At 62.2% G+C, this 114,256-nt stretch carries 105 protein-coding genes, 1 tRNA gene and 1 riboswitch (2 of these 107 cut by a window edge); of the genes, 47 read left to right on the top strand and 59 right to left on the bottom strand.

All coding sequences use genetic code 11. From position 1 onward, the window contains the following. From C5P05_RS31365 to C5P05_RS31340, 6 genes are all read left to right on the top strand, one after another. Nucleotides 1-845, top strand: the 3' portion of a protein-coding gene (locus C5P05_RS31365; RefSeq protein ID WP_114973789.1) for a 3',5'-nucleoside bisphosphate phosphatase. 55 nt of this gene lie to the left of the window's left edge; the window shows 845 of its 900 coding nt (coding positions 56-900); its start codon lies beyond the left edge, outside the window; the stop codon is at nt 843-845. A 6-nt stretch (nt 846-851) separates the two neighbouring features. After that, nucleotides 852-1,790, top strand: coding sequence for a DMT family transporter (locus C5P05_RS31360; protein WP_114973788.1), 939 nt, complete (start codon nt 852-854; stop codon nt 1,788-1,790). Nucleotides 1,791-1,818: 28 nt separating this feature from the next. Continuing rightward, nucleotides 1,819-2,442: an L-threonylcarbamoyladenylate synthase gene (locus tag C5P05_RS31355; protein WP_114973787.1), complete on the top strand. Its 624-nt coding sequence runs from the start codon at nt 1,819-1,821 to the stop codon at nt 2,440-2,442. A gap of 35 nt (nt 2,443-2,477) precedes the next feature. After that, nucleotides 2,478-3,146 carry a site-2 protease family protein gene (locus tag C5P05_RS31350; RefSeq protein WP_114973786.1) on the top strand — a complete coding sequence of 223 codons (669 nt, stop codon included), beginning with the start codon at nt 2,478-2,480 and terminating at the stop codon, nt 3,144-3,146. Nucleotides 3,147-3,179: 33 nt separating this feature from the next. Continuing rightward, complete coding sequence (locus tag C5P05_RS31345) at nt 3,180-4,475, top strand: tryptophan--tRNA ligase (RefSeq protein ID WP_114973785.1); 1,296 nt, start codon at nt 3,180-3,182, stop codon at nt 4,473-4,475. A gap of 66 nt (nt 4,476-4,541) precedes the next feature. After that, a tRNA-Ser gene (locus C5P05_RS31340) sits at nt 4,542-4,629 on the top strand. Nucleotides 4,630-4,695: 66 nt separating this feature from the next. On the opposite strand, the gene C5P05_RS31335 is transcribed toward C5P05_RS31340, so the two are convergent. From C5P05_RS31335 to C5P05_RS31310, 6 genes are read right to left on the bottom strand one after another with little or no spacing between them, the layout of a single operon-like run. Beyond that, nucleotides 4,696-6,414, bottom strand: coding sequence for a diguanylate cyclase domain-containing protein (locus C5P05_RS31335; protein ID WP_114973784.1), 1,719 nt, complete (start codon nt 6,412-6,414; stop codon nt 4,696-4,698). 3 nt (nt 6,415-6,417) lie between these two features. Further along, nucleotides 6,418-7,443, bottom strand: a complete 1,026-nt coding sequence (locus tag C5P05_RS31330) for an extracellular solute-binding protein (protein ID WP_114973783.1) — start codon at nt 7,441-7,443, stop codon at nt 6,418-6,420. A 6-nt stretch (nt 7,444-7,449) separates the two neighbouring features. Continuing rightward, complete coding sequence (serS, locus tag C5P05_RS31325) at nt 7,450-8,826, bottom strand: serine--tRNA ligase (protein ID WP_114973782.1); 1,377 nt, start codon at nt 8,824-8,826, stop codon at nt 7,450-7,452. Between the two features lie 33 nt (nt 8,827-8,859). Further along, complete coding sequence (locus C5P05_RS31320) at nt 8,860-9,813, bottom strand: threonine/serine dehydratase (RefSeq protein ID WP_114973781.1); 954 nt, start codon at nt 9,811-9,813, stop codon at nt 8,860-8,862. Further along, nucleotides 9,806-10,765: a 4-hydroxy-3-methylbut-2-enyl diphosphate reductase gene (gene ispH, locus C5P05_RS31315; protein ID WP_114973780.1), complete on the bottom strand. Its 960-nt coding sequence runs from the start codon at nt 10,763-10,765 to the stop codon at nt 9,806-9,808. Before ispH ends, C5P05_RS31320 begins: the two co-directional genes overlap by 8 nt. Beyond that, nucleotides 10,762-11,226 carry an FKBP-type peptidyl-prolyl cis-trans isomerase gene (locus C5P05_RS31310; RefSeq protein WP_114973779.1) on the bottom strand — a complete coding sequence of 155 codons (465 nt, stop codon included), beginning with the start codon at nt 11,224-11,226 and terminating at the stop codon, nt 10,762-10,764. Before C5P05_RS31310 ends, ispH begins: the two co-directional genes overlap by 4 nt. A 74-nt stretch (nt 11,227-11,300) precedes the next feature. On the opposite strand from C5P05_RS31310, the gene radC reads away from it, so the two are divergent. From radC to C5P05_RS31295, 3 genes are read left to right on the top strand one after another with little or no spacing between them, the layout of a single operon-like run. Next, nucleotides 11,301-12,002 (top strand): RadC family protein, encoded by a 702-nt coding sequence (gene radC / locus C5P05_RS31305; RefSeq protein ID WP_114973778.1) that lies wholly within the window; start codon nt 11,301-11,303, stop codon nt 12,000-12,002. A gap of 11 nt (nt 12,003-12,013) precedes the next feature. Then, a complete protein-coding gene (locus C5P05_RS31300) occupies nt 12,014-12,676 on the top strand; it encodes a Smr/MutS family protein (protein ID WP_114974178.1) in 663 nt (220 codons plus the stop codon). A gap of 32 nt (nt 12,677-12,708) precedes the next feature. After that, on the top strand, nt 12,709-15,186 hold the full coding sequence (locus tag C5P05_RS31295; protein ID WP_114973777.1) for a DEAD/DEAH box helicase: 2,478 nt from the start codon (nt 12,709-12,711) through the stop codon (nt 15,184-15,186). Between the two features lie 3 nt (nt 15,187-15,189). Here C5P05_RS31295 and C5P05_RS31290 read toward each other — a convergent pair whose 3' ends face one another. From C5P05_RS31290 to ccoG, 4 genes are all read right to left on the bottom strand, one after another. After that, nucleotides 15,190-16,059 (bottom strand): intradiol ring-cleavage dioxygenase, encoded by an 870-nt coding sequence (locus tag C5P05_RS31290; RefSeq protein ID WP_198674926.1) that lies wholly within the window; start codon nt 16,057-16,059, stop codon nt 15,190-15,192. A gap of 110 nt (nt 16,060-16,169) precedes the next feature. Continuing rightward, nucleotides 16,170-16,574 carry a group II truncated hemoglobin gene (locus tag C5P05_RS31285; RefSeq protein WP_114973775.1) on the bottom strand — a complete coding sequence of 135 codons (405 nt, stop codon included), beginning with the start codon at nt 16,572-16,574 and terminating at the stop codon, nt 16,170-16,172. Between the two features lie 82 nt (nt 16,575-16,656). Further along, nucleotides 16,657-19,176 (bottom strand): ABC transporter permease, encoded by a 2,520-nt coding sequence (locus tag C5P05_RS31280; RefSeq protein ID WP_114973774.1) that lies wholly within the window; start codon nt 19,174-19,176, stop codon nt 16,657-16,659. 90 nt (nt 19,177-19,266) lie between these two features. Continuing rightward, nucleotides 19,267-20,715 carry a cytochrome c oxidase accessory protein CcoG gene (gene ccoG, locus C5P05_RS31275; protein WP_114974177.1) on the bottom strand — a complete coding sequence of 483 codons (1,449 nt, stop codon included), beginning with the start codon at nt 20,713-20,715 and terminating at the stop codon, nt 19,267-19,269. Between the two features lie 96 nt (nt 20,716-20,811). On the opposite strand from ccoG, the gene C5P05_RS31270 reads away from it, so the two are divergent. After that, a complete protein-coding gene (locus C5P05_RS31270; RefSeq protein WP_114973773.1) occupies nt 20,812-21,270 on the top strand; it encodes a MarR family winged helix-turn-helix transcriptional regulator in 459 nt (152 codons plus the stop codon). Between the two features lie 70 nt (nt 21,271-21,340). Beyond that, complete coding sequence (locus tag C5P05_RS31265) at nt 21,341-21,574, top strand: hypothetical protein (RefSeq protein ID WP_114973772.1); 234 nt, start codon at nt 21,341-21,343, stop codon at nt 21,572-21,574. Nucleotides 21,575-21,614: 40 nt separating this feature from the next. On the opposite strand, the gene atzF is transcribed toward C5P05_RS31265, so the two are convergent. The 18 genes from atzF to C5P05_RS31175 all read right to left on the bottom strand — a co-directional run bounded on the left by atzF (nt 21,615) and on the right by C5P05_RS31175 (nt 42,462). Continuing rightward, nucleotides 21,615-23,477 carry an allophanate hydrolase gene (gene atzF / locus C5P05_RS31260; protein ID WP_114973771.1) on the bottom strand — a complete coding sequence of 621 codons (1,863 nt, stop codon included), beginning with the start codon at nt 23,475-23,477 and terminating at the stop codon, nt 21,615-21,617. An 11-nt stretch (nt 23,478-23,488) separates the two neighbouring features. Continuing rightward, nucleotides 23,489-27,115, bottom strand: coding sequence for an urea carboxylase (uca, locus tag C5P05_RS31255; RefSeq protein ID WP_114973770.1), 3,627 nt, complete (start codon nt 27,113-27,115; stop codon nt 23,489-23,491). Between the two features lie 109 nt (nt 27,116-27,224). Next, nucleotides 27,225-27,905 (bottom strand): urea amidolyase associated protein UAAP2, encoded by a 681-nt coding sequence (locus C5P05_RS31250; protein ID WP_114973769.1) that lies wholly within the window; start codon nt 27,903-27,905, stop codon nt 27,225-27,227. Between the two features lie 10 nt (nt 27,906-27,915). Beyond that, nucleotides 27,916-28,641 (bottom strand): urea amidolyase associated protein UAAP1, encoded by a 726-nt coding sequence (locus tag C5P05_RS31245; RefSeq protein ID WP_114974176.1) that lies wholly within the window; start codon nt 28,639-28,641, stop codon nt 27,916-27,918. Nucleotides 28,642-28,769: 128 nt separating this feature from the next. After that, entirely contained in the window at nt 28,770-29,600 is an 831-nt protein-coding gene (locus C5P05_RS31240; protein ID WP_114973768.1) for an ABC transporter ATP-binding protein, read from the bottom strand. 5 nt (nt 29,601-29,605) lie between these two features. Next, nucleotides 29,606-30,430: an ABC transporter permease gene (locus C5P05_RS31235; protein ID WP_114973767.1), complete on the bottom strand. Its 825-nt coding sequence runs from the start codon at nt 30,428-30,430 to the stop codon at nt 29,606-29,608. A gap of 82 nt (nt 30,431-30,512) precedes the next feature. Further along, nucleotides 30,513-31,553 (bottom strand): ABC transporter substrate-binding protein, encoded by a 1,041-nt coding sequence (locus C5P05_RS31230; RefSeq protein WP_114974175.1) that lies wholly within the window; start codon nt 31,551-31,553, stop codon nt 30,513-30,515. Between the two features lie 109 nt (nt 31,554-31,662). After that, a riboswitch (guanidine-I (ykkC/yxkD leader) is annotated at nt 31,663-31,765 on the bottom strand. Between the two features lie 126 nt (nt 31,766-31,891). Next, the gene (gene fdhD, locus C5P05_RS31225) at nt 31,892-32,743 is read right to left on the bottom strand and encodes a formate dehydrogenase accessory sulfurtransferase FdhD (RefSeq protein ID WP_198674925.1); all 852 of its coding nucleotides are present in this window, start codon (nt 32,741-32,743) and stop codon (nt 31,892-31,894) included. Between the two features lie 4 nt (nt 32,744-32,747). After that, nucleotides 32,748-33,149, bottom strand: coding sequence for a hypothetical protein (locus C5P05_RS31220; RefSeq protein ID WP_114973765.1), 402 nt, complete (start codon nt 33,147-33,149; stop codon nt 32,748-32,750). After that, nucleotides 33,146-34,360, bottom strand: coding sequence for a formate dehydrogenase subunit gamma (locus tag C5P05_RS31215; protein ID WP_114973764.1), 1,215 nt, complete (start codon nt 34,358-34,360; stop codon nt 33,146-33,148). Before C5P05_RS31215 ends, C5P05_RS31220 begins: the two co-directional genes overlap by 4 nt. A 12-nt stretch (nt 34,361-34,372) precedes the next feature. Continuing rightward, complete coding sequence (locus C5P05_RS31210; protein ID WP_114973763.1) at nt 34,373-34,594, bottom strand: hypothetical protein; 222 nt, start codon at nt 34,592-34,594, stop codon at nt 34,373-34,375. Next, nucleotides 34,591-35,208 carry a formate dehydrogenase FDH3 subunit beta gene (gene fdh3B, locus C5P05_RS31205; RefSeq protein WP_114973762.1) on the bottom strand — a complete coding sequence of 206 codons (618 nt, stop codon included), beginning with the start codon at nt 35,206-35,208 and terminating at the stop codon, nt 34,591-34,593. The genes C5P05_RS31210 and fdh3B overlap by 4 nt, the downstream gene beginning before the upstream one ends. Before the next feature lie 10 nt (nt 35,209-35,218). After that, nucleotides 35,219-38,179: a formate dehydrogenase subunit alpha gene (locus C5P05_RS31200; protein WP_114973761.1), complete on the bottom strand. Its 2,961-nt coding sequence runs from the start codon at nt 38,177-38,179 to the stop codon at nt 35,219-35,221. Nucleotides 38,180-38,193: 14 nt separating this feature from the next. Continuing rightward, entirely contained in the window at nt 38,194-38,397 is a 204-nt protein-coding gene (locus C5P05_RS31195) for a formate dehydrogenase (RefSeq protein ID WP_114973760.1), read from the bottom strand. A gap of 173 nt (nt 38,398-38,570) precedes the next feature. Beyond that, nucleotides 38,571-39,191, bottom strand: coding sequence for a TorD/DmsD family molecular chaperone (locus tag C5P05_RS31190; protein ID WP_420130796.1), 621 nt, complete (start codon nt 39,189-39,191; stop codon nt 38,571-38,573). Nucleotides 39,192-39,196: 5 nt separating this feature from the next. Beyond that, nucleotides 39,197-41,335, bottom strand: a complete 2,139-nt coding sequence (locus C5P05_RS31185) for a 4Fe-4S binding protein (protein ID WP_198674924.1) — start codon at nt 41,333-41,335, stop codon at nt 39,197-39,199. Further along, nucleotides 41,262-41,912 carry a DUF3306 domain-containing protein gene (locus C5P05_RS31180; RefSeq protein ID WP_114973757.1) on the bottom strand — a complete coding sequence of 217 codons (651 nt, stop codon included), beginning with the start codon at nt 41,910-41,912 and terminating at the stop codon, nt 41,262-41,264. The genes C5P05_RS31185 and C5P05_RS31180 overlap by 74 nt, the downstream gene beginning before the upstream one ends. Then, nucleotides 41,905-42,462: a DUF3305 domain-containing protein gene (locus C5P05_RS31175; protein WP_114973756.1), complete on the bottom strand. Its 558-nt coding sequence runs from the start codon at nt 42,460-42,462 to the stop codon at nt 41,905-41,907. The genes C5P05_RS31180 and C5P05_RS31175 overlap by 8 nt, the downstream gene beginning before the upstream one ends. Before the next feature lie 174 nt (nt 42,463-42,636). Between C5P05_RS31175 and C5P05_RS31170 the strand changes: the two genes are divergently transcribed. The 5 genes from C5P05_RS31170 to C5P05_RS33950 are packed head-to-tail and all read left to right on the top strand — an operon-like array spanning nt 42,637 to nt 46,658. Further along, nucleotides 42,637-43,581 (top strand): chromate resistance protein ChrB domain-containing protein, encoded by a 945-nt coding sequence (locus C5P05_RS31170; RefSeq protein WP_157979498.1) that lies wholly within the window; start codon nt 42,637-42,639, stop codon nt 43,579-43,581. Then, nucleotides 43,578-44,933, top strand: a complete 1,356-nt coding sequence (gene chrA / locus C5P05_RS31165; RefSeq protein WP_114973754.1) for a chromate efflux transporter — start codon at nt 43,578-43,580, stop codon at nt 44,931-44,933. The genes C5P05_RS31170 and chrA overlap by 4 nt, the downstream gene beginning before the upstream one ends. Before the next feature lie 10 nt (nt 44,934-44,943). Continuing rightward, on the top strand, nt 44,944-45,858 hold the full coding sequence (locus C5P05_RS31160) for a Fe-Mn family superoxide dismutase (protein WP_114973753.1): 915 nt from the start codon (nt 44,944-44,946) through the stop codon (nt 45,856-45,858). Then, entirely contained in the window at nt 45,855-46,307 is a 453-nt protein-coding gene (locus C5P05_RS31155; RefSeq protein WP_114973752.1) for a chromate resistance protein ChrB domain-containing protein, read from the top strand. The genes C5P05_RS31160 and C5P05_RS31155 overlap by 4 nt, the downstream gene beginning before the upstream one ends. A 57-nt stretch (nt 46,308-46,364) precedes the next feature. After that, on the top strand, nt 46,365-46,658 hold the full coding sequence (locus tag C5P05_RS33950) for a hypothetical protein (protein ID WP_157979497.1): 294 nt from the start codon (nt 46,365-46,367) through the stop codon (nt 46,656-46,658). Here C5P05_RS33950 and fdhF read toward each other — a convergent pair. Genes fdhF through apbC form a run of 3 tightly spaced genes read right to left on the bottom strand, consistent with a single transcriptional unit; the run spans nt 46,594 to nt 52,362 of the window. Further along, a complete protein-coding gene (gene fdhF / locus C5P05_RS31150) occupies nt 46,594-49,458 on the bottom strand; it encodes a formate dehydrogenase subunit alpha (protein ID WP_114973751.1) in 2,865 nt (954 codons plus the stop codon). The genes C5P05_RS33950 and fdhF overlap by 65 nt on opposite strands. Further along, a complete protein-coding gene (locus C5P05_RS31145) occupies nt 49,459-51,225 on the bottom strand; it encodes an NADH-ubiquinone oxidoreductase-F iron-sulfur binding region domain-containing protein (protein WP_232834743.1) in 1,767 nt (588 codons plus the stop codon). Between the two features lie 45 nt (nt 51,226-51,270). After that, complete coding sequence (gene apbC, locus C5P05_RS31140) at nt 51,271-52,362, bottom strand: iron-sulfur cluster carrier protein ApbC (protein WP_114973749.1); 1,092 nt, start codon at nt 52,360-52,362, stop codon at nt 51,271-51,273. A 140-nt stretch (nt 52,363-52,502) separates the two neighbouring features. Between apbC and C5P05_RS31135 the strand changes: the two genes are divergently transcribed. Continuing rightward, the gene (locus C5P05_RS31135) at nt 52,503-53,798 is read left to right on the top strand and encodes a patatin-like phospholipase family protein (protein ID WP_114973748.1); all 1,296 of its coding nucleotides are present in this window, start codon (nt 52,503-52,505) and stop codon (nt 53,796-53,798) included. Between the two features lie 14 nt (nt 53,799-53,812). On the opposite strand, the gene C5P05_RS31130 is transcribed toward C5P05_RS31135, so the two are convergent. Beyond that, complete coding sequence (locus tag C5P05_RS31130; protein ID WP_114973747.1) at nt 53,813-54,745, bottom strand: LysR substrate-binding domain-containing protein; 933 nt, start codon at nt 54,743-54,745, stop codon at nt 53,813-53,815. A gap of 114 nt (nt 54,746-54,859) precedes the next feature. Here C5P05_RS31130 and C5P05_RS31125 point away from each other — a divergent pair, with 114 nt between their 5' ends. Further along, nucleotides 54,860-55,510, top strand: a complete 651-nt coding sequence (locus C5P05_RS31125; protein WP_114973746.1) for an FMN-dependent NADH-azoreductase — start codon at nt 54,860-54,862, stop codon at nt 55,508-55,510. 5 nt (nt 55,511-55,515) lie between these two features. On the opposite strand, the gene C5P05_RS31120 is transcribed toward C5P05_RS31125, so the two are convergent. Further along, nucleotides 55,516-57,105: a methyl-accepting chemotaxis protein gene (locus C5P05_RS31120; RefSeq protein WP_114973745.1), complete on the bottom strand. Its 1,590-nt coding sequence runs from the start codon at nt 57,103-57,105 to the stop codon at nt 55,516-55,518. Between the two features lie 337 nt (nt 57,106-57,442). On the opposite strand from C5P05_RS31120, the gene C5P05_RS31115 reads away from it, so the two are divergent. From C5P05_RS31115 to C5P05_RS31105, 3 genes are read left to right on the top strand one after another with little or no spacing between them, the layout of a single operon-like run. Further along, on the top strand, nt 57,443-59,881 hold the full coding sequence (locus tag C5P05_RS31115) for a diguanylate cyclase domain-containing protein (protein ID WP_114973744.1): 2,439 nt from the start codon (nt 57,443-57,445) through the stop codon (nt 59,879-59,881). 50 nt (nt 59,882-59,931) lie between these two features. After that, a complete protein-coding gene (gene metG / locus C5P05_RS31110) occupies nt 59,932-62,016 on the top strand; it encodes a methionine--tRNA ligase (protein WP_114973743.1) in 2,085 nt (694 codons plus the stop codon). 12 nt (nt 62,017-62,028) lie between these two features. Further along, nucleotides 62,029-62,802, top strand: a complete 774-nt coding sequence (locus tag C5P05_RS31105) for a YoaK family protein (protein WP_114973742.1) — start codon at nt 62,029-62,031, stop codon at nt 62,800-62,802. Here C5P05_RS31105 and C5P05_RS31100 read toward each other — a convergent pair. Genes C5P05_RS31100 through hyfB form a run of 6 tightly spaced genes read right to left on the bottom strand, consistent with a single transcriptional unit; the run spans nt 62,799 to nt 69,971 of the window. Beyond that, a complete protein-coding gene (locus C5P05_RS31100) occupies nt 62,799-63,332 on the bottom strand; it encodes an NADH-quinone oxidoreductase subunit B family protein (protein WP_114974174.1) in 534 nt (177 codons plus the stop codon). The two genes, C5P05_RS31105 and C5P05_RS31100, sit on opposite strands and share 4 nt — an antisense overlap. Next, nucleotides 63,332-64,882: an NADH-quinone oxidoreductase subunit C gene (locus tag C5P05_RS31095; RefSeq protein ID WP_114973741.1), complete on the bottom strand. Its 1,551-nt coding sequence runs from the start codon at nt 64,880-64,882 to the stop codon at nt 63,332-63,334. Before C5P05_RS31095 ends, C5P05_RS31100 begins: the two co-directional genes overlap by 1 nt. Nucleotides 64,883-64,886: 4 nt before the next feature. After that, nucleotides 64,887-66,341: a hydrogenase 4 subunit F gene (locus tag C5P05_RS31090; RefSeq protein ID WP_114973740.1), complete on the bottom strand. Its 1,455-nt coding sequence runs from the start codon at nt 66,339-66,341 to the stop codon at nt 64,887-64,889. A 2-nt stretch (nt 66,342-66,343) separates the two neighbouring features. Beyond that, a complete protein-coding gene (locus C5P05_RS31085) occupies nt 66,344-67,003 on the bottom strand; it encodes a formate hydrogenlyase (protein ID WP_114973739.1) in 660 nt (219 codons plus the stop codon). Beyond that, complete coding sequence (locus C5P05_RS31080; protein ID WP_114973738.1) at nt 67,000-67,950, bottom strand: respiratory chain complex I subunit 1 family protein; 951 nt, start codon at nt 67,948-67,950, stop codon at nt 67,000-67,002. The genes C5P05_RS31085 and C5P05_RS31080 overlap by 4 nt, the downstream gene beginning before the upstream one ends. Beyond that, nucleotides 67,947-69,971 (bottom strand): hydrogenase 4 subunit B, encoded by a 2,025-nt coding sequence (gene hyfB / locus C5P05_RS31075; protein ID WP_114973737.1) that lies wholly within the window; start codon nt 69,969-69,971, stop codon nt 67,947-67,949. Before hyfB ends, C5P05_RS31080 begins: the two co-directional genes overlap by 4 nt. A 113-nt stretch (nt 69,972-70,084) precedes the next feature. On the opposite strand from hyfB, the gene C5P05_RS31070 reads away from it, so the two are divergent. From C5P05_RS31070 to C5P05_RS31020, 11 genes are all read left to right on the top strand, one after another. After that, on the top strand, nt 70,085-70,291 hold the full coding sequence (locus C5P05_RS31070; protein WP_114973736.1) for a DUF3460 family protein: 207 nt from the start codon (nt 70,085-70,087) through the stop codon (nt 70,289-70,291). An 83-nt stretch (nt 70,292-70,374) separates the two neighbouring features. Then, nucleotides 70,375-71,223: a segregation and condensation protein A gene (locus C5P05_RS31065; protein ID WP_114974173.1), complete on the top strand. Its 849-nt coding sequence runs from the start codon at nt 70,375-70,377 to the stop codon at nt 71,221-71,223. Between the two features lie 37 nt (nt 71,224-71,260). Then, nucleotides 71,261-72,898: an L-aspartate oxidase gene (nadB, locus tag C5P05_RS31060; protein WP_114973735.1), complete on the top strand. Its 1,638-nt coding sequence runs from the start codon at nt 71,261-71,263 to the stop codon at nt 72,896-72,898. Continuing rightward, nucleotides 72,895-73,533, top strand: a complete 639-nt coding sequence (queE, locus tag C5P05_RS31055) for a 7-carboxy-7-deazaguanine synthase (RefSeq protein ID WP_114973734.1) — start codon at nt 72,895-72,897, stop codon at nt 73,531-73,533. Before nadB ends, queE begins: the two co-directional genes overlap by 4 nt. Nucleotides 73,534-73,546: 13 nt before the next feature. Next, nucleotides 73,547-73,915: a 6-carboxytetrahydropterin synthase gene (locus C5P05_RS31050; protein ID WP_114973733.1), complete on the top strand. Its 369-nt coding sequence runs from the start codon at nt 73,547-73,549 to the stop codon at nt 73,913-73,915. 59 nt (nt 73,916-73,974) lie between these two features. Further along, nucleotides 73,975-74,355, top strand: a complete 381-nt coding sequence (gene panD / locus C5P05_RS31045; protein WP_114973732.1) for an aspartate 1-decarboxylase — start codon at nt 73,975-73,977, stop codon at nt 74,353-74,355. Continuing rightward, complete coding sequence (gene bioA / locus C5P05_RS31040) at nt 74,352-75,770, top strand: adenosylmethionine--8-amino-7-oxononanoate transaminase (RefSeq protein ID WP_114973731.1); 1,419 nt, start codon at nt 74,352-74,354, stop codon at nt 75,768-75,770. Before panD ends, bioA begins: the two co-directional genes overlap by 4 nt. Continuing rightward, nucleotides 75,736-76,965: an 8-amino-7-oxononanoate synthase gene (gene bioF / locus C5P05_RS31035; protein ID WP_114973730.1), complete on the top strand. Its 1,230-nt coding sequence runs from the start codon at nt 75,736-75,738 to the stop codon at nt 76,963-76,965. The genes bioA and bioF overlap by 35 nt, the downstream gene beginning before the upstream one ends. Continuing rightward, nucleotides 76,962-77,750: a dethiobiotin synthase gene (gene bioD / locus C5P05_RS31030; RefSeq protein WP_232834742.1), complete on the top strand. Its 789-nt coding sequence runs from the start codon at nt 76,962-76,964 to the stop codon at nt 77,748-77,750. Before bioF ends, bioD begins: the two co-directional genes overlap by 4 nt. 10 nt (nt 77,751-77,760) lie before the next feature. Next, complete coding sequence (bioB, locus tag C5P05_RS31025; RefSeq protein WP_114973728.1) at nt 77,761-78,798, top strand: biotin synthase BioB; 1,038 nt, start codon at nt 77,761-77,763, stop codon at nt 78,796-78,798. 4 nt (nt 78,799-78,802) lie between these two features. Then, complete coding sequence (locus C5P05_RS31020) at nt 78,803-80,056, top strand: cytochrome P450 (RefSeq protein WP_114973727.1); 1,254 nt, start codon at nt 78,803-78,805, stop codon at nt 80,054-80,056. Between the two features lie 10 nt (nt 80,057-80,066). Here the strand turns inward: C5P05_RS31020 and pabB are convergent, their stop codons facing one another. Then, nucleotides 80,067-81,797, bottom strand: a complete 1,731-nt coding sequence (gene pabB / locus C5P05_RS31015) for an aminodeoxychorismate synthase component I (protein WP_114973726.1) — start codon at nt 81,795-81,797, stop codon at nt 80,067-80,069. 112 nt (nt 81,798-81,909) lie between these two features. Here pabB and panB point away from each other — a divergent pair, with 112 nt between their 5' ends. Both panB and panC read left to right on the top strand, forming a co-directional pair. Beyond that, nucleotides 81,910-82,791: a 3-methyl-2-oxobutanoate hydroxymethyltransferase gene (gene panB, locus C5P05_RS31010; RefSeq protein ID WP_114973725.1), complete on the top strand. Its 882-nt coding sequence runs from the start codon at nt 81,910-81,912 to the stop codon at nt 82,789-82,791. Between the two features lie 60 nt (nt 82,792-82,851). After that, a complete protein-coding gene (gene panC / locus C5P05_RS31005) occupies nt 82,852-83,688 on the top strand; it encodes a pantoate--beta-alanine ligase (RefSeq protein ID WP_114973724.1) in 837 nt (278 codons plus the stop codon). 147 nt (nt 83,689-83,835) lie between these two features. Here panC and C5P05_RS31000 read toward each other — a convergent pair whose 3' ends face one another. Next, nucleotides 83,836-84,246 carry a mechanosensitive ion channel family protein gene (locus tag C5P05_RS31000; RefSeq protein ID WP_420130792.1) on the bottom strand — a complete coding sequence of 137 codons (411 nt, stop codon included), beginning with the start codon at nt 84,244-84,246 and terminating at the stop codon, nt 83,836-83,838. A gap of 330 nt (nt 84,247-84,576) precedes the next feature. On the opposite strand from C5P05_RS31000, the gene C5P05_RS30995 reads away from it, so the two are divergent. Next, nucleotides 84,577-85,479: a sulfurtransferase gene (locus C5P05_RS30995; protein ID WP_232834741.1), complete on the top strand. Its 903-nt coding sequence runs from the start codon at nt 84,577-84,579 to the stop codon at nt 85,477-85,479. A 26-nt stretch (nt 85,480-85,505) separates the two neighbouring features. Here C5P05_RS30995 and C5P05_RS30990 read toward each other — a convergent pair whose 3' ends face one another. Then, entirely contained in the window at nt 85,506-86,735 is a 1,230-nt protein-coding gene (locus C5P05_RS30990; protein WP_114973723.1) for a glycerophosphodiester phosphodiesterase family protein, read from the bottom strand. A 128-nt stretch (nt 86,736-86,863) separates the two neighbouring features. Between C5P05_RS30990 and C5P05_RS30985 the strand changes: the two genes are divergently transcribed. After that, nucleotides 86,864-88,720: a M48 family metallopeptidase gene (locus C5P05_RS30985; protein WP_114974171.1), complete on the top strand. Its 1,857-nt coding sequence runs from the start codon at nt 86,864-86,866 to the stop codon at nt 88,718-88,720. A 10-nt stretch (nt 88,721-88,730) separates the two neighbouring features. On the opposite strand, the gene C5P05_RS30980 is transcribed toward C5P05_RS30985, so the two are convergent. Continuing rightward, nucleotides 88,731-89,537 (bottom strand): DODA-type extradiol aromatic ring-opening family dioxygenase, encoded by an 807-nt coding sequence (locus C5P05_RS30980; protein WP_114973722.1) that lies wholly within the window; start codon nt 89,535-89,537, stop codon nt 88,731-88,733. 187 nt (nt 89,538-89,724) lie between these two features. Here C5P05_RS30980 and C5P05_RS33945 point away from each other — a divergent pair, with 187 nt between their 5' ends. The 3 genes from C5P05_RS33945 (at nt 89,725) to C5P05_RS30970 (ending at nt 91,472) form a co-directional block, all read left to right on the top strand. Then, nucleotides 89,725-89,958 carry a hypothetical protein gene (locus C5P05_RS33945; protein ID WP_157979496.1) on the top strand — a complete coding sequence of 78 codons (234 nt, stop codon included), beginning with the start codon at nt 89,725-89,727 and terminating at the stop codon, nt 89,956-89,958. Nucleotides 89,959-90,069: 111 nt separating this feature from the next. After that, entirely contained in the window at nt 90,070-90,339 is a 270-nt protein-coding gene (locus C5P05_RS30975) for a MoaD/ThiS family protein (RefSeq protein WP_198674923.1), read from the top strand. A gap of 32 nt (nt 90,340-90,371) precedes the next feature. Beyond that, nucleotides 90,372-91,472, top strand: a complete 1,101-nt coding sequence (locus tag C5P05_RS30970; RefSeq protein ID WP_114973721.1) for a WD40/YVTN/BNR-like repeat-containing protein — start codon at nt 90,372-90,374, stop codon at nt 91,470-91,472. 37 nt (nt 91,473-91,509) lie between these two features. Here C5P05_RS30970 and C5P05_RS30965 read toward each other — a convergent pair whose 3' ends face one another. From C5P05_RS30965 to C5P05_RS30935, 7 genes are all read right to left on the bottom strand, one after another. Then, complete coding sequence (locus C5P05_RS30965) at nt 91,510-91,887, bottom strand: PilZ domain-containing protein (protein ID WP_114973720.1); 378 nt, start codon at nt 91,885-91,887, stop codon at nt 91,510-91,512. 119 nt (nt 91,888-92,006) lie between these two features. Beyond that, the gene (msrA, locus tag C5P05_RS30960) at nt 92,007-92,678 is read right to left on the bottom strand and encodes a peptide-methionine (S)-S-oxide reductase MsrA (RefSeq protein ID WP_232834740.1); all 672 of its coding nucleotides are present in this window, start codon (nt 92,676-92,678) and stop codon (nt 92,007-92,009) included. Further along, complete coding sequence (gene msrB, locus C5P05_RS30955; RefSeq protein WP_198674922.1) at nt 92,675-93,157, bottom strand: peptide-methionine (R)-S-oxide reductase MsrB; 483 nt, start codon at nt 93,155-93,157, stop codon at nt 92,675-92,677. The genes msrA and msrB overlap by 4 nt, the downstream gene beginning before the upstream one ends. A 248-nt stretch (nt 93,158-93,405) precedes the next feature. Further along, on the bottom strand, nt 93,406-93,642 hold the full coding sequence (locus C5P05_RS30950) for a hypothetical protein (protein WP_114973719.1): 237 nt from the start codon (nt 93,640-93,642) through the stop codon (nt 93,406-93,408). Between the two features lie 76 nt (nt 93,643-93,718). Next, nucleotides 93,719-94,354 carry a DsbA family protein gene (locus C5P05_RS30945; RefSeq protein WP_114973718.1) on the bottom strand — a complete coding sequence of 212 codons (636 nt, stop codon included), beginning with the start codon at nt 94,352-94,354 and terminating at the stop codon, nt 93,719-93,721. Nucleotides 94,355-94,366: 12 nt separating this feature from the next. Continuing rightward, nucleotides 94,367-95,233: an MBL fold metallo-hydrolase gene (locus tag C5P05_RS30940; RefSeq protein ID WP_114973717.1), complete on the bottom strand. Its 867-nt coding sequence runs from the start codon at nt 95,231-95,233 to the stop codon at nt 94,367-94,369. 216 nt (nt 95,234-95,449) lie between these two features. Further along, nucleotides 95,450-96,271 carry a MipA/OmpV family protein gene (locus tag C5P05_RS30935; protein WP_232834739.1) on the bottom strand — a complete coding sequence of 274 codons (822 nt, stop codon included), beginning with the start codon at nt 96,269-96,271 and terminating at the stop codon, nt 95,450-95,452. 360 nt (nt 96,272-96,631) lie between these two features. Here C5P05_RS30935 and C5P05_RS30930 point away from each other — a divergent pair, with 360 nt between their 5' ends. Genes C5P05_RS30930 through C5P05_RS30920 form a run of 3 tightly spaced genes read left to right on the top strand, consistent with a single transcriptional unit; the run spans nt 96,632 to nt 99,819 of the window. Then, nucleotides 96,632-97,750: an acyl-CoA dehydrogenase family protein gene (locus C5P05_RS30930; protein WP_114973716.1), complete on the top strand. Its 1,119-nt coding sequence runs from the start codon at nt 96,632-96,634 to the stop codon at nt 97,748-97,750. A gap of 10 nt (nt 97,751-97,760) precedes the next feature. Beyond that, nucleotides 97,761-98,639: a phosphate/phosphite/phosphonate ABC transporter substrate-binding protein gene (locus tag C5P05_RS30925; protein ID WP_232834738.1), complete on the top strand. Its 879-nt coding sequence runs from the start codon at nt 97,761-97,763 to the stop codon at nt 98,637-98,639. Next, the gene (locus tag C5P05_RS30920) at nt 98,617-99,819 is read left to right on the top strand and encodes a ferritin-like domain-containing protein (protein WP_114973715.1); all 1,203 of its coding nucleotides are present in this window, start codon (nt 98,617-98,619) and stop codon (nt 99,817-99,819) included. Before C5P05_RS30925 ends, C5P05_RS30920 begins: the two co-directional genes overlap by 23 nt. Nucleotides 99,820-99,828: 9 nt before the next feature. Here the strand turns inward: C5P05_RS30920 and C5P05_RS30915 are convergent, their stop codons facing one another. Then, nucleotides 99,829-100,740, bottom strand: coding sequence for a LysR family transcriptional regulator (locus C5P05_RS30915; protein WP_114973714.1), 912 nt, complete (start codon nt 100,738-100,740; stop codon nt 99,829-99,831). Between the two features lie 105 nt (nt 100,741-100,845). Here C5P05_RS30915 and C5P05_RS30910 point away from each other — a divergent pair, with 105 nt between their 5' ends. Further along, nucleotides 100,846-101,613, top strand: a complete 768-nt coding sequence (locus C5P05_RS30910; protein ID WP_114973713.1) for an SDR family NAD(P)-dependent oxidoreductase — start codon at nt 100,846-100,848, stop codon at nt 101,611-101,613. Nucleotides 101,614-101,632: 19 nt separating this feature from the next. On the opposite strand, the gene C5P05_RS30905 is transcribed toward C5P05_RS30910, so the two are convergent. Together C5P05_RS30905 and C5P05_RS30900 are read right to left on the bottom strand one after the other, a co-directional pair. Further along, complete coding sequence (locus C5P05_RS30905) at nt 101,633-102,973, bottom strand: (Fe-S)-binding protein (RefSeq protein ID WP_114973712.1); 1,341 nt, start codon at nt 102,971-102,973, stop codon at nt 101,633-101,635. After that, entirely contained in the window at nt 102,970-103,650 is a 681-nt protein-coding gene (locus tag C5P05_RS30900) for a hypothetical protein (protein WP_114973711.1), read from the bottom strand. Before C5P05_RS30900 ends, C5P05_RS30905 begins: the two co-directional genes overlap by 4 nt. A gap of 45 nt (nt 103,651-103,695) precedes the next feature. Between C5P05_RS30900 and C5P05_RS30895 the strand changes: the two genes are divergently transcribed. Further along, nucleotides 103,696-104,772 (top strand): hypothetical protein, encoded by a 1,077-nt coding sequence (locus tag C5P05_RS30895; protein WP_232834737.1) that lies wholly within the window; start codon nt 103,696-103,698, stop codon nt 104,770-104,772. A 242-nt stretch (nt 104,773-105,014) separates the two neighbouring features. On the opposite strand, the gene C5P05_RS30890 is transcribed toward C5P05_RS30895, so the two are convergent. After that, on the bottom strand, nt 105,015-105,458 hold the full coding sequence (locus C5P05_RS30890) for a PRC-barrel domain-containing protein (protein ID WP_114973709.1): 444 nt from the start codon (nt 105,456-105,458) through the stop codon (nt 105,015-105,017). A gap of 419 nt (nt 105,459-105,877) precedes the next feature. Between C5P05_RS30890 and C5P05_RS30885 the strand changes: the two genes are divergently transcribed. Further along, nucleotides 105,878-106,294, top strand: coding sequence for a hypothetical protein (locus tag C5P05_RS30885; protein ID WP_114973708.1), 417 nt, complete (start codon nt 105,878-105,880; stop codon nt 106,292-106,294). 104 nt (nt 106,295-106,398) lie between these two features. Then, a complete protein-coding gene (locus C5P05_RS30880) occupies nt 106,399-107,487 on the top strand; it encodes an AI-2E family transporter (protein WP_114973707.1) in 1,089 nt (362 codons plus the stop codon). Between the two features lie 18 nt (nt 107,488-107,505). Here C5P05_RS30880 and C5P05_RS30875 read toward each other — a convergent pair whose 3' ends face one another. From C5P05_RS30875 to C5P05_RS30860, 4 genes are read right to left on the bottom strand one after another with little or no spacing between them, the layout of a single operon-like run. Next, the gene (locus tag C5P05_RS30875; RefSeq protein WP_114973706.1) at nt 107,506-109,260 is read right to left on the bottom strand and encodes a putative bifunctional diguanylate cyclase/phosphodiesterase; all 1,755 of its coding nucleotides are present in this window, start codon (nt 109,258-109,260) and stop codon (nt 107,506-107,508) included. Continuing rightward, nucleotides 109,257-110,399, bottom strand: a complete 1,143-nt coding sequence (locus C5P05_RS35375; protein WP_420130791.1) for a sensor histidine kinase — start codon at nt 110,397-110,399, stop codon at nt 109,257-109,259. The genes C5P05_RS30875 and C5P05_RS35375 overlap by 4 nt, the downstream gene beginning before the upstream one ends. 4 nt (nt 110,400-110,403) lie before the next feature. Further along, nucleotides 110,404-111,876, bottom strand: a complete 1,473-nt coding sequence (locus tag C5P05_RS30865) for an ATPase domain-containing protein (RefSeq protein ID WP_114973704.1) — start codon at nt 111,874-111,876, stop codon at nt 110,404-110,406. Beyond that, complete coding sequence (locus C5P05_RS30860; protein ID WP_157979495.1) at nt 111,869-112,324, bottom strand: hypothetical protein; 456 nt, start codon at nt 112,322-112,324, stop codon at nt 111,869-111,871. Before C5P05_RS30860 ends, C5P05_RS30865 begins: the two co-directional genes overlap by 8 nt. Before the next feature lie 253 nt (nt 112,325-112,577). Between C5P05_RS30860 and C5P05_RS35155 the strand changes: the two genes are divergently transcribed. Further along, nucleotides 112,578-114,107, top strand: a complete 1,530-nt coding sequence (locus C5P05_RS35155; protein ID WP_114973702.1) for an NAD(P)H-dependent oxidoreductase — start codon at nt 112,578-112,580, stop codon at nt 114,105-114,107. 93 nt (nt 114,108-114,200) lie between these two features. On the opposite strand, the gene C5P05_RS30850 is transcribed toward C5P05_RS35155, so the two are convergent. Continuing rightward, a protein-coding gene (locus tag C5P05_RS30850) for a hypothetical protein (RefSeq protein ID WP_114973701.1) crosses the window boundary here: on the bottom strand, nt 114,201-114,256 show its end. It continues 496 nt past the right edge of the window; 56 of the gene's 552 nt are visible here — the last part of the coding sequence; the start codon falls outside the window, past its right edge; it ends in the stop codon at nt 114,201-114,203.

Genomic DNA, 114,256 nt, shown 5'->3' with positions numbered 1-114,256 from the left:
CCCTGACGCCGGAGGCGCTGGCAGCACGCGCTAAGGCCAACGGCGTCGAGTTGTGGGCCCTGACCGACCATGACGAAATTGGCGGACAGCAGCGTGCCGCCGCAGCGGCCAAGACCGTGGGGCTGCAGTACCTCACCGGCGTCGAGATTTCGGTCACCTTCATCGGCCAGACAGTGCATATCGTGGGCCTGGGATTTGATCCGGAAAATGCGGCCCTCCAACTCGGCCTCAGACAGACGCGTGGCGGGCGTGCGCAACGGGCCAGGGAAATGTCCGATGGTCTGGCCAAGGCAGGCATCCAGGGGGCTTTTGAAGGGGCGTGGAAGTTTGCCGGCAACCACGACCTGATTTCCCGTACCCACTTTGCCCGTTTTCTGGTGGAAAGCGGTGTCTGCCGGGATACCAATGAAGTGTTCCGCAAATACCTGACCGAGGGCAAGCCCGGCTATGTCGAGCACCGCTGGGCCAGCCTGAAAGACGCGGTGACCTGGATCCGGGACGCCGGTGGCATGGCGGTCATTGCGCATCCGGCACGTTACAAATTCACCGCCAACCAGGAATTCGCCTTGTTTACCGAATTCAAGGGGCATGGCGGGCAAGGCGTGGAAGTCGTCACGGGCAGCCATACCCCGGCTGAATACCTGACCTACGCCGACACCGCCCGCGAATTCGGCCTGGCCGCCAGCCGGGGCAGCGACTTTCACAGCCCCGCTGAATCTCACACCGAACTGGGCACGTTGCCCTACCTGCCGGGCCGACTGACACCGGTATGGGAACTGCTGGCTGACCGGATTCAAAGAACATTCGACACAAGCCCGGAGGTCGCGGCCTCCATGGGCCGCTGATCTTCGATGTCGTTCTTGCGAACGCGCCAGGGCTCTGGCGTTTTGTTCATTGTGCTGGCAACATTCTGCTTCGCGGCACTCGACACCACCACCAAATACGCGGTCACGCTGGCGCCGGTACTGATGCTGCTCTGGTTCCGCTATGCGTTTCAGGCGGTCGTGACCTTTGCCCTGCGGTTTCCAGTGCAAGGCATGCGCCTGCTGTCCACGCCCAACCCGCGCTTTCAGGTCTTGCGCGGCGTACTGCTGCTGATCACCAGTGTCTGCTCATTTTTCGGCTTGCAATACCTCCCGGTGGGCGAGTTCACGGCCATGGTGATGCTGGCGCCAGCGGTGGCGACCGCGCTGGCCGCCTGGGTGCTGAAAGACCATGTCTCGCTGCAGCGCTGGATGCTGATGGCGGCAGGCCTGGTCGGGGTGCTGCTGGTCGTGCGCCCCGGTGGCCAGGTCTTCAGCTGGGCCATCTTATTTCCGGTCTTGCTGGTGACCACCTATGGCTGGTTTCAGGTGCTGACCAGCCGCTTGAGTGGCGACGAAGACCCCTACACCACCCATTTCTACACCGGCCTGGTGGGCGCCCTGGTGATGAGCCCGATCGTGGTTTTCAGCTGGGACACGGCCGCCCTGTTGGCGCACTGGCCCTGGTTCATGGGGGTCGGCTTTTTGGGAACCTTTGGCCACCTGATGTTGATTCGGGCCTATATGCGCGCATCTGCCCCGGTGTTGACGCCTTTTCTCTACAGCCAAATCGCGTTTGCAACCTTGGGCGGCTGGCTGGTGTTCAAGCATATTCCCGACACCCTGGCCTGGCTCGGCATCGCCGTGATTGCGTTCAGTGGCGTTGGCAACGCCTTGCTGACGGCCCACGAGTTGGCCATTCGACGACGCGCCATCGCGGCAGTCACCGCCAACCAGGTTCCACCGGCCATCCCGCCGTCCCACTGATTCATCGCCCTTCACCGACAATACGCCCATGCCCCAGTTTTTTGAAGTTCACCCCGACAATCCGCAACCCAGGCTGCTCAAGCAGGCCGTCGCCCTGCTGGAAAAAGGCGATATCCTGGCTGTGCCCACCGACTCCAGCTACGCCCTGGTCTGCCACCTGGACGACAAAGCGGCTGCCGACAAGCTGCGCCGCGTCCGCGGGGTGGACGACAAGCACCACCTCACCCTGTTGTGCCGCGACCTGAGTGAACTGGCCAACTACGCCAAGGTAGACAACCAGCAGTTTCGCTTGCTCAAGTCGGCCACCCCTGGGCCTTACACCTTTATTCTGGAAGCCAGCAAGGAAGTGCCGCGCCGCCTGAGCCACCCCTCGCGCAAGACCATTGGCCTGCGGGTGCCTGAACACAAGGTGCTGCAGGCATTGCTGGCCTTGCACAGCGGGCCCCTGCTGGCGACCACCTTGATTCCCCCGGGCGAGACCGACCCCCTCAACGACGCCGCGGAAATCCGCGAGCGTTACAAAAAGCAGATTGCCGCCGTCATCGACGCCGGCGCCTGCACCCGGGAGGCCACCACGGTGGTCGATCTGACGGGCGAAGAGCCGGAGCTGATTCGCCAGGGACGCGGCACGCTGGCGGCCCTCGGTTTATGAGTTGTCTGTCCAAATTCCTCTGAGACAATGACCTGATGGATATTGCACACCTCATTCAGACCGTCGCCTTGTACGCGCTGCCGGTTCTTTTCGCGATCACGATTCACGAGGCCGCGCACGGCTACGTGGCCCGGCATTTTGGCGACAACACGGCCTATATGATGGGACGCGTCACGCTCAATCCGCTCAAGCACATTGACCCGGTGGGCACTATTTTGATGCCCCTGCTGCTGTACTTTGCGACCTCGGGCGCCTTTTTGTTCGGTTATGCCAAACCTGTACCGGTACGCTTTGGCAACCTGCGCAACCCCAAACGCCACATGATCTGGGTGGCACTGGCCGGGCCAGGTGTCAATTTCATCCAGGCATTTTTCTGGGGTGCGCTGTTTTTCATTTTGCGCGGGAGTGGCGTGACGGAGCCCTTTTTCCTCAAGATGGCGCAAGGCGGCATTCTGGTCAATCTGGTGATGTTTGCCTTCAACCTGTTCCCGTTGCCGCCACTGGATGGCGGGCGAATTCTGGTTGGCCTGTTGCCTTACCGGCAGGCTGAACTGGTCTCGCGGGTGGAGCCCTGGGGCTTCTTCATCGTGATGGCGCTGGTGATTTCAGGGGTCGTGAGCACACTGTGGCTGCAGCCCTTGATGGCCCTTAGCTATGGCCTGCTGGATATTTTGCTGACTCCGATTGCCCTGATTTTTGGCTAGCCTTTCATTACTCCGCACAAGAAATTTTCTCTCATGAGTTCCACGCGCTTCCTGACCGGCATCACCACCTCCGGCACGCCCCATCTGGGTAACTATGTCGGCTCCATCCGGCCCTCGGTGCGGCACAGCCTGCGGGCTGACGTCGAGAGTTTCTACTTTCTGGCCGACTACCACGCCCTGATCAAGATCGACGAGCCCTCGCGCATCCAGCGCTCCACGCTGGAGATTGCGGCCAGCTGGCTGGCGGCCGGGCTCGACCCCGAACGCGTCATCTTCTACCGCCAGTCCGACATCCCGGAAATTCCGGAACTCACCTGGTTCCTCACCTGCGTCACCGGCAAAGGCGTCCTGAACCGGGCCCATGCCTACAAGGCCTCGGTGGATAAAAACATCAACGCCGGCGATGACCCCGACTCGGATGTGAGTGCCGGCCTGTTCATGTACCCGGTGCTAATGGGGGCGGACATTTTGATGTTCAACGCCCACAAGGTGCCGGTGGGGCGCGACCAGATCCAGCACATCGAGATGGCGCGCGACATGGCGCACAGCTTCAACCACCGCTACGGCGAGCACTTTGTGCCGCCCGAAGCCGAGATTGAAGACGACGTCGCCACCCTGCCCGGCCTGGATGGCCGCAAGATGAGCAAGAGCTACGACAACACCATCCCGCTGTTTGCGCCGCGCGAACAGTTGAAGAAACTCATCGCCAGCATCGTGACCGACTCCAGCGCGCCGGGCGAACCTAAAACCGTCGAAGGCTCGGCCCTGTTCCAGATCTACCAGGCTTTTGCCACGCCAGAGGAAACCGCCGACTTGCGCCAGGCCTACGCTGACGGCATCGCCTGGGGGGACGCCAAGCAGTTGGTGTTCGAGCGCATCGACCGCGAGATCGCGCCCATGCGCGAAGCCTATCTGGCGCTCATGAACGACCCGGCCAAAATCGAAACCATCCTGCTCGCGGGCGCAGCCAAGGCGCGCCAGATCGCCACCCCGTTCATGGGCCGCCTGCGCTCGGCTGTTGGCCTGCGCGACCTGCGGGCGCAGGTCAGCAACAGAGCCACCAAAACCACCAAGATCGCCAAGCCGGTGTACAAACAGTACCGCGAACGCGATGGCAAGTTCTACTTCAAACTCGTGGACACCGATGGCCGCCTGCTGTTGCAAAGCATGGGCTTCGACTCGCCAAAGGATGCGGGGCAGTCCATTGCCTTGCTGCAGACGCAAGGCGCCAGCGCCCTGCCGGCACTTGCTGACAAATTGCAGGCCAGCAGCGACGTTGACGCGCAGGACATCCATGCGGCCTTGCAGCTGATGCTGGACGCCGATTAGCTAAAACGCAGCGTGCTTGTCTCGCCAGGCACGGCGCCGCTGATACAATGGCGCCTGATTTAGATTGGAGAAGTGGCAGAGTGGCCGAATGTACCTGACTCGAAATCAGGCGTACCGAAAGGTACCGTGGGTTCGAATCCCACCTTCTCCTCCAAAAATAAAGCGCTTTCACTATTTTCATGGTGAAAGCGCTTTTTCATTGGCGGGTCCAAAGTTTTTCTCAAGCCCCAAAAAGCCTGACACGGTTACCGCCGCTTTCCTTGGCCAGGTACATGGCGGCATCGGCACTGCGCGAGAGCGTCAACTCGTCGCTGCCATGCGCCGGAAAGATAGCCACGCCGATGCTGGACGAAATATCCATGTGTCGGCCGTCAAGGTCAAATGGCTGATTGAGCGCCAGGCAAATTTTTTCCGCCACCAGCAAGGCATCCACGTCTTTCTCGACGTGGTTTAGCAACACGACGAACTCATCACCGCCCAGCCGGCCCACCGTATCGACATTGCGCACGCACGTTTGCATCCGCTGCGCAGCCGCAATCAGCAAACAATCGCCAACATGATGGCCATAGGTATCGTTGACTGCCTTGAATCCATCCAGATCGACAAACATCAAGGCCATGCGTGTTTGATCGCGCCGGGCCTGCGAGACCGCCTGACCCAGCCGGTCATCAAACAGGGCGCGGTTGGGCAGACCAGTCAGGGAATCATGTTGTGCCAGGTGCTTGAGCGCTTGCCGGCTTTCATTCAATTCATGCAGGTTCGCCACAATGGTGGTCTGCATGTCGTTCAGGCTGCGCGCCAGCAGCCCGATTTCGTCGCTATTGGTAGAGGGCAGTTCCCTGACCACCTGCTCTTTTGAAAACAATCCCACCGCGTCAACCATGTTCCTCAAGGGGCCGGTCACGGCACGCGAGACCAGCGCGGCAAGAACAACGGCCAGCACGCCCAGCGCCAGCGTCATTTGTACGGTGGTCCATCCCAGTCGTTTGATTTCCCGCACCACATTCTCCAGCGGTTGCGACAAGCCGAGAATGACAAAATGCTTGTCGGCTGATCCACCAAATGGAAGCCGGACAAAAGCAGCCACCAGCCCATCATGAGACTGTTCCGCGCCTTCGATACTGGTCACCACACTGGCGCTCTGGCCATTGATCAAGGATGCAACAGGCTCGAAAAACTCCTGAATGAAGATCCTGCGGCCCTGGTCAAAACCAAAGGCCTGGGCGGGGTTGGGGTGAATCAGATAGTCACCCCAATGATTGCTGAGATACAACTGGTAGGCATTCGGCAGATCCGATTTCAGGCGGGCAAACAGGCTGTTCAGATCCAGGTTGATCACGATCAGCCCCAGCACTTTCCCGTCGCCTGCGACGACTGGCGTGGCCACCCGCACGGTTGGCTTGTGCAATCCGGAATGCACGCCCTCCTCGTGGTTGATGGTGATGTCTGACAAATAGACCCGGCCCCGGCCCAGCAATAAGGTGTTGAAGACGTAGGGGTAATGGGCCTTTTCCTGCAAATCGGTTGCAGGCACGTGTGCCAGCTGGTCTGCATCACGGTCAACGCGAACCAATTCCAGACCATGATCACCCGCGCCTATCAGCCGGATCTGGAAATACTCGGGATGCAAGGCCATCATGGCTGCAAAGGTCTCGCCCAGTACCTCTTTCTCACGGTCTGCGGTGACTGCGTTATGGGCACTAACAATAGCCGGGGTTGTCGGGAGGCTGGCCAACAGCCTTGCATCGTCGGCAATTCCGTCAATGCTCGCCTTGAAATTGCGGCCCAGCACCTGGGTCGCCGTGAGCAAGTCGCGCTGCGCCGCGCTCAGCAACGTGGCACGACTGCCGGCGTAGGAGTAGTAGCCCACGATACCCATCGCCACAACGCCGAAGGTGGCTAGCAACAGCCCCAGTTTGAAGGCAATGCCGTAGCGCATGGGTTAGAACCGCCCCGGCAGATCGCCGGAAATAATGCGCCCCCACAGCGCCGCTCTACGCTTGTCGTCTTCCACGGGCTCCAGCCAGATGATCTTGTCGGTCTCCTGGGTGGCTGTGTCGACATCCAGCGTATTGGACAAACCCTGCCGCCGGGTCAACTCACGGCTCACATGTTTGTCCAGCATGTAGTTGATCCAGCTTTCAGCCAGATTTTTGTTTTTGCCCCCTCGCGTCACGGCCCAGCAATCCAGCCAGGCCAGTGCGCCTTCCACCGGGATGACATAGCCGACATCCGCGCCCGCATCACGCAAGAGTTTGAGTTGCTGGCTCCCGTAATTGGCAAACATGACGGCCACCGCGTGATTACGGAACAGTTCGACCGATTCTTCCGGCAAGGTGTAGAAGGTCAGCACATTGCGGCGCAAAGCGATGAGGTGATCCACCACGGCTTTGAACTTGGCTTCTTCAATCCGGAACGGCTTGTCCCCCAGTGCCAGCGCGGCGATCGAGAAGTTGTGGCTGCTGGTGTCGTAAGCCAGGACTCGCCCCCGGTACTTCGGGTCCCACAGCACGGACAGCGAGGTGGGTGCTTGCTCGAACTGCTTGCGGTCATAAATCAGCCCCATCTCCGAATAGGTATAGGGCACGGCATAGACCTCGCCCAGCTGCGTGATGCCAGGAATGCTGCGCGCATCACGAAATCGGGGCAACTGCTGCGCCGTATTGGGAATGTTCGACAGGCGCAAGGGCACCACGAGCTTCTGGTCAATGTAATGCTGCATCTCCGCTGTATTGGCGGCAAAGACATCGAAGTCACCACCCTGGTTCGCGCCTATTTTTTCCCGCAGCACTTCATCAGAACTGACAAAGCTGACCTCGACCCGCGCATCGTATTTTTTCTCAAATGCCTTGACCAGATCGCTGTCGGCGTAGCCTGGCCAGGTCAGCACGCGCAAGGTTTCCACCGCCTGGCTTGGCAAACTCAGCGCCAGACCGGCGACAAGTATTGTCAATAGACGGGGAATCATGGCACGCTACATACCGATGTCGTTCACGGTCGTGGTGCCCAGCACCGTCAGGCCGCCCAAGTAGGGGCGCAAGACCAGCGGCACGGTGACCGACCCATCGGCATTCTGGTAGTTTTCCAGCACCGCCACCAGCGTGCGCCCGACCGCCAGGCCGGAGCCGTTGAGGGTGTGCACCAGCTCGTTCTTGCCCTGCACGTTCTTGAAGCGGGCTTGCAGGCGGCGCGCCTGGAAGGCTTCGCAATTCGAGATCGAGCTGATTTCGCGGAAAGTGTCTTGCGCCGGCAGCCAGACTTCCAGGTCGTAGGTCTTGCTGGCGCCAAAACCCATGTCGCCGGTGCACAAGGACATCACCCGGTACGGCAGGCCCAGCTTTTGCAGAATGGCTTCGGCGTGGCCGACCATCTCTTCCAGCACGTCGTAGCTCGTGTCGGGGTGCACGATCTGCACCATCTCGACCTTGTCGAACTGGTGCTGGCGGATCAGGCCGCGTGTGTCGCGCCCGGCACTGCCGGCTTCGGAGCGAAAACACGGCGTGTGCGCGGTGAGCTTGATCGGTAAGGTAGCCTCGGCCACGACTTCATCACGCACAAAGTTGGTTAAGGGGACTTCACTGGTCGGGATCAGATAGAGGTTTTTTCTCGACAACTCAGCGAGGCTCGCATCAAACTGGGATGCAAGACCAGACCCTGCCCCAACGTGGAACAAATCATCTTCGAATTTGGGTAGCTGACCGGTGCCGCGCAGACTGTCGCCATTCACGATGTAAGGCGTGTAGCACTCGGTGTAGCCATGCTCTTCGGTCTGCACATCCAGCATGAACTGCGACAGGGCGCGGTGCAGCCGGGCAATCGGACCCTTCATCACGGTAAAGCGGGCGCCGGTCAGCTTGACGCCCATCTCGAAGTCCAGCCCCAGCGGCGTGCCCAGGTCCACATGGTCTTTGACCGGGAAGTCAAACGCCTTGGGGCCCTTGCCGTCAGGACTCCAGCTGCGCACCACCACGTTGCCATGCTCGTCCGCGCCCACCGGCACGCTCTCGTGCGGCAGATTCGGCACGGCCAGCAGCAGGGCCTGCAACTCGATTTGAATCTGGTCCAGCCGGGTGGCCGATGCTTCCAGCTCGGACTTGAGGCCGGCGACTTCGGCCATGACGGCGTCCACCTCGCTTTGGCCGGCCGGGCCTTTGGCCTTGAGCTGGCCAATCTGCTTGCTCAAGGTGTTGCGCTTGCTCTGCAACTCCTCGGTGCGCATCTGGATGGTCTTGCGCTCGGCCTCCAGGGTGCGGAAGGCCTCCACATTGAGAAAAGCTTGCGGCTTTTTACGCGTCTCAAGGCGCGCCACGGCGGAGTCGAGGTCTTTTCGGAGCAGGGTAATGTCGAGCATGGGGCAATTGTAATTTTTTGAAACTTGACGCTATCAGGATAGGGTGGCGGGGTCAAGGTTAGCGCCGCACAGGACCAGGCACACCTTTTCATCGGTACGCGGCACGTAGGCGCCACACTGCAAGGCGGCCAGACCCAGCGCGGCGGCGGGCTCCACGGCCAGCTTGAGCTCCCGCCAGAGCCACAGCTGCGCCGCGCGGATGGCGTCTTCAGGAAGCAGCAGTGCGTCTTTGACATGGCGCTGGGTCACCTGCCAGGCGATGTCGCCGATGCGCTTGGCGCCCAGCGAATCCGCCGCGATACCGCTCACCGCCACGTCCACCGGCTGCCCGGCCTGACGCGCCTGGTACAAAGTGGGTGCCAGTACCGGCTCCAGCGCCACCACGCGAACGCGGTTTTCAAACCAGGCAGAGATGCCGGCAATCAAACCGCCACCACCCACGCTGACCAGCAGGCTGTCGGGCAGACCCGCCTGGGCCTCGATCTCGGCCGCCAGGGTACCGGCGCCGGCGACCACTTCGACCTGGTCATAGGCGTGCATCAGCAAGGCGCCGCTGAGGCGCTGGCGCGCCAGGCAAGCCTCAAAGGCCTGCGAATACGCCGCGCCGGTGACCACCACCTCGGCCCCCAGCTCGCGCAAGCGGGCGCGCTTGGCCTCGCTGGAAACCTCGGGTACGAACACCTCGCACGACACACCCAGCGCCTGGGCTGCAGCCGCCGTGGCAATGCCGGCATTGCCGCCGGACGCGATGATCACGCCGCTGGCAGGAATATCGTGCGCCAGCATGCGGTTCAGCATGCCGCGGGCCTTGAAGCTGCCGCCTACCTGCAGCTGTTCCAGCTTGAGCCAGACTTCGGCGCAGTTCAGGCCAAAGGCCTTGCCCGGCAGGGTCCAGATCGGTGTTTTACGTAAAAAATGGCTGTAGCCCTCGTCCAGCCTGCGCAAGGCACTATCAATATCAGAGCGACTGATGTCCGGCTTATTCATGGAGCTTGAGTCCCTTGGGCAGCGGAAACTTCACCGTCTCTTCAATCCCGTCCATCTTTCGCACCGACACGGCGCCCAGCGCCTTGATGCGGTCGATCACCTGGCGCACCAGGATCTCGGGGGCGGAGGCGCCGGCGGTCAGGCCCACGCGCTGGCGGCCCTCGAACCAGGGCGCCTGCAATTCGTCGGCGCTGTCCACCATATAACTCTCGGTGCCGAGCTTGCGCGCCAGTTCGGCCAGGCGGTTGCTATTGGAACTGGTCGGGCTGCCCACGACGATCAGCACATCGACCTGCGGACTCATGACTTTCACGGCGTCCTGGCGGTTTTGCGTGGCGTAGCAGATGTCTTGTTGCTTGGGTTGGCGTGCGTTCGGGAAGCGCGCCTTGATGGCGGCGGCAATATCGGCCGCGTCGTCCACGCTGAGCGTGGTCTGCGTCACCACCGCCAGCAGCGCGGTCTGGGCCGGCTGCACGCGCGCCACATCGGCCACGTCTTCCACCAGGTGAATGCCGCTGTCCAGCTGGCCCATGGTGCCCTCGACCTCGGGGTGCCCCTTGTGGCCGATCATGATGAATTCATAGCCCTCTTTGTGCAGCTTGGCGACTTCCACATGCACCTTGGTGACCAGCGGACAGGTGGCGTCAAAAATCTGGAAACCCCGCGCGGCCGCTTCGGCCTGCACCGCCCGGCTCACGCCATGGGCTGAAAAAATGAGCGTAGCCCCCGCCGGCACATCGTCAAGCGCTTCTATAAAGATAGCGCCCTTGGCCTTGAGGTCGTTCACCACATAGGTGTTGTGCACGATTTCGTGGCGTACATAAATCGGCGCGCCGAACTTCTGCAGCGCCCGCTCGACGATCTCGATGGCCCGGTCCACGCCGGCGCAAAAGCCGCGCGGCTCCGCCAGCAAAATTTCCTGCGGCGGCGTGGAGACAGAGGCTGCGTTCACAGAATGCCGATCACATGCACTTCAAACGTCACCGGCTGGCCGGCCAGCGGGTGGTTGAAGTCAAACAGCACAGCATCACCTTTCTCGTCGCTGCGGAACTGCTGCACGGAGCCGGCAAATTGACCCTGGCCGTCGGGCGTGGGGAACTGCACCACGTCGCCGACCTGGTACTGCGCATCGGCGTCGCCCATGTCGATCAGCACCTGGCGCGCCAGCCACTGACGCATCTCCGGGTTGCGCTCGCCAAAGGCCGCGCCCGCTGGCAGCTCGAAGGTGCTGCGGCTGCCCTCGGCCAGGCCCAGCAAATAGGCTTCCACCGCGGGTGACAGCTCGCCGTTGCCCAGGGTGAGGGTAGCGGGTTTGCCCTCAAAGGTGTTGATCACGTCCCCGGCCGGCCCGGCCATGCGGTAGTGCAGCGTGAGGAAGGAACCCGGTTGAACAGAGGCAGGTGTGGTGGTCATGAGAGTCCCGGATGAAAGTCTGAAAAGACAGGGTTTTGACGAATAAACTGGCCCCTATTCTAAAAGCCCGACCAATGCCCCTCAAAGACCTTCCCCTTGACGCCCGCCCCCGCGAAAAGCTGCTGGCACGCGGACCCGGCGCCCTGAGCGACGTCGAGCTGCTGGCCATCCTGCTGCGCACCGGCATCCAGGGCAAGGGCGTGCTGCAAATGGCGCAGGAGCTGCTGCTACTCAAGACCAGCACCAACGGCTGTGATGGTTTTGACGGCATTGCCGGCCTGCTGCACGCCACCACGGACGATCTCAAACGCATCAAAGGCCTGGGGCCGGCCAAACGCGCCGAAATCGTGGCCGTGCTGGAGTTATCGCGCCGGGCGCTGGCGCAGCAGCTCAAGGAACGCACGGTGTTTGCCACGCCGGACGCCGTCAAGCACTACCTGCAACTGCACTTGGCGGCCAAGCCGCATGAGGTCTTTGCCGTGCTGTTTCTGGACGTCCAGAATAGACTATTGGCCATGGAAGAACTGTTTCGCGGCACGCTCACGCAAACCTCGGTTTACCCCAGAGAGGTGGTGCTGCGCGCCCTGCACCACCAGGCCGCCGCCGTGGTGCTGGCGCACAACCACCCCAGCGGCACGGTGCAGCCCTCGCGCGCCGACGAGGCCTTGACGCAAACGCTGAAAACCACGCTGGCGCTGATTGATGTGCGGGTGCTGGACCATGTGATCGTGGCACCGGGTGAAGCGCTGTCCATGGCGGAGCGGGGGTTACTGTGAAGATTGTGAAGATGCCGACAAGCAAGCGGCCCACCAAGTTCAACGCCTTGGCGGATTTGAAACTGGTCAAGCGCGAGATTGAAGCGCAGGCCCTGCGGCGGACACAACTGGCCGCCGAACTGGCCCTGGCCAAGCATCAGGCGGCAAGCGAAAAAAATCTGTTTATTCTGGCCGCGGGTACCGTCAAGCCCTTGCCGGACAAGCGCCGGGCGCTCCTGAAAAAAGAGCCCACTGCGCCCCGGCCGATGCAATACGAGCAGGATGAAAAAGCGGTGCTGATCGAGGCCATCAGCGACGAATTCGACGTCGGCACCCTGCTCGATGTTGATGATTTATTGAGTTTTCGCCGCCCCGGCATCGGGCCCGATGTCACCCGCAAGCTGCGCCGCGGCGACTGGTCGATCCAGCGTCAGCTGGATCTGCATGGCCTGCGCCGTGACGAGGCGCGCGAGCAATTGAGCTTCTTCATCCGCGAGGCGCACAAACACGGCATTCGCTGCGTGCGCGTGGTCCATGGCAAAGGCCTGGGCTCGCCGGGCAAAGCGCCGGTACTCAAGAGCCGGGTGCACAGCTGGCTGGTGCAAAAACAGGAGGTGCTGGCCTTTGTGCAGGCCAAGCCGGCCGATGGCGGCGGCGGCGCGTTGGTGGTGCTGCTGATGGCGTCGCGACGCTGAACCCGCCCCAGTCCATCGCCTGGAGGCCATCCATGCCCAATTCGCATCCGCCGCGGGACCTCGCGCCCTCGCCTACCCACCGGGTTCGTCTGACGCTGCGCACCCTGGGGCGTGGTGATGGCCTGCTGGGCATGATGGGTTTTGCGCCAGCGTCTGAAAAATCCAGGCCGGCCGCGGTGGCGTTTGGCCCCCGCGGTGAGCGCGTGACCGTGGCCTCCCTGGACTGGGCCAGCGCCGCCCCGGCCAGCTTGCGGCCAGGCGACGGGGCGACACCGGCCGAGGTCCAGGCGCAGGCCCGCGACACCTTGCGCGCCCTGGGCCTGCAAGCCCTGCCGCCCGGCGTCTTGCAGTGGCGCGGCGATGATTTGACGCTGGGCACGGAAACCACGGCGCCCCTGTGGCCGCTGTGGACGCTGCCGCAGGAAGACCAGTTTGCCGACTTCTGGGCCGAGCAGGTGCCGCTGTTGCAGAGCTGGGGCTGGTCCATCGTGGTCACGCCCGGCTTTGCACATTTGAGTGTGCCGGTGCAAGCCTGGCAGCTGGTGCTGAGTCCGCCAGCCGGTGCCATGGCGGGCGAAGAAGGGGCCAAGGAAGTCGCCGGACCGCGGCTGCATCCGCCCCCGGCGGTGGCTGCCTTGACCCTGGCCCGGCGCGAGGGCTCCTGGCTGCTAAGCCTGGGCGTAGAGGTCGAGGGGCAGACTCTGGACCTGGCGCCGCTGCTGGCCGACCTGCTCAAGCGCGACCGCCGCTGGCTCGATCTGCGTCAGCTGCATGCGATTGAGGACGATGCCGTCATCACCCTGCGCGCGCCCGGCGGCAAGCGCATTGACGCGCCCGCCGCACCGCTGAAAAAAATAGTCGGCGCGATGCTGGACTTGCTGACCGAGCCACGGCGCAAGGAAGGGCCCCTGCAACTATCGCCCTGGGATGCGTTCCGGCTGGACGCGCTGCGCCAGGATTTGATCAACGACCAAGCCGCGCGCGCCGGTCCGCACGGGGGCTGGCAGCTGCAGGGGGAAGACGGCTTGCTCGCACTGACCCGGCAGCTGCGCGGCAGCGGTAGCCCGCAAGCCATCCAGGCGCCACACGGCCTGGGCATCACGCTGCGGCCCTACCAATTGCAGGGCGTGGCCTGGTTGCAATACCTGCGCCAGAACCACTTGGCCGGCATCCTGGCCGACGACATGGGCCTGGGCAAAACCGCGCAGACGCTGGCGCATCTGCTGATTGAAAAACAGGCTGGGCGGCTGGACTTGCCAGCACTCGTGGTGCTGCCCACCTCCTTGGTATTCAACTGGCAGGCGGAAGCCGCGCGCATGGCGCCGGCTTTGCGTGTGCTGACCCTGCAAGGCCCGCAGCGCGCGCAAGACTTCGGCCGCATGGCCGACTGCGATGTGGTGCTGACGACCTTTCCCCTGCTGTGGCGCGACGTTCGCGCACTGGCGGCCCAGCCCTTTCATTTGCTGATTCTGGACGAAGCCCAATCCGTCAAGAATGCGGCCGGCCGCAGCGCGCGGGCCGTGCGTCGGCTGCAGGCGCGGCACCGCCTGTGCCTGACCGGCACGCCGCTGGAAAACCACCTGGGCGAGTTGTGGGCGCAGTTCGATTTTTTGATGCCGGGTTTTTTGGGCGACGCACGGAGTTTTCAGCGCCTGTGGCGCAAGCCGATTGAAGTCAACGGCGAGACCGTGCGCGCCCAACTGCTGGCGCAGCGGGTTCGCCCCTTCATCCTGCGCCGCCGCAAGGAAGACGTGGCCACCGAACTCAAGCCCCTGACCGAAATCATCAAGCGCGTCCAGCTCCAGGGCCAGCAACGCGACCTGTACGAGAGCGTTCGCGTGGCGGCGGATAAACAGGTGCGGCGGGTGCTGGCGCGCGCCCACTTTGCCGGGGCGCAAATCAGCATTCTGGATGCGCTGCTCAAGCTGCGCCAGGTGTGCTGCGACCCGTATTTACTCAAAGGTGTGAGTACTCCAACCAGCATGGAGCGCGCCAAGCTGGACCTGCTCATGACGATGCTACCGGCGCTGGTCAAAGAGGGTCGGCGCATCCTGGTGTTTTCACAGTTCACCGAAATGCTGAGCCTGATCGAACCCATGCTGGACGCGCTGCAGCTGCCGTGGCTGGCGCTGACCGGCAAAACGCCACCCGCCAAGCGCGGCGACGTGGTGGCCCAGTTTCAGGCGGGTGATGTGCCGGTATTTCTGGTCAGCCTCAAAGCCGGTGGCCTGGGCCTGAACCTCACCGCCGCCGACACCGTGATCCATGTCGACCCGTGGTGGAACCCGGCCGTCGAGCAGCAAGCCACCGCCCGCGCCCACCGCATCGGCCAGGAGCAGCCGGTGTTTGTCTACAAGCTGGTCGTGCAGGGCAGCATTGAAGACCGCATGCTCGAACTCCAGGCGCGCAAAAGTGCGCTGGTCGAGGGTGTGCTGGGCGTGGATGGAGCGAGCGCCGTCAAATTCAGCGAAGCCGATTTGCAGGGGCTGCTGGCGCCGATGGAGAGCTGATGCTTATAAACCGACCGTCAGCGTGGCCGCATAACCACTGCTGACATTGCCGGTCAGGGTGGGCATCTGCAGGGCGGCGCTGTCGTCACTGAACACGTTGTCGCTGGCCAGCGAAATGGCCGCCAGATTGGACACACTGGCGCTGTAGCCGGTGCTCGCATACACCGCGTCGCACGCGGTCTTGGGCAAGGCCAGCTGGGAGGTGCGCACCTGGTCGCTGGCGGGCGTCGTGGTGGCGGCGGCCAGACTGGCATAGACCTCAAAGTGGATATGCGGCCAGCGGCCCGAATAGCAGCCGGGAAAGACGGTGCTGAAGGTAACTTCACCGTTGCTGTCGGTCACTTGCACGCCGCGCAGATAGTTCTCGCCGGTGATGCCACTGGAATACATGGAATAGCCCCCATCCCGGGTGCAGTGCCACAGGTAGATCGCGTAACCCGCCAGCGAGGCACAACTGGCCCCGGTGTTGACGAGTTTGAGCGTGACGCTCAGGGGCACGCCAGGCGCGGTGGTGCTGGAGCCTGCGATGCTGGAACGAATGTCGGAGCGCACGATGCCCGACAGGGTGAGCGCATTGGCAATGCCGCTGCTATTGCTGTTGGAGCCATCACCGGGATACGGTCCAGCCGTCTCGGAGGGGATCACCGAACATGAGCCCGAGCTTGCCGTTGTGCTTGCTGTTGTCGTGGTTGTGGTTCCCGTGGCCGTCGTGGCGGCGCTTGTGCCGCCGTCGTCCCCACCGCCGCCGCAACCGATCAGCGGTAGCGCCGCAGCACCGCCGACGGACAGCCAGCGCAAGACGCGGCGCCGGTCTGGGGCGGTTTGGATGAGGGTTTCAAGGTCATGGGTAAGTCCGTGTTTATGCGCCATCATGGAGTTGTTTTTAATGTGGTGAGTCATTTCGACACTATCGCAAACACTTGTACCAACACGATCAACGCTTTGTAAAGAAACGTGAACGCACGGGGGACTGACGACAATTATTACGCGGGCGTGTTGCGCATGAAGTCTGCCGTCTTGAAAAACGAGTCACGCAGATGGGCGCGCAAATCCTCCGGCACACCGGTCTCGCCCATCGCCTGGTCCATGCAGGCCACCCACTGGTCGCGCTCGGTGATACCAATCTTGAACGGCGCGTGGCGCGCTCGCAGGCGCGGGTGGCCGAATCGTTCCGTGTAATGCTGCGGGCCGCCCAGCCAGCCGCACAAAAACCAGAACAGGCGCTGCCTGGCGTTGTCCAGTTCCTGGCCGTGCGCGGCCCGCAAGACGCTGTAGCCCGGCTCCAGATCCATCAAGTCGTAAAAACGCTCGGTCAGCGCCTGCACGCGGGCTTCGCCGCCAATCCATTCGAACGGCGTGTCAAAAAGCGGTTTTTCCTGAATTTTCATAGTCAAATCGGGCTATAGCCCTCGTGTAATATGCGCAGGTAGCTATTATATTTATAGTAAATCGACGCTTGGTAAAGATCGGCTACTGCGCCGCCCGCCGCAGTGTCTCCACCACCGGGCGTCGCAAGACCTCGCGCAAGCCCCACCAGCCTGCCGCCAGTGCCAGCAGCGCGCCGCTGATCGAGCCGAACAAGGGCACCCACAGCGAGACCGTCCACTCGAACTCGAAAACATACTTGGCCAGCGCCCAGCCGACCGCCGTGGCGACCACGGAGGCCAGGAAGCCGGCGAGCAGGCCCACGCCCATCAGCTCGGCGCGCTGCACCTGGCGCAGCAAACTGCTTTGCGCCCCGACCGCGCGCATGATGGCAAATTCGCGCGCCCGCTCCTCCCGCGTTGCCGTCACGGCGGCAAACAACACCACCAGCCCGGCGGCCAGGGTGAAGCCAAACAAAAACTCCACCGCACGAATGACCTGGTCCAGCACGCGTTGAATCTGGGCGATGGTGGCGGTCATGTCCACGCTCGTGATGTTGGGAAAACTCCGAACCAGGGCATTGTCAAATCCAGGGGTCGCGGGCGCCTTGAAGGCGCTCATGTAGGTCGTCGGCACATTGGCCAGCTTGGCCACCGGGTACATGACAAAGAAATTGGCCCGCATTGAGCCCCAATCCACCTTGCGCAGCGAGGTGATTTTGGACTCGGTCTGCGCGCCCCCCACGTCAAAACTCAGGCTATCGCCGAGCTTGAGATTGAGCGTCTTGGCAATGCCCTCCTCGACGCTGATCGCGCCCGGCTCGTCCTCGGTCCAGCGCCCGGCCACCACTTCGTTTTGCGCCGGTTTTTTGGCGCTGTGCGACAGGTTGAATTCCCGGTCCACCAGCCGCTTGGCCCGGTCTTCCACGTAGTCATCCGGCGTCACCGCCTTGCCGTTGACGGCCACCAGCCGCCCGCGAATCATGGGGTACCAGTCAAATTGGCGCACCCCCCCGTCGCGCAAGGCCTGGCCGAACGCATCGCCCTGCTCGGGCATGACGTTGATGACAAAACGGTTCGGCGCATCCGCCGGGCTGGCTTTGCGCCAGCTGCTGATGAGGTCGGTGCGCAAGAGCACCAGCAGCACCAGCGCCAGCAAACCCACCGCCAGGGCGCTGACCTGCACCACGGCAAAAGCCGGGCGCGCCGAAATCTGCCGCGTGGCCAGCACCAGCCAGCGCGGCGCCGTGCCCTCGTTCACGCTCCAGCGCAGCAGCTTGACGGCCAGCCAGCTCAATGCGGCAAACACCAGAACCGCCGCCGCGAAGCCGCCGACCGCGATCAGGCCCAGTTTCACATCGCTGCTGGCGGCCAGCAGCAAGGCAGCAAAGCCGGCCACCCCCAGGCCCAGCACGCCGATGGACACGGGCTTGAGGTTGCCCACATCGCGGCGGATCACGCGCAGCGGCGGCACCTGGGCCAGCTGCAGCACGGGCGGCAGGCCAAATGCCAACAGCAGCGTCATCCCCATGCCCAGGCCAAAGAGGACCGGCCAGATGCCCGGTGGCGGGAGCGCCCCGTCCACCAAACCGGCCAGCAGCAACACAAACACATAGTGCACGGCGTAGCCGGCCAGCACGCCCAGGGTGCTGGCCAGCAGACCGATGATGCTGAACTCAAAGGCGTAGCTTGAGGCAATGGTGCGCTGGCTCAAGCCCAGCACGCGCAGCATGGCGCAGTCGTCCAGGTGGTTGGCGGCAAATCCGCGGGCCGCCAGCGCCACCGCCACCGCGCTCAGGAGGGCCGAAAGCAAGGCGATGAGATTGAGAAACTTCTCGGCCCGCTCCAGCGTCTGCCCGACCTCCGGCCGCCCGCCCTGCAGCGACTCCACCCGCAGACCGCGCACCTCCGGCTTTTTGGCTTCGGCCTGCGCCCAGGCCACAAAGGCGGCCACCGGCTTGTCGGCCCCCGCGACCGCCGCGCGATAGGTCAGGCGGCTCGCCGGCTGGATCAGTTTGGTGGCCTCCACATCAGCCCGGTTGATCATGACGCGCGGGGCGAAGTTCATGAAACCCGCGCCCCGGTCCGGCTCGTTGACAATGATTTTGGCGACGCGCAGGCTGGCATCGCCCAACAGCAAGGCGTCGCCCATCTGCAGGCCGATGGCATCCAGCAAGGCCGCTTCGACCCAGGCTTCACCGGCTGCGGGAATGGCGCGCGTGAGGTCGCCCGGCGCACCCGGCTGGTTCGCCACCTTCAGGTTGCCGCGCAGCGGGTAACCCGGCTCGACCACCTTCAGCGCCACCAGTTTGGTGCCACCGCCCTTGGCGTCGCTGGCGCGGCCCATGGTGGGAAAGCCCAGCGTTTGCACCAGTTCCAGGCCCAGGGAACGGGCCTTCTCGGCAAACGCGGCGGGCGTCGGGTTGTCGCTGGAAATCACGGCGTCGCCGCCGAGCAACTGCCGCGCATCGCGCTGCAAGCCGCCTTTGAGCCGGTCGGCAAAGAAACCAACCGCCGTCAAGGCCGCCACCGCCAAGGTGACGGCAACGATGAGCAAACGCAGTTCGCCGGAGCGCAGATCGCGCCACAAAGAGCGCCAGCCCAGGCGCCAAAAAGAGATATTCATGGCGCTACCTTAGCGCAGTCAGCGACCGGGCGCCGTCCCGAGGGGGTATTGGCCTGCGGCGCGCACAGGACGGCGGCCGCAGGGTGTGATTTACCGCGGAATGAGGAACACCGATTTTTCAGTCAAATGAGCGGGTGAGTCCAGGGCCTCAATTTCAAACTGTATGGGGTGTGAGCCCGGTGCCGCCGCATCAAAAGGCACCTGCACCCGCACCGCCAGCCAACGCGCCGCGGTGGACTCCACCTGCACGGTGTTTTCAGACGTCACCAGCAAACCGGGGATGCCAGAGGCGGTGATTTTGTAATTTTGGGGTGTTTCGGTGGCGTTCATCACCTGCAACTGATACAAGTTTTCTATTTTCCCGCCGGACACGACGCGCGCCATGACGCCGCGATCGCGCACCACGTTCACCTTGAAGGGCGTGCGCAGCGACAGACTGACCACCATGGCCAGCACCATGGCGCCGAGCACGGCGGCATAGACAAGCACGCGCGGCCTGAGCACATGGCGCAAGGTTTGCGATCGGCTCCAGTGCTGTACCACGGCGTTCTCCGTCGCGTACTTGATTAGGCCACGCGCATAGCCCATTTTGTCCATCACCGTGTCGCACACGTCGACGCAGGCGCCGCAGCCAATGCAGTCGTGCTGCAGGCCGTTGCGAATATCGATACCGGTCGGGCAGACTTGAACACACAGCGTGCAGTCCACACAGGCGCCCAAATTCAAGACGGCGAGGTCCGCCGTGCGTGAGCGGTTGCCCCGGGGCTCGCCACGCGCCGTGTCGTAGGTCACGATCAAGGTGTCCTTGTCGAACATGACGCTTTGAAATTGCGCATACGGACACATGTGTTTGCAGATCTGCTCACGCATGAAGCCGGCGTTGCCGTAGGTGGCAAAGCCGTAGAAGAAAACCCAGAAGATTTCCCACGAATTCATGCTCATTTGAAGAAACTCGACACCCAGTTCCTTGATGGGCGTGAAATAGCCAACAAAGGTGAAACCGGTCCACAGTGCCACGGCCAGCCACAACACGTGTTTGGCAGTTTTGCGCATCACCTTGTTCGCGGACAGCGGCTGGGCATCGCGGCGCATGCGGGCCGAGCGCTCGCCTTCCACCTTCTTTTCAATCCAGAGAAAGATTTCGGTGTACACCGTTTGCGGGCAGGCATAGCCGCACCACAGGCGACCGGCCACGGCCGTGAACAGAAACAGCGACAGCGCGGAGATCACCAGAATCCCCGCGAGATAAATGAAGTCCTGCGGGTACAGCACCAGGCCAAAAATGTAGAAACGCCGGGTACCCAGATCAAACAACACCGCCTGGCGCTGGCCCCACTCCAGCCACGGGATGCCGTAAAACACCAGCTGGGTCAGCCAGACCATCCCCCAGCGCCAGCGCGCGAACAGGCCCGAGACACTGCGGGGGTAGATCTTCTTGTCGGACGCATACAGAGAGAGCAAATCATCGTCACCTTCGAGCGCCTGGCCAGGTGCCTGGTAGCCCTCTTGCGGGATGATGGGTATGACTTTTCGGGTCATGGTGTCCTTGTGGTTCAAAGGGGGGATTGAATGGGCGGCCAATGTATCACGACATGATATATTTCCGCATCAAGACGCCCAGAGACCCCACGACCCATGAACCCATCGACTTCAACACCATTGAAGAAATCGCAGTACGAGGCGCTCTCGGAGTTTCGCTATCAGTTGCGACGCTTTCTGCATTTCAGTGAGACGGCGGCCAAAAATGCCGGACTGACACCCCTGCAATACCAATTGATGCTGCATGTGCGTGGATTCCCGGGCCGCGATTGGGCCACGGTCAACGAGCTGGCGGACCGCCTGCAAATGAAGCACCACGGCGTGGTAGCTTTGCTGACGCGCTGTGAAGAGGCGGGACTGGTGCGGCGGCAGAAAAGCACGACGGATCGCCGCCTGGTCGAGATTCACCTGCAGGACAAAGGCGCGGCCCAACTGGAACGACTCGCGGCGCTGCACGACACCGAGCTGCGCTCCTTGCGCGATACGTTTCAGGTGGCGCGCATCACCGCGTTCAATGATGCAGACGCCTTGCCCGCCCAAGGACGTCGCGAATGAGGCGTGCCGGAAGGCCCGCGGTGCAATGCCATTGCAGTTCAGATCCGCATGCTGGAGAATGCTAAACACCATGAATAAACTGACACTCAGCAAGTTGAACGACGGCGTTTATCGCGTCCTGAGGGACCAGGATGAGCATGTGGGTTACCTGAAGCTCATTAACGGCGTATGGAAGTTCAAGGCGATTGGCTACGACGAGCACGGCGACGCCATTCCCGGCGGTGGCCCGCTCACGGACCGCCACAACACCACTTTCTCCGACCTCGACGAGGCCGTGATCAACGCCAAACTGGCCCCAACCTGAGACACCGCGGACTTGATCGCTACCGCCCGCGCGGGCTAATTTAGGGGTGTTCGCCTGCCGTCGGATGCGGTCGAGTTGCGTTTGCCATTAGCCACGCCTTCCAGCCGCCGTGCTGCGTAATGTCCTGCGCCCCCGCAACACCCAAGGCATCGCAGACGAAGCCGCAAACCAACGCTCCATCCGCCAACAGCACTTTGCCAATCGCCAGCGGGGCCGGAATGGCCGCCACGAAACTACCGAAGTGCTCGGCGGGCAACTCCCAAACCTCCAGTGCAATGGCAGCGCCGCCTTTGGCCACGCGGACCATGCCCGGCCGCTGGGGTGGACCGCCGGCAAGAGCGAACAAACGGTATTCAGGGGCCGAATGCGTCGTGGCAAGCAAGCGTGCCCCGCGGTCGGTCAGTTGGGGGTTGAGCGGCAAACCCGACAGGTGCGCGCCACATACCGCCAGCTGCACCGTGCCGGATTTCAGCGACCCTTGTGGCGCGCCAGTGCCAACCGGCGTGCCGGCAAGTGCGCTGGCCGTCGCGCCCAGATTCCCGCCCAGGGTCCGATGCGCCCGGTCGGCCAGCCGCAGCAAGGGAACATCACGATGGGCGGGCGCGACCAGCGTCACCCCCCAGGGCAGCGCGGTAGCCGCGCCACGCTCAATCAAACCGGCCGGCAGCGCTACGGCGCTGTAGTCGAGCAGATTGACGAAGTTGGTGTAGTAGCCCAGATTCGAGTTGAGCCGGACCGGATCGGCCTGCATCTCGGCAATGCGGTAGATCGTGCCAGCAGTCGGCGTCAGCAGGCAGTCGATGTGTGACCACACGGCATCGCAGCTGCGCTTGAGTGCCTTGAGCCGGTAAGCCGCCGCAAAGGCGTCCGGCGCCGATTTATCACGGCCGCTCGCGATGATGCTGCGCACGGGCTCGATCACCGCCTGCGGCTGCGCATCAATGAAGTCACGGATCGCGACGTAACGTTCAGCCACCCACGGCCCTTCGTACAACAGACGCGCCACCTCCAGAAAAGGGGCAAAGTCGATCTCGACCGGGGTTCCGCCCAGTTTTTTCAATCGCGCCACGGCTGTTTCAAATAGAGCCACGGCGCCAACATCGCCGAAAAACGCCAACTGGTCTTGCCCTGGCACGCCAAAACGAAACGGCCCGGCTGAGAAATCGACGCCAAAGGGTTCGGCGCGGCGGCTGAAGGGATCCGCCGCGTCAAAAGCCGCCGCCACGTTGAGGATCGCTTGCGCGTCCCCCGCGGTCAGGGCGAAGATGGACACCGTGTCCAGCGACCGGCAGGCCGGCACGACGCCGGTGGACGACAGCAAACCACAGGTCGGCTTCAAGCCGATGAGGTTGTTGAACGACGCGGGCACGCGGCCCGAGCCGGCGGTGTCGGTGCCGAGCGAGAAGCTCACCCAGCCCTTGGCGACAGTCACGGATGACCCGGAACTGGAGCCACCCGATATGTAGTCCGGATCAAATGCGTTGCGGCAGGCACCATACGGCGAGCGCGTGCCATTAAGACCGGTGGCGAACTGATCCAGGTTGGTCTTGCCAATGGGCACCGCGCCGGCGGCAATCAATTGCTCGACCACAAAAGCATGTTCGGTCGGGGTGTAGGCGAATTCCGGGCACCCGGCGGTGGTGGGCACGCCGGCCAGATCGATGTTGTCCTTGATGGCGAAGGGAATGCCATACAGGGGCAGGCTCGCCGGATCAAGTGTTTCAAGACGTGCGAGGTAGGGCTCGATTTCCGTCAGCGACAGGCGGTGAATAAAGGCCCGGTGGCTCAGGTCATCACAGCGGCGCATCGCCTCGCCGATGATCTGGCGCAGCGTCACGCCACCGGCATAGGCGGCCCGGAGGGCGGCCAGGTCGAAGGAAAGTTCGTTCAGGTTCGGATTCATGTTGCTTGTCCTTAATGCGTTTTTTCGAGAATGACCACCACGTCCTGGCCCGCCGCCACCGGGGCACCTTCACGGCAATAGAGCTGGTGCACCGTGCCGGCGCTGGGCGCCAGCACGCTGAATTCCATCTTCATCGACTCGATCACCAGCAACAGATCGCCGGCCTGCACCTCATCGCCGACCGCGACCTCAATCTTCCAGACATTGCCCGGCACAGTGGTCGCCACCGCGCGGCCGCCCTCGGGCAGGTCAAGCTCGCTGTCGGGTCCGGCCTCGGCCACATCCGCGTCACTGGCGTATTCGGCCTGCCCGCTGGCCTTCCAGCGCTCGCGTTCAGCCTCGAATTCAGACTGCTGCGTGGCCTTGAAGGTGCCAATGCTGGCGGCGTTGTCGTCGAGGAACCGCCGGTAGTCCTTGAGGCTGAAGGTGGTTTCCTCTATGCGCAGCGGGTAGCCGCCGTTGGGGAAATCGGCGCGGATCTGGAGCAGCTCCGCCTCCGACACTTTGTAGAAGCGGATCTGGTCGAAAAAGCGCAGCAGCCAGGGCTGGCTGAACTCCGGGCTGCCCGTTTCACCGTGGCGCCAGCGGTTCCACATCTGCAGCGTGCGGCCGACGAACTGGTAGCCGCCCGGGCCTTCCATGCCGTACACGCACAGGTAGGCGCCGCCGATGCCGACGGCATTTTCCGGCGTCCAGGTGCGGGCCGGGTTGTATTTGGTGGTGACCAGGCGATGGCGCGGATCGACCGGCGTCGCCACCGGGGCGCCCAGGTAAACATCCCCCAGCCCCAGCACCAGGTAACTGGCCTGAAAAACGATATCGAACACTTCATCGAGGCTGCCCAGACCATTGATGCGGCGGATGAACTCGATGTTGCTCGGGCACCAGGGGGCGTCCTTGCGCACCGACTGCATGTATTTTTCGATGGCGAGGCGGGTCTGAGCGTCGTCCCATGACAGCGGCAGGTGCACCACGCGGCTCGGCACCACCATGTCGTCAACCGCTGGCAGGCCGTCCTCGGCCGCTTGTAGCGTTGCCAGCAATGCTGCGCGCGGCAGCTGCGCCGGATCGAAATGAACCTGCAGCGAGCGGATGCCGGGCGTGAGGTCAACAATGCCGTTCAAGCCGGCACCGCCGTTCTGGGCCTTGAGCCACTCCATCAGCGCGTGGACGCGCAAACGCAGTTCAATGTCCAGCACCAGCGGACCGTATTCCACCAGCAAATAGCGGTCGCCGGCCTGGCGGTAGGTCACGGTTGGCGCGCCGCCCTGCCCTGCGCGTTCAAACAGGACGGGCGTCGCGCAAGCCGCTGCATCATCCTGTGGCGCGTCGGGTAGCGAGGCGGCCAGACTGGCCAGACTGGCTTCCAGGGCGGCCTCACGGTCGCTGGCTTGCGCCAAAGACAGCCTGTGAAAGCGCACGGTGTCGCCGGGACGCAATTGGCCAATCTTCCACAGTTCGGCATGGACGACCACGGCCGGGCAAACAAAGCCGCCCAGGCTGGGACCATCCGGCCCCAAGATCACCGGCATATCGCCGGTGAAGTCAATGGCCCCGATGGCGTAGGCGTTGTCGTGGATGTTGGAAGGATGCAAGCCGGCCTCGCCGCCATCGGTGCGGGCCCAGGTCGGCTTGGGTCCGATCAGGCGCACCCCGGTGCGGCTGGAGTTGTAGTGCACCGCCCAGTCGGTGGCGAAGAAGCTGGCGATGTCCTCGTCCAGGAAGAAATCGGGCGCGCCGTGCGGGCCATACAGCACCCCCACGTCCCACTGCTTGCCGTAGACGGGAATCGTGGCGGGCGCGCTGGCCAGACCCGCGCTGCCGCTGGCCGGGGCCAGCAGATGCAGCACGTCGCCCAAGCGCAGGTTGCGCCCGGCGTGTCCGCCGAACTGGCCCAGGGTAAAGGTGGAGCAGCTGCCCAGATAGGTCGGCACATCCAGCCCGCCACCGACGGCCAGATAAAAACGACAGCCAGCGTCAGCGCGGCCGATGGCCAAGAGCGCGCCCGCCGACACGCGGTGCGACTGCCACATGGCAAGCGGCACGCCGTCGAGCGTCACCGGCACCGGAGCGCCCGTCACGGCTATCACCGTCTCAACATTGAAGCGCAGCGTGGGTCCAGCCAGCGTACATTCCAGCCCCGCCGCCTCGGCCGCGTTGCCCACCAGCCGGTTGGCCATGCGGTGGGCGTAGGCATCCATGGGGCCAGAGGGCGGCACCCCAACGTTCCAGTAGCCGATGCGCCCCGGCCAGTCCTGCACCGAGGTTTGGACACCGGCTTCCATGACATCGATCGTCGCCGGCCGGTACTGGAAGTCGTTGAGGAAGCGGGTGACCTGCCTGCCTTCACGGAACACCGGGTCGCGGATGACCTGGCGCAGGTAGTCGAGGTTGGTCTCGATCCCGGCGATGCGGGTAGCGTCCAGCGCGGCTTCCAGCTTGGTCAGCGCCGCGACCCGATCGTCGGCCGTGACAATGATTTTGGCCAGCATCGGGTCGTACCAGGCGGGCACCTCGGTACCCCGCTCGACCCAGTCGTCAACACGCGCCTCGGCGGGCCACTGCACTTCGGTGAGCAGACCCGCGCACGGCTGAAAGTTCTTGCCCGGGTCTTCGGCGTAGAGACGCACCTGGATCGAGGCACCTTGCGGGCTTGGGGTCAAACCGAGCAAGGGCGGCAACTCGCCCGCTGCGAGCAACACCATCCACTCGACCAGATCGACCTGGCACACCTGTTCGGTCACACCGTGCTCGACCTGCAGGCGGGTGTTGACTTCAAGAAAATAAAACTGGGCGTTGGTTGCGTCGTAGACAAACTCCACGGTGCCGGCAGAGCGGTAGTTCACGGCCTTGGCCAGCCGCACCGCCGTCGCGTGCAGCGAACTCCGTTGGGCATCCGTCAAGCCCGGCGCTGGCGTTTCCTCGATCACCTTCTGATTGCGCCGCTGCACCGAGCAGTCACGCTCACCGAGTGCAATCACTTCACCGCGGCCATCGCCGAACACCTGGACCTCGATGTGGCGAGCCTGCTCCACATACTTTTCGAGAAACAGCCCGGCATCTTTGAAGTTCGCACGCGCCAGGCGCTCGACGGCCGCAAAAGCGTCCGCCAGTTCGGCTTCGCGCCAGACCAGCCGCATGCCGATACCGCCACCACCGGCCGTGCTCTTGAGCATCACCGGGTAGCCGATGCGCAGCGCCTCGGTGCGGGCATGATCGAGATCGCCCAGCAAGCCGGAACCGGGTAGCAGCGGCACCGCGTGGGCTTCGGCCAGCGCGCGGGCGGTGTGCTTGAGACCAAAGGCGCGCATCTGCCCGGCGCTGGGACCGATGAAGGCGATACCCGCCAACTCGCAGGCTTCGGAAAATCCGGGGTTTTCTGACAGGAAGCCATAACCCGGGTGGATCGCCTGGGCGCCACATTCCAGAGCTACCTCAAGGATGCGTTCAGCGCGCAAATAGCTTTGTGCCGCCGGGACCGGCCCGATGCAATACGCTTCATCCGCCTCGCGCACATGTCGGGATTGCGCATCGGCCTCGGAATAAACCGCCACGCTGCGCACACCCAGTTTCTTCAACGTGCGGATGATGCGGCAGGCGATGGCGCCGCGATTGGCAATGAGAACCTTGTTGAACATGAGGTCACCGTGGCGAGTCGTCCCGCTATAAGTTTGCTAGCGCATCGGGTCGTCCCGGCGCGGGGTTGAAGGCAAAAATGCCAAATATTTTTGAGGCTTCGACCGCTTGTCAGGCCGGGTCCCAGATCAGCAGGCGGGTCGGCGTCGGGTTGTAGGCGTTGCACGGGTTGTTGAGCTGCGGGCAGTTGGAGATCAGCACCCACAAGTCCATCGCCGCCTGCATCTCCACGTACTTGCCGGGACCGGACACGCCGTCGGCGAAGGTGAGGTCGCCCTCCGCCGTGACGGGTACGTTCATGAAGAAATTGATGTTGGGCACCAGGTCGCGCTTGGTCAGGCCGATGTCGGCGTGTTGCAGCGCAATAAGGTAGTTGTCCCGGCAGCTGTGCATGTATTTCTTCTGCAGCGCGTAACGCACGGTGTTGCTCTCGGCCGCGCAGGCGCCACCCAGCGTGTCGTGGCGACCGCAGGTGTCGGCGACGATGGTGAGCATGGCTCGGCCATCGTTGCTGTACAGCACGGACCCCGTGGTGAGGTAGATGCCGCCTTGGCGCAGCATGGTCTCGGTCGCGCTGTAATGCTCGGCGTTGTCGTGGCGGTTGTAAAAAATGACGTCAGCCGCCTGGTTGCCCTCCAGATCGACGATGCGCAGGGTCTGGCCCGCCTTGAGCTCGAACAGAATAGGTTCGCCAGCGGGGTGGCGCAGGTCTTGCGCCGCATCGGCAGGGTCCAGGACGCTGTCCTGGAGGCGGATGGCGGCGGCTTTAGGAGTGCTTGCAATCGGGTTCATGTGAGTGTCCTCAGAGGTACAGCATGTCGCTGTTGTGCAGGGCCCGTGCGTTCTCGGGGCGGAAGGCGCGGCAATAGTCGTCGGCTGGCGCGGCACCGCAGCGCCAGGCCACCAGGCCGAGCTTCTTGGGGGCATAGCCGGGCGTGGGGTCAAGCGGATGCGGGGCCGTTGAGATCGCCAGGATCACATCCATGTCGAATCGCAACTCAACAAAATCACCAGTCTTGGCGTGATCTGCGGCGTAGGCAAATTGACCCTCGGTATCGATACTGACTTTGGAAAACAGATTGACCGGCGCGATCAGGTCGCGCCGGGTCAAGCCGTACTTGCCGATCTCGATCAGCAGACCATCCTTGCCCGAGCGGTACATGGTGTTGCGATGCTCCGCGAAGCGACGCTCGCCGTATTTTTTGGCGAGCAGCTCGGCGTCCAGCAAACCACCGAGCGGATCGTGCCAGCCCAGGCTGTCGGCCGTGAAACTCGCCATGGCGCGGCCCATGTCGCTCATGAGCACATGGCCGCGTTGGTAGTGCGCGGTGTGCTGGGCCTTGAGCGAGTCGGGCATGTTGTAACGCTCCAACTTTTCCTGGGCGGCGTAGAGCACGATGCTGGCGTTGGCGCCGGGCTCCAGCGCGATGAATCGCAGGGCGGTGCCGCGCGGCAAACGCCACGACCAGTGGCCACCGCCGGGCATCACTTCGGACCACATCACGCAGTCTGTCGTCACGCCCGCCATGGCGGCGTCAGGGAAACGTTGCCAGAAGCTGGGCGCGTCCACCGGGGCCGTGCTCAATGGATTCGCGGGAATGACCTTCAGCGGGTCGTCAAGAATTTCGGCTGGGTTCATGGGGTTTCCTTTTCGGTTCAGACGGGCTGCGCCGAGAGGCGCTGCAGTTGTTCAAGATCGGTCTTCATGCCGGAGGTATCGCGGATGCGGTCCAGAATTTCCCGCTTCAGGCGCAGAAATTCCGGCGCATGTTTGAGGTCCTGGGTGCGCGCCTCGCCAAAGGGAATTTCAAAGATGGTGTCGATGCGGCCGGGACGCGGGGCCATCAGCACCACGCGGCTGCCCAGATAGATGGCCTCCTCCACATCGTGGGTGACGAAGATGACGGTTGCCTTCTCCAGCCGGTGAACATGGCGAATGAGGTCGTGCATGACTTCACGGGTCTGGGCATCGAGTGCGCCGAAGGGCTCGTCCATCAAGAGGACCTCGGGACGACCCATCAGGGCGCGTGCAATGGCCACCCGTTGCTGCATGCCGCCCGAGAGCTGGTTGGGCCAGGCATGGGCTGCTGGCGTGAGCCCCATGAGGTTCAGCAGCGCATCGGCGCGACCTGCGGCCGCTTCGACATCGCCGGATGTGCGCTCGCGCGTGTGGGCTTCGAGCTGGCGGCAAAACTTGATGTTGCCCTGCACCGTCATCCAGGGATAGAGGCTGTAGTGCTGGAACACCATCGCGCGGTCGATGCCGGGGCCGTCAACCGGTTGGCCATCGACCAGCAAGGTTCCGGAGGTATGCGTTTCCAGACCAGCGATGGTGCGCAGCAAGGTGGACTTGCCGCAGCCCGAAGCACCGACAAAGGTCACGAACTCGTTTTCTGCAATGTCGAGTTCAATGTTTTCAAGCGCATTGACGGTGGCACCCTCAAAGCGTTTGTACAGGTCACGGATCTGAATTTTGGCTTGCATCATGCGTTTCACCCCTTCAAATAAAGCCAGGGAAACGCGCGGCGATGAAGCCAGCGAAAAGCCTGGTCGGTCACCAGTCCAATGACGCCGATCATCATGATGCCGGCGAAGATCTTGTCGGTCTGCAGGAAGCGCTGCGCCTTCAGAATGGCGTAGCCCAGACCTGAACTCGCGGCCACGAGTTCGGCCACCACCAGATAGGTCCAGGCCCAGCCCATCGTCACGCGCAGAGTGTCGAGCAGTGCGGGCTTGGCACTGGGAAGGATGACTTTCTCAATCAGCTCACGGCGGCTGGCACCCATGGTCTGCGCCGCCTCCACCTGCGCACTGGGCACACGGCGCACATCTTCCGCCACCATCAGCACCATCTGGAAAAAAGTGCCGATGAAAATGATGGCCACCTTGGAGCCCTCATCAATGCCCACCCACAACATGACCAGCGGAATGAACGCGACGGCGGGCATGTAGCGGATGAAATCAGTGAGCGGCTCCAGCAACGCTTGCACCGAGCGAAAGGAGCCGATCAACAGGCCGAGCGGCAGGGCAATCAGTGCCGATAGCAGGAAACCACCAACCACCCGGCCGAAGCTGATGCCGATGTCGCCCAGCAAATCTGCATCGATTCCCCAATCAATGGCGCGGCTGAGCACTTGGGCGGGTGAGGGCATGAACACCTGGTTCATGCCGCCGTAAGCCGCCAGCAAAGTCCACATTCCCAGCGGCACAACAAGCCCCATCAGGGCCAAAGCCCAGTACTGCTTGCGCGTGATGGGCGTACGAACCGACCAGAGACCCTGACGCACGCGACGGGACGAATGAGGCTTGTTCTGCATGAGAAAACTCTCTTGTGTGAGGTTGGTGGACACCCGCCCCGGCCGGTCATTTGACTCGGCGCAAAGGGGCGAATTCGCGCCGTCAAGGTTTCAGGGCTTCGGCCAGCAAGGAGCTGTCGATACCGCGTGCGATGTCCGGCTTGCCTTCAATCAGCTTGTTGTCCACCAGGAACTTCTCGATCGTGGGCGCGGCGCCGATCAATGACACCGGGCTGGTAGCCGGGCCGAAGGCTTCCTGATTCAGCTTGGCGTCGAAGAAACGGGTGCCCGGCAAAAACACCTGATATTCCTTGGCCGACATACCGACCACCTTGGCCATGATTTTGGAGGCTTCGGCCGGATTTTTCTCAATGAAGGCCATGGTGTCAAACCAGGCGCGGATCATGCCGACCAGTTCCTTGCGCTTGGTCTGGATGGCCTTGTCCTGCGCTACCAGCAAGTCGGGTACCAGACCGGGCATGTCTTTGGAGGTGAAGATGGCGCGCCCTTTGCCGCTGGCTTCAATCTGGCTGATCCAGGGGTTCCAGACCACGGCGGCGTCCACCCGGCCGGTCATGAAGGCGGCGGCCGCATCACCGGCGGCCAGATTGACGATCTTCACATCGTCTTGCTTCATGCCATTTTTGGCCAGGGCATTCACGAGCACAAAATGCGAAACGCTGAACTGCTCGAGCGCGACGCTTTTCCCCTTCAGCTCCTTGACGGACTTGATGCCTGGTTTAACCACCAGCGCATCGTTGCCGGCCGAGTTGTCGTTGGCCAGCACCGCCTTCACAGGAATGCCTTTGGCCAGCGGCCCCATGGTGTCCGACCAGGTCTGGGAATTGGCATCCAGCTGCCCCGAAGACAGCGCCGAAATAGAGTCGGTGTAGTTGGCAAACCAGACCAGCTTGACGTCGGCCTTGTGCTTTTTGAAAAAGCCTTTTTCTTGCGCCACATACCACGCGACCCAACCGGGCCAATCAGAAACACCGACCTTGATCTCGGCCCGGGCTGGGGTAGTGGCCATCAGCAAGGCCGCACTCGTCACGATGAAGGCAACGATGCGCTTGAATGCACCGATTCGGGGCTGAGTTCCGCTTTTTGTGGTTTGCAGATTGAATTGCGCACAAAGTGTGTGCATGTTGCGACGTCCAGTGACGGCTTCGCAGGTTGTAAATTTGGAATAGTTCAGGGGCATGAGAGACTCCATAGTGGTGGGAACGGCGAGAGACGCCTGCGCTACAGCAAGCTTCTCCCGGGCTTTTGTCCCTCCGTGGAGCCCTCCAATACGGAGTGCCGAAAACTCTCGGACCAGACACCACTTGCGTGGCCGGAACCCTAGTTTTCTTTGTGATGCGGCGTAAACGCCTCTCCCGAATAGCTATGCAATAGCCGTGCCAACATCCAACACATTCACCAACCTCGACGAGGCCGCGGTCAGCACCAGGCTGGTCCCGACCTGAGACACGGACTTCATCGCTACCGCCCGGCGGCCTGTAGCCGGGCACCCGCCAGTTCGGATTGCAGTCGCAAGCGTTCCGGCGCGCTGTAGCAAAGAAAGCGCTTGTTGGTGGCCCGCCCAATCGTGCACAGGCCTAGGCGCTGCGCCACCTCGTACCCCATCTGGGTGATACCGCTGCGCGACACCACAATGGGCACGCCCATTTGGGCTGATTTGATCACCATCTCGCTGGTCAGGCGACCCGTGGTGTAGAACACTTTGTCATGGCCTGACATGGCTTGCCTGCCTTGCAGCCACATCCAGCCGGCAATGGTATCGATGGCGTTGTGGCGACCGACATCCTCCACAAACACCAGCATTTCTTCGCCCTGGAACAAGGCGCAACCGTGCACCGAACCGGCTGATTTGTAGGTGGTCTCTTGCAAGCGGATGACGTTGACAATGCCATAAAGTTGCGACTGGGTGAGGCGCGCTTCGGGCAGCACCAGGCGGTCCACTTCCGCCATCAAGTCGCCAAACACGCTGCCCTGACCGCAGCCGGTGGTCACCACACGTTTAGAGGTACGCGCTTCAATATCGGAGATGCCTTGGCGCGTTTTCACAGCCGCCGCGCCCACTTCCCAGTCCACGGTGATGGACTCCACCTCGTCCACCGACTGCACCAGCCGCTGGTTGCGCAAAAAGCCCAGCACCAGCAATTCAGGCTGGGCACCCAAGGTCATCAGTGTCACCAGTTCGCGCTTGTCCACGTACACCGTGAGCGCGCGCTCGGCAGGAATCGAGATCTGTTGCGGCTCACCGTACTCGTTGACGGCATCGACCTCGCAGGTCAGCGGCGCACGGGCATGAGTCAGAAAAGGCAGGGGCACGGTGTCAAGGCTTGCTGGCAGGCGCTAAGGCCGCAGCCGGTGTTGTGCTACTGGGTGGGCTGGTTGCTGTAGGCGCTGGCGAATGCGCACCCGAGGCCTCCAGCGGCTTGGCCGCCTCAGGAGGGGTGTAGGAAAAAACGCCCGGATCGGCACAAGGCGGTGTTGCTGCCGCCGGCTTGGTGTCCTTGCTTTCGGCTTTGGCCGTCTTGTAATAGTGGGCAGCGACCTTGTCCTGCGATTTGCAACTCAGGTAAGCATCGACCTTGCCGCTCCAGGCGGTTTTGGCGGCCGCCTCGGCCGCTTTGGCTTTGGCTTCCTCCGACAAAGCCGGCAACTTGGCCATGACGGTAGTGCCGATCAAGAGCGCGCAACCCGCCAGCAAAATTTGTTTCAGAGCTTCTTTCATACGGGCTTTCTCAAACTTCTCAAACTTGCATGGACTGGCCGGATATCTGATAGCGGGGACTGCGAACGCTGCGCTGGAATCTTGCCGCTCTTGACGTCATCGAGCCAGAGTTCATGGTGCTCTTTGGCCCAGGTCTCGTCCACATAGCCGGTTCTCATGGCCTTGTAGGCGCCGTCCATGCCGATCGTGCCCATGTAGATATGTCCCAGGAACATCGCCATCATCAGCACCGTCGCCACGGCGTGAACCATGTGCGCCAGCTGCATGGTGCCGCGCTCATACACCAGCCCGGGAATCAGCTTGTCCAGCACCAGGCCCGAGCCCACCACGATCAGGCCCAGGAAGAACACACCGCCCCAGAACACCACTTTTTCACCGGCATTGAAGCGGTGCGAGGCCACCTCACGGTCTGACAAGAGACCGCCGCCATGCGCCAGCCAGGTGAGGTCTTCCTTGTGCGGCAGATTGTCCTTGATGAAAGTGCCGATCACCACCAGCAAGGACACGGCAAACACCGGCCCGGCAAAATTATGGGCGTTCTTGAGTGCGTAGGTCAGCCAGCCAAAGAGCGTGGTGCCCATCACGGGATACAGAAAGAACTTGCCAAAAGCCATCACCACCCCGGAAATCGCAAGAATGCTGAAGGCAATGGCATTGGCCCAGTGCGCCGAGCGCTCAAACGGCGTAAAGCGTTCAATCTTGCGCCCGGTCTCGGCGCCGTGCAGGGCGAGGCTACCCTTGCGCCAGTAGAACAAGGCAATGGCGCCCAGCACAATCAGCAGCAACGCGCCGCCATAAGGAAGGAGCCAGTTGTTGCGCACTTGTCGCCAGGCCTCGCCGGCATTGGTCAGGCGGGAGCCCGGGTATTGCACAAAGGGTTGAATCAGATTGCCCGCTTCGGGCGCCTGGGCTTTGGGCAGGCTGCTGTAGCCGGTGACGCCGGAACTCACCTGCCGCCACATGGGCGCGTTGTTGCCGGGCTGGACCTTGGCGCGTTCGCCGTTGGTTTGCGTGGCATAGCCGGCCTCGGCACTGGCATCCGGTTTTTTCATGTCCAGAATATTCTGGCTCTTGATGGCACCGGCATCAGACGGCGCGGACGCTGCCGCTGATGCTGCTACGGCTGTATCAGGCGCCGGTGAGGTGCTTTGCGCCATGGCGCTGCCCCACACCAGGGCTAACAACAGGGCAGCAGAAAAGGCTTTGTTCATCACGGCCTCCCGTCAGTTCATCCGGCTGTAGTCGTTCTGCCCCTGTTGGGTGCGGGCTTTCATGTGCGACTCCCAGCTGGCCTTGTCGCCCTGCTTCCAGCCGCCATCGGCAAAGGGCTTGCCTGTCCCGCTGGAAGGCGCCGCATCCTGCTTGACCGGGCCCAGCGTTTGCGGCCGTTCGCCACAAGCGAGCAGCGACGCGGCCAAGGCGACGATCCACCAAGCGTGTTTCATGATTTGCCTCCTTCAGGCTGCCCCGCCTGTTTGGAACCGTAAGCCGTGCCCCAGCCCCATACTTCGGCCCCTTTTCCGCGTCTGAGCACGCGGTTGCGAAAGATATCCGCCACCACATCGCCGTCACCGGCGATCAGGGCTTTGGTCGAGCACATTTCGGCGCAGGCCGGCAGCTTGCCTTCGGCCAGCCGGTTACGGCCGTATTTCTCGAACTCGGCCTGGCTGCCGTTGACCTCGGGGCCGCCGGCGCAGAAGGTGCACTTGTCCATCTTGCCACGCACGCCGAACGTACCCTCGGATGGAAACTGCGGCGCGCCAAAGGGACAGGCGTAGGAGCAATAACCGCAGCCGATGCAGACATCCTTGTCGTGCAAGACCACGCCTTCTTCAGTCTTATAGAAGCAGTTCACTGGACACACGGCCATGCAAGGCGCATCGCTGCAGTGCATGCAAGCCACCGAGATCGATTTTTCTCCGGGCACACCATCGTTCAGCGTCACCACGCGCCGACGGTTGACGCCCCAAGGCACCTCATGCTCATTTTTGCAGGCGGTGACGCAACCATTGCATTCAATGCAGCGCTCGGCGTCACAGACAAATTTCATGCGTGCCATATTGGTCTCCTTAGGCGCGTTCGATGTTGCAGACCGTGGTTTTGGTCTCTTGCATCATGGTCACGCTGTCGTAACCGTAAGTAGTCGCGGTATTGATGGCCTCGCCGCGCACGATCGGCGCGGCCCCATTGGGGTAATAAGCCAGCATGTCGGCGCCCTGCCAGCGGCCCGAGAAGTGGAAAGGCATGAACACCGTGTCCGGCCCGACGCGCTCGGTGACCAGCGCCTGCACGTTGAGACGCGCACCAGTGGGCGATGAGACCCAGGCCCGCTCGCCATTGCGAATGCCTTTGTCCGCCGCGACCTTCGGGTTGATCTCGATGAACATCTCCTGCTGCAACTCCGCCAGCCAGGGGTTGGAACGGGTTTCCTCGCCACCGCCTTCATATTCGACCAGGCGGCCCGAGGTCAGGATGAACGGGAACTTCTCATGGACTTTGTCCGCGATGTTTTTGTCCTGAATCGTCTTGTACAAGGTGGGCAAACGCCAGAAGGCTTTCTTGTCGTCGTGCGTCGGATATTTGGCCACGAGATCGGGCCGGATGCCGTACAGGGGTTCGCGGTGCTGCGGAATCGCGTCGGGAAAGTTCCACACCACGGCGCGCGCCTTGGCGTTGCCAAAAGGATGGCAGCCATGCACCTGCATCACCACGCGAATGATGCCGCCCGACATGTCGGTCTTCCAGTTCTTGCCTTCGGCGGCCGTCTTCTCAGCGTCGCTGAGGTCGTCCCACCAGCCCAGCTTTTTGAGCAAGACGTGATCAAACTCGGGGTAGCCGGTGGTGATGTCGGCGCCCTTGGAGTAGGAGCCGTCCTCGGCCAGCAGATTCTGGCCATCTCGCTCCACCCCGAAATTGGCGCGGAAATTACCGCCCCCCTCCATCACGTGTTTGGACGTGTCATAGAGGTTGGATGAACCCGGGTGCTTGAGCGCGGGCGTGCCGTAACAAGGCCAGGGCAAGCCAAAGTAGTCGCCCGTGAAGTCGTAGCCGGTTTCCTTGTCCTTGCCGCCTTTGGCCTTGAGCGTTTTGACATCGAACAGATGCATGTTGCGCATGTGCGCCTTGAGCCGCTCCGGGCTCTGGCCGGTGTAGCCGATGGTCCATACCGACCCGTTGATCTCGCGCAGGATGTCTTCCGGCATGGGCTCGTCCATGCCTTTGACTTTTTGCATTTTGTAGTTCTTGGACAGTTCTTTGCCAAAGCCCAGCTTGTCGGCAAACTGCTGCATGATCATGTGGTCGCTGCGGCTCTCCCACAAGGGCTCGATCACTTTTTCGCGCCACTGCAAGGAACGGTTGGACGCGGTGACCGAACCGCTGGTTTCAAACTGGGTGGCGGCCGGCAACAGGTACACCGCGCGATTCGGATTCAGATCCTCCGCCTTGCCCGGCATCGCCGCCATCGCCGCCGTGGCGGATGGATAGGGGTCCACCACCACCAGCAAATCGAGCTTGTCCATGGCGCGTTTCATCTCCAGACCGCGGGTCTGGGAATTCGGGGCATGGCCCCAATAGAACACGCCGCGCAAATTGGCGTCCTGGTCAATCAGCTCGTTCTTCTCCAGCACGCCGTCTATCCAGCGCGACACCGTAATGCCCGGCTTGGTCATCATGGCGGGCGATGAAAACCGGCCTTTGATCCATTCATAGTCAACGCCCCAGGCCTTGGCAAAGTGCCGCCAGGAACCTTCCACAATGCCGTAGTAGCCGGGCAGTGAATCAGGGTTGGGGCCGACGTCGGTGGCGCCCTGCACGTTGTCGTGCCCGCGGAAGATGTTGGTGCCGCCGCCCGACTTGCCCACATTGCCCAGGGCCAGTTGCAAAATGCACGACGCCCGCACGATGGCGTTGCCCGTGGTGTGCTGGGTTTGGCCCATGCACCACACGACCGTGCCGGGCCGGTTCTCATTGAGCCAGGTCGCCACCTTGAGCACTTGCGCCTCCGGCACGCCGCAGACCTCTTCCACCTTGTCCGGTGTCCACTTGGCCAGCACTTCCTCCTTGACCTTCTCCATGCCAAAGACCCGGTCGTTGAGGTACTGCTTGTCTTCCCAGCCGTTTTTGAAAATATGGTGCAGCAGGCCAAACAAAAAGGCAATGTCCGAGCCCGAGCGGATGCGCACGTACTCGTCAGCCTTGGCGGCCGTGCGGGTGAAGCGCGGGTCCACCACGATCATCTTGCAGCCCGTCTCCTTGGCGTGCAGCATGTGCAACATGCTTACCGGGTGCGCCTCGGCCGCGTTGGAGCCAATGTACATCGCGACCTTGCTGTTTTGCATGTCGTTGTACGAGTTGGTCATGGCCCCATAGCCCCAGGTGTTGGCCACCCCGGCCACCGTGGTGGAGTGGCAGATACGGGCCTGGTGGTCGCAGTTGTTGCTGCCCCAGAAACTGACGAACTTGCGCAGCAGATAGGCCTGCTCGTTGTTGTGCTTGGAGGAACCGATCCAGTAAATGGAATCCGGCCCGCTGGCCTTGCGCAAGTCCACTAATTTGGCGCTGATTTCGTTCAAAGCCGTGTCCCAGCTGATGCGCTCGTACTTGCCGTTGACCAGCTTCATAGGGTAGCGCAGCCGGAACTCGCCGTGCCCGTGCTCACGCAAGGCCGCCCCTTTGGCGCAATGGGCGCCCAGGTTGAGCGGGGAATCAAACACCGGCTCCTGGCGCACCCAGACCCCGTTCTCCACCACCGCATCGACCGCGCAGCCGACGGAGCAATGCGTGCAGACGGTACGCTTGACTTCTATCTTTCCTTCCCCAATCGCCGCTGCCCCTTGTGCGGCATTGGCCTTTTTCACCAGCGACAGTTGAGATGCCGCGATGCCTACGCCGACGCCCAGGCCGGAGCGACGCAAAAAGGCGCGCCGGTCCATGGTGGGCAAGGCCTGGGACAAACCGCGGCGCAAGCTGTGCACGAACGGGGAACGGGCAGTGGGGCCGAGTGACCCGGATTTTTTGGTTAGCAACATGGTGCTCTCCTGAGTCAGACGCGCGTCGTCTTGTAGTACTGCTTGACGTGATCGCTCAAGGAGTAGCCGCCGCCTTTTTCTGGCAAAGGCTTGCTCACCTCGGTCACCACCAAAGGCGCCTCGGTCTTGAGCAGAGTAGCCGACGCGACGGCCGCGCCTGCCACGGTGGCCGACAGGAAGAATCCTCGCCGCGAGGCTTGAGGCTGGCTATTCGACATGGTTGTCTCCCAGGGAATGCTGGCTGCTATGCAAGTTGTTACATAGTGTAAAGATCAATCGCTCAACCCACAATGATTCTTCTCAAGAGAATTGCCGTATCGGCCTAGGGTAAACGTGAACTCGCTGCAAAAAAAATAGCACTTAACCATCCGCATCAGCGCAATCACTCGCGTCAGTCCAGCATGTCAAAACCCTGCGCCTCAACGCCCATAAACGCGCGCGTGAGCTCGGCCAGCGCAGCATAGAAGCGGGCCTTGGGGTGTTTCTGCAGGTCGTCGCACATCATCAACACCCAGGGCTGAATGTGGGTGGCAAAGAACGCCTGCTGACGCGTGAGGTTGGCCACAGCCACGTCCTCACCGGCGATCAAATAGCGCATGACCTCGCACAAATAGGCAAAGTGGTCTTCGGTCTCGGACATGCCCTCGTCGCGCGCCAGACCGAGTTGGGCCAGCTCGGTGCGCAGCCGGGCCAGCGGCTTCTCGTTGAGGAAGCCGCTCAGGAAATGCGAGCCATAGAGATACACCTCGGGCTTGCCAATGCCGCCAAACAAGGTCTCGTATTCGCTTTGAATGGCTTCATCCGTCATGGCGCGCGCCTGACCCACCAGCGCGCGCCAGGGCTCCTCCAGAAAAGCGCCGGCGGCAGGCGCATCGGTCGCGGCGATGCGCAATTTTGCTATTAATTCAGTAGCTGGTTGCGCATAGTACAAGAGGGCTAGAAGCCCATAGAGCTCGGATCGTGCGGTTTCTTCGTCGAGCGCGCTGCTTGGCGCCAGTTCGGGCGTTGACATCATGTTCAGAGGTCCGTGATTTTGATTTCGTTCTGGGCCGAGTAAATATCAATGACCCGGCAGTCGCCGCACATTTTCAGGCGCTCCAGTGCCGCGCCCTGGAACATGCTGTGACCGCTGAGCTTGCCCAGCATGGCCTCGATCGCCTTGAGGGTGCCGAAAGGTTTGCTGCAGCGCACACAGGCGTAAGGCTTCATCTCGTTGATCACGACGGCCTCTTTGCGCAGGGGTGACAGGTTCAGCTGCGGCACCAGAGACAGCGATTTCTCCGGACAGGTGGTGACGCACAGGCCGCACTGCACACAATTCTTCTCGATGAACTTGAGCTGCGGCGCGTCCTGGTTGTCCTGCAGGGCACTGGCCGGGCAGGCGTTGACGCAGCTCAGGCACAGGGTACAGCTGTCCTTGTCGATGGCCAGCGCGCCCAGCGGCGAACCCGTAACCGGCAGCGCAATGACATCGGTTTTTACCGGCGCGTGCGCCATCAAATGATCCAGCGCCAGTTCCAGCGTGGCCCGCTTGTCGGACTGCACGGCGAACCCTGCAGGGCGACTGACACACTGGGCGGGCGCGGCCTGCAACTCGCGGTCCAGCGAAGCGAGGTCACGCGCATCCCGGGCCTGCAGCACGCGGAAATGTTCACCCTGGTAGCCCAGCCCCGTCAGAATGGCTTGCGCCACCGCCATCTGGCTGCGAATGGCGTCCAGGTACTGCGGCGCTTCCTCGTCGGTCATCAGCACCCAGACCTGCGAGGCGCCATAAGCGATGGCCGTCAGCCAGACCTCCAGCCCAAGCGAGGAGGTATGCCAGAGCGCAACGGGCAGCACACGCGCCGGCACGCCATGCGTGCCCTCGTGAAAATTGCCATGCGTGCCACGGTCCAATTGGGCCAGACGACCCAGATCGCCCAGCAAGCGCGTGCCCCCGTCCTGGCTGTGCAGCAGCAGGGCCGCATGGTTGCCGCCGCTGCGCGCATAGGTACCCAGCAGGGTCTTGAGCCTGACACCCTGGTCACTGGCGCGCGGATAGGCATAAGTCAGGGCGCCACTGGGGCAGACCGTGGTGCAGGTGCCGCAGCCCACGCACAGATGGGGATTGACTTTGATTTGCTGGCGACTGCGCTCGCTGCTGATGGCAGACGCCGAGCAGACGTCGATGCAGGCGGTGCAGCCGGTTTTTTCGTTGCGGCTGTGGGCGCAGAGTTTTTGTTTGTAGACAAAGAACCTGGGCTTTTCAAACTCGCCGACCAGGCCGCGCAGCTGCATCAGCGGTTTGGGATCGCGGCCGTCCCAGCGCAGGTAGCCTTGCGGCAGGGCATGCTGGGTGAACGCTGGCGTGGCGCGCAAATCCAGAACCAGATCAAAGGTTTCGCTCAAGGCCTCGGGTTCGCGACTGAAATCAATCGCGCCCGCGACCTGGCACGCCGTGACGCAGGCACGGTGCGATTGGCAGGCATTCAAGTCAATTTGATAGTCCAGGCCGATGGCATTTTCGGGACAGGCCGCCAGACAGGCGTTGCAGCGCGTGCACAGATCCAGATCAATCGGGTTGCTGCGCAGCCACTGGAGCTCGAAGGCGCCCAGCCAGCCGGTCAAAGACTGGATCTGGCCACCGAGCACCGGGTAGCGCCGCTCCTGCATGGCGCCGCCAAAGCCCAGGGTATCGCCCGCACCTTGCGTGAACAGCGTGATGTCAAGCTCCTCGCCCAGCAATTCGGCGGCATGCTCGGCAGCGCCCAGTTCGCCGATGATCAGCAGGCGCCCTGCACTCTTGTACGTGACGGTGGCGACCGGTTCCGGTTCAGGCAGATGGGCGGCGGCCAGGAGGGCCGCCATCTTGGGGCTGGCCTGGCTGGCATCCCTGCTCCAGCCCCCGGTTTCGCGGATGTTCACGAAGCGGATCGGCGCATACGTTGTTGCCCCGCGCCCGGCCCCGGCGGCCTGTTCGGCCAGTTCGGTGAACAGGCGTTTTTCCTGGGTGCAGGCAACTACCAATTCCTCACCCGTCTTGACGGCCGCCAGAAAAGCACCGGCCTCGCGCCGGCACAAGGTGGAGTGCAGTGTCAGGTTTTCATTCAGCGCTGCGCCCAGGCTCCGGGGGTCCAGCGGCATGGTTTGGTTGCAATCGCAAATCAGTGTGGTCATGGTCTGGGCCCGGCTCTTGGGAAAGGTTCTCGGTCAGGGGAACAGCGCCGGTTTGTGGCGCTTGCGCAGACTCTGCCATGGATTCGGCCGGCGGGCTATCGGCATCATCCCCTAGCCCGGTCCCTACCTTGTGCTCGTCCTCGCCCTCCTCCTCGAACAGCTTGAGAAACTTGGCGCTGGCCATCTGACGCAGCATGGATTCGGGCAGCGGGTCCGGCTTGGCGTAGTCGTCAATATAGGTGTCCAGACCGTCCATGACCTGGTAGTGAGGATCGGCAAACAGTTTCTTCATGGCGGCGTTGCGGACCTCGGGCGCAACATCACGCGCCACAAAAGGGGCGAAGTCGGACTCGGGCGTGAGGCGCTGCACGTCGTCCAGCGATGGCGGGGGAGGTGCTGGCGCCGGCGATGCCGGTGCCGTCTGCGGCGCGTCAGTCGATGCCGCCTGTGCCGGAACAAGGGCGGGCAAAGCCCCGGCAACCGGCGTTACTGGCGTTGCGGGCGGCTCGTCCGGCACCTTGCCTTCGCGCACCGCCTGCTTGCGCTGCGACCAGCGATCCAGAAAACCGTCAGCCATGAGCACCGCCGGTCTTCTTTTCGGTGCTGATCGACGCGGGATTGCCAAAGCGATCAGTCAGGGAACGAAAACTCTCCGGCCGCTTGCGGCGCTTGGGCTCCGGCACATGGTGTTCATCCACAAAGGCCTGCAGCCATTCCACGACCGACGCTGGCGCAGGCACTTGCTCCACCGTTTCCTGTGCATCCAGCCAGCGACCCGCGTCGTAATAGCTCAAGCTCACCATCACGGGTTTGGCAATGGGTTCCTCCGCAACACCGGCCTCGTCCTCCATGCGCCACAACACGAACCAGCAAGGTGCCTGCGTGGTGACGTTGAGGTAGTAGCCTTCGGCATCATCCTTGAACAATTCGACCTTATAGCCCGGGTGCAGCCAGCGCTCCTCGCTATCATTTTTATAAAGAAGGCGCGGCGCGGCGCCAAAGCCGGCTTCGTGCGGCACCACCTCCGCCAGCACCCAGCGCCACGTCTGCCAGCGGCTGGCAGGGCCGGTGATGCGTTCGCGCCGCATCACCACGGCAACTTCAATAGAGGGACGAATGTTGGGCATATGTCTTCATACTCTACTCCCATGTCTTTACACGCGTTGCGGACCCACGGAGATGACCGTGGGCTCTTCCTGTTCACGCCCCATGGCGAAAGCAAGCACAGACGCAATTTGGATTTGCAAAAGTGCCTTGGCCATGCTATTGTATCGTTCATCACATTTTGCGATATTTGCTACATGAACACCTGGCTTGTACTGACGGCAACCCTTCCGACCCATCCCAGCGCGCTGCGTGTGCGGGTGTGGCGGGCACTTAAAACGACGGGCGCCGGAACGCTGCGCGAGGGGGTTTACCTGCTTCCCTCCAGCGCACCCACGGCACAGGCGCTGTGGGATATTGAGCGGCTTATTCAGGAGAGCGGCGTTGACGCCCACATGCTCGTCGTCACGGCGCGCGACGACGTTCAGGAGAAGAATTTTCGCGGGCTATTCGACCGCACTGAGCTCTACACCGAGCTGCTTCAGTCCATCAAGGAAACCCGCAGCCGCATCAAAAAGGCCAGCGAAGCCGAGCTTCACAAGGTCTTGCGCGGGCTCGAACAGCAACTTCATGCCGTCCAGGCCAGTGACTTTTTCCCCGACCAGGCCCGCGACAAGGCCAGCGCTGCGTTGACCGCCTTGCGCGGCGAAATCGAGCGGCATTTGTCACCGGGCGAGCCCATCCCGCGTGCCGAGGCTATCCAGCGCCAGGCCCTTGAAGAATTCCAGGGCCGAACCTGGGCCACGCGCCAACGTCCGTGGGTCGACCGCCTCGCCAGTGCCTGGTTGATCCAGCGCTTCATCGACAAATCACCGAAGTTTATTTGGCTGAGAGACCCGAAAAAGTGTCCGAAAGCTGCGCTGGGTTTCGATTTCGACGACGCCAGATTCACCCACGTGGGCGACAAGGTGACGTTTGAAGTCCTGGCGCACACGTTTAGCCTGGAGGCCGATGTCGGACTCCAGCGCCTGGGTGAATTGGTGCATTACATCGACATCGGCGGCATCCCCGTTGACGAAGCCGCCGGCGTCGAGACCCTCGTGCGGGGACTCCAGGCGCAGCACGACAAGGACGACGCCTTGCTCTCTGCCTCGCTCTCCATTTTTGACGCCCTGTATACCGCCCTGAAGGTACGCCCATGAACTCGAACACCCTCACAGATACACCTCAAAGACTGAGCTTCGGCGAAGCTTTTTACTACTGGCTCAAACTGGGCTTCATCAGCTTTGGTGGCCCCGCCGGGCAGATCGCCATCATGCACGAGGACCTGGTTGAGCGAAAACGCTGGATATCCGAGAACCGCTTTCTGCATGCCTTGAATTACTGCATGCTGCTGCCTGGCCCCGAAGCCCAGCAATTGGCCATCTATATCGGATGGCTGATGCACCGGACCTGGGGCGGCATCGTCGCCGGCGTGCTGTTCGTGCTGCCCTCGCTGTTCATTCTCATCGGTCTGTCGTGGGTCTACATGGCTTATGGCAGCGTACCCGCCATTGCGGGCGTGTTCTATGGCATCAAGCCGGCGGTCACCGCCCTGGTGGCGCACGCGGCCTACCGGGTGGGCTCCCGGTCTTTGAAGAATGGCTGGCTAGGGGGTATCGCGGTGGCCGCATTTCTGGCCATCTTCGCCTTGCAAGTGCCCTTCCCTCTGATTGTGCTGGCCGCCGGCATCGTCGGCTACCTGGGTGGCCGATTTGCGCCGGCCAAGTTCACGGCAAGCGGTGGTCACGGCAAGGCAGTCAAGTCACTTGGCCCAGCCCTCATTGACGACCACACCCCGACGCCGGAGCATGCCCTGTTCAGCTGGCGGCGCTTCAGCCGGGTACTCGCCGTATGCCTGGCCCTGTGGCTGGCCGGCATCGGTGCTTTGACTGCGGCCTATGGATGGGATTCTGTCCTGACACAGATGGGCTGGTTCTTCACCAAGGCGGCGCTGATGACCTTTGGCGGCGCCTATGCCGTGTTGCCGTACGTGTTTCAGGGCGGGGTCGAACACTACCAGTGGTTGACGGCGCCGCAGATGATTGATGGCTTGGCCCTGGGCGAAACCACCCCCGGCCCGCTCATCATGGTGGTCTCGTTCGTGGGTTTTGTGGGCGGCTGGACCAAGGCCATTTTTGGCCCGGACGCGCTCTTGCTGTCAGGCGCCATCGCGGCCACGGTGGTGACCTTCTTCACCTTCCTGCCCTCCTTCCTCTTCATCTTTCTGGGCGCGCCCTTTATCGAGTCCACGCACGGCAAGCTGAAATTCACGGCGCCGCTCAGTGGCATCACGGCGGCCGTCGTCGGCGTCATCGTGAACCTGGCGGTGTTCTTCGCCTACCACGTGCTTTGGCCTCAGGGTCTGTCTGGTCATTTTGAATGGATGTCCGCGCTCATTGGCGTGTGCGCGGCCGTGGCCTTGTTTCGTTTCAAGGTCGGGGTCATTCCCGTCGTCTTGGCCTCCGGCCTGGCCGGCTTGGCCCTGACATTTCTGCCGCCCGTTTTAACCTGAGGAGATGCACATGGAAAATCGTATTCAAGACTTGCCTTTTGACCCTGCTGCATTGAGTGGTCTGTCCGAAAAACTACTGCGCAGCCATCACCAGAACAACTACGGTGGCGCCGTCAAACGGCTCAACGCCATTCGCACCCAGCTGACGGGGCTGTCGCCATCCGCTGCGCCCGGCTTCATGCTCAACGGACTCAAACGCGAAGAGCTCATGGCCACCAACTCCATGCTGCTGCACGAGCTGTATTTCGGCAGCCTCGGTGACGACGGCCGCACCATGGCGCCAGCCATGGCCTTGGCGCTGCAAGCCAGTTTCGGCAGCGTGGAGCGCTGGCGCGAAGAATTCATCGCCATGGGCAAGGCCTTGGGCGGCGGCTCGGGCTGGGTGCTGCTGGTATTCCAGCCACGGGACGGCTCGCTCGTGAACCAGTGGGCGGCTGACCACACGCATGCGCTGGCGGGTGGGGTGCCCCTGCTGGCGCTGGACATGTACGAGCACGCGTACCACATGGACTTTGGCGCAGCGGCGGGCAGCTACGTCGACGCCTTCATGGAGAACATCCAGTGGGACGCGGTCTATGAACGTTATCAGTCAGCCGTGCACGGGGCCAGTGAGCCCTATGGCGCGACGCAGGACGAGGTCGCCAGCGCCCTGGTGCTCGACGTGCGTCGTGCAGGCGTGTTCGAGGAGGCGACAACGCGGCTCGCCGGCGCCCACTGGCAGGACCCTGCCACTGTGGACAGTTGGGCCGGCACCTTGCCAGCCGACCGCGAGATCGTCGTCTACTGTGTCTACGGGCACGAAGTCGGGCGGGCCACGGCCATGAGATTGCGCGCGGCGGGCCTGCGTGCGCGCTATCTGCGCGGTGGCCTCGATGGTTGGCAAGCCGCCGGCCGTGCCGTCGAACCTAAAGGAGTTACATCATGAAATGGATCACGCGCGAGCGGCCCAAGATTGACCGCATTGCCTGCCCCTGGCTCATCAGCCGCTTCATCGACGACGCGCCGGAATTTTTGTACGTTCCCGCAAGCCGGGTACTGGAAATGGCCAGGCAGACGGGCGCCGTGCCCTACGACATCCCTGGCGTTGAAATGACGCACGTCGGGGACTTGTGCAGCTTCGATGCATTCCTCTTGAAATACGATCTGCGCGAGCCGGCGTTGCAGCAATTGGCGCTCATTGTTCGCGGCGCGGACACCTCACGGCTTGAGCTGACGCCACAGTCGGCTGGTCTTTACGCGCTATCGCTGGGTCTATCCCAAAATTTCAGTGATGACCATGAGATGCTCAAGCACGGCCTGGTGATGTATGACGCGCTCTATGCATGGTGCAAAGACTGCCAGGGTGAGGCTCACAATTGGCCTCCCAAGATGTAAGGACCCGGCTTTCTTGTAAGTTTGAAGTAAGTCATGAGAGTAATGCTGCACTGCAACATGAGTGCATCTGATGTATCCCTACAGCTTGGATTGGAGGACCTCCTTGGAGACCTGCAGTTCGCGCGCAGAAATGGCGACCTGGGTCGGCTTGCCTTGCTGGCCTATTGCGAAGTTCGGCGTTGGGCTCGCATGGCGGGGGAGCAAGAGCTGGCCAAGCATTCAGTGGAAATAATCAACAATATTCCGCATGCCAGCCGCGAACAGTTCATGGCCCAGGTCGACGAACTTATTGTCGAGCTGGAGCAAGCTCACTTCCGCGTGACGGGCCGGGTTCCCGACCTGCCGGCGTGATGCACACCGCACAATATTTGAATTCCGGAATTTTGGCGAACGGATCGAGCGCGGCGTTGGTCAGCAAATTGGCCGCTGCCTCGCGGTAGGCAAAAGGCATGAACACGGTGCCATCAGGCGTGCCGTCATCGCGGCGCAAACACACCGTCACGGCGCCGCGGCGCGAACGCAAACTGACCATCGCACCCGCCTCCACGCCCAGACGCGCCAGTTCACGGCCATTGACCGAGGCGGTGGCGACGGGCTCCAGCGCATCCAGCACCTGCGAGCGCCGCGTCATGCTGCCGGTGTGCCAGTGTTCCAGTTGCCGTCCGGTGATCAGCACCAGTGGATAGTCCGCATCCGGTTTTTCATCGGCCGGGATCAGCGTGGTCGGCACCAGATAGGCACGACCGTCGGACGTGGGAAAGTGGTCGGTGAACACGGTCGGCTGCCCCGGGTCGTCGGCACTCAAACAGGGGTAAGTCACACTGCCCTCGCGCTGCAGCCGGTCCCAGCTGATGCCGCCGATGGCCGCGTGCATGGCCTGGCGCATTTCTTCATAAACGGAAGCCACGCCGCTGTGCTCACCGCGGTAGTTCCAGATCAAACCCATGCGCTGGGCGATCTGCTGAATGATCCAGAGGTCAGGTTTGGCGTTGCCTGGCGGGTCGATGGCCTGCCGGCCCAGTTGCACCATGCGGTCAGTGTTGCTGACCGTGCCGGTTTTCTCGGGCCAGGCGGTGGCGGGCAGCACGACATCGGCCAGCCACGCGGTCTCGGTCATGAAAATATCCTGCACTACCAGATGCGTGAGCGAGGCCAAAGCATGGCGCGCGTGGTTCAGATCCGGGTCGCTCATGGCCGGGTTCTCGCCCATGATGTACATGCCACGCACCTTGTGCGGGTCGCTCTCGGGTGCGAGCGCCTTGTGCATGATTTCGACGACGGTGTAACCGGGCTGGTCGTCGAGTTTTGTGTCCCAAAAATTTTCAAACCAGTCATGCGCAGTCTTGTCGGTGACGCGCTGGTAGTTGGGGTACATCATGGGAATCAAGCCGGCATCACTCGCGCCCTGCACATTGTTCTGGCCGCGCAGCGGATGAAGGCCGGAGCCGGGCTTGCCAATCTGGCCGGTCACCATGCACAGCGCGATCAAGCTGCGCACGTTGTCGGTGCCGTGCACATGCTGGCTGATGCCCATGCCCCAGAAGATCATCGCCGCTTTGGCCTTGGCGTAGGCGCGCGCCACCTCGCGGATGGCGGCGGCCGGGACGCCGCAGACCGGCGCCATGGCCTCCGGGCTGAAGGCCAGCACATCCTCGCGCAGCGCCTCAAAATTGGCCACGCGCGCGGCGATGAAGGCGGGGTCGGTGAGAGCCTCTTCGATGACCGTGTGGATCATGGCGTTGATCAGCGCCACGTCGGTGTCGGCCTTGAACTGCAGCGTCCGCCACGCGTGTTTGTCCATGTCCGTGCCACGCGGGTCCGCCGTGACAATCTTCAGGCCGCGCTTGGCCGCGTTTTTCATCCAGGTGGCGGCGACCGGGTGGTTGCCCGCAGTGTTGGAGCCAATCACCAGAATCAGCTCGGCGTGCTCCACATCACTCACCTGGTTGCTCACGGCACCCGAACCCACGCCTTCGAGCAGCGCCGCCACGCTGGAGGCGTGGCACAGGCGTGTGCAGTGGTCCACGTTGTTGGAGCCGAAGCCGGTACGCACCAGTTTCTGGAACAGATAGGCCTCTTCGTTGCTGCCCTTGGCCGAGCCAAAACCGGCCAGCGACTTCGCGCCGAAGCTGTCGCGCAGCTGTTTGAGCGCGCCACCGGCCAGCGCCAGCGCCTCGTCCCAAGTGGCTTCGCGAAACACACTGGCCCAGTCCGCCGGGTCGCGCGTCACGGTCATATCCTTGGGCACGTCGGCACGCCGGATCAGCGGCTGTGTGAGCCGGTGTGGGTGATGTGCATAGTCGAAACCAAAACGGCCTTTGACGCACAGGCGGCCGTGGTTGGCCGGCCCGTCGCGGCCGTCAACCGCGACAATTTTGTTGTCCCGAACCTTGTAAGTCAGCAGGCAGCCGACACCGCAGAAGGGGCAGACCGAGTCCACGCTTTTATCCACCACCTGCGAGCCGATTAACGTCTTTGGCATCAGGGCGCCTGTCGGGCAGGCCTGCACACATTCGCCGCAGGCGACGCAGGTGCTGTCACCCATCAGAACCTTGAGGTCAAACACGATCTCGCTGTGGGCGCCGCGATGGGCGTAGCCGATGACATCGTTCACCTGCGCTTCGCGACAGGCCCGCACACAGCGGGTGCACTGGATGCAGGCGTCGAGGTTGACCAGCATGGCCGGATGCGAGGCATCAGCTGGGGGTTGTGCGCGGCGCAGGGCTTTGAGTTCGGGACGCACCGTGACACCCAGACGGGATGCCCAATCACTGAGTTCACCGTGCTGCTGCGACTCGTCCTGTTCGTTCCACTTGTAGCCGACATCCGGCAGGTCCGACAGCAGCATCTCGAGCACCATCTTCTGGCTTTTCAACGCGCGGTCGCTGTTGGCCTGCACCTCCATACCCGCCGCCACGGTTCGGCAGCAACTCGGCGCCAGTGTGCGTTCACCCTTGATCTCGACGACGCAGGCGCGGCAGTTGCCGTCGGCCCGCAGGCCATCCTTGAAACAGAGGTGCGGAATATCGACGCCATGGCGCTGCGCGGCTTTAAGAATGCTCTCCCCCTCAAACGCCTGAACAGTTTGCTGGTCGAGCTTAAATTCAACTATTGCGCGCGTGGCTTGTACCGGCATGACAGGCACCTTCATTCAAGCCACCTCCTGCGGAAAATATTTCTGCACGCAGCGCACCGGGTTCGGCGCCGCCTGCCCCAGGCCGCAGATGGAGGCGTCCGTCATGACCACGTTCAGGTCTTCCAGCGTGGCCTTGTCCCACACGGCCGCTTCCATCAGCTTGGCGGCCTTGGCGGTGCCGACGCGACACGGCGTGCACTGGCCGCAACTCTCGGCCGCAAAAAACCGCATCATGTTCAGGGCGGCATCGCGCGCCCGGTCGAACTGGCTGAGCACGATCACCGCCGCCGAGCCGATAAAGCAGCCATGGTCCTGCAGCGTGTCAAAGTCCAGAGGAAGGTGGTTGAGGCTGGCCGGCAGGATGCCACCGGAAGCGCCGCCCGGCAGATAGGCATAGAGCGTGTGCCCGTCCAGCATGCCGCCGCAATATTCGTCAATCAACTCCTGCACGCTGATGCCGGCAGGCGCCAACTTGACGCCCGGCAACTTGACCCGCCCGCTGACGCTGAACGAGCGCAGCCCTCGGCGGCCACGCCGGCCAAAGTCACCAAACCACTGCGGGCCGTTTTCAACAATGTTGCGCACCCAGTAAAGGGTCTCGAAGTTGTGCTGCAGCGTCGGTTGGCCAAACAGGCCAACCTGCGCCAGATAGGGCGGGCGCAAACGCGGCTCGCCCCGTTTGCCTTCAATGCTCTCGATCATGGCGGACTCTTCGCCGCAGATATAGGCGCCAGCGCCCCGGCGCAATTCGATGTAGGGCAGCGGACATGGTGGGTCGGCCTGCAAGGCCTCAAGTTCGCGCGTCAGCATCCGGCGCGCGTCGTGGTATTCGTCGCGCAGGTAGATGTAGCAGGCCTCGGTCCCGGTGACCTGGGCCGCAATCAGCATGCCTTCCAGAAAGCGGTGCGGGTCGCGCTCCAGGTAGGTACGGTCCTTGAAAGTGCCGGGCTCGCCTTCGTCGATGTTCACCGCCATCACCCGCGGCGCCGGCTGCTCACGCACGATGCGCCATTTGCGCCCGGCCGGAAATCCCGCACCACCCAGACCGCGCAGGCCCGAGTCTTCCATGGCGCGGATCACGCCCTCAGCCGGTTCCTCTCCATTCACCACGGCCGCGGCCAGCGCGTAGCCGCCCTGCTGGCGGTAAGCCTGAAACGCTATAAAATCAGTAGCTACCTGCGCATATTGAACGGGGGCTAGAGCCTTATTTGGCTCAAATTTCAAGACCTCGTTAGCAGCCAGCAGCACCGAAGGCACATCCGCATGCGGCACCGCCCTTTGGCCCACCAGCACGGCCGGCGCCTGTTCGCAGCGGCCCAGACAGGGTGCAGCCACCACGCGCACGGCATCGCCTAGTAAAGCGGGCAGGCGGGCCATCAGCTCGGCCGAGCCGGCCATCGCGCAACTCAGGCTGTCGCACACCCGCACCGTCAGAGCGGGGGGGATCTGGCCATCGCGCATCACCTCGAAGTGGTGGTAAAAACTGGCCACCTCGTAGACCTCGGCCATGGACAATTTCATGTCGCTGGCCAGCGCCACCAGGTGGCGCTCGAACAGGCCGTGGTAGTGGTCGTTGAGCAGGTGCAAATGCTCGATCAGCAAATCTCGTCGGTGTCCGCCGGGCGGCGGCGCACCCAGCAGGGCGCGCAGTTCCTGCAGCGCCGCGTCGTCCACCTGCCGGCCTTTGAGCTGCGAGACACGCCGGGCTGACCGGCGCAGCTGCTCCGGCGTCGCAAGCACCACCATGCCGGCTTCAACGAGGGGCAAAGTGACAGGGTCCATGGAGGTGGAGCTTAGCAAGTCACTGGAGAATGGCAAGGCCCCTGTTCAGGTGTCTTTCGAGATTTTGATGGACGGAAACTTGGATGAGAAATCCTTGTTTTTCGCCGCAATCGACACCGCCACCTTGCGCGCCACGGCCTTGTAAATGGCGGCCACTTCGCCATCGGGGTCGGACACCACCGTGGGCTTGCCATTGTCGGCCTGCAGCCGGATCTGCATGTCCAGCGGCAAGGCGCCCAAATAATCCATGCTGTAGTCGGCCGCCATTTTTTTGCCGCCGTCGGCGCCAAATATATGTTCCACATGGCCGCAATTGCTGCACACATGGACCGCCATGTTTTCCACGATACCCAGAATCGGCACGCCGACTTTCTCGAACATCTTGATGCCTTTTTTGGCGTCCAACAGCGCGATGTCCTGCGGCGTGGTCACCACAATGGCGCCGGTCATGGGCACGCGTTGTGACAGGGTCAGCTGAATGTCGCCGGTGCCGGGCGGCATGTCGACGATCAGATAGTCGAGATCGCGCCAGTTGGTCTGGCGCAGCAGCTGCTCCAGCGCCTGGGTCGCCATGGGGCCGCGCCAGATCATGGCTTCGTCCTGCGCCACCAGGAAACCGATGGACATGACCTGCACGCCATAATTTTCCAGCGGCTCCATGGTCTGCCCGTCTTCACTCTCGGGCTTGCCGGTGATGCCCATCATCATGGGCACGCTGGGTCCGTAGATGTCGGCATCGAGCAGGCCGACACTGGCGCCCTCGGCGGCCAGCGCCAGCGCCAGATTCACGGCCGTCGTGCTCTTGCCCACGCCGCCCTTGCCGGACGCCACCGCCACAATGTTTTTCACCTTGGGCAACAACTGCACGCCGCGCTGCACCGAGTGCGGCACGATTTTCATGTTGACGTTGACCGACACGTTGTCGACCCCGGCCACCTCTTTGGCAGCGGCAATCAGGGCTTTGCGAAAGCCGGGGATCTGGCTCTTGGCGGGGTAGCCCAGCTCCACGTCGAACGCCACGTCACCGTCGGTGAGGGTCAAGTTCTTGATGGACTTGGAGGACACAAAGTCCCGTCCGGTATTGGGGTCGATCACACTCTTGAGTGCGTCCATCAGCGTCTGTTCGGTCACGGCCATTGATTTCTCCTTGAAGCCGCTAGTCTAGCGAAGACCAGTCTGACCTTGTCAGCGTAGGAGAATTGGGGTTTACCCGTGAAAGCAGGGCTGCGTTGCGTTTTGGCGCTCTGGCCCTCCCCGCCCACGTTGATAATGTTTCGATGCCGAATGCTTTGATCCCCGCGCCCCTCACGACACCGACCACCGGGCTGTTGCTGACGGGTGGCGGCGCGCGCGCAGCCTATCAGGTCGGCGTGCTGGAGGCCATTGCCGACATGCGAAAAGAGGCCGGCGCATTCGCCCAGCCCAACCCGTTTCCCATCATCACCGGCACCTCGGCCGGCGCCATCAATGCTGCGGCCCTGGCCTGTGGCGCAGATGATTTCGATGGCACCGTGCGTCGCATCGTCGATGTCTGGAAAAACTTCGAGGCACATCAGGTCTACCGCGCCGACTCCCTGAGCATGTTGCGCTCCGGCGCCCGCTGGATGACCTTGCTGTCGCTGGGCTGGCTGCTGGCCAAATGGCGACGCGTGAAACCACGCTCCCTGCTGGACAACGCCCCGCTGGAGGAACTGCTGGCCAGCATGGTGCCCCTGGAGCGCTTGCCTGAATTGATCAGACTCGGGCATGTTCAGGCGCTGGCGGTCACAGCCTCCAGCTACAGCTCGGGGGACCACTTCACTTTTTTCGAAGGTCATGCGGGGCTGACGCCCTGGGTGCGCTCGGCGCGCCGCTCGGTGCGGGACCACATCACGCATGCGCACCTGCTGGCGTCGTCGGCGATTCCCTTCGTGTTTCCGGCGGCACCCCTGCAGATCGACGGACAGACCGAGTATTTTGGCGATGGTTCCATGCGCCAGTCGGCACCCATTTCTCCCGCTATTCACTTGGGCGCAAGCCGCATCATGGTGGTGGGCGCCGGGCGCGTGCACGAACCCAAGAGCGAGGCCCATCTGCACAACAACAGCAGCTATCCCTCGCTGGCGCAGATTGCCGGACACGCTTTGTCCAGCATTTTTCTCGATTCCCTGGCGGTGGACGTGGAGCGGGTGCGCCGCATCAACCAGACCCTGTCCCTCGTACCCCCCGAGGCGCGCAGTGGCAGTGCCCTGCGACCGGTGGAGCTGCTGGTGATCTCGCCCTCGCAGCGGCTGGACGCCATTGCCGCCCGCCATGTGGGCGATCTGCCGCCGGCCGTGCGCACCATGCTCGGCGGCGTAGGCGTCTCGTCAGACAAAGCCGACGTCAAAGGTGCGGCGCTGGCCAGCTACCTGCTGTTTGAGCGTCGCTTCACCCAGGAGCTGATGGCGCTGGGCTATGCCGATGCGCAAAAGCAACAAAGCGAGGTCTGTGCTTTTTTTGGCTGGGCGGCGCCCCAACCGGCCACGCGCGAGGCCCAAGCCGGCGACCAACCCATGATCGAACGCCGCCGCGATCCGCTGCGCTTGCCCTAGACGCGAGCAAGTGCTCAGCCGTGCGCCCCGCCCTGCGGCGCACGCGGCAAGCCTTCGCCATTGGTGTATTCCGCCAGAAAATCCAGAAAACGGCGCACCGCCGGCACCATGCCCCGGCGCGAGGGATAGACAGCATGGAACACGCCGGGACGCGGCGCCCAGCCCGGCAGCGCCGAGACCAGGCGCCCATCCTGCATTTCCTCGGCACACATGTAGTCGGGCAGGATGCACATGCCGGTGCCGCACACCACGGCGAACTTCAGGGTCAGCAAATCGTCTGCCACGTAGCGCGGCTGGTGCACCAGCACATGGCTCGCGCCACCCGGCCCCACCAACGGCCAGCTGGCTCGGCCGTCGATGGCCGACATGCTGACCGTGTCCAGGCGCGTGAGGTCGTCCGGCGACACCGGCTGGCCCTGGCGCTGGAGCTGCGCGGGGCTGGCAACCAGAAATGTTTGCGTCAGGCCCAGGTTCTTGACCACCAGGCTGCCGCTGTCGTCCAGCGTAGGACGCACGCGCAAGGCCACATCGACGCCTTCCTCCACCAGATCAACGACGCGATTGTTGACCCGCATATCCATCTTCACCAGCGGATAACGCGCCAGAAACAAAGCCATGATGGGCCCCACGGTGCTCTGCGCCAGGGTCACCGGGCAAGCCACGCGAATGGTGCCGCGCGGTTCGGTCTGCGCCTGCTCCACCGCCTCGGCGGCGGCCTCGGCGTCTTCGCGCATGGCCACGCAGTGGCGGTGGTACACCTCCCCCACCTCAGTCAACGAGAGCTTGCGTGTGGTGCGCTGCAACAGGCGCACGCCCAAGCGCGCCTCCAGTTCGGCCACGCGACGCGACAGTCTGGATTTGGGCAGCCCCAAAGAGCGACCCGCCGCCGCAAAGCCACCGCGATCCACCACCTCGGCAAAGTACAGCATGTCATTCAGGTCTTGCATTGACGACTCCATTGTTCTACTGACAGGACAATCTATCGCATTTTTGCCAACTTATCAAACATTCGATTCATCCGCACAATTACTCCATCGTTAACTACCCCGGAAGAATTCACCATGAAACTCCTGCATATCGACTCCAGCATCATGGGCGGCAACTCGGTTTCCCGCCAACTCACCCAAAACGCCGTGGAACAATGGCGCGCGAACCATCCCGGTACGGTCGTGGACTACCTGGACCTGGCCCAGGACACGCCCAGCCACCTGTCCGCTGAATCCCTGGGCTTTCGGTTGCCACCGCAGGCGGAGAGCCTGACGGACGGCCAGCGTCGCGAAAACGCCGTGTCGGAAGCCCTGGTCAGCCAGTTCCTGGCCGCTGACGTGATCGTGGTGGGCGCACCGCTGTACAACTTCAGCGTCCCCAGCCAGCTCAAGGCCTGGATCGACCGCATCGCCCAGGCCGGGCGCACTTTCACCTACACCGACAAAGGCCCCAAAGGCCTGGCCGGCGGCAAGACCGTGATCGTCGCCATCACCCGGGGCGGCTTCTATTCCAATAGCGAAGCCGGCCGCGCCATGGAACACCAGGAGAGCTATCTGCAAACCGTGTTCGGTTTTCTGGGCATCACCGATGTGCGTTTTGTGCGCGCCGAAGGTGTGGCGATGGGGGACGAAAAGAAGGCCGAAGCACTCGCTGGCGCTGCTGTCGAGACGCACGCCGCGACCCAGGTTGCCGCCAATCAGGACCGCAGCACGCTGGCCGCATAAGCCGCCTAGGCAGGTCCCAGCAAGGTTTGCGTGGGCTGCGCTGCTTCCGCGTGGCGCACCTTGAACACGCTGACGGCTGCAGCAAGGGCCTGCGCCTGCGTCTGCAGCGAGTTCGCCGCGCTGGCTGCGTCCCCCACCATGGCCGCATTCTGCTGGGTGACGTGGTCCATCTGGCCCATGGCCTGATTGACCTGTTCGATGCCGGTCTGCTGCGCCAGACCGGCGGCCGCAATCTCCGCAATGATGCTGCTGACACGCTGAATGCTGGTGACCACCTCATCCATGGTGGAGCCGGCATGGCCGACCAGGTGGGTACCGGCCTTGACCTTTTCCACCGAGTCGCCAATCAGGCCCTTGATGTCCTTGGCGGCGGCAGCGGCGCGCTGCGCCAGCGTGCGCACTTCGGCCGCGACCACGGCAAATCCACGCCCCTGTTCGCCGGCACGGGCCGCTTCCACCGCCGCATTCAAGGCCAGGATATTGGTCTGGAACGCAATGCTGTCGATGACGCCGGTGATGTCGGCGATCTTGCGGGACGAGCCGTTGATCGCTTCCATCGTGGTGACGACATCGGCGACCACGGCACCGCCGCGCTGGGCGGCCTCGGCGGTGGTGGCGAGTTGACTGGCACTGTGCGCGGCGTCCGCCGATTGTTTCAGGGTGCCGGTGAGTTGTGCCATGGACGCGGCGGTCAGCTTCAGGCTCGACGCCGCTTGTTCTGTGCGAGCGCTCAAATCCAGGTTACCCGATGACAGGCCCGCACTGGAGCTAGTGATCGAGTCGGTCGAGTTGCGGATGGCACCGAGCATTTCCAGGAACTTCCGGCGCATGTTTTCGACTTCGCCAATGAGGGCACCGATCTCGTCAGGATGGGTGGCGTGAAAAGGCCGGGTAAGGTCGCCGTTGGCGACCGCGGTCACGGCCTGGCCCATTTCGCGCAGCGGACGCGAAACATGGCCGCGCAGCAGCCACAAAAATGACAGGAATGCGATGGAGCAGGCGCCGGCCATCAGGGCGATGCTGGCCATGACCGCTCGCGGTGCCGTGGCAAGTATCTCGTCTCGACGGGCGTCAATCACCTTTTCAAGGTCGGCCACGATGGCGGCCAGCTTTTTGCCCGGATCGACATCCATGCCGCGCGCCGACGACATGGTGCCGTCCATGTCGAAATACTGCATGTACAGGCTGCGCAGCGTCCTGGCGCGTTTGCCGAGTTCGGCGTGCTGCTGCAAAAAAGCGTTGATTGCGCTGCGCACGGGGTCATCCGCAGCGCGCGCAAGCACGGCATTCATCGTGTCCTGAACGGTCTTTTCGTTGCGCTGAAAGTTCGCCCAGTGCTCTTCGGAAGAATCGGCCAGGCGTCCGAACACGATCGCGTCCTTCCACTCCCGCTGCTGGTCAGAGTACGCAACCCGGGCGTCGGACAGTCGGGCCCGGTCCGCCTCCAGCGCTGCCACTTCGGTCGCCAGCGACTGAATGGCACGCCATTCCAGATAGAGCCCGGTGCCCGCCGCCAGCAACACCAGGATCGTGCCACCTGCAGTGATCATCAGCAGCTTGGCGCGAATCGTCGAAAAAAATCCCAAGTTTCGCATTTGCGCTCCAAAAATTGCCCACCGCTTTGAAGCAGGTCAATGGGTTGACGGATCAAAAATCCGTAATTGACGCTTTGTTTGGTCTTGGGCAAAACTTTGGATGCCGGCTTTGCTCAAGCATCGCCACCATTTTCGCCCACGGCTGAATAGAAAACCCTGACTGAACACCGTTGAGAACTCAGTAGTTACCCGGGACATTTCAACAAAAATGTGCGGTTTGGACGACCCAAGACACGCCGAGACCTGATCCCACGATCCACGACCCGTGAAACGGTGCTCTTGCATGTAACATCCCTGACACTTCTATAGCAAGGTCACGGGCCAGGACAGGGTTTGCATGCATTTCAACTTCCTTAACTGGCACTCACTCAAGACAAGGGTGACGCTGTTCACGCTGGCCGTTTTCCTGATCAGCATCTGGTCGCTGGCGCTCTACGCCAGCCGCATGCTGCGCGGGGACATGCAGGTCCTTCTGGGTGAGCAGCAATTCTCCACCGTTTCTCTGGTCGCCGAACAGGTCAATGCCGAACTGGACAACCGGCTTCAGGCGCTGGCCAAAATTGCCGGCGAAATCACGCCGGCCATGCTGGGCGATGCGAATGCCCTTCAGGCACTTCTGGAACAACGTCCAATTTTCCAGAGCTTGTTCAATGGCGGCGTCCTCGCCCTGCGCCTTGATGGCACGGCCATGGCAGAAACACCAAGCCCGGGGCAACGCCTTGGCGTCAATTACATGGACGTCGACAGCGTGGCCGCCGCGCTCAAGCAGGACAAAGCGATGATCGGGCGGCCGGTCATTGGCAGGACGCTGCACGCGCCGGTTTTGGGCATGGCAAGGCCCATTCACGATGCGCAGGGCCGGGTCATCGGCGCCTTGTTTGGCGTAATCAACCTGGGCAAACCCAATTTTCTCGACAGGATCACGGAAAAACACTATGGCAAGACCGGCGGCTATTTGCTGACCGCGCCGCAGCACCAGCTGTTTGTGACCGCCACCGACAAGACCCGCACCATGCAGCCGACCCCCGCGACCGGCGTGAACCCCTTGTTTGACCGCTACATGCAGGGCCATGAAGGCCATGGTGTGTCCGTCAGTTCGCGCGGCATAGAGGAACTCACGGCGGTCAAGGGCATTCCGGTGGCAGGCTGGTTCATGGGGCTGGTGGTGAACACCGATGAGGTCTTTGCCCCGATTCGCGCCATGCAGCAACGCATGTTGCTGGCAACCGTCTTGCTCACCGTGCTGGCGGGTGGCCTGACCTGGTGGCTGATCTCATGGATGCTGCGGCGTCAGCTGTCACCCATGCTGGCGGCGGCGACAACACTGGCCACCCTGTCGGAGACCAAGCAGCCGGTGCAGCCCTTGCCCGTCACCCGGGAAGATGAAATCGGCGAACTGATCGGCAGTTTCAACCGGCTGCTCAACACCCTCAATGAGCGCGAGGCCTTGCTCAAGCAGATTCTGGATACATCCAGCGTCGCCATCTTTCTGGTGGACATGGACGGGCGCATCACGCAAGCCAACAAGCGCATGGCGGAAATGTTCAGATGCTCCCTGGACACCCTGCAGGGTGGTGAATACGTGGCCCTGCTGCATCCGGCCGAGCGCGAGAGCGGACGCCTCAATATGCGGGCGTTGCTGAGCAGCGAAGTGCCCTCGGTTGATGTGGACCGACTCTATTGGCGCCCCGACCAGACCCAGTTCTGGGGCCACCTGACGGGCAAACGTTTTTATGATGCCAACGGTGCCGACCGCGGCCTCATCGGCGTCATTGTTGACATCACGGCGCGCAGACTGGCCGAAGAAAAGCTCCAACTCGACGCCAGCGTCTTCACCCATGCCCACGAAGGCATCATGATTACCAGCGCTGACGGCACCATCATCGACGTCAACGAGGCCTTCTGTCGCATCACCGGCTACAGGCAGGACGAAGTCACCGGTCACAACCCGCGCATCTTGAGCTCCGGCCGTCAGGGCAAAGATTACTACGCCGCCATGTGGGCCGGCCTGCTCGACAAAGGCCACTGGTATGGCGAAATCTGGAACCGGCGCAAGACAGGCGAGGTGTACGCCGAGATGCAAACCATCAGCGCCGTGCGCGATGACCAGGGCCATACCCGGCAGTATGTGGCCTTGTTCTCTGACATCACTGAACGCAAACAGATGGAAGACCAGGTGCTGAAACTGGCGTTTTATGACCCCCTCACCCAACTGCCCAACCGCCGCCTGCTCAATGACCGGCTGCGCCAATCCATGGCGACCAGCAAGCGCACGGCCTGTTATGGCGCCGTGATGGTGCTTGATCTGGACAACTTCAAATCGCTAAACGACACGCACGGACACCTGGTGGGGGATTTACTGTTGATTGAGGCGGCAAGGCGCTTGCAGGCTTGTGTGCGCGACGTGGACACCGTGGCGCGCTTTGGCGGCGATGAGTTTGTGGTGATGCTGAGCAATTTGAGCTCGGACAAAACCGAATCGGCCTCACAAGCCCGCCACATCGCCGAGAAAATTCGCATCGCCTTGGCCGAGCCCTACCTGCTGACCATCGGCCACGATAGCAAGGCCGCGACCCGGGTCGAACACCAATGCACTGCCAGCATCGGCGTGGTCCTGTTTTTCAACCATGAAGCGAGCCAGGACGACATCCTCAAGTGGGCGGACACGGCGATGTACCGGGCCAAGGACGAAGGGCGCAACCGGGTTCGCTTTCACGACTCGGCTGCTGGAATGACGGCAACGAGGTCCAAACCAGACGGTCTGCCTGCAGAGTGAACAGGTGGGGGTGACTAAAATCGGTTTATATCCAGAAAGCTCACGCACCCATGTCACGCAAACTTTTCGTCACCACCGCTCTGCCCTACGCCAATGGCAATTTCCACATCGGCCACATCATGGAGTACATCCAGGCCGATATCTGGGTGCGGTATCAAAGGATGCAGGGCCATTTGGTGAACTTCGTGGGTGCGGACGACACCCACGGCGCGCCCATCATGATTGCCGCCGAGAAGGCCGGCAAGACGCCGCAGCAGTTTGTGGCCGACATTGCCGCTGGCCGCAAGCCCTACCTGGACGGCTTTCACATCAGCTTTGACAACTGGCACAGCACCGATGCGCCCGAAAACCACGAGCTGGCCCGCCAGATCTACCGCGACCTGCGTGACCGTGCCGACGGCAGCCTCATTGAGGTGCGCACCATCGAGCAGTTCTTCGACCCCGAGAAGAACATGTTCCTGCCTGATCGCTATATCAAGGGCGAATGCCCCAAGTGCCACACCAAGGACCAGTACGGTGACAACTGCGAGGTGTGCGGCGCGGTGTATGCGCCCACCGACCTGATCAACCCGTTCTCGGTCCTCTCCGGCGCCAAGCCTGAACTCAAGAACTCCGAGCACTTCTTCTTCAAGCTGTCCGACCCGCGCTGCGTGGCGTTTCTGGAGAAGTGGACGCAGGACGGAAAATTGCAGCCCGAAGTGGCCAACAAGATCAAGGAATGGTTCTCGGTGCGCACCAACGCGGACGGCTCCAAGAGCGAAGGCCTGGGCGACTGGGATATCTCCAGAGACGCGCCCTACTTCGGCATCGAAATCCCCGACGCGCCGGGCAAGTACTTCTATGTGTGGCTGGACGCGCCCGTGGGCTACCTGGCTTCCTTGAAAAACTTGCTGGACAAGCGGGGCGAAAGCTACGATGCCTATATGGCCAACCCGGCACTGGAGCAGTACCACTTCATCGGCAAGGACATCGTTACCTTCCACACCCTGTTCTGGCCCGCCATGCTGCACTTCAGCGGCCGCAAGACGCCCGACAACGTGTTTGTGCACGGCTTTTTGACCGTGAACAACGGCGAGAAGATGAGCAAGAGCCGCGGCACCGGACTGGACCCGCTCAAGTACCTGAGCCTGGGCATGAATGCCGAGTGGCTGCGCTACTACCTGGCGGCCAAGCTGTCGGCACGCAACGAGGACATTGACTTCAACGCCGATGACTTCATGGCGCGGGTGAACTCGGACTTGATTGGCAAGTACGTGAACATTGCCAGCCGTGCCGCCGGCTTCCTGACCAAGCGCTTTGACGGCAATGTCGCAACCCATTTCAGCGCAGAGGGCGAAACACTCATCCTCAGACTTCGAGAGGCCCGTGACACCATTGCGGCGTTTTACGAACAACGTGAGTACGGCAAAGCGATGCGCGAGGTGATGCTGCTGGCCGATGCCGTCAATAGCTACACCGATGTGGTGAAACCATGGGACCTTGCTAAAAAGGCCGATGCGGTAGACCAACTGCACGATGCATGCTCCGTGCTAATAAACTGTTTTGCCATCCTCACACGCTACCTGGCGCCTGTACTCCCCAATGTCTCAGGCTTCGTACAGCGGTTCCTTGGCTTGCCAATGGACAAATGGTTCGTCACGGGAACCGTGGAGCGAATCGCGCCCTACCACCACCTGATGCAACGTGTCACCCCCGAACAACTTGATGCATTGTTTGAGCCTCCAGCCCTCGTGGAATCTGCGCAAGCAGCTCCTGAATCAATAGCAATCGTACCTGGCGGCGAAGAGATCGCCCCCGCAATCAGCATCGACGACTTCGCCAAGATCGATTTGCGCATTGCCAAAATCGTGAATTGCGAACCGGTGGAAGGCTCCACCAAACTCTTGCGCCTGACACTGGATGTGGGAGAAGGCAAGATGCGCAATGTCTTCAGCGGCATTGCCAGCGCCTACAAGCCGGAAGACCTGGTCGGCAAACTCACCGTGATGGTGGCCAATCTAGCGCCGCGCAAGATGAAGTTCGGCGTCAGCGAAGGCATGGTGCTGGCGGCCAGCCACGCGGATGAAAAAGCCCATCCCGGCATTTATGTGCTGGAGCCGTCAGCCGGCGCGCAGGCAGGCATGCGGGTGCATTAACGCCCGCCTGACATGATTCCCCAGTTGCGCGGCTGGACCTCGGTACAGCGAACCACCCAAAACAATATCCGGCTGGGCGCCACGCTCAGTTTTGTAGCCGGTGCCACCAACGCCGGGGGTTTCCTGGCCGTGGGGCAATACACCTCCCACATGACGGGCATCGTGTCGTCCGTGGCAGACCATCTGGTGCTGGGCCAGATTGCTCTGGCCCTCGCCGGCCTGTTGTCACTGCTCGCATTCATCAGCGGCGCCATGACCACCGCCTGGATGGTGAACTGGGGACTGCGGCGAAAGCTGCAAAGCGCCTATGGCCGCCCCTTGCTGTTGGAGGCCGGGCTGCTGCTGCTGTTTGGCCTGTTTGGGACCGGCATCAATTTTTTTGCCGGCCTGTTTGTGCCGCTCACGGTGCTGGTGCTGTGCTTCATCATGGGCCTGCAGAACGCCGTCATCACCAAAATCTCCAACGCCGAAATCCGCACCACCCACGTCACCGGCCTGGTCACCGATCTGGGCATTGAACTGGGCAAGCTGCTCTATATCAATCGACTGACGCGCGACAAGCTGGTCCTGGCCAACCGCCGCAAGCTGCGCATCCACGTCACCTTGATTTGCAGTTTTTTTGTCGGCGGTCTGCTGGGCGCGGTAGGATTCAAAACCATCGGCTACATCTCCACGGTCCCGCTGTCCATCCTGTTGTTGCTGATGGTCTGGCATCCAGTCATCAACGACGCGAAAAGCTGGATGGAGACGGAATGGCCTCCCCACGATTCTGACCAGGGTCGCTAGCCCGGGTCAGCTGGCAGGCTGTGGCCACGGCGCACCGCCGTCAGAATGCCGCGCAGAATCTCGATCGGCGCGGGCGGACAGCCCGGCACCCAGACATCGACCGGAATCACCCGGGACACCGGCCCGAGGCTGGCGTAGTTTTCGCCAAAAATACCACCATCACACCCGCAGTCTCCCACCGCCACCACCAGTTTGGGGTCGGGCGTCGCGTCAAAGGTGCGCCGCAAGGCGGTCGCCATGTTGCGCGAGACCGGGCCGGTGACCAGCAGCAGGTCGGCGTGGCGCGGGCTGGCCACGAACTTGATGCCCAGTCCCTCGATGTTGTAGTAGGGGTTGCCCAGCGCGTTGATCTCCAGCTCGCAGCCGTTGCAGGAGCCGGCATCCACCATGCGGATGCTCAGGGCCTGGCCCAGCAGGGCCAGCACGTCTGCCTGAATCCGGCCAGCCTCCGCCTGGACTTCATCGCGAGCCTGAGGCGCGGGCTCCGTGCGAATGCCGTTCCTGGCGATCTGCCTGACGATTTTCCAGATCATGAATCCTGCCCCGAGTAGCTGAGGTTGAACGACTTGTTGATGAGCGGAAAGTCAGGGACGATGTTGCCCATGATGGCGTGCTCCAGCACCGGCCAGTTCTGCCAGGACGGGTCGTGAAAGTGGCAGCGACGGATGCGATGCTGGCTGGTGGCGCCCTCCAGTTCCAGCGCCACAAAGACCTCGCCGCGCCAGCCCTCCACCCAACCCGCGCCACGGCTGGCCTGCTCGGGCAGTAACACATCCTGGCGCACCGGCCCGGCGGGAAGCTCGGCCAGAATGTCCCGTATCAGGCGCAGCGACTCGAAGACCTCGTCGAAGCGCACCGCCACGCGCGCGGCCACGTCGCCATTGCGGTGGGTCGCCATTCTGACCTGCAAGCGGTCATACGGCACGCCGGGATGGTCACAGCGCAGGTCCCAGGCCTGCGCACTGGCGCGCCCGGCCAGGCCGGTCAAGCCCAATTGAGCCGCCAGGACTGGCGTCACCCGGCCGGTGGTCATGAAGCGGTCCTGCAAACCCGAATGCTCTTCGTAGATCGCCTGCAGGGTCCGCACTTCGCGCTCCACCGCATCACATTGTTGGCGCAGGCTGTCGATGTGCGCGCGCTCGATATCACGCGCCACGCCGCCGGGCAGCACGCAGTCCATCAATAGGCGATGCCCGAACACTGCATGGGACAGGCGCAGCCAGTCCTCCCGCAGTCGCGAGAACTGCGCCAACCCAAAGGCAAAGGCCGCATCGTTGCCCAGCGCACCCAGGTCGCCCAGGTGGTTGGCGACGCGTTCGCGCTCCAGCAGCAGCGCGCGCAACCAGGAAGCGCGCGCGGGAATGTCGCAGCCGGCCGCTGCTTCCAGCGCCATGCTGTAGGCCCAGGCATAGGCCACGGTGGAGTCGCCCGACACCCGTCCGGCCAATCGGCTGGCCTGCAACGGGGGAAGCTGCGTCATACGCTGCTCGATGCCTTTGTGCGTATAGCCCAGGCGCTGCTCCAGGCGCAGCACCTTCTCGCCCACCACGGAAAAACGGAAATGGCCGGGTTCAATCACGCCGGCGTGCACCGGGCCGACCGCGATCTCGTGCACCCCATCTCCCTCGACGCGGACAAACGGGTAGTCCTGCAACTTTTCCTCAGGAAAAGTCTGTGTGATGTCTGCACCGTGACGCAAGGGAAAGTAGTCTGCCGGCCAGGCGCCATGGTTGAGCCAGGGGCGCTGGTCCTTGGTGCCGGTGGCCTGGATACCCGACAAATCGAAGGCCGCCCGCTGCATTCTGGCGGCTGCCGGAAAGAACGGCACCAGGTCGGGATAGGTGCTCTGGTCCCCCTCCAGCGGCAACGCCAGCCAGACCAAACCGTCCGCCATCACATAGGCGGCACACACGGCGGCACCCGTCGCCGGCGCACCGCCCCACAAGGCCAGCAGTCGCCCGCCGGACTCGCGCACGGCAAAGGCCGCAGCCCGCCAGTCGTCGGCACTGACGCTGGCACGCCAGATCGGCACCGGCGCCTGCATGCCTTGCAGATCAAAACTCAAGCCTGCCATGTTCATCGGTTCAGACTCCCAACATTTTTGCGGCCTGCACGAACCAGGTATTGAGATAGGGCGGAATGTACAAACCCAGGATCAGGGCGAGCGCGAGGTGAATGAACACCGGCAGCAAGGCCGGCGCATGGGCCAGCGGCCGGAGCTTGGTCTCGCCAAACACCATGGGCAGCACCCGGAAAAGCATGGAGGCGAAGGCCACGCCAAGGGCGAGAAACAGAAACGGCGTGGCCCAGGCTTGTTCGCGCATGGCTGTGGTAAGGATGAGGAACTCACTGGCAAAAACACCGAACGGCGGCATGCCCAGAATTGCCATGCTGCCCAGCATCAGGCCCCAGCCCACCGTCGGATTCACCTTGATGAGGCCGCGAATCTCGCTCATGATCTGGCTACCGGCCTTCTGTGTCGCGTGGCCCACCGTGAAGAAAATGGCCGACTTGACGAGGGAGTGCACCGTCATGTGCAGCAGGCCGGCAAAATTGGCGACAGGCCCGCCCATGCCGAACGCAAAAGTGATCAAGCCCATGTGCTCGATCGACGAGTAAGAAAACATGCGCTTGACATCTTTTTGGCGCGAAATAAAGAACGCCGCCACCACCACCGACAGCAAGCCAAAACCCATCATGAGTTGACCGGCCAGCGGCCCCTGCAGGGCGCCGTCGGTCAGCACCTTGCAGCGCAGCACGGCGTACATGGCCACATTGAGCAAGAGGCCGGACAACACGGCCGACACCGGCGTCGGGCCTTCCGCGTGCGCGTCGGGCAGCCAGCTGTGCAAGGGCACCATGCCGACCTTGGCGCCATAACCGATGAACAGAAAAGCAAAAGCGAGCGTGACAATGGACGGGTCAAGCTGGGTCTTGATGGCATCCAGGCTGGTCCACAACAAGGTGGCGCCGTGCGGCCCCAGCACTTTTTCTGCCGCCATGTACAGCAGCACGGTGCCAAACAGCGCCTGGGCAATGCCGACGCCGCACAGAATGAAATATTTCCAGGCCGCCTCCAGGCTGGCTGCGGTGCGGTAGACGCTGACCAGCAGCACGGTGGTCAGCGTGGCGGCCTCCATCGCCACCCAGAGAATGCCCAGGTTGTTGGTGGTCAGCGCCAGCAGCATGGTGAAACTGAACAACTGGTACATGCCGTGGTACAGGCGCATGCGCGGCGGCGTCATTTTGCCGCGGTCTTGCTCGACGCGCATGTAGGGCCGGGAAAACAGGGCCGTGGTGAGCCCGACAAAAGCGGTCAGGGTGACCAGAAACACATTGAGCGGATCGATGTAGAACTGCTTGTCCCAGACAAAAACAGGTCCGTCGGCAATGATCTGCACCGTGAGAAAGCCAGCGGCCACAAAGGTCGCCAGACTGAAAGCGACGTTGATGTTGCGCGCGAAATCGCGATGACCGGTGAACGCGAGCACCGCACTGCCCGCCAGCGGGAATCCCAGAACAAAAAACAAGGCTTGCAAAGTCAATCTTCCTTGAGCGCTTCGAGGTTGTGGATGTCCAGGCTATCGAATTTTTCGCGGATCTGGAACATGAATACGCCCAAAATCAAAACGCCCACCAGCACATCCAGCGCAATGCCAAATTCCACGATCATGGGCATGCCGCTGGTGACCGTGGTGGCGGCAAAAATCAGTCCGTTTTCCATCGACAGAAAGCCGATCACCTGCGGCACGGCCTTGGAACGGGTGATCATCATCATGAAGGAGAGCAGCACGCAGGCCAGCGCGATGCCCAGCGCGCCGCCGGCCATGGAGGAAGACAGGCGCGAGATCGGCAAGGCCAGGCTGAAGGAAAAAATCACCAGTCCGATACCGACCAGCATGGTGGTCGGTATGTTGATCAGCGTTTCCACATCCCAGCGCACGTTAAGGCGACGAATGACCCGGTGCAGCAACACGGGAATCAAAATGACCTTGAGTACCAGCGTCAGGCCGGCTGACACATAAAGGTCCGGCTGGTTCGTGGCATAGCCGAGCAGGATGGACGCCGCCACCAGGGCCGCCCCCTGCAGGGTGAAGAGATTGATCAGGGAGACGATGCGCCGCTGCGAGATCATGGCAAACGACAGCATCAAAATCAGGGTGGCAAACAGGTTGACCAACTGGGGCAGGAACTTGATCATGAGACCCCCAGCAAGACATTAACCAGCAGGCCGATCACGGCCAGCATGAAAGCCGTGGCGAGAAACTCCGGCACGCGAAAGATACGCATCTTTGCGCTGAGCGTCTCGATGAGCGCCAGGAAAATACCGCCGACGGCCAGCTTGACGATCAGCACCGGCAATGCCAGCAGCAGCGCCAGCGGCGCATGGGCTTCGGCCACGCCCCAGGGGAAAAACAGCGCCAGCCCCATGCAGGAATAGGCAAACAGTTTCAGGCTGGCCGCCCATTCGAGCAGCGCCAGGTGGCGTCCGGAATACTCCAGGATCAGGGCCTCGTGGATCATGGTGAGTTCCAGATGGGTTTCCGGGTTGTCCACCGGCACGCGCGCGTTCTCCGCCAGCGACACCATGGTGAACGCTACACCGGCCACCAGCAGGCTGGGGTAGATCGCCAGATCCCGGTGCGCCAGCGTTTCGACAATCGTGGTGAGCGAGGTCGAGCGGGAAATCATGGAGGCGCAAAACAACACCATCAGCAAGGCGGGTTCGGCCAGAAATCCCACCAACATCTCACGCCGCGCGCCGAGCGTGCCAAAGGCGGTGCCCACATCCATCGCCGCCAGCGAGATGAAGACCCGCGCCAGCGCAAACAGACCCACCAGCGCAATAGCGTCTGCCGCCGGCGACAAGGGCAGGTCGGTGGACAAGGTCGGAATGATGGCACTGGCCAGCAACATGCAGCCAAAGACAATGTAAGGGGTTATGCGAAACAGCGTTGACGCATGTTCGGCCAGCACAGATTCCTTGTTGAACAGCTTGTGCAAGACGCGGTAGGGCTGCAGCAACCCCGGGGCCGATTTGTTCTGCAGACGCGCGCGCCACTGGTTGACCCAGCCCGACAACAAGGGCGCGAGCAGCAGCGCCATCGCAATCGCCATCAATTGAGATATGAGTCCGAGGATGCTCATTGCTTCACCACCAGCAACACCACGATCAGGGTCACGAAGCTGTACATCAGGTAGACCGCGATGCGCCCCTGCTGCAGCAGGCCGATCAGTCTGGAGCAACGCTCGACCACGGCCACCACCGGCAGGTACAGCCAATGCCACAGCGGGTCCTCCACCGTCACAAGGTAGCGCGGATGCTCATCGAAAGACGTGGGCAGCTCCCGCTTCATGCGAAACATGGGCTCGAAGATTTGCCGGATGGGCTGGCCAAAACCTTCCGCCGTGTCCTGCATGCGGGCGGTTTGCCAGGGATAACCGCAGTCCCAGGGCGGCGCGCGGCGGGTACCGCCCTTGAACAACTTGCGAACCAGCAGGTAAGCCAGGGCAAAGCAGGCCAGCACGCCCAACAAGAAGATCGCCGGCGAGTAACTCGCGCGCTCAATGCTCACGGGCACCAGCAACCAGCCATTGGCCGCCACCGTCTGCGCCAGGCCCGCCGAGACCAGCAGTTGCGTCACCGGGTCCAGCAGCGCAATCACCTGGTTGGGCAGCAGTCCTAACACCACACAGCCTGCCGCCAGCCAGAGCATGCCCATGCGTTCCCAGGTGCCGGCATCATGCGCCCCCGAGAGTTTTTCTTCACGCGGCTGGCCGAGGAAAATAACGCCAAAGTACTTGACCATGGTGAAGCCGGACAGTGCGGCAATCAGGGCTATCAACGCCGCCACCACGGGCACCAGCATGTTGAGAAAGGAACTGGGCAGACCGGTGGTGAACAGAAAGCTTTGCAGCAGCAGCCACTCCGCGACAAAGCCGCCAAATGGCGGCAAGCCGGCACAGGCCAACACACCGATCAGACTGGGCCAGGCGACCCAGGGCATGTAGCGAATCAGGCCGCCCAGCTTGCCCAGGCTGCGCTCACCGGTGGCATGCAAGACGGCGCCGGTGCTGCAGAAGAGCAGACTCTTGAAAAAAGAGTGGCTCACCAGGTGATACAAGCCCGCTGTCAGCGCCAGGGCAGACAGCGCCTTCATGCCGTAGCTTGAGAACAGCAGGGACAAACCGAAACCCGCGCACATCAAGCCCACGTTTTCAATTGAGGAATAGGCCAGCAAGCGCTTCATTTCCACTTGCACCGTGGAGAAGATGACCCCGAACAGTGCGGTCGCCAAGCCAATCGCCATCAGCATCACACCCCACCACCAGATGCGCGTTTGCAGCAGATCGAACGACACCCGCAACACGCCATAGAGTGCGATCTTCAGCATCACGCCACTCATCAGGGCCGACATGGGCGACGGAGCGGCCGGATGCGCCTCGGGCAACCAGGCGTGCAAGGGCAGCAGGCCGGCCTTGGCGCCAAAGCCAAACACCGCCAGCACAAAGGCGACCGATGCCCAGAACGGCGACAAGTGCTGCGCCCGCATATTGGCAAAGGTGTAGTCGCCGGTGTTGGCCTGCAAGACACCAAAACACAGCAGAATGCCCAGAGCGCCGATGTGCGCTACCAGCATGTAGAGATAGCCCGCATGGCGAATTTCCGGAATGCGGTGATTCGCCATGACGAGGAAGAACGAGGAAAAAGCCATGGTCTCCCAGACCACCATGAAGGCGTAGGCATCGTCGGCGATCACCACCATGGCCATGCTGGCCAGAAATACGTGGTACTCCAGACAGATCAGGCCGGGCGGCGTGCCCTCCCCCTGGCGAAAATAACCGGCCGCAAACAGCGACACGCCGGCCGATACGCCGCCGATCACCATCAGGAAGAAGGCCGACAGACTGTCCAGGCGCAGGTGAAAAGGCAGCTGGGGCAGGCCAATGGGCAGCACGGCCACCTCGGGCCCAGTCCCCACAGCACTTAAGCCCACGCCCAGCAACAGGAGGGAGAAAAACCCGCTGGCCGGGAACAGCACCGTCGCCACCAACCTGAAACGCCGCAGGGCCAACACCCCCATCACACCCATCAAAAGCCAGGCAGCGACCACCACCAGAACCCAGTCGAGATGGACCCAAGCGGCAGGATGGGGAAAACTGTTCATGCAGCGTCAGCAGGAAAACAGATTCGAATACACATGTTACCAATAGTACACGCTGACTGCGGGCGCCAAGGTCCACCGCGACCCCGGTAAAATGCGGCAAAGAGGTTTAGCACATGAATATTTTCTACCGTCCCAAGTACCAGTCTGAAGTGACCCAGTTCATTGCTCAGCTCAAGGCCAAAGATCCGGAGTTGGAGGCCAAACAGCGCCAGGGCCGCGAACTGCTGTGGGACAAAGCGGTTGACCGCAGCGCCTGGAGCGAGTACCGCGAAGCCGAGGTAGAGCAGAAGCCCTACGTCTACCAGACCGAACCAAAATAACGGCATTTTAGGCCTCCAGCCCTTGACGAACATGCGCCGGCAGCTATATATTTAATAGCAAATGAATGTCTGTCATGGTTGACATGGTTGGCAGCGCCGAGCTGCTCATCCGCAGCACACCCGACGTACCCGGCACGCCGGACGTGGTTGACCACGTCGCCGTGGCGCGGCTGTATGGCGAGCCACTGTTTGCCATGCCGCGCGATTTGTACATTCCGCCGGATGCGCTGGAAGTCTTTCTGGAAGCGTTTGAAGGTCCGCTGGATCTGTTGCTGTATCTGATCCGCAAGCAGAATTTCAATATTCTGGACATCCCCATGGCGGGCGTGACGCGCCAGTACCTGATCTATGTCGATGAGATTCGCGGCCGCAATCTGGAGCTGGCGGCCGAATACCTGCTGATGGCGGCCATGCTGATTGAAATCAAGTCACGCATGCTGTTGCCGCCGAAGAAGGTGGCCGAGGGACAAGAGGCCGAAGACCCGCGCGCTGAACTGGTGCGCCGTCTGCTGGAATACGAGCGCATGAAGCTGGCCGGCGCCAAGCTCAACGCCGTGCCCCAGTTTGGCCGCGATTTCCTCAAGGCGCAGGTGTATATCGAGCAGTCGCTGCAGCCGCGTTTCCCGGATGTGAACGTGGTCGATCTGCAGGAAGCCTGGCGCGACATTCTCAAACGCGCCAAACTGGTACAGCACCACAAGATCACGCGCGAAGAGCTGTCGGTGCGCGAACACATGAGCATGGTGCTCAAGAAATTGCAGGGGCGCCGTTTTGTCGAATTCGAGGAGCTGTTTGACGCCAGCAAAGGCACGCCGGTATTGGTCGTCACATTCATCGCCATGCTCGAGCTCGCCAAAGAAACCCTGATTGAAATCACCCAGGCCGAAGTATTTGCCCCCATTTACGTCAGACTGGCCTACTCACCCGCATGAATGTGCGAACCCTGGCACCCCCGTGCCAACTTCTGTAATGTCTTCTACCACCCTTCATTTTGACGTGCTGATTGTCGGCAGCGGTCTGGCCGGACTCAGTGCCGCCCTGCTATTGGCACCCACCCAACGCGTTGCCGTCATCACCAAACGCGCCGTGCACGAGGGCTCCAGCGGCTGGGCCCAGGGCGGCATTGCCGCCGTCTGGAGCAAGGACGACAGCTTTGAGGCCCATGTTGACGACACACTGATCGCCGGCGCCGGCCTGTGCGACCTGGCCGCCACGCGCTTCGTGGTGGAGCAGGCGCCGCAGGCGATTGCCTGGCTGCAGACGATGGGTGTGCCGTTCTCCGAAGAAGCTGGCCAGTTGCACCTGACCCGCGAAGGCGGCCACAGTGCGCGGCGCATTGTGCATGTGACCGATGCCACCGGCGCGGCCGTGCAGCGTACCCTGATTGAGCGCGTGCGCCAGACGCCCAACATCACCCTGTTTGAAAACCACACCCTGGTGGACCTGATCACCGACGCCAAGCTGGCCTCGCACGGCGGCGGTGCCCCGAGCGCAGTCCGCGGCCAGTGCCTGGGTTTGTACGCGCTGGACGAAGCCACCGACGAAGTGCTCACCTTCCAGGCACCACACACCATTCTGGCCACCGGCGGCGCCGGCAAGGTCTACCTCTACACCACCAATCCGGACACGGCCACCGGCGACGGCATTGCCGCCGCTTGGCGCGCTGGCTGCCGGGTGCAGAACATGGAGTTCATCCAGTTCCACCCGACCTGCCTGTACCACCCGCACGCCAAATCCTTCCTGATCAGCGAAGCGGTGCGCGGCGAAGGCGGCCGCCTGCTGCTGCCGGACGGCACGCGTTTCATGCCGCAGCACGACCCGCGCGCCGAACTGGCGCCGCGCGACGTGGTGGCGCGCGCCATCGACTTCGAGATGAAAAAAGGCGGGCTGGATTGCGTCTACCTGGACATCTCGCACCAGCCTCTGAGCTTTCTACAGGAACATTTCCCGAACATCTACGCCCGTTGCCTGGAGCTGGGCATAGACATCTCCAAACAGCCGATTCCGGTAGTGCCGGCGGCGCATTACACCTGCGGCGGTGTCGTGGCCGATCTGGCCGGGCGCACTGATTTGGATGGCCTGTACGCCATTGGCGAAACCGCTTGCAGCGGCCTGCACGGTGCCAACCGCCTGGCCAGCAACTCGCTGGTGGAATGCATGGTGTTTGCCCAAGCCACGGCGCAGGCAATCACCCAAGCCACGGCGACACCGGCACCCACACTGCCGGCCTGGGACGACAGCCGCGTGAGCGATGCCGACGAAGCCGTGGTGATTTCGCACAACTGGGATGAGTTACGCCGCTTCATGTGGGACTACGTCGGCATTGTGCGCACCAACAAACGGCTGGAACGCGCTGCCCACCGCATTGCCCTGCTGAAGGGTGAAATCCAGGAGTATTACGCGCACTTCCACGTCACGCGTGACCTGCTGGAGCTACGCAACCTGGTGCAGGTGGCGGACCTGATCGTGCGCAGCGCCCAGGCCCGCCATGAAAGCCGCGGCCTGCATTTCAGCCGTGACTACCCTGAACTCGCCCCGGTGGCGCTGCCCACCATTCTGACGCCTTTGAGCGTCGCCGGGCCGCCCCAAGCCGCGAAGACGAAATGACTTACAGCGTCAAGGAAATTTTCTACACCCTGCAGGGCGAAGGTGCACAGGCTGGCATGCCGGCCGTGTTCTGCCGTTTTGCCGGCTGCAACCTGTGGAGCGGCCGCGAAGAAGACCGTGCCAGCGCCGTCTGCCGCTTCTGCGATACCGACTTTATCGGCACCGACGGCACGCTGGGTGGCAAGTTCGCACAGGCCGAGCAGCTGGCCGACCAGATCGAAGCCCAATGGCCCGCCGGTGACCGGGCGAATCGCCTGACCGTGCTGACGGGCGGCGAGCCCCTGCTGCAAGTCGACACCGCATTGATCGATGCGCTGCACGCGCGTGGTTTTCGCATCGCTGTGGAAACCAATGGCACTGTTGCCGCACCCGCCGGTATCGACTGGCTCTGCGTCAGCCCCAAGGCCGGCGCCCCCTGGGTGCAGCAGCAGGGCCAGGAACTCAAACTGGTCTGGCCCCAGCCCGCGCTGGACCTGCAGACCATGGCGACCACCGGCGAGTTCAGCCACCGTTTCCTGCAACCGATGGACAGCCCCAAGCAGGCCGCCAACATGAGCACCTGCATCGACGCCTGCCTGCAGCACCCGGTCTGGCGCCTGAGCCTGCAAACCCACAAAATCAGCGGCATCCGCTGAGACTCCGAACCCCATGTTATTCACTGTCAGTCAACGTTTTTTCTTCGACGCCGCCCACACCCTGAAACGGGAGATCGAGGCCGAGGGCAGTCGCCGCATCCATGGCCATACCTACCACGCCGAGGTCTCTTTGTCCGGCCCGCGCGACCCCGTCACCGGCATGGTGATCGACCTGGGCCTGCTGCGCCAGGCCTTGGGCGAGCTGCGCGAACGACTGGACCACCACATGCTCGACGAGGTGCCTGACCTGGGCCCGCCGACGCTGGAAAATCTGTGCCTGTTCATCGCCCAGGCGCTGCCCGACCTGGGTCCACCACTGCGCCGCGTGCGCGTCTGGCGCGACGCCGTGGGCGACGCCTGTACGCTGGAGCTTCAGCCCTGAGACCGGCGCGCCCTCGCCCTGTTTCCGTTCCCGTTCACATTGATTCCGAGGAGACTTCCATGTTCCGCACCCTGCTCAAATCCAAGATCCACCGCGTCGCCGTGACCCACTGCGAGCTGCACTACGAAGGCTCGTGCGCCATCGACGAAGACCTGCTGGACGCCGCCAACCTGGTCGAGAACGAACAGATCCACATCTGGAACATCAACAACGGCGAGCGCTTCATCACCTACGCCATCAAGGGTGCACGCGGCTCCGGCATGATTTCGGTCAACGGCTCGGCGGCACGCCGCGCCGCCGTCGGCGACCTGATCATCATTGCCGCCTTTGGCCAGGTGCACAACGACCAAGTCGCCGGGCATGAGCCGCAACTGGTGTTCGTCGACGACAAGAACAAGCAGACCGAATTGCGCCACAAGGTGCCAACGCAGCAGCTGTGACGACGCGAACTGACGGTCATTCGGCCAGCACCCCATCGTCCACGCTGGCCGCACGCAGCCTGGCCGCTGTCTGGCATCCCTGCACCCAGATGCAGCGCGCAGCCCAAGTGCCGCCGCTGGCAATCACGCGCGGCGAAGGGCCGTGGCTGTTCGATGACAGCGGCCGTCACTACTTCGACACCAGCAGTTCCTGGTGGGTCAACCTGTTCGGCCATGCCGACGCCCGCATCAACGCAGCACTCAAGGAGCAGCTCGACACCCTGCCACACGTCATGCTGGCGGGTTGCACCCACGCCCCGGCGGTGGAACTGGCCGAACGCCTGTCGGCCTTGACCGGTGGCGTACTCGGGCATTGCTTTTTCGCCAGTGATGGTGCCTCGGCGGTGGAGATTGCGCTCAAGATGAGCTTTCACCACTGGCGCAATCGGGGACGAGGCGATAAGCGCGAGTTCGTTTGCTTGCGCCAGGGTTACCACGGCGAGACACTGGGCGCGCTGGCGGTGACCGACGTGGCCGTGTTCCGCGACGCCTACGACCCGCTGCTGATGCGCGTGCACCAAGTGATGTCGCCCGATGCGCGCCAGGCCATTGCGGGCGAGTCCGCTGTCGATGTGGCGATGCGCGCCGCCGCAGCGCTGCAGGCACTGTTTGAAACCCGCCACGAGCAGATTGCCGCCCTGATCCTGGAGCCGCTGGTGCAGGGCGCCACCGGCATGGCAATGTACGACCCGGCCTACCTGCGCGCCGTGCGCGCGCTGTGTGACCGGTTTGAGGTGACGCTGATTGCGGATGAGATTGCAGTCGGCTGCGGCCGCACCGGCACCTTTTTTGCCTTCGAGCAGGCCGCGCTGGTGGGTGAACCCGCCATCTGGCCGGACCTGGTCTGCCTGTCCAAGGGCATCAGCGGCGGCTATTTGCCGCTCTCGCTGGTGCTGTCACGCGACAGCATTTTTGAGGCCTTTCTCGACGACGACGTGGCGCGCGGCTTCCTGCATTCGCATTCCTACACCGGCAATGCGCTGGCCTGCCGCGCGGCGCTGGCGGTACTCGATCGCTTTGAGCAGGATGAGGTGCTGCGGCGCAACCGGGAGCAAGCGGCCATCCTGACCACGGCGCTGGCGCCACTGGCCAGCGATCCGCGCATCGAGCACTTTCGCCAGCTCGGCATGATCTGGGCCTTTGAGGTGCGCGAGCCGCTGATGGGGCCGCGTTTTTCCGAGCGCTTCCACTTGGTCGGCCGGGAGCACGAACTGCTGATCCGACCGATCGGGCGCACCATCTACCTGATGCCGCCTTACGTGCTCACCGAGGCTTTGTCGCTATGGCTGGCCGAGCGTCTGCTGGCGACACTGAACGATGTTTTGAAGCAAAGTCCTCCTGATGTTGATAGAACACCTGAACCGCCAACTGCGTGAGCGCGAAGTGCTGGCGCTGAAACGCCAGCGCCGCATCACCGAGTCGCCCTGCGCGCCACACCAACGCGTCAGCCGGGACGGCCAGCCGGCGCGTGATTTGCTGGCGTTTTGCAGCAACGATTACCTGGGCCTGGCGAATCACCCGGCGCTGATCCAGGCACTGGCGGACGGTGCCCGGCAATTCGGCGCCGGCAGCGGCGCCTCGCACCTGATCAACGGCCACTCGCGCGCCCATGCCACGCTCGAAGATGAGCTGGCGGACTGGCTGGCGCCCAGCATTCCGCAGGCCCTGGCGCTTTATTTTTGTACCGGCTACATGGCCAATCTCGCCCTGCTCACCGCCCTGGGCGACGCTAGCGCCACGATCTTTGCCGACAAACTCAACCACGCATCGCTGATCGATGGCGCGCTGTTGGCCAAGGCGCCAATGCAGCGCTATCCACACGGCCAGCTGGCGCTGCTGGCGCGCCAGCTGGCGCGCTGCACGACACCGGTCAAGCTGATCGTGACCGACGCCGTCTTCAGCATGGACGGCGACCTGGCCGATCTGCCGGCCTTGCTGGCGCTGGCCGAGCGCTTCGACGCCTGGTTGATCGTGGACGACGCCCACGGTTTTGGCGTGCTGGGTGACAAGGGCCGCGGCAGCCTGGCGCATTTCAATCTGCGCAGCGAGCGCCTGATCTACATGGGCACGCTGGGCAAGGCCGCGGGACTCGGTGGTGCTTTTGTCGCGGCGCACCCGAGCATCATCGAGTGGCTGGTGCAATCGGCCCGCCCCTATATTTACACCACCGCCGCGCCACCGGCCGTGGCCCATGCCTTGCGCGAAAGCCTGCGCCTGATCGGTGGCGAGGAGGGTCAACAACGACGCGCCCACCTGCAGCAACTGATTGTTCAGTTGCGCACGCAACTCACAACCCTGATTGCAGCACACCCGAAGCTGGGCTGGCGCTTAAGCGACTCGGCCACCGCGATCCAGCCGCTCATCATCGGCGACAACGCCGCCGCACTGGCGCTGGCCGCCGCGCTGGACGCGCAGGGCCTGTGGGTGCCGGCGATCCGCCCGCCGACAGTGCCCGCCGGCACGGCCAGGCTGCGCATCACGCTCAGCGCGGCGCACAGTGCCGCCGACGTGCAGCAGTTGCTCGACGGCCTGACTCGCGCCGCGCAAGATTTGACCGGGACAGTGGCATGAGCCGGCTCTCTCCATCCACTGCGCACGCCCCAATGACCCAGCCGGCCCGGTTGCACGGCTGCTTCGTCACCGGCACCGACACCGAGGTTGGCAAGACCCGCATCAGCGCCGCCTTGCTGCACTGCCTGGCCCAGGCAGGCTGGTCCAGCGCCGGCTTCAAGCCGGTGGCCGCCGGCACCAGCCTGATCGACGGCCAATGCGTCAACGAGGATGTGCGTGCCCTGCGTCAAGCCAGTTCACTGGCGCTGACCGACGCCGAGGTCGGGCCCTGCCAGTTGGAGACCGCCTGCGCGCCGCACATCGCTGCCGCCCTGCAAAACGAGGCGATTGACCGTGCCGCCCTCCTGCGCGCGGCGCAGGCGCTAGCAAGCCGGGCCGATGTGCTGGTGATCGAGGGCGTCGGTGGCTTTTGCGTGCCGCTGGGCCCCGACTGGGACACGTCCGACCTGGCCTGCGATTTCCAGTTGCCCGTCGTGCTGGTGGTGGGCTTGCGCTTGGGCTGCATCAACCATGCTTTGCTCACGGCGCAGGAGGTGCGCGCGCGCGGCCTGCGCCTGCTTGGCTGGATTGGCAACGTCGTTGACGCAAACATGCCCTGGGTCGATGAGAACATCGCCTGTCTGCGCGAGCGCCTGTGGCAACAACATGGCGCGCCCTGCCTCGGCCTGGTACCGTGGCTGGCGCAGCCCACGCCGGCCAAGGTTGCCGCCCACCTGGACACAGCCGCTTTGACTTCTGTTTTAGCCCCCGTTTTGACCTCTCCTTCTTCTTTGGCATCCTCCTGAAAGACCCAACATGACCACCATTTCCATCGTCCCAGTGTCATCCCTGCGCAGCGCTCCGGCACGAACCGTCACACCAGACGTCCCACAACGCTGGCCAGTCGCCGAGATCGAGGCCCTGTACGCGCTGCCCTTTATGGATTTGCTGTTCCGTGCCCAGCAAGTGCATCGCGAACACTTTGACGCCAACGAGGTGCAGCTGTCCACGCTGCTGTCGATCAAGACCGGCGGCTGTTCCGAGGACTGCGGCTACTGCCCGCAAGCCTCAACGGCCGACAGCGGCATCGAGGCCAGCAAACTGATGCCGCTGTCCGAGGTGATCGAGGCAGCGCAAGCGGCCAAAGACCAGGGCGCGACCCGCTTTTGCATGGGCGCCGCCTGGCGCAGCCCGAAGGAACGCGACATGGAACGCGTGACCGACATGGTGCGCGAAGTGCGCGCCCTGGGCCTGGAGACCTGCATGACCTTGGGCATGCTCGAAGCCGAGCAGGCCCAGGCCCTGAAGGACGCCGGGCTGGACTATTACAACCACAACCTGGACAGCGCGCCCGAGTTCTACGAGAGCATCATCACCACCCGCACCTACCAGGACCGGCTCGACACATTGACCCATGTGCGTAGCGCCGGCATCAACGTGTGCTGCGGCGGCATCGTCGGCATGGGCGAGTCCCGGACCGAGCGCGCCGGACTGATCGCCCAACTGGCCAACCTCCACCCCTACCCCGAGTCAGTGCCAATCAACAACCTGGTCGCCGTCGAGGGCACGCCGCTGGCCAACACCGCGCCGCTGGACCCGTTCGAGTTTGTGCGCACCATTGCCATCGCCCGCATCACCATGCCGCTGACCATGGTGCGGCTGTCGGCCGGGCGCGAACAGATGGATGAAGCCCTGCAGGCCTTGTGTTTCCTGGCCGGTGCCAACTCGATTTTTTACGGCGACAAGCTGCTCACCACCAGCAACCCGCAGGCGGATCGGGACCGCCAGCTGTTTGCGCGCCTGGGCCTAAAGGCACAGGGCGAGCGGCCCGCGGCGTCAACCCAGACGTGCTGAACTGATGAATGCCGTGCTGGCGCCGGTCCAGTCGGAGCGCCCCCTCATCGATGACTCGTTTCTAGCCAATCCGTATCCGACCTACCGGGCGCTGCGCGAGGCCGGCCCGATCCACTGGAGCGAGGAGTTCTTTGGCGGCGCCTGGCTGCTGACGCGCCATGCCGATGTCGAGCTGGTGCTGAAGGACCCGCGCTTTTCCGCGCAGCGCACCGGCGCCTGGATCAAGGACCGGGAGGAGAATCCCGGCGAACTGGGTGGCTTCCAGCGCCTGTTCGCGCGCGCCCTGCTATTCCTGGATGCGCCTGACCATCCACGCATCCGCAAGGTGATGAACGCGGGCTTTCGCCCCGAGGTGATTCACAAGCTGGTGCCGCACATCGAACAAATCATCACCGGCCTGCTGGATCAGGTCGAAGCGGATGTGGCGGCGACCGACACCTTCGATTTCATCGAGCGCGTGGCGCGGCCCTTGCCGGTGCAGGTGATCACCCGGCTGCTGGGCATCGAGCGCGGGCAGCGCGCCGATTTCATGGCCTGGTCGGACGAGCTGGCCATCTTCATCGGCACGGCGCAGCCGACGCGGACTCAGGCGCGCCGTGCCCAGACCAGCCTGCTGGCCATGTGCGACTATTTCGAGAGCCTGCTGGCGCACAAACGCCTGGCGCCCGGTGACGATCTGGTGAGCCGGCTGGTGCAGTCCGAAGCGGCTGGCGAGATCGAAAGCGGGCCGGAACTGCTGGCGCAGTGCGCCATGTTGCTGTTCGCCGGCCACGAGACCACGCGCCACCTGCTGGGTAGTGGGCTGCAAGCCCTGCTGAGCCATCCCGAGCAGTGGCGGCAGCTCCAACAAGACCCGGCGCTGCTGCCGGGCGCTGTGCGCGAGCTGCTGCGCTTTGACCCGCCGGTGCAGTACACCGGACGGCGCGTGGCAACCGATCTGGTCTTGCACGGCCAGCGGCTGCGACGCGGCGAGCTGGTGCTGCCGCTGATCGGTGCCGCCAACCGGGACCCGGCGCGTTATGCCGAACCCGACACGCTGGACATCACGCGCAGCGAGGGCGCTTCGCTGACCTTCGGCTCGGGAGCGCATGTGTGCATTGGTGCAGCGCTGACGCGCATGGAAGCCGAGATGGTCTTGCGCCAGGTGCTGCAGCGCTGGCCCGATCTGAGCCTGCTTGATGCCGCGCCGCGCTGGGGCAGCAACCCGGCCTACCGGGGGCTCATGACATTGCCACTGCGTCGCACGGCCACCACCTGAACGGCGGCGCTCAGACCAGCACGGCGTCGATCCAGCCGCGCAGGCTGTTGACAAAGGCCAGACCCGTGGCGCACGGCAGATCTTCCACCCGCACCACCGCCTCCACCAGCCGCCCCTCACGCAAAAAGCGGGCACGGCCGATGCCGTCCAGCAGCCCACAACGCAAGGGTGGCGTCACCCAACGCCCGTCGAGTTGCACCGCCACGTTGCCGCGCGTGCACTCGGTCAGTTCGCCCTGCCGGTTCCACAGCAGGGTGTCAAATGCGCCAGGCACGCGGGGCGCGAAGGCGTCGTAATGCGCACGCCGCGTGGTCTTGAAACGTACGAACTCGCTTCCCGCTTCCTCAAAGGCCGTCGATGCCAATGCCAGTTGGACGAGGGCCGGTGAAGCCTCCATCGCATGGGCCTCAACCTGCGCTTGGCCGCGCGCATTCAACAACAGGCGTACGCGCCACAGACCCTGGCGATGCGCGTCGGCCAGTTGTTGCAAACTAACTTCGACCCGCGCCACATCCAACGGATAGCCAAAATGCACGGCGGCACGAGCCAGGCGCGCCAGATGATCCGGCGCATTGCGCAATACGCCGTCTTGCAGGGCCAGCGTCTCCAGCAACTCAAACGGCTGGCTGGCGCGCTCCAGAAAAGCGCGCTTGTGGCGCCACTCCTGCCACTCGCCGTCCGCCGTGGCATCGGCCGTGATGCCGCTGCCAATACCACAGCGAACCGCGCCACCCTTGACCGTGACGGTGCGGATCGCCACATTGAAAGTGGCCGCGCCGCCAGGCCGGACCACGCCCACCGCGCCGCAATAAACGCCGCGCGGATCGGGCTCCAGGCTTTTGATCATCTGCATGGCGCGCACCTTGGGCGCACCAGTGATCGAACCGCAAGGAAAAAGCGCCGCAAACACATCGGCCAGCGTCGTGCCGGCCCGGGTGCGCGCCTCGACGTCCGAGGTCATCTGCCACACACTCGGCAGCGCCTCCAGCCGGAACAGATGCGGCACCCGCACCGAAAACGGCTGCCCCACGCGCGACAGATCGTTGCGAATCAGGTCCACGATCATCACGTTCTCGGCCCGCTCCTTGGCCGAAGCGCGCAGCTGGGCCGCCAGCGCCGCGTCATCCTCGGGCGTGGCACCGCGCGGCGCCGTGCCCTTCATCGGGCGCGCCAGGATGCGTTCGCCGTCCCAGTCAAAAAACAGCTCGGGCGACACCGACAGCACCTGCTCGTCGCCGGTGTCGATGTACGCGGCATAACCACCCGGCTGCGCCCGCCGCAACGCCATGAACAGGTCGCACGGGGCGCCCTGCATCACGCCATGCAAGGGCGCCGTGTAGTTGAGCTGGTAGAGCTCGCCGTCAGCAACGGCCCGGTGAATTTCCGCCATGCCCTGGTCAAATGCCGTCCGCGTCAGGCTCTCGTGCCACTGCGCTGTCGCTATCCCGCCCGCCTCACCCTCGGGCCAGGGCTGCGGGGTGTCGTGCACGCCAAACCAGGCGAGCGGGCCGTCGGCCTCATGTACCGCCAGCGCCGAATCAAAGGCCGCACCAGCCTCGTAGCGCAAATAGCCCACGCACCAGCGGCCCTGTCGCGCCAGCGCCTGCACCGCGTCCAGCAACGGCCGAACCTGCGCCGGGGTATGCGCCACCAGCGTCTGGCTTGGGGCGCCAAAGGCACAGCGCACGGGCGCGTTGCCTCCTGCGGCGCCGGTGCGGGCAAAATCAATCAGCGTTTGCATGGGAATCGCGCATGGAATTATGTGGCTTGTCAGAGAGAAATATCATGGATGCCAAGCATAGCCGGATCGACTAGACTCGCGGCACCCAATGACTTGTCCCTCGACCACGGCCATGACGACTCCAACCCCCAATCCCGCTTCGCCTTACGGCACCCTGCCCCCCACCTCCGCCCCCGCGCTGCGCAAACCGATCAGCCTGCCCCGTCTGCTGGAGATGCACGCGCGTGGCGAGAAAATCACCATGCTCACCGCCTACGACGCCACCTTTGCGGCCGTGGCTGACGCGGCCGGCGTGGACTGCATTCTGGTGGGCGATTCACTGGGCATGGTGTGCCAGGGCCTGAGCAGCACCGTCGGCGTGACACTGGAAACCATGTGCTACCACGTCGAAAGCGTGGCACGCGGCCTGCGCCGCTCGCAAGCCACAGCCTGGCTGATTGGCGACCTGCCATTTGGCGCCTACCATGAATCCAAGGAACAGGCGCTGCGCAGCGCCGCCGCGCTGATGCAAGCCGGCGCCCACATGGTCAAGCTGGAGGGCGGTGGCTGGACCGCTGACACCGTGCGTTTTCTGGTCGAACGCGGCATCCCCGTGTGCGCTCATCTGGGCCTGACACCGCAAACCGTGCACGCCCTGGGCGGCTACCGGGTGCAAGGCAAGACCGCCGAATCAGCCGCCCTGCTGAAGGGCCAGGCGCATGAATTGCAGCACGCCGGTGCCACGCTGCTGGTGCTGGAGATGGTGCCCGCTGCGCTGGCGGCAGAACTAACGCTGGAACTGGCGCACTGCCCGACCATTGGTATTGGTGCGGGCAAGGACACCGCCGGGCAGGTGCTGGTGCTGCATGACATGCTGGGGGTGAACCTGGGCAAGATGCCCAAATTTGTGCGCAACTTCATGACCGGTGCGCCCGGCATCCGCGAGGCCATGCAAGCCTATGTCACCGCTGTCAAAGACGGCTCATTCCCCGACAACACCCAGCACGCCTGGTAACCCCCTTTAATCAGTTGAGGACAGCGCTGCGCTTCGCCACGGCCTGTCCCGCAAAGCACTATGAAAATCGTTCACACCATCACCGAGCTGCGCGCGCACCTGACGCAGTTCAAGCACCCCGCCTTCGTGCCCACCATGGGCAATCTGCACGAGGGCCATCTGGCCCTGATCGCTCAGGCCAAGCCGCTGGGCGACGTCACCGTGGCCAGCATCTTTGTCAACCGTCTGCAATTTTTGCCACACGAGGACTTTGACACCTACCCGCGCACCTGGGACTCCGATTGCGCCAAGCTGCAGGCGGCCGGCTGCGACGTGCTGTTTGCCCCCAACGAGCAAGAGCTCTACCCCGAGCCGCAAACCTTCAAGGTGCATCCGCCCACTGAGTTGGCCGACATCCTGGAGGGCTTCTTTCGCCCCGGTTTTTTTGTCGGCGTCTGCACGGTCGTGATGAAGCTGTTTGCCTGCGTGCAGCCGCGCGTGGCCGTGTTCGGCAAAAAGGACTACCAGCAACTGATGATCGTCCGGCGCATGGTGCAGCAATTCGCCCTGCCGATCGAGATCGTGGGCGGAGAAACCACACGCGCCCCCAACGGGCTAGCGCTGTCCTCGCGCAATGGCTACCTCAGCGAGAGCGAACGCGCTGAGGCGGTGCAGTTGTCGATGGCGCTCAAAGGCTTGGCTGCGGTGTTGAAAGCTGGCGCCACCGACATCGCGGTGCTGGAAGCGCAAGCGATGAAGTCCCTGACCGCACGCGGCTGGCAACCGAACTACCTGGTGGTGCGACGACGCAGTGATTTGCAAGCCCCGACGCCGAGTGATTTATTGGGCGAGGCGCTGGTGGTGCTGGGCGCGGCGAAAATCGGCGCGACGCGGCTGATCGACAATTTCGAAGTTTGAGCCGATTCATCCATTTGAATTTTCAGATGTGTGAAAAACCGCATCCGGTGCCATACAACACGGTTGCCCAACCATGTGTTCTATGGCCACCCAGGGTGCGTGGACATTATGTTGAGCCTTTCAGGTATTTCGTATGTTCCAAAACACTTATAAAATTACGCACAATCCAGTTATCTTGTTGGTGTCGAAATACACCTGCCAGTAGTGCTCTGTATGGCAATAGGGGCGCACGGCCAGTTTGGGGCCGAACTCGTTGAACTCCAGAATCTCCACGTCCACCACCGGTGTTTTGGCAATATTGGCGACCTTGGACACCGACTCCTTCAACAGGGCCATGGCTTGGTGCGCGTCGGCGCTACCGGCCAGTTGTGCGACCAGTTCCACACGCCGGTAGGGATTGGCCGAGAAGTTCTTGATGTCGCTCCCCATGACCTTGCCGTTGCCAACGATGGTCTTGACGTTGTCAGGGGTGGTCAACGTGGTGCCAAACAAACCCAGCTCCACGCCGGCACCCGCCACCATGTGGATCAAACAGCGGCCGATGACAAAAAACAGCAATCGCGCCCAAGGCCTTGAGGCCAAAAGCCACCAAAATGGGTTGTGCCTGATCGATCCAGGTGGCGATTTTGCCAGTGTCCATGGCTTGCTTCCAACAAAAAAAATTTGAACAATACTCACCCTCGCCGGATCTGGAACGACTCGCCCTCGCCGATTTGAACCAACTCAAACGAGTTGACCTTGCGTTTGATCAATCGCTGAAATGGCGGGCAGAACCCGGACAAGGCAGTGGGTGCTGCGCAGGCCCGATGGTGACCGGCGCCTAAAATCGACAGCTCGCCGGCGACCTGGCATCGCTTCACTTTTTAGCTACTACAAAACGTAAACACCGTGCCGGTATTTCGCGACGATTTCCCACGCTGGCAACAGCTCATCACGCCGAGCTGGCTTGACCGCCTCATGGCCGGCGTCGCGGTGCGCGCCGCGCCGGCCAGTCATTGGTGCTTGCTGGAGGTGGATTGTGGTGCGCTTGATGCGTTTTTGCAGTGTCACATACCCGGTGCCGCCTACCTGGACACCGCTCGTCTGGAAGAAGGGCCGTTCTGGAACAAGGTCGCAGACGCCGCCTTGCTGCAAGTGCTGCTGGGCCTGGGCATCCGCCACGACACCACGGTTATTCTGTATGGCCGCAACATGACCGCTGCGGCGCGGGCCGCCCATCTGATGTTGTATGCCGGCGTCACGGACGTGCGTTTGCTGGATGGCGGCGTCCACGCCTGGTTGCGCGCCGGCCTGCCGTGCGCGACAGGCGCGCCGCAGCGCTACGCAGCCGCCACCCGCTTTGGCGCGACCTTTCCGGGCCGTCCGCACTACCTGATCAACATGCGTCAGGCGAAAGCGCTTTTATGGCAGTCCGATGGCGCGTTGGCCAGTATCCGGACCTGGGATGAATTCACCGGCAAGACCTCCGGCTATAGCTACATCCAGGCCCGGGGCGACATTCCCGGCGCACGCTGGGGTCGTGCCGGCACTGGCACGGATATGAACAACATGAGTGCATTTCATGGGTCGGATGGCAGCATGAGACCGGCCAGCGATATCTGCCAGTTCTGGCGCGACCAAGGCCTACACCCGGGCCTGCAAACCGCGTTTTATTGCGGCACGGGCTGGCGCGCATCGCTGGCTTTCTTCTATGCCTGGCTGATGGGCTGGGAGCGGATCAGTGTGTACGACGGCGGCTGGTTTGAGTGGAGCCATGCAGAGCCGGTCTTCAGCGAAACGATCCGGCAATAACGGTATCGCTCGGCGAATCCACAAATCTACTTCAAACCTATGCAGTTGGCGTAGTAAGTGACGGTGGCGGGCCAGTCGGAAAATATGCCCATGATGCCGACCTCGCGCGTCAAGACATCCAGCACCTGCATCATGTCGCCCTCATGTTGGAGCGCCGGATTAACGGTCTGGTAATACCAGCCGCCCTTGCCACCGGCCAACATGCCAGCGCGCTCCAGACTCCAGGTGATGATGCCCAGGCCCGCCTGTTTGGCGTTGTTGGCATAGGCGGAGGCCACGATTTTTCCGTCCTTGAGGTCCAGCAGCGCAAACAGCGGCGGGGCGACGATCTGGATGCCGTCCTTCTTGTAGCTCTTGAGTTCTTCCAGGCCGGGCAGATCGCCAATCTTGTCGGCATCGTCCAGGTACACGGCTTGCTTGCCGAAGGCTGGTTCGTTTTTCAGCCAATACAGAACGTCATTTTTGTTGAACGACTGGGCAAACACCTGGGTCGCGGGCACGCCGGCCACCTTGTAGGCATCAATCATTTTTTGTGCATAGTTTTCCTGACTGAAGCCCTCAAAAGGCATGCTCACGCTGGCCGACTTGAGCTCCGGGGTCATCTTGACACCGAGCTTTTGGAACAAGGCAATGCTCTCCTGGTGCGTCATCAAGGTGCCACTGGTGAGTCCGCTGTACAGGTCAGTACGCCAGCTGGCCGTGCCAGCCATGAACTCTTCCACCGTTTTGGCCTTGGGGTTGGATGCGTCCATCTTGCCGCGCAGGGTTTTGAACTCGGCCAGCGTGATGTCGCTGGTGCGGCATTCGGCGGCAGCAGGAGTGTTCTTCGCCGCGTCAAACGGGGTGAACGGCTTGGTGCATCTGGCGGCCAGAGGCGTGGCCAGAATGTTGGTGGTGGTGTGCAGGTCGTTCTGCGCGTGGCGGCAGACCAGCTCTTTGTCTTTGGTGAAAGTCACGTCGCACTCCACGATGCCGGCCCCCATGCGGGCGGCCGCCTCATACGACTCTTTGGTGTGCTCGGGAAACATCATTGCCGCGCCGCGGTGGCCAATGGAGAATTCCGTTTTCCTGAAGGGCCCGTTGGCGCAGCTTTGCAGCTTGGCTTTCAGCGGGCCGTCAGCCATCTCGGTCACCAAAAAGAAGGGGCGTGGCCCGAGCTGGATGTTGGTGATGGCCTGCGGGCTTTGCGCCAGCGCAGAAATGCTGCACACCAACAGCGATGCCGCGACGGCCAGTTTGGGAAAACGAATGCGCATGGATAAGTCCCTGTAGTGGGGTTAGAAAGTGCCGATGTTATGAACCCTGGGTGACAAAGCCGTGAATGCCCGCGTTTATTTGCCGGCTTTTCATGGCTAACATAGCCCTCAATTAAATGGGAGCATCCGTGGAACGAGCAGATTTCATTCATTTGGTCCGGCTGAGCGAGCATGCAAGCGCCGATGACAGCCGCGCCTACCGCCGCAGCGTGGCGGCCTTTGCTGCGCTTGGTTATCTTTGGGTCATCGCCTGTTTTGTGTTGGCAGCCGTCATTTTGTTTTGGACCGTTGGCACCATGACGCGGGGCCATTTCAAAGTGGCCTACATCGGACTGGTGGTGGCGGCGGCAGGTCTGCTCTGGACCAGCTTGCGTGCGCTATGGTGCCGATTCGATGCGCCGCCTGGCGTGGCCTTGTCGCGGGCCGATGCGCCCGCGCTGTTCGAGGCGCTGGAACGCATCCGCAAGAAGATCAAGGGGCCGCCTATTCACCATGTACAGCTCGACGCCAACTTCAACGCCAGCATCACCCAGCTCCCACGCTATGGCCTGTTCGGCGGTGCGGTCAACTACCTGACGATTGGCCTGCCCTTGTTGCTGGCCATTGACCGGCCCCGCTTTCTGGCAGTGATGGCCCATGAGTACGGTCACCTGCGCGGCAACCATGGTCAGTTCGCGGCGTGGATCTACCGGACCCGCCTGAGCTGGACCAAGCTGGAGCACGGCATGCGTCATGACGAAGGCCCGATGGCGGCGGTCACGCAGGCCTTTTTGCGTTGGTATTTTCCGCGGTTTCTGGCCAAGACCTTTGCCTTGGCGCGACAAGACGAGTTTGAGGCCGATCGCATCGCGGGCAAGCTTCTGGGTCGAGACGTGGCCGGGGCGGCGCTCACCGAGATCGCCATCAAAGGCGCATGGATCGCCCGCGAGTTTTGGCCCCTTCACTGGCGTGCGGCTTCGTCCAGCGCGCAACCCGTGGGACCGTACACCGCCATGCGCAAGCTGCTGGCCCTGCCGCTGCCCGGCGATTTCGCCCGCGAGACCTTGCGACAAACCCTGGCGCAATTCAGTGGTGTGGATGACACCCATCCGGTTCTGCGTGACCGACTGGAAGCGCTGGACGTTCACAAAAGTCTGCCGGCCTGGTCCACCCAACCCGCGTTGGATCTGCTGGGCGCCAACGGTGCCAAATGGTTTGCGCACTTCGACAAACAATGGTGCCGGGACAATGCCTCGGACTGGAAGCAGCACCATGCCTACCTAAGCCGGGTACGCGCCCGAGTGGACATGCTGGCGGCCAGCGCTCAGCGCAACAATGCCGATGAAATGGCCGAACTGGGCGACCTGAAGAAACGGCTGGATTCAAGCGCCGAGGTGCGCGCCTGCTATGAGCGCGCCCTTCAGATCACGCCGGGCCATGCCGCTGGCTTGCGCGGCTTGGTGCAGTGCCTGGTGGCTACCGAGCACCTTCTGCGCCTGGATTGCCTGGGCCAGTTGTTCGAGCACAGCGTGGCTAACCGATGGTGGGCTTGCCGCATGGCCGTGGGTAACCTGGAAAAACCCTCCGCCGACGGCAGCCTGGATGACAAGGCGCTCAAGCTGTGGCGCTCTCGGCTCAGACAGGCTGAAGAAGCGGAAAGCCGTGCCTGGGAAGAGTTGTCGGATACGCCATGCTTCCAATCCATTACGCGTCACGACCTGAATGATTTTGAGGCGGGGGAGTTCCAGTCCGCCATGGCGCGCTGCAAACCGGTGGTGCGCGCCTGGCTGGTGCGCAAAAACCTGCGCGAGTTTGCCTACCGGCGCTGCTATGTGTTGTTTGTAGAGCTGCCAGGGCTGGATGATGAGGAGCGTTTCGACCAGTGCCGCAACCTTGAGCGTGCGCTCGACCTGCCGGGACCGGTGCTGGTATTGTGGGCTGGCCATTCGCCGACACTGGCTGACATCGAGCGCCATGCGTTTGAGCCCCTCTACGACCGGAAATAGATCTGCGGCTTTACGCCGCGCCAAACCGGAAGCTCGACGCCACCACACCGCCGAATACATCTTCCTCGTGGTACACGCAGCTGGCGGGTTCTGCGGACGCCGCACCGACGGCCACCATCAAGGGAATGAGGTGGTCTTCGCGTGGGTGGGCCAGCCTGGCGGCAGGCGCGGCCGCCCAATCGAGCAAGCGTGCCTCACGTTCAGCCGGGGTACAGGCCAGCAACGTGTCTTGCAGCCAGCTGTCAAAAGCCTGCGACGGTGCTTTGGCCTGGGGACCAAACATGCGCAGGTTGTGGTAACTCAGGCCACTGCCGATGATCAACACGCCCTCCTGGCGCAAAGGTGCCAGCGCGCGCCCGAGTGCCAGGTGCTCGGCCGGGTCAAGACCGGCCTTCATGGAGACCTGGACCACGGGCACATTGGCCTGCGGGTACATCACCACCAGGGGCGCAAAGGTGCCGTGGTCGAAACCGCGCTGGCTGTCCAGCTTGGCCGGCAAGCCGGCTGCGGTGATGAGGGTCTGAATGCGGCTTGCCAGTTCGGGCGAACCGGGTGCGGGATAGACCACTTCATAGGTGTGCGCGGGGAAGCCTGAGTAGTCATACACCATGGGCGGCCGGGCGCTGGACATGACGCTGAACCCCGCTTCTTCCCAATGACCCGAGATGACCAGCAGGGCTTTGGGCGTTGTGCCCAGCTGGCGCGGCATGTCTTGCAGCGACGACTCCAACACGCGCATCCTCTGGCGCAGCTCGTCCATGTAGGGCCACGGGCCGCCGCCGTGGGAAATGAAATAGGTGGGCAGGCTTGGCGCCATGGCGGTTCTCCTTGAAAAGTGTCATGATGGAACCAAGTTTATAGAGCTTACCGGCATCCGGGTGCGGCGAGCGTGACAGCCACTGCGACGGCTTGCCTTGACCGTGCGCTGGCGAACCGACTGGCGGTTTCGAAACTGACTAAATAGGGCTCAGTTGATTTGTCGAAATGATGGAAAGGACTCTGACATGAAACGCCCAGACCACAGTGCAGAACCCGTAGATTACGTCAGCGCCAGCAGTCACCATTGCGCGCTGTGCGGGGGGAATCTGATCCGGACGCCGCGCCGACCCATCGATCATTTCTGGAGCCTGTTTGTGCCCGTTCATCGCTATCGCTGCAACCGGTTTGCGTGCCAATGGACCGGCAATCTTCGGGTCGACAGCGCTGTGGTCGACTCGAGCACGATGACGCCGCGCTGATAACGCCGGACCGCCACAGCACCTGTAACGGTCTGGTAATCCTGGGGCGAAAAGCGTAGAGTTGCGGCGATACGAGTTGCACCGCGTCAACACCTGCCGAGCTTGATACCCATGGTCACCGTTGAATTTGCCGCCAGCCTGCGCCGCCATGTCGACTGCGCACCCCAATCGGTCGCGCCGGGCACTTTGCGCGAGGTGCTGGAAAGTGCGCTGCGCGCAGCGCCCGAATTGGCACACTATGTATTTGACGACCAGCGCGCCGTGCGCAAACATGTGGCGGTGTTTGTCAACGGGCAAATGGTGCCAGAGCGCATCAAGCTGAATCAGCGACTGGGCGCGGGCGACCGGGTGTTGGTCGTCCAGGCGCTGACCGGTGGTTGACATCCGTTCCATTTTTTTGATGAGAGGAGTTCATCATGCCGACATTGCTGGTTGCCACCCGCAAGGGTTTGTTTGTCGTTCAGGGCGATGGCGCGGGTTGGGCCATCGCGTCGCATCATTTTGCCGGTGAACCGGTCACGCAGGTGCTGGCCGACCAGCGCGACGGCAGCTGGTATGCCGCGCTGCGCCTGGGCCATTTCGGCATCAAGCTGCACAAGAGCGACGACCAGGGTCTGAGCTGGAAGGAAATTGCGGCGCCTGCCTTCCCGACCAAGCCAACTGAGGGTCCCTGGGCCGATGACCCCACGCCCTGGAGCGTGGACCTGATCTGGTCGCTGGCGGCAGGGGCTGTCCGAGAGCCCGGCACGCTGTGGGCGGGTTGCCTGCCTGCCGGATTATTCAAGTCCGAAGACGGCGGCGCCAGCTGGGCCCTCAACCAGCCGCTGTGGGAAGAACCCCGGCGCAAGGCGTGGTTCGGGGGTGGCTATGACCATGCCGGCATTCATTCCATCGTGGTCGATCCGCGTGATCCGCGCCATGTGACACTGGCGGTCTCCTGTGGCGGTGTGTGGCAGACGCGAGATGGCGGCGAATCCTGGGCGCTGACGGCCAGCGGCATGAAGGCCGACTACCTGCCGCCCGAGAATGCCGATGACGGCAACACGCAGGACCCGCACTGTCTGGTGCAGTGCGCCGCCCAACCCGACGTGTTGTGGGTGCAGCACCACTGCGGCATTTACCGCTCCACCGATGGCGGCAAGCAATGGCAGGCCATTGCGGCGCCTGCCCCGTCAGGCTTTGGTTTTGCCGTCGCCGTCGATCCCCACAATCCGCTACGCGCCTGGTTTGTGCCGGCCCAGGCGGATGCCTGCCGCATTCCGGTCGATGGCCGGATGGTCGTCACGCGCACCGACGATGGAGGCGCATCTTTCCAGGTGTATTCGGACGGTTTGCCCCAGCGCCATGCCTACCATTTGGTCTATCGCCACGGGCTCGACGTCACCCGTGACGGGCAAACCCTGGCACTGGCGTCGACCACCGGCGGTTTGTGGCTCAGTAGCGATGCCGGCTTGGCATGGCAGTGCCTGTCACACGATCTGCCACCGGTGGCGAGCGTGCGCTTTGCCGACTGAAGAGGCTCTTGATTGAGGCCGGTCAAACGCGCGCCGGTCAGCGTCCTGCAAACAAATGCGCGAGTTCCCGGTTCATCAGCTCGGCGTCGCCGGTGTTCAATTCGATGAGCCGGCGCAGCCGGGTCAGGCTGGTTACATCGATGTCCTGGCATTCCATGCCAACATGCTGGTCTTCGAGGTGAACGATTTTTCCCGTCATCACAACCCCGTCCCCGCCATCGGTCAGGGGCAGCACCAAGCGGCATTTTTCGTGCAGCACAAGCGCCTGCTGGAGTTCGGTCTGCACCAGGGCCCCCTTAAACGCGATGTCGACCAGACGCACGCTGATCGTCCGGTCATGCAGGTGCAACAGCACCTCGGCATCAAACGGTATGCGGGAAAAATGACGAAGACCTTTGATCAATTTTGCTTTCATGATGAACTCCCTGAACAACGAGCGCACAGAGTCGTGCGGCGTGTTGTCAGGGCAAGGTTACGGGGCTTTGGCCCACAGTGCAAGACCCGCGACCCGGCACGACGGCCGGTCGCTCCGGTTCAATGCCCCGCCTGCTCGCCCCACAATTGCTTCAGGCGCGCATCGCGGCCGCAACTGCTGCGGTAATACTTGTAGCGAATCGGGTTCTTCTTGTAGTAGTTTTGGTGATACTCCTCGGCCGGGTAAAAGGCGTTGGCCAGCACGATTTCGGTGACGATGGGCTCCTTGAAGGGTTTGGATTTTTCCAGGGCGGCGCGCGAGGCTTGGGCAGTCTTCAGTTGCTCGGCATCCTGGGCAAAAATGGCCGTGCGGTACGGCGAGCCAATGTCACAAAACTGCCGGTCCTTGACCGTCGGATCAATGGTGTGCCAAAAGTATTCCACCAGTCGCTGGTAGCTGACTCTGGCCGGGTCAAACACCACCTCCACCGCTTCGGCGTGGCCGGTGGTGTGGCTTGAGACCTGCTCGTAGCTGGGTTTGACCGTCTGGCCACCGGTGTAGCCTGAGGTGGTGGAGATGACACCCGGGATCTTATCAAAGTCCGACTCCACGCACCAGAAACAGCCCCCCGCGAAGACCGCCTTGGCGGTGACCGCAGGGGCGGCCACCGGCGCCGCCCCGGTTGTACTGCCCTGGGCAATGACGTGCGCACTGCTGAGCATGGCCAGACTCAGCAAGGCGGCCGTGCCAGCTGCGTGCAAAAAACTGGTAACGCTATTTTGAGTATTCATACAGCACCTGCAAATTTGAGTGCAACGCCATTGTTGCAGTAACGCTTGCCCGTGGGCGCCGGGCCGTCGTTGAAGACATGGCCCTGGTGCCCACCGCAGCGTGCGCAGTGGTATTCGGTGCGCGGCAATATCAGCTTGAAATCGGTTTGGGTTTCCACAGCCCCGGGTAAAAAGCTGAAGAAACTGGGCCAGCCGGTACCACTGTCGTATTTCATGTCGGATGAAAATAGCGGCAGATCGCAGCCCGCGCAATGGTAAGCGCCCTTGCGCTTTTCATCGTTCAGCGGGCTTGAGTAGGCGCGCTCGGTACCCTCGTGTCGCAGCACATCGTATTGCGCAGCCGTCAAACGTTTTTTCCATTCGGCATCGCTCAGGCGCAGCGCTTCAATGCGCGAGCCGTCACTGGCGCCCGGGCCCGCAATGGCTTGGCGGGCCAGGCCCATGGCGCCGAATAAGGCCAGGAGTTGGCGTCGGATCATGGTGAATCTCTCCGGTAGTGGTTGATACCTGTTTAGTCGGAGTAGAGCGCAAAATCTTTCAAGCCTGGACTAAATACGGACAAGCATTTGCAAAATAATTTCATCGCATTCGCGACCAATAGCGTGTCCGTAAACTGCTCGAATTTGACGATCTTGCCGGATTCCGAATGTCTTTCAATGTAGAGGTGTTCAATGCTGACCCGATAGGTTTTTTGAAATCAGTCACTGCCAGCAATGCTTGGCCGTCTTTATTTCGGCAACTCCGCCTCGAAGCGTTCCAGCTCTTCATCCAAGGTGCCGCGGCTGCGAAATTTCCGGTGAGCCTTGCCGTACCAGTACTCGGCATCTTCCAGATCGCCCTCCTGGATGTGCAGGATGCCGTGCAGCCAGGCGCCCGGCAGCGAGTCATCGCTCTGCACGAGGTTGTGCGCCTCGGTCCAGCGCCCCGAGCGCATATGAACCAGGACGTGACGAAGATTGATCATCGAAAGCTCCTTTGGATGGTGTGAGCCTGAAACCATTCAGGCTCACACCCGTGTTCGACACCTTCCACAGCGATGTTCAGGCTGCAGTAATTTGGCTTAGCAAGCTGTCAAAGCTACCGTAAAGTGCATTGCCACGCAATAGCCGACTGCCTTTTACGTCAGTGATCACCATCGCCGGTACGCCTTGCGCGCCGAAGGTCTGCATCAGGCCTTGCGCCTTCTCAATGCGTGCAGCGTTGGCGGCCAATAGCTCTGCGTCGGCGGCCGCCAGGCTGTCGGCAACAGCAACCAAGCCCAGGTCGCGCAGCAACTTTTCCACCACGGCCACATTGCAGGTGTCCAGACCATGCACATAGCGGGCATCCTGTAAAATCTTGAGCGTTTCCAGCTCGCGTTGCGGTTCGGTCATAGACACGGCGGTGAGGGCCAGCGTGGCGGTAGCCGAGTCAAAGCGGTTGCCGTGGCGACCCAGCACGTTCTTGCGGTAGTCCTCGGTGAAACGCTGGCCCGTGAGCTTTTCAATGCGCACGTCATTCGACCACGCATAGTCTGCAAAGGCCGCGTCCATGATGCGCCCGCCGCCGGAAAATAGGCCCGTAGGGGCCAGCTCCAGCGTGAAGGCGCTTTGTTGCCCCAGCTTTTGGATCACGGGCGAAGCGCCATAGCACCAGCCGCACAAGGGATCGAACAGATAAGTAACGGTGGTGCCCATGGTGCTATCTCCTTACCACTTCATTTCGCCTTTGTTGACCTTGGCGCCGATGTCCAGCGACAAGGCACCATCGGTCACTTGAGGATAAGCTTGCTTCATGGCGGTGATCAGCTCGGCGCTGTTCTTGCTGGCGGGCAGATTCTTCTCGAAAGTCTGCAAGTAGTCCTTGGTGAAGGCAATGGCGCTGGCGTCTACCTTGGTGCCGGCCTTCATGTGGCCGGGCACAACCAACTCGGGCTTCAGGGCCAACATCTCGTCCAACTGCGCCACCCAGGCGGCGCGATCGGCTGTGGTCTGGGAATCGGCGGTCCACACATGCATGTTGCCGAACACGCCAATATTGCCCACGATGGCTTTGAGGGACGGAATCCAGGCATAGGGGCGATGCGCCAGCAGGCCTTGCGTGCCGCGGATCTCCACCGTCTGGCCGTCCACCGTCAGGCTATTGCCACTGATGGCCTTGGGCAGCACGGGTACGCGCGGTGCGTTGGCGCCCATTTTCGGACCCCAGAAGGCCAGCTTGGCGCTGAGCTTGGCGTTGATTTTTTCCAGCACGGCGGGGGTGGTCACCACCTCCGCTTGGGGGAACAGCTCCTTCAGGGTTTCCACGCCAAAGTAGTAGTCGGGGTCGGCCTGGCTCACGTAGATGGTCTTCAACTGCTTGCCGCTGTCGAGCACGTTGGCGGCAATGCGCAGCGCGTCGGCGCGGGTGAAGCCGGCGTCGATCACCATGGCCTCCTTCTCGCCGTAGACCAGCGTGGAGTTGACATTGAAGCTGTTGCCTTCGGCGTTGTACACCTTGACGCTCAGTGGCTGGGCCGCTTGGGCGCTGGTGAAGGCAATGGCCAGTGAGGCGGCGATAACGGTGGTGCGGATCATGGGGAAGCTCCTGATGGGTTGTTGAATAGAGCGCTCGGCAGCGCTGGGATGAACTTTAGTTTCAATTGCCGATCAGACAAACCCCATAACCTGCGCATTACTGTTTCTTAAATAGAGCAAATAAGGTACCGTTTGACCGCTTGATCGGGCTCGACGAGTTCAGCACATACCTGCAGGGGATGACCGCTGACTCAGCGCCACTCGGACAAAGTACAACTAATCCGCCGCGCGCCGCTCCGATCGGCCCAGCGTCCATGTCAAGCCAATACCGGCGCTGCTACCGCTGGACTGGAGGAAAAGCGGACTGTCGCGGTTGGCGGCGCCGTCATAACGTTCGTAACGGACAAAGCCATACACGCGCACGTCGGGCGTGATGTCTTTGAACGTGCTTAAACCGAAACGGGTCGAAATTAGTCCGGCCTGCGCCTCGTAAGCCGGCCGTTCGGTAGTGGCGAATTGCGGCGCGACGCCGTAGAAATAGTTGTTCAACCGGCGGTCGCCCCAGACCAGACTGCCGTTCGCGGACAAGCTCCAACCCGCGCTGAAATCACGGATTTCATACACCAGCTCGGGCTCGAACGACACGCCTTGGGCGCGCACGCCATCATTGAGTTCCAGCACCGCTCGCACGGGCAGCTCCAACCGAACCCGGCTGCCCGGCGCTAGCCGCGCCAGGGTCATCTTCAAACGCGGACCAAATTCAATCAGTGTGCCCAGGTCGGGCATGCCGCGGCGCACCGCGATGTCACTGGAATTGGCAGGCAAGGATGCGGCGAACCCGATATCGAATTCATAGTTATCCGAACGCAGTACGCGCGCACTGATGCTGCTTCGCTCTGCGCGCAGTATCTCCCCCCGGTAGATAAGAAATGGCAAGATCAAGGCGCGTGACGAGCGCTCGGTGGACGCGGGGTAGGCGGGCATGGACACGACACCACCCACCGCGCCGATTTCCCATAGAGGCAGGCCACGGTCCTGCGCCTGCGCGGTCAGCGTGGCTGCCAAAAAACAAGCACCTATAAGAATGGAAGTTTTCATGGAAATTCCTGTGTTGCGCCAAAGACCCGGCAAGGCCGGCATGAGGAGCATGGCGCAGTCTAAGGGAAGTTTGCGCTCTGTTAAGCTGCACCCGCTGTTGTGTTTGCTTCCAACTGGCACGCCGTAACGCCAACTTCCACGCCTAGCCGGGCAATGAATTGGGTCAGACGGCCTACGTGGGGCTGGCGGGAAGACCAAACATAGCGGAATGTACCGTTCAAAGCGCTGCCAACGGGCAGGTCAGCAGACATTCAGAGGTGCGCAGTTCATAACCGGACATGATTCGTCCGGACGCCCCACGCCTGTCTGTTTTTTCCGTGCCACCGGGCAGCGCCTTCTTGTTTTTTTCAAAGGGCTGTGATGACTTATCTGCAAAAACTAACTGACATCGTGAATGACACGATTGCACCTGCGGCGCAAACCACCGACCGTGACAGCGTGTTTCCGCGCGCCGCCATAGCGGCGCTGGGCGAGGCGGGGCTGTTGGGGCTGGTCAGTGCCACGGCTGTCGGCGGTTTGGGGCGGGGCTTGGCCGAAGCAGCCGGGGTGGTGGAACGCATTGCCAAAGCGTGCCCCTCCACCGCCATGGTGGTGACCATGCACTATTGCGGCACCACGGTGCTGGAAAAATTCGGCAACGACACGACCCGCAAGGCGATTGCCGAAGGCCGCCACCTGACCACGCTGGCCTGGTCCGACACCGGTTCGCGCAGCCACTTCTGGGCGCCGGTCGGCACCGCGCGCCGGGACGGCGACGACACTCTTCTGGATGGCAGCAAAACCATGGTGACCTCGGCTGGCGAGGCTGATTCCTATGTGTGGTCGACCGGTCCGATGGCCGCTAGCGGTGCCAGTACCCTATGGCAGGTCGATAGCCGACTGGACGGCATCAGCGAACCCAAATTTTTCGACGGCATGGGCCTGCGCGGCAACCGCTCGTCGCCGCTGACAGCCAGGTCGCTGCGCCTGCCCGCCTCTGCCATGCTGGGCACCGATGGCGGCGGCTTCGACATCATGATCGGCACGGTCCTGCCGGTGTTCGCGACGCTGATCGCCTCCTGCTCCATCGGCATCATGGACGCGTCGCTCGAAGCGTCTTGCGCTCATGTCAGTGGCAACAAGCTGGAACACTTGGGTACGACCCTGGCCGATCTGCCCACCATCCGCGCCTACATTGCCCGTGCCCGTATCCAGGCCGATATGGCGCGCACTTTGCGTGACGACACGATTGCGGCACTGGCGGCGGGTCGTGAAGATGCCATGCTGCGTGTGATGCAAGTCAAGGCCGCGGCGGCCGAGGCAGCCCTGCAAGTGACCGAAACGGCGATGCGGGTCTGCGGCGGTGCCGCTTTCCGCAAAGATGTTGGGGTGGAGCGCTACTTCCGCGATGCACGAGCCGCGTCCATCATGGCCCCCACTTCTGATGTATTGTTCGACTTTATTGGCAAAGCCGTTTGTGGCATGCCGGTGTTTGGCTAAGGAGGACGCCATGACCCTACCCATGACAACCCCCTTGATGATGGGCGCAGTCGCATATGCGCCCAAGGTCGTGACGATCTGGGAAGGCTTCAAGGAGTACTTCCGGCGCCATGATTTTGAGTTTGACTACATTCTTTATTCCAACTATGAACGCCAGGTAGAGGCGCAATTTGACGGCAGCATCGCGCTGGCCTGGAACTCGCCGCTGGCCTGGGTCCGGGCCGATCGCATGGCCCGCGCCCGCGGCCAGATCGCCCGCGCCGTGGCGATGCGCGACACCGACTGCGACCTCACTTCGGTGCTGGTGGTGCGCAGCGCATCTGCGGCTGGCGCGAGTAGCGAGTTGGCCAGCCTGGCGGGAAAAGTGATCGGTTTTGGGGCCATCGATTCGCCCCAAGCGCACTTGATTCCGCTCGACCATCTGCGCCACAACGGCTTGCTCGCCGGACTTGATTACACGGCCCGGCGTTTCGATGTATTGGGCGGCAAACATGGTGACCATATCGGCGGCGAACGGGATGCGGCGCTGGCCTTGATGGCCGGGGAAATTGATGCCGCCTGGATGATTGACGGCAACCATCTGGCGTTCTCGCGCGAAGGCATCTTGCCGGCCACTGCGACCCGGATCGTGGCGCGCACCGGCAAATACGACCACTGCAACTTCACCGTGAGCCCCGGTGCCCCCGACGACAAGATCGCACGTTTCACCGAACTGCTGCTGGCCATGCGCTGGGAAGACCCGCTGGTGCGGCCCTTGCTGGAACTCGAAGGACTAAAGACCTGGCTGCCGGGGCGCACCAGCGGTTACGACTTGCTGATTCGGGCGACCGACGACGAAAAGTTTTACGACGCTGAAGGAAACATCCGTGCCACCGATTATCGATATTGAAAACCTGGGGCTGGATGCAGGCGCCCATCTGCTGATCAAACACGGCTTGCTGGCCGTGCCACCCGGAGGGGAGATCAGCGTGGTTGGCCGTTGCCCGGGCTGGGAAGCCCAGTTGTCGGCCTGGTGCCGCAACCAGGGCCATCAGGTGACCGTGGCTGAGCAGGACGGGCGGATGGTGGCGCGGGTCACGCGCGGCAGTGCCGCAGCCGGCCGCTGGCGCGGCGCCCTCCACACCGGCCATACCGACCCGGCACAGAGTGGCGCGGTGGCCGCACAGGCGCAGGCCTGCTGGGGCCTGGCGGCCCGCGGTGCGACGGTGGAAGCCGGTTCACCCGCCATCCATTTCCGGCTCGATCAAAAAATGGAGGTCTGGTCCGACAGCGCGGCCGATCTCTACACGCAGGCGGTGGCGGCACAGTGGAATCCCGACGCGGTGATTGACTGGGACGCCCCGTTTGAGCTGCCGGACATCGTGGAAGATGCGGTAGTGCAGGTGCTGACCTACATGATCGAAAACGAAGAGGCCGCCCTGATCGTGCCGGCACGTTTTCTGGGCCAGTTGCATCCGCATTTTCGCGAAGTGCAAGCTTTGCTGGCGATTCAGGTGGCCGATGAGGCGCGCCACATCCACGTGTTCACAAGACGTGTGCGTCTGAAAGGCCGGGAGCCGGCGCTGTCGACCGCAGGCGGACAAACTTCTTTAAAAACGCTGCTGGATGAGCCGGATTTTTCGATCGCTCAATTTTTGCTGTCGGTGCTGGGCGAAGGCACTTTTGTCAGCCTGCTGCACTTCCTCCACGCCCATGCGCCCGACCCGGTGACCCGGCAGGTGGCCCGGCTGGCAGCGCGGGACGAAGCCCGTCATGTGGCGTTCGGCATGATGCATTTGATGTCGCGGCTGGATCAGGAGCCACAGTTCCGCACCCGTTTGGCAAACGCGGTGCAATCCCGCAACGATGCCCTGGCAGGCACCTCAGGACTGAACGAAGAAGTGTTTGATGCCTTGATCCTGCTGGCAGCGGGCGAGTTCACGCCCACGGCAATTGCCGCCGGTTATGTCCGGGTGCAACAACTGATGCTGGACATGTCCGATGGACGACAGGCACGCCTGGAAAAACTCGGCTTTGGCAAAGAAACCGCACTACAGCTGTCCGCCCTGCACACGCGCAATTTCATGTAAGGGCGCTGGCTAGCCGTGCTGCGCCAAATACGCCGCCAGCACACCGGCCAGCCAGTCCATCACCGCCCGCACGCGCTTGGACAGGTTGCGCCGGTTCGCATACAGCAGCGTCAGCGGCATGGGCCGGGCGACGTATTCGGGCAGCACTTGCACCAGCCGGCCCTGGACAATGAGGTCTTGCACACCGATGGCCGGCACCTGGATAATGCCCAGTCCGGCCAGGCAGGCGGCGGTGTAGGCCTCGGCATTGTTCACGGTCACGGCGCCGGCCATGGGCAGGCTGCCATCCTTCTCCCCGTCCACATACTCAAAGCCGCCTGACTTGGCGCCCAGGGTGCTGACGTAGTGCACCAACTGGTGGCTGGCCAGGTCGGCCAGGGTCCTGGGTGTGCCGCGCGCCTGCAGGTAGGCCGGACTGGCGCAGTTGATCATGCGCAGATGCCCCAGCGGCCGGGCAATCAGGCCGGGGTCACTCACAGCGCCGCCGCGCAGCACACAGTCAAAGCCCTCACGGATCAGATCCACCCGGCGTTCGGTGCTGCTCAATTCCACTTCCAGCAGCGGGTTCGCCTGCAGCAGTTCGGGCAGGTAGGGAATGACGGCGTTGCGCGCCACGCCGGTGGACATGTCCAGGCGCACGCGCCCGCGCAGCGCCTGCGCGCCCGGCTGCTGAAACATGGTTTGCAGTTCGTCCATCTCGGCCAGCAGATCTTTGCAGCGCTCGTAAAACGCCTGGCCGTCTTGCGTGAGCTGCACCCGGCGTGTGGTGCGGTGCAGCAGCCGTGTGCCCAGCAGGGTCTCCAGTTGCTGTACGGCGGTAGAGGCGCTGGCCTTGGGCAGGCTCAGGGCCTCGGCGGCCTGGGTGAAGCTGCTCAGCTCCGCCACGCGGGTGAAGATGTGCATGCGCTCGATGGGATTCATTGTTCAATTATGGCGAACAAATAAATCAAATAACGCCTATTTATCTCAAGCATTCGGACCAATAAACTGCCTTCCATCTGCAACCTATTTGAGAAGGACCTCACCATGAACACCCATAACACGCCCATCGCATTGGTCACCGGCGGCAGCCGTGGCCTGGGCAAGAACGCCGCACTGCACATTGCCCGCCATGGCAGCGATGTCATCCTCACCTACCGCAGCAAGCAGGCCGAGGCCGCCGACGTGGTGGCCGAGATCGAGCGCTTGGGCCGGCGCGCCGTGGCACTGCCGCTCGATGTGGGCAAAAGCAGCAGCTTTGCCGCGTTTGCTGACACCGTGCGCCAGGCCCTGGCACAGCACTGGCAGCGCGAGGACTTCAACTACCTGGTCAACAATGCGGGCATCGGCATCCACGCCAGCCTGATGGAAACCACCGAAGCGCAGTTCGACGAGCTGGTCAACATCCAGTTCAAGGGCGTGTTTTTCCTGACGCAAAAACTGCTGCCACTCATGACCGATGGTGGACGCATCGTCAACATCTCCACCGGTCTGGCGCGATTTGCGCTACCCGGCTATGCGGCCTATGCGTCGATGAAAGGCGCGATCGAGGTGCTGACCAAATACATGGCCAAGGAACTGGGCCCGCGCGGCATTGCAGTCAACGTGGTGGCGCCGGGCGCGATCGAAACCGATTTTGGCGGTGGTGCGGTGCGCGACAACGCGCAGCTCAACAGCTTCATCGCGTCGCAGACGGCGCTAGGGCGCGTGGGCGTGCCGGACGACATTGGCGGCGTAATTGCCTCGCTGCTTTCCAGCGACAACCGCTGGATCAACGCCCAGCGCATCGAGGCCTCGGGCGGCATGTTTCTCTGAGCCGCTGAACAGCACATGCTCAAATTGGCAACTGCCGGGCCACCATTTCGACCACGCTTTCGATTTTGGTAGACCACTGATCGGCTTCGGCACCGGCCATGAAGTTCAGGCGGCAACTGCCGCAAGAAACCACCACTGTGTCAGCACCAGTGGCATCGATCTGCTCACGCTTGATCGCCCAAGCCTTGTGGCGCAAGCCTTCGGCGCGGTTGATGAGGAAGACGCCGGCGCCACCACCGCAGCACCAGTTCTGCTCGGCTGTGGGCGTGGTCTCAATCAAGTCCATGCCCAGCGCCTTGAGCGCGACGCGCGGCTCGTCCATCACACCACCATGACGCGCGAGCTTGCAGGCGTCGTGGTAGGTGATCTTGCGGCTGGCGTCATGCGCTTGTGCCGGTAACAGCCTGAGCCGCCCGCTGCTGATCTCGCGGCCCACGTATTCAGAGGCGGCCATCACCTCAAATGGCAGCGGCTGCCCGTCGGCGAGTCGCCCCTCCCAGCGCAGCGCCGGGTAGGCGTGGCCGCACTCGGGCAGGATCACCGTTTGGGCGCCAATCGCAAGCGCCTCGCCGATCAAGCGTTGACTGGCGGCTTTCTGCAGCGCCTCGCTGCCCGACAGCAATCCGAAGTTCGCCGCCTCGAAGCCGGCGCTGCGCAGGGTCCAGCGCACGCCCAGATGGTTGAGGATGCGCGCGGTGGCGGCGAGCGCGTCCTGGTACAGCAGCACGTCGATCACCGTCGTCACCAGCATCACATCGGCCTTTGGCTCATCCAGCGGTATCACGATGCCTTGGGCACGCAGCGCCTCCAGGGTCTTCTTGAGCTCGGTCGGACCGACTCCGAATACGGTGCCACGGCCCGCCTGCTCCTGCGCCACCGCCATCAGTTCGAGCGGCGCCAGGCCGGCTTCATACAGCGCCTCCCGCATGACGTTGACGCCGCGTGCGGTGTTGATGCCCATCGGGCAGATCATGCTGCAGCGGCCGCATTCGGTACACGAGTCATAGACCAGCTCCTGCCATTCCTTGAGGTCGTCCACCGTGATGTCGGGTGTGAACAGGCGCTTCAAAGGCGCGAAGGCCGAGGTCTCGCGGGCATGCACGCGGCGCAGCAAATCCAGCTTGCGGCTGGGGCTGTACTTGGGGTCCTGCGTGCTCTGGTAAAAGTGGCAGGCCTCCGAGCAATAGCCGCAGTTCACGCAGGCTTCAAGGTCCAACGCCAGTCCACGGTCGGTCTTGGCGCGCATGACGGTTTTGGCACGCGCCACCCGTTCGGCGTCGGTGAGCGGCTCGGGCTGCGCCATCTCGGGCAGGTGGTGGATCGCTTCCAGGAAGCCGTGAAACACGTCCATATTAATCATGAACGCACCCCGCGACGGCCGAAGAAGGTGGCCAGCTGCATACGGGCCGGCAGCACCAAAAAGGCGTGCATCAGTTTGCCGAACGGAAACCATACCAGCAGCAATTCCAGCGATAGCAGGTGCACGGCCAGCGGGCCCCGATAAATCGCATGGTCGCGCGCCAGGATGGTGGCAGATGAATCGCCGATCACTGCCATACCGGTGATGAAGGGCAGGAAGGTGACGATCCAGGTGATCCAGTCGTCTGCTTTCGAAATCCGCTTCAGCACCGGGTCAGTCAAACGAAACATCAAGGCCAGCAGCAGCGACATGAGGGTGGCGCTGGCTGCGAGGTACATCACCATGTCGGGCAACGCCGGCCACGACAGGCCGCTCAAGCGACGGATGAAGGCAATATGCGGCGCGTAGCCCAAAAACACGACAGCCAGCCCGATATGGAATACATACGGATTGACCGTGACCAGCGTGGCGCTGGGGTGAAAGCCCCCGCGCGGCACCATGCGAGTGAGGGCCGCGTTGAAGGCGGCACCCAGGCCGAAGGCTTGTCGCGCCGGCGCACCGGGCGCGTGCAGGACTGGCATGCGCCACAAGGAAAACAGGCGCCACGAAACGCCCACGACGAAGATAGCAATCGACACGATCAGCAAGGGACCGCGCACCCAGTCGAGGAGATCCATGGGACTACCTTATTTAAAGATGAGCTTTGAATACTAGGGTGCATCTTGAGGCATTCAATTGCTGTTAGTCAAGCAATGGGCAGTTGCCAGACCGTGTTCGTTGGCGCACAGACCCGCTTGCCAAGTCAGGCTATCTTGCGGCTTGGTCCCCATGAAATAAGGATGAACTCATTCGCATGGGCCTTGTCAAAACACGAGAACCATCATGACGGAGAAGCCATGCACGAGAGATTCTGGTCAAGGTCGTTGGCGTGCTTGAGATGCCTGCTGTTGGCGGTGGCTGCGGCTATGGCCTGCGCGGCATGGGCAGCACCGGAGGCAGCAGCGACACTGCGGGAGAAATACGCATCCTTAGGCGAGCAACTGCAAAAAAATCAATTCAGCCGACCGCTGGTTCTTGATTCTGTTGAAACCCCGGAGCGCTTGACGGGCGACATCTACGCCATCGTCGAATTTCCGTTTGGCGCCGTGCGTGCTGGCCTGAGCAGCCCGGATCACTGGTGTGACGTGATGATTCTGCACATCAATACCAAATATTGCCATGCGGTGGTGGGACCGTCGGCGACCACCCTGAGAGTCAATATCGGCAAGAAGACGCCCGAAGACCTGGCCCATGTGGCGCGCATCGTATTCAATTACGACATCGGCGCCTCAACTCCGGATTATTTTGACATCGTGCTCGGCGCCAAGGACGGCCCACTGGGCACGAGCGACTACCGCATTCGGCTGGAGGCGGTGGCACTGCCGAACGCCAAAACGTTTTTGCATCTCACCTATTCCTATTCGGTCAGCCTTATCAGCAAGGTGGCCATGCAAACCTACCTTGGGACGATCGGCCGTGGCAAGGTGGGATTCACCGTGGTTGGCCGACAAGCCAATGGCCAGCCCATCTATATTGAGGGCGTGCGGGGTCTGGTGGAACGCAACACCATGCGTTACTACCTCGCGATCAATTCCTTTTTGGAGGCCGACCGCCTAGCGCCAGCGGCCCAGTTGGAGAAGCGACTGCAGAGCTGGTTTACGGCGGTTGAGCGCTATCCGCGTCAATTACACGAGATGGACAGGACGGCCTATCTTGGGATGAAACGGGCGGAGAATTTGCGCCAGCAGACGCTGCAATAAGCGCCGTAAATCTGAGCCTTGCCATGACGGCTATGGAAAGATCGTCCCAATTGCGGCTCGCGATGTTTGATGTCATGTTTTTTTGTCTCTTGAGTTAGGCAGGAATCTGCCCTGAACCTTGGCCCGTATCGCCAAATCAGCTTGACCGCATTTAGTCATTTTTGAAGCCATTCGTCGGTTCGTTAACGCACAAAGGCCGGCGCCCGATTGAGGGATTCGGCCTCTGCCCCCTGACGAATGCCTTAACCGGGCAGATCGTCTGCGTACGGTTTTGTCCCGTAGTAGTCATGGATGCCCTTTTCCCATGAGGGGTCCGCCATGTTGGGCCACTGGTCTTTGTCAAATCCCGGGGCACTCTCCAGACGGTCCTTCTCCACGTTCAGCAAGAAGCGCTTGTTCACGGTGTCAAGCGTCAGCGCGCTCCACGGCACAGCGAAAAGCTTATCGCCCATACCGAGGAAGCCGCCAAAGGACAACACCGCATAGCTCACCCGGCCGGTGCGCATATCCAGCATGATTTCTTTGATGTCGCCCAGATCATCATCATTCTGGTTATAGACGTCATTGCCAATGAGCGTGTCGGCCCCCATCAGTTCTGGGCCGGGTCCTTTGTGCACATCGGATCCGGAAACATCGGCGGCGTTGACCGTGTACATACCGTAGGTGTCGCGTTCTTCGTAATTCATATCAATCTCCTATAAATAGTCGGTGTCGATAAGTGACTTAAGCGCCGTACCCATGGGCCGATGCTCACTGGCAACTTTAGGGAAATTTCGCCCCGCGATCTGTACGTCAAACCACGCAACCGGGTAAGGAAATGTTTCATCCATTCAGGTCGGGCACGGCCTGGCTATTCACAAAGATTGTTCAGTGCACGCTCCGTTCGCTGGGGCACAGACGGCGGCGATTGGACGTGCTCAAATAAATTCATCGGCGCGTGCTGATACACCCTCACTGAGGATGGGCAACGCGATGGAGATAAATATGTATATCGGTGGCGGCGCTCTCTTGATCATTATTCTTCTCATCATTTTTGTACTGTAAAAACCCCCTTCACAGGTAATCCACGTGCCCGCGCACCGCGGGCCGCAACAGGAGCCAGCTCATGGGCAACAATTTCCCCAGCTTCAAATTGTGGTTCGGCGACGCGGGCAGTTTCACGGCGTTTCAATGCGGGCTGCTGCAGTGGTGGTATCACTTACCCGTCTGGGTCCGCTCACCGCTGTGGCCGGGCATGCTGGCAACCCTGACAGCCTTCGGTCTGCTGCTGGCCTTTTATCAGGTCGTGAACGGGGCCGTGCAACAAAGCGCGTTAAGGCACAAAGCCACAGCCGTGTACAGCGAGGCGACCTGGCGCTGCAACACTTTGAGCGGCCTGCGCGCGCGGGAAGGTTGTCGGTCGCAGCTGAATGCGGGAGCTTCCGCCGAAGCCTTGTTACAAACCCAAAACTCGCCGGGCATGGCCCAGTCAAACGCCCAAGCCATACTATTGACCAGTCTTGAATTGCTATCAGATAAATAGCTTCTTGCGCATATTGCACGCGGGCTAGAGCCCGAAAACACCTGAAAATTCATAGGAACTGCTACGATGGCCGTGCTGATCCCCGCATGCCCTCGAGAACCCCGATGAAACCTTCCGATGAAAACCCGTCAGCCTACCTGGAGAACAGGACGCTTTCGTTGTTGCTGGTCGCTGTCTCCCTCGCCCTTGGCTGGATCCTGTTGCCGTTTTACGGCGCGATCCTGTGGGGCGCCATCATCGCCTTGCTATTCACGCCCTTGTACCGGCGGCTGCTGCCTCGGGTGAAAAAGCAACGCACACTGGCAGCGCTGGTGACGCTGCTGTTCGTGCTGCTCATCGTCGTTCTGCCATTGGTGCTCATCACCGCCGCGCTGGCACATGAAGCGGCACTTCTGTTTGAGCGCCTGCAGTCGGGCGAGTTGAATCCGGCGCTTTATTTCCGCGGGGTGTTCAACGCACTGCCCGACTGGATACAGTCGCTGCTCGACCGCTTCGGGCTGGTCAACTTCGCCACCCTGCAGCGTCGGCTGGCCGCTGCGCTGACGCAAGGCAGCCAGTTCATCGCGACGCAGGCGCTCAGCATCGGGCAGATCACCTTTGAGTTCGTAGCCAGCCTTTTCATCGCCTTTTACCTCGCATTCTTCCTGATTCGGGATGGCGACGATGTGGTGCGTGCCGTACGCCAGGCGATCCCGCTGGCGCCCGCGCACAAGCACGAGTTATTCAACAAATTCACCACCGTCATCCGCGCCACGGTCAAGGGCAACCTGCTGGTAGCAGCGATCCAAGGTGCACTGGGCGGCCTCGCGTTCTGGTTTCTCGGCGTCGGCGGCGCCTTGCTTTGGGCCGTGTTGATGGCCTTCTTGTCCTTGGTGCCCGCCGTCGGTGCCGGCCTGGTCTGGTTGCCGGTTGCGGTTTATTTCCTCATGAACGGCGCCATCTGGCAGGGTGTCGCGCTGATTGCCTACGGTATGCTCGTTATCGGACTGATCGATAACCTGCTGCGGCCGATCCTGGTGGGCAAGGACACGCGCATGCCCGACTACGTGGTGATGATCACGACCCTCGGCGGCATGGCGGTGTTTGGCATCAACGGATTCGTCTTGGGCCCCGCGATTGCGGCCATGTTCATCGCGGTCTGGCACATCTATGTGAAAACGACGAGTAGCGAAACACCGTCAGCCCAGCCATAACGCTTGCAAGGCGAATTGTCAGGCCACTTCATGCTGCAGTAAGGTGGCAAGGATCTGGGCCGGCACTGGCCGACCGAAATAGTAGCCCTGGCCCTCGTCACAATTCTGTGCACGAAGAAATGCATACTGCTCTGGTGTTTCGACACCCTCCGCGATGACGCGTTGCTTGAGGCTTTTCCCCATGCTGATCACGGCACTGACGATGACGGCATCGTCAGGGTTGCCGTTCATCTGGGTGACGAACGACTGGTCGATCTTCAGAGTGTTGATAGGAAATCGACTCAAATAACTCAGGCTGGAATAGCCGGTGCCAAAGTCATCGATCGCAAGCTTGACGCCCAAATCCGCTATAGACTGCAACAAGGCACCGGTAAACTCGGAATCCCGCATCAGGACGCTTTCGGTCAGTTCGAGTTCCAGATAACGTGGCTCAAACTGAGTATCTTCAAGCGTGGTGCGTACATTGTCGAGAAAATCCTTGGCGCGGAATTCGACCGCGGACGTATTGACTGCGACAGTAATGGGCGGCAAACCAGAACGCAGCCAGGCCTGTGCCTGGAGACAGGCTTCACGCAACACCCATCGCCCGATCGGCAAAATCAGGCCACATTCTTCGGCGATGGCCACGAACTGCGCGGGCGACAACAGTCCACGCTCTGGATGCTGCCAGCGGATGAGCGCCTCAACGCCAACAATTCTGCCGCTTTGGAGGTTTATTTTTGGCTGGTAATACAACACAAATTCCTGCCGTTCCAAAGCAAGGCGCAAACTCGCCTCGGTGGATTGCCGCTGCACCGCCCGCGCATTCATGTCCGGCTCGAAGAATTTGAAATTGTTGCGCCCATTTTCCTTGGCGTGGTACATCGCGGTGTCCGCACACTTGATCAGGGTTGGCGCATCGATTCCGTCATTGGGATAGATGCTCATGCCGATACTCACACCGATATGGAGTTCCTGCCCGTCGATGCGGTGCGGCAGCGCAAGCGCCATAAGCATCTTTTGCGCGGAGAGCGCTGCGTCTTCTGCATGTTCGATGAAGGGCAATAACACCACAAATTCATCCCCACCCTGGCGACTGACGGTATCCGACTGACGCACGCAAGCCACCAGACGCAGTGCCACCGACTTCAACAGTTGGTCGCCAACAGCATGTCCCAGGGAGTCATTGATGTGTTTGAAGCGGTCCAGGTCCATATACATCACGGCCAGTTGCCTGCCTTGACGACGAGCCACCTCGATCGCCTGGCCAAGCCGGTCTTGCAGCAGCATTCGATTGGGCAGATCGGTGAGAACATCGTGATGCGCCAAGTGATCCAGTTGCACTCTGGCCATTTCGACTTGTTCGGTCAGCTTGTGCGCATCAATGCTGGCGATGACCAGGTTTGCATTCGCCTGCTGCAACATGGCTATCTGATCGTCGGCGGTTCCTGTCCGAAACGTCTTGGCGGTGCGAATATCCTGCTCGCGCAAAGTGGCGGCCACTTCGCGTACGCGGGCATCGCCTTCCCGCGCCTGCGCCGCACCCTCGCGCAGATGGGCCGCATCTTCACGCATGTCGGCCGCGTTTTCGCGCACATGCGCCGCATCTTCTCTTGCCGTGGCCAGTTTTTCACGGCTTAGAACAGCCGCTTCATCTTCAATGACCGCGCTTTCCCTTTGCACAATACTGCCTTCGAGACTTGCGGCCGGCAACAGCTCATTGAGCTGATTCGACACATCTGATTGAGCTGACTTATCGGCATCAGAAGCACCTTGGTCCTTACTTGCATTCATTGGTGGATTTCCTTGTTTGCGGACGTGGAAACCGTTTCGGCAAATTCGAGCGCCATATCCCGCGCGTGAAGCAAGATAAACGGCGAGTCTGCGCCAGGAGCTAGCAGGGGTGCAACCGCCCGGTTCAGCTCGAACCAAAACACGCTGCCCATCCCGACCGTGCTTTGCACCCCGATTTCACCCCCCATCAACTCGATCAACCGCTTGCTCGCCACCAGACCGATGCCAGTGCCTTTTACGTTGCTGGCTTCTTGGCCCAGGCGATTGAATGGCTGGAATAGTTGCGCGAGTTTATCCGCAGGCAGGCCTGCGCCGGTATCCTGCACGCTGATATGTGTGCGCTCTGGCGTGCTCACGCTGCACCGGACCTCAACTGTTCCGCCCACGCGGTTGTATTTGATCGCGTTGGACAGTAGGTTCGTCAGAACCTGCTTCAGGTGTATCCGGTCGGCCATGACAAAACAGGGGCCATCGAACTGCGGAAAACTGATGCGGATGCTGCTTTTTTCTGCTTGCGATTCGATCATCGCCCGGCAATCGAGCAACACGTTGGGCAGCGATACAGGCTCCAGTGCCAGGGACAGCGTACCGGACTCGATCAACGCCAGATCGAGGATCTCGTTAACCAACTCCAGCAGATACCAGCCGGCCTGGAGAATCTGGCCGATGCGGGCTTTTTGCGTCGGCGTTGGGGGTGGTGAACCCGACTCCATCAATTGGGCAAATCCGAGGATGGCATTGAGCGGGGAGCGCAGCTCATGGCTCATGCTGGACAGAAAATCCGATTTGGCGTGATTGGCGGTTTCCGCGACGACTTTGGCGTTCTCCAGCTGAACTTTGGCGGCTTCAACTTGTTCAGTCAGTTTTTGTGCTTCGATGCTTGCGACGATCAGGTGTGAGTTCGCTTGCTGCAGTTTGAGCATGTGGTCGGCAGACGTCGCTTCCAACGCCTCTGCCACACGAATTCTCCATTCGCGCGACGTGACGGCAGTTTCACGCAGTTGCACGGCATCTTCGCGTGCCCTGGCCAATTTATCGCGCCTTAGAACGTCCGCTTCAGCCGCGATGACCGCGGCTTCCCTGCGCTTGATATCTTCTACGCCGTCTGTATCAATTGCGTCATGGCAGCCGTCCATCATTTGCTCACTCTGGCGATGGCCTGACTCTGGGCCGACCCGTCATGATGCCCGCGTACTCAGACAAAGGCGCGCCAATGACGATGCCATCATCCGTGATGTCGAACAAACAAATGTCCTTGCTATGCTGACTGCCGCGCACCTTGACGACCGAAAATGCGCGTTTGAATTGGCCCGCGATTTCGATATAGCGTTGCACAATAATGGCGTCCGGGAGGAAGGCATTCCCGAATGGACTGAAGCGTAAATCAGTGTAGCGGTCTTCCAGTTCCGAGGTCATCAATACGGTCATGCCCATGCCCGTGAGTTCGGCAATCATTCGGTACAGCGATCCGCGAAAATCTTCGCTGAACTCGGGTGCCAGTGCCAGCTCGAATCCGGACAGGGAGTCGATGACGACACGTTTTGCTTTCATTTTTTTGATCATTTCGATCAAGTCGTGCAAGGTCTCATCGATCGACAAATCCAGGGAGCGCGTGTCGATCACCCCCACTTGGCCGGCCTGGACCAGTGAATACAGTTTCTTGTTGCCCAGCAGCTGGCTGGGGCTCTTCTCAAACGCCGCAATGACGCCGGGCTCGCCCCGGCGAACCCCTTCGGCAAGAAATTCCGTCGCCATGATGGTCTTGCCGCAGCCGGATGGCCCGACAACCAGTAACGAATAGCCCACGGGCAAGCCGCCGCCCAGCATGTCGTCCAGGCCCGGAATTCCCATCGGCACACGCTGCTCTTCAGTGGATTCCTTGCTACCTGACGCAGGTGGCGTGCCATCCTTGATGATGGCGCGCGGGAAAACACGAATGCCATCGTTACTGATGCGAAAGGTATGCAAACCTGGCGCCTGGGCTTGACCCCGCATCTTGATCACTTGAATTTTTCGCATCATTGAGTTGTGATGCAAATTTTGTGATAGCCACAGAATTCCATCTGCCACGGTGAAGACAGGGCTTGATTCTGATTCAGGCAACAAATATTCACCAATCAAAAAGGTGGTCGCCTGCCAGCTCGTCATTTGCATGGCCAGTTCTTGCACGAACCGCTGCAGCTCGGCCTCGCCCCGTGCCTCTCGCTTTCCTGAAAGAACGACGGATCGAAACGAATCAACAAAGACAAAGCTGGGCGCATAGTCTTTTACTTCTTCAGAAATGCGGACCAGGACACGGGCAAAGTCGCCTTCCAGCAGGTCTGCAGACAGGTTAACGAAGCGAATGGAATCATTGATTTTGTCAATATCAAAAAATGGGAATTGCTGCTGATAGCGCAACATCTTGAGAGCGGGCTCCCCGAGTACCGTGAAAAACAAGGCTTTATTTTTCGGGTTGACCAGAGAAAACATCATCTGGTGCGCGAGCGTTGTTTTGCCACAGCCAGGCGTGCCCGCAATCAGGTTGAACGAAAATTCAGGCAGCCCGCCGCCCAAGAGCTGGTCCAGTCCCGGCACGCCGGTTGTCAAACGGCGTATGCCTACCTTTTTATTCACTATTGAACTCCTTGCCATTCAAGCCTTGAGTGCCGTGGCCCCAAGCCGACTGTAATATTCGAACTGTTAACTGCTCGCCGATCAACGATGCCAGAATGTCGGTGAACGTGATCAGAAGCAGGCTGGTGCCGGCGACAACTTGTGCCGGCGCCTGTTCTTCCATGCATATTTTTAGTTCTGCGAACCGTTGACCGGTCTGAGGCGACAGTGCGCCAGATGCAAGCCACGGGTGGTGTGACGCGGTAAGAAACAAACTTCTTGCGTAAAGTGAATTGAAGCCGCCTTCACCAACGATCGCGATAATTTGCGTCGCCATCTGCTCCCACAAAGCAATCGCGGTGTCCGCCACTTTTTCAGTAAGTTGTGCCGTAAGACCAACAATGATCTTGTGCCGCGGCAAGTCCCTGGTTTCCATATGAGCAATTTCAATAATCGATGAAAGTTCCATGGCATTACATGGACTTGGGCCGGAACGGCCCGGTCGGCATAACACGTACTTGCCGCTACTGTATGCAGGATGTTTTCTTTCGTCGGTGCGGTAACGAACGCAAGTCTGTGCTGTGTTCGACACAGCACAGACTGCTACAAACATGTCCATTAATATTGCTTCTGCGACCACCAAAGGCATGCAATATGCGCCAATGCCGGATCCGTACCACATTACGAGGAACTGCCATGAATTCCTGCGCCGAGAATGACCGATGCGTTGCCTGCTGATCCTCGCCCATCCTCGCCGCGACAGCCTCTGCGGCGCGCTCTTCGATGCCTATGCGGCGGGCACGCGACAAGCAGGTATGGAGTGCCGCATGTTGATTCTGAGCGAGCTTCAGTTTGAACCGAATGTGCACGCGCTCTCGCCCGAGCAGCAGGCACTGGAGCCGGACCTGGTGCGTGCCCAGCGCGACATTACCTGGGCCCAGCACCTGGTGTTTGTTTACCCGACATGGTGGGGCACCTTCCCAGCCTTGCTCAAGGGCTTTCTTGACCGCGTGCTGACGCCGGGGTTTGCCTTCCACCATGTCACACACGACACATGGGACAAGCTGCTGGCCGGCCGCACGGCCGACTTGATCACGACGATGGATACGCCGCCGCTTGTCTACCGATGGATCTATCGGGCGCCCGGACGCCAGGCTCTGGCGCGTGCCACGCTCGGCTACTGCGGCGTGCGCACCGTGCGCGTCGACGTCTTCGGACCAGTCATCGCATCCAATGCCGCACAACGTAGCGGCTGGCTGGACCGCGCACGGGCCAGCGGCGCGCGCCTGGTGCACGGCGTTCTCTCACCCGCGCAGCGGCTAACGCAAGGAATCAATACGTGGCTTGCCGCGCTGCGTTTGCAGTTTTACCCCATGACGTGGATTGCCTATACCGTTGGCGCACTCCTTGCCGGCGCGGGCAAACCACTGTCCATGACACCCTACCTGCTCGGCTACCTCACATTATTTTTACTCGAAGCGGCCACGGTCTTCCTCAACGACTGGTTTGATTTCGAAAGCGACCGGCGCAACCGCAATGCCGGCCTGTTCACCGGCGGTTCACGCGTGCTGGTAGAAGGCCGGCTCGACCGCGCCGCCATGCGTAAGGGCATCGGCCTGTCGCTGCTGGGCGCGGGATTGGCACTGGTCACCTTGCTCGTGGTCGCACCAGGTGCATCGGCCGTTACGATCGGCGCCCTCTACACAGTGTTCGCTGCGCTCGCGCTGGCCTACACCGTGCCGCCATTGAAGCTCTCGCACCGCGGATGGGGCGAACTCGACGTGGTACTGACCCACAGCGCCGGCGCCATCCTTGCTGGCTATGTCGCGCAAGGTGGCGACTGGGTGGACAGCCTGCCGTGGCTGTTGGCGCTGCCGCTGGGCGTATCGATTCTGCCTTCAATCCTGCTCGCCGGCTGCCCCGATCGCGATGCCGACCTGGCTGCGGAAAAGCGCACATTGGTCGTCATTTTCGGCAAACCCAGCACCGCGCGTCTGGCGATGGTGGCAACCGTTGCCGCGCCGGCGCTGGCCGTGCTGTTGTCGCTGTTGCGGCCGGATCTAATGGCGCTGCTGGGCTGGAGCGCCGCCGCCGGCGCGGTGCACGGTGCCTGGCTGTGGTGGAACCTGCGCCGGTTCACGCGCGTGGAGATGCCCGAGCGCATTGACGGCACGATCGTGCTGTCCCTCACCTTCATCCTCTGGTTCTGCATCCCACCGCTAATCGTGCTGATGCGTGCGACGGGATCGTGAACTGCGGACTATAAGTTGGAGCGGCTACCGAACAGAATGGGACCAGACTAAAAAAAGGCCGGCGCGAGCCGACCTTTCGTGAACCAGCCGGGTTTAGTTCTTGCCGAACTTGCTCTTGGCGGCTGCGACGCAACTGGCCTTGGGGTCGC

The organism is Rhodoferax ferrireducens (assembly GCF_003347515.1).
Classification (GTDB): domain Bacteria; phylum Pseudomonadota; class Gammaproteobacteria; order Burkholderiales; family Burkholderiaceae_C; genus Rhodoferax.
Note: the sequence above shows the minus strand (reverse complement) of the source record. Positions and strands in the feature narration are given on the sequence as shown.

Coding starts and splice junctions, on each gene's coding strand:
- atzF (WP_114973771.1), bottom strand. CDS start 23,477: ATGAATCCGAACCTGAACGAACTTTCCTTCGACCTGGCCGCCCTCCGG.
- C5P05_RS30860 (WP_157979495.1), bottom strand. CDS start 112,324: ATGGAACTTTCATCGATTATTGAAATTGCTCATATGGAAACCAGGGAC.
- C5P05_RS31185 (WP_198674924.1), bottom strand. CDS start 41,335: ATGACCACACTGATTTGCGATTGCAACCAAACCATGCCGCTGGACCCC.
- C5P05_RS31170 (WP_157979498.1), top strand. CDS start 42,637: ATGAACACCTGGCTTGTACTGACGGCAACCCTTCCGACCCATCCCAGC.
- C5P05_RS31160 (WP_114973753.1), top strand. CDS start 44,944: ATGGAAAATCGTATTCAAGACTTGCCTTTTGACCCTGCTGCATTGAGT.
- C5P05_RS30980 (WP_114973722.1), bottom strand. CDS start 89,537: ATGGCGCCAAGCCTGCCCACCTATTTCATTTCCCACGGCGGCGGCCCG.
- C5P05_RS31295 (WP_114973777.1), top strand. CDS start 12,709: ATGCCCAATTCGCATCCGCCGCGGGACCTCGCGCCCTCGCCTACCCAC.
- C5P05_RS35375 (WP_420130791.1), bottom strand. CDS start 110,399: ATGATGGACGGCTGCCATGACGCAATTGATACAGACGGCGTAGAAGAT.
- C5P05_RS33945 (WP_157979496.1), top strand. CDS start 89,725: ATGAAACGCCCAGACCACAGTGCAGAACCCGTAGATTACGTCAGCGCC.
- C5P05_RS30945 (WP_114973718.1), bottom strand. CDS start 94,354: ATGGGCACCACCGTTACTTATCTGTTCGATCCCTTGTGCGGCTGGTGC.
- C5P05_RS31145 (WP_232834743.1), bottom strand. CDS start 51,225: ATGGACCCTGTCACTTTGCCCCTCGTTGAAGCCGGCATGGTGGTGCTT.
- C5P05_RS31350 (WP_114973786.1), top strand. CDS start 2,478: ATGGATATTGCACACCTCATTCAGACCGTCGCCTTGTACGCGCTGCCG.
- fdh3B (WP_114973762.1), bottom strand. CDS start 35,208: ATGGCACGCATGAAATTTGTCTGTGACGCCGAGCGCTGCATTGAATGC.
- C5P05_RS31215 (WP_114973764.1), bottom strand. CDS start 34,360: ATGAACAAAGCCTTTTCTGCTGCCCTGTTGTTAGCCCTGGTGTGGGGC.
- bioB (WP_114973728.1), top strand. CDS start 77,761: ATGACCACCATTTCCATCGTCCCAGTGTCATCCCTGCGCAGCGCTCCG.
- C5P05_RS30880 (WP_114973707.1), top strand. CDS start 106,399: ATGAAACCTTCCGATGAAAACCCGTCAGCCTACCTGGAGAACAGGACG.
- panB (WP_114973725.1), top strand. CDS start 81,910: ATGACGACTCCAACCCCCAATCCCGCTTCGCCTTACGGCACCCTGCCC.
- C5P05_RS31330 (WP_114973783.1), bottom strand. CDS start 7,443: ATGATTCCCCGTCTATTGACAATACTTGTCGCCGGTCTGGCGCTGAGT.
- C5P05_RS31230 (WP_114974175.1), bottom strand. CDS start 31,553: ATGCACACACTTTGTGCGCAATTCAATCTGCAAACCACAAAAAGCGGA.
- C5P05_RS31115 (WP_114973744.1), top strand. CDS start 57,443: ATGCATTTCAACTTCCTTAACTGGCACTCACTCAAGACAAGGGTGACG.
- C5P05_RS31020 (WP_114973727.1), top strand. CDS start 78,803: ATGAATGCCGTGCTGGCGCCGGTCCAGTCGGAGCGCCCCCTCATCGAT.
- nadB (WP_114973735.1), top strand. CDS start 71,261: ATGTCTTCTACCACCCTTCATTTTGACGTGCTGATTGTCGGCAGCGGT.
- C5P05_RS31155 (WP_114973752.1), top strand. CDS start 45,855: ATGAAATGGATCACGCGCGAGCGGCCCAAGATTGACCGCATTGCCTGC.
- C5P05_RS30885 (WP_114973708.1), top strand. CDS start 105,878: ATGGGCAACAATTTCCCCAGCTTCAAATTGTGGTTCGGCGACGCGGGC.
- C5P05_RS31290 (WP_198674926.1), bottom strand. CDS start 16,059: ATGATGGCGCATAAACACGGACTTACCCATGACCTTGAAACCCTCATC.
- C5P05_RS31120 (WP_114973745.1), bottom strand. CDS start 57,105: ATGCGAAACTTGGGATTTTTTTCGACGATTCGCGCCAAGCTGCTGATG.
- C5P05_RS31085 (WP_114973739.1), bottom strand. CDS start 67,003: ATGATCAAGTTCCTGCCCCAGTTGGTCAACCTGTTTGCCACCCTGATT.
- C5P05_RS31335 (WP_114973784.1), bottom strand. CDS start 6,414: ATGCGCTACGGCATTGCCTTCAAACTGGGGCTGTTGCTAGCCACCTTC.
- fdhF (WP_114973751.1), bottom strand. CDS start 49,458: ATGAAGGTGCCTGTCATGCCGGTACAAGCCACGCGCGCAATAGTTGAA.
- C5P05_RS31180 (WP_114973757.1), bottom strand. CDS start 41,912: ATGGCTGACGGTTTTCTGGATCGCTGGTCGCAGCGCAAGCAGGCGGTG.
- bioF (WP_114973730.1), top strand. CDS start 75,736: ATGTTGATAGAACACCTGAACCGCCAACTGCGTGAGCGCGAAGTGCTG.
- C5P05_RS31270 (WP_114973773.1), top strand. CDS start 20,812: ATGAACCCATCGACTTCAACACCATTGAAGAAATCGCAGTACGAGGCG.
- C5P05_RS31175 (WP_114973756.1), bottom strand. CDS start 42,462: ATGCCCAACATTCGTCCCTCTATTGAAGTTGCCGTGGTGATGCGGCGC.
- C5P05_RS31200 (WP_114973761.1), bottom strand. CDS start 38,179: ATGTTGCTAACCAAAAAATCCGGGTCACTCGGCCCCACTGCCCGTTCC.
- C5P05_RS30910 (WP_114973713.1), top strand. CDS start 100,846: ATGAACACCCATAACACGCCCATCGCATTGGTCACCGGCGGCAGCCGT.
- C5P05_RS30990 (WP_114973723.1), bottom strand. CDS start 86,735: ATGCGCATTCGTTTTCCCAAACTGGCCGTCGCGGCATCGCTGTTGGTG.
- C5P05_RS31310 (WP_114973779.1), bottom strand. CDS start 11,226: ATGACCACCACACCTGCCTCTGTTCAACCGGGTTCCTTCCTCACGCTG.
- pabB (WP_114973726.1), bottom strand. CDS start 81,797: ATGCAAACGCTGATTGATTTTGCCCGCACCGGCGCCGCAGGAGGCAAC.
- ccoG (WP_114974177.1), bottom strand. CDS start 20,715: ATGACCCGAAAAGTCATACCCATCATCCCGCAAGAGGGCTACCAGGCA.
- C5P05_RS31210 (WP_114973763.1), bottom strand. CDS start 34,594: ATGAAACACGCTTGGTGGATCGTCGCCTTGGCCGCGTCGCTGCTCGCT.
- C5P05_RS30890 (WP_114973709.1), bottom strand. CDS start 105,458: ATGAATTACGAAGAACGCGACACCTACGGTATGTACACGGTCAACGCC.
- C5P05_RS31220 (WP_114973765.1), bottom strand. CDS start 33,149: ATGAAAGAAGCTCTGAAACAAATTTTGCTGGCGGGTTGCGCGCTCTTG.
- C5P05_RS30905 (WP_114973712.1), bottom strand. CDS start 102,973: ATGATTAATATGGACGTGTTTCACGGCTTCCTGGAAGCGATCCACCAC.
- C5P05_RS31250 (WP_114973769.1), bottom strand. CDS start 27,905: ATGAACCCGATTGCAAGCACTCCTAAAGCCGCCGCCATCCGCCTCCAG.
- C5P05_RS30930 (WP_114973716.1), top strand. CDS start 96,632: ATGACTTATCTGCAAAAACTAACTGACATCGTGAATGACACGATTGCA.
- queE (WP_114973734.1), top strand. CDS start 72,895: ATGACTTACAGCGTCAAGGAAATTTTCTACACCCTGCAGGGCGAAGGT.
- C5P05_RS35155 (WP_114973702.1), top strand. CDS start 112,578: ATGCGTTGCCTGCTGATCCTCGCCCATCCTCGCCGCGACAGCCTCTGC.
- bioD (WP_232834742.1), top strand. CDS start 76,962: ATGAGCCGGCTCTCTCCATCCACTGCGCACGCCCCAATGACCCAGCCG.
- msrB (WP_198674922.1), bottom strand. CDS start 93,157: ATGATCCGACGCCAACTCCTGGCCTTATTCGGCGCCATGGGCCTGGCC.
- C5P05_RS31105 (WP_114973742.1), top strand. CDS start 62,029: ATGATTCCCCAGTTGCGCGGCTGGACCTCGGTACAGCGAACCACCCAA.
- C5P05_RS30875 (WP_114973706.1), bottom strand. CDS start 109,260: ATGAATGCAAGTAAGGACCAAGGTGCTTCTGATGCCGATAAGTCAGCT.
- C5P05_RS30975 (WP_198674923.1), top strand. CDS start 90,070: ATGGTCACCGTTGAATTTGCCGCCAGCCTGCGCCGCCATGTCGACTGC.
- C5P05_RS31345 (WP_114973785.1), top strand. CDS start 3,180: ATGAGTTCCACGCGCTTCCTGACCGGCATCACCACCTCCGGCACGCCC.
- C5P05_RS30965 (WP_114973720.1), bottom strand. CDS start 91,887: ATGAAAGCAAAATTGATCAAAGGTCTTCGTCATTTTTCCCGCATACCG.
- hyfB (WP_114973737.1), bottom strand. CDS start 69,971: ATGAACAGTTTTCCCCATCCTGCCGCTTGGGTCCATCTCGACTGGGTT.
- panD (WP_114973732.1), top strand. CDS start 73,975: ATGTTCCGCACCCTGCTCAAATCCAAGATCCACCGCGTCGCCGTGACC.
- C5P05_RS31235 (WP_114973767.1), bottom strand. CDS start 30,430: ATGCAGAACAAGCCTCATTCGTCCCGTCGCGTGCGTCAGGGTCTCTGG.
- C5P05_RS31130 (WP_114973747.1), bottom strand. CDS start 54,745: ATGCAAGACCTGAATGACATGCTGTACTTTGCCGAGGTGGTGGATCGC.
- C5P05_RS30900 (WP_114973711.1), bottom strand. CDS start 103,650: ATGGATCTCCTCGACTGGGTGCGCGGTCCCTTGCTGATCGTGTCGATT.
- C5P05_RS31280 (WP_114973774.1), bottom strand. CDS start 19,176: ATGAATATCTCTTTTTGGCGCCTGGGCTGGCGCTCTTTGTGGCGCGAT.
- C5P05_RS31240 (WP_114973768.1), bottom strand. CDS start 29,600: ATGATGCAAGCCAAAATTCAGATCCGTGACCTGTACAAACGCTTTGAG.
- C5P05_RS31125 (WP_114973746.1), top strand. CDS start 54,860: ATGAAACTCCTGCATATCGACTCCAGCATCATGGGCGGCAACTCGGTT.
- panC (WP_114973724.1), top strand. CDS start 82,852: ATGAAAATCGTTCACACCATCACCGAGCTGCGCGCGCACCTGACGCAG.
- msrA (WP_232834740.1), bottom strand. CDS start 92,678: ATGAATACTCAAAATAGCGTTACCAGTTTTTTGCACGCAGCTGGCACG.
- C5P05_RS31095 (WP_114973741.1), bottom strand. CDS start 64,882: ATGAACATGGCAGGCTTGAGTTTTGATCTGCAAGGCATGCAGGCGCCG.
- C5P05_RS31135 (WP_114973748.1), top strand. CDS start 52,503: ATGCCGAATGCTTTGATCCCCGCGCCCCTCACGACACCGACCACCGGG.
- C5P05_RS31285 (WP_114973775.1), bottom strand. CDS start 16,574: ATGAAAATTCAGGAAAAACCGCTTTTTGACACGCCGTTCGAATGGATT.
- C5P05_RS33950 (WP_157979497.1), top strand. CDS start 46,365: ATGAGTGCATCTGATGTATCCCTACAGCTTGGATTGGAGGACCTCCTT.
- C5P05_RS31080 (WP_114973738.1), bottom strand. CDS start 67,950: ATGAGCATCCTCGGACTCATATCTCAATTGATGGCGATTGCGATGGCG.
- C5P05_RS30935 (WP_232834739.1), bottom strand. CDS start 96,271: ATGAAAACTTCCATTCTTATAGGTGCTTGTTTTTTGGCAGCCACGCTG.
- C5P05_RS31355 (WP_114973787.1), top strand. CDS start 1,819: ATGCCCCAGTTTTTTGAAGTTCACCCCGACAATCCGCAACCCAGGCTG.
- C5P05_RS31065 (WP_114974173.1), top strand. CDS start 70,375: ATGGTTGGCAGCGCCGAGCTGCTCATCCGCAGCACACCCGACGTACCC.
- C5P05_RS31360 (WP_114973788.1), top strand. CDS start 852: ATGTCGTTCTTGCGAACGCGCCAGGGCTCTGGCGTTTTGTTCATTGTG.
- C5P05_RS31300 (WP_114974178.1), top strand. CDS start 12,014: ATGCCGACAAGCAAGCGGCCCACCAAGTTCAACGCCTTGGCGGATTTG.
- chrA (WP_114973754.1), top strand. CDS start 43,578: ATGAACTCGAACACCCTCACAGATACACCTCAAAGACTGAGCTTCGGC.
- C5P05_RS30925 (WP_232834738.1), top strand. CDS start 97,761: ATGACCCTACCCATGACAACCCCCTTGATGATGGGCGCAGTCGCATAT.
- C5P05_RS31320 (WP_114973781.1), bottom strand. CDS start 9,813: ATGAATAAGCCGGACATCAGTCGCTCTGATATTGATAGTGCCTTGCGC.
- C5P05_RS31265 (WP_114973772.1), top strand. CDS start 21,341: ATGAATAAACTGACACTCAGCAAGTTGAACGACGGCGTTTATCGCGTC.
- C5P05_RS31050 (WP_114973733.1), top strand. CDS start 73,547: ATGTTATTCACTGTCAGTCAACGTTTTTTCTTCGACGCCGCCCACACC.
- C5P05_RS30950 (WP_114973719.1), bottom strand. CDS start 93,642: ATGATCAATCTTCGTCACGTCCTGGTTCATATGCGCTCGGGGCGCTGG.
- C5P05_RS31245 (WP_114974176.1), bottom strand. CDS start 28,641: ATGGCGGGCGTGACGACAGACTGCGTGATGTGGTCCGAAGTGATGCCC.
- C5P05_RS31190 (WP_420130796.1), bottom strand. CDS start 39,191: ATGTCAACGCCCGAACTGGCGCCAAGCAGCGCGCTCGACGAAGAAACC.
- serS (WP_114973782.1), bottom strand. CDS start 8,826: ATGCTCGACATTACCCTGCTCCGAAAAGACCTCGACTCCGCCGTGGCG.
- radC (WP_114973778.1), top strand. CDS start 11,301: ATGCCCCTCAAAGACCTTCCCCTTGACGCCCGCCCCCGCGAAAAGCTG.
- metG (WP_114973743.1), top strand. CDS start 59,932: ATGTCACGCAAACTTTTCGTCACCACCGCTCTGCCCTACGCCAATGGC.
- uca (WP_114973770.1), bottom strand. CDS start 27,115: ATGTTCAACAAGGTTCTCATTGCCAATCGCGGCGCCATCGCCTGCCGC.
- apbC (WP_114973749.1), bottom strand. CDS start 52,362: ATGGCCGTGACCGAACAGACGCTGATGGACGCACTCAAGAGTGTGATC.
- C5P05_RS31195 (WP_114973760.1), bottom strand. CDS start 38,397: ATGTCGAATAGCCAGCCTCAAGCCTCGCGGCGAGGATTCTTCCTGTCG.
- C5P05_RS31070 (WP_114973736.1), top strand. CDS start 70,085: ATGAATATTTTCTACCGTCCCAAGTACCAGTCTGAAGTGACCCAGTTC.
- C5P05_RS30915 (WP_114973714.1), bottom strand. CDS start 100,740: ATGAATCCCATCGAGCGCATGCACATCTTCACCCGCGTGGCGGAGCTG.
- C5P05_RS30940 (WP_114973717.1), bottom strand. CDS start 95,233: ATGATCCGCACCACCGTTATCGCCGCCTCACTGGCCATTGCCTTCACC.